Origin of the sequence: Gordonia sp. LUNF6, assembly GCF_047041125.1 — a bacterium.
GTDB lineage: Bacteria > Actinomycetota > Actinomycetes > Mycobacteriales > Mycobacteriaceae > Gordonia > Gordonia sihwensis.
This window is the reverse complement of record NZ_CP178181.1, coordinates 1,596,043-1,708,409: the sequence shown is the minus strand read 5'-3', so window position 1 is coordinate 1,708,409 and position 112,367 is coordinate 1,596,043. Positions and strand designations below refer to the sequence as shown.

General features: G+C 69.5%; 113 protein-coding genes (1 of these 113 running past the window's edge). 27 read left to right on the top strand and 86 right to left on the bottom strand.

The features are described 5' to 3' along the window. Positions 1-1,512: the 5' portion of a tRNA (N6-isopentenyl adenosine(37)-C2)-methylthiotransferase MiaB gene (miaB, locus tag ACK8HH_RS08005; RefSeq protein WP_045540079.1), read on the bottom strand. The gene continues 54 nt to the left of window position 1, outside the view; 1,512 of the gene's 1,566 nt are visible here — the first part of the coding sequence; the start codon lies at positions 1,510-1,512; its stop codon lies off the left edge, out of view. A gap of 163 nt (positions 1,513-1,675) precedes the next feature. Between miaB and ACK8HH_RS08000 the strand changes: the two genes are divergently transcribed. The 4 genes from ACK8HH_RS08000 to ACK8HH_RS07985 are packed head-to-tail and all read left to right on the top strand — an operon-like array spanning position 1,676 to position 5,005. Then, complete coding sequence (locus tag ACK8HH_RS08000; protein ID WP_045540090.1) at positions 1,676-2,404, top strand: amino acid ABC transporter ATP-binding protein; 729 nt, start codon at positions 1,676-1,678, stop codon at positions 2,402-2,404. Position 2,405: 1 nt separating this feature from the next. After that, the gene (locus ACK8HH_RS07995) at positions 2,406-3,425 is read left to right on the top strand and encodes a glutamate ABC transporter substrate-binding protein (RefSeq protein WP_045540082.1); all 1,020 of its coding nucleotides are present in this window, start codon (positions 2,406-2,408) and stop codon (positions 3,423-3,425) included. Continuing rightward, positions 3,426-4,109: an amino acid ABC transporter permease gene (locus ACK8HH_RS07990; RefSeq protein ID WP_006896264.1), complete on the top strand. Its 684-nt coding sequence runs from the start codon at positions 3,426-3,428 to the stop codon at positions 4,107-4,109. Continuing rightward, entirely contained in the window at positions 4,106-5,005 is a 900-nt protein-coding gene (locus tag ACK8HH_RS07985; protein ID WP_412475670.1) for an amino acid ABC transporter permease, read from the top strand. Before ACK8HH_RS07990 ends, ACK8HH_RS07985 begins: the two co-directional genes overlap by 4 nt. Positions 5,006-5,014: 9 nt before the next feature. Here the strand turns inward: ACK8HH_RS07985 and ACK8HH_RS07980 are convergent, their stop codons facing one another. From ACK8HH_RS07980 to pgsA, 7 genes are all read right to left on the bottom strand, one after another. Continuing rightward, complete coding sequence (locus tag ACK8HH_RS07980; protein ID WP_006896262.1) at positions 5,015-5,524, bottom strand: regulatory protein RecX; 510 nt, start codon at positions 5,522-5,524, stop codon at positions 5,015-5,017. Positions 5,525-5,531: 7 nt separating this feature from the next. Continuing rightward, positions 5,532-6,575: a recombinase RecA gene (gene recA, locus ACK8HH_RS07975; protein WP_006896261.1), complete on the bottom strand. Its 1,044-nt coding sequence runs from the start codon at positions 6,573-6,575 to the stop codon at positions 5,532-5,534. 213 nt (positions 6,576-6,788) lie between these two features. Further along, positions 6,789-6,983, bottom strand: coding sequence for a DUF3046 domain-containing protein (locus ACK8HH_RS07970; RefSeq protein ID WP_006896260.1), 195 nt, complete (start codon positions 6,981-6,983; stop codon positions 6,789-6,791). 58 nt (positions 6,984-7,041) lie between these two features. Then, on the bottom strand, positions 7,042-8,220 hold the full coding sequence (locus ACK8HH_RS07965; RefSeq protein ID WP_412475669.1) for a glycosyltransferase: 1,179 nt from the start codon (positions 8,218-8,220) through the stop codon (positions 7,042-7,044). Between the two features lie 50 nt (positions 8,221-8,270). Next, complete coding sequence (locus tag ACK8HH_RS07960) at positions 8,271-9,095, bottom strand: PspA/IM30 family protein (RefSeq protein ID WP_346075339.1); 825 nt, start codon at positions 9,093-9,095, stop codon at positions 8,271-8,273. Positions 9,096-9,143: 48 nt separating this feature from the next. After that, positions 9,144-9,479 carry a helix-turn-helix domain-containing protein gene (locus ACK8HH_RS07955; protein WP_412475668.1) on the bottom strand — a complete coding sequence of 112 codons (336 nt, stop codon included), beginning with the start codon at positions 9,477-9,479 and terminating at the stop codon, positions 9,144-9,146. Positions 9,480-9,654: 175 nt separating this feature from the next. Continuing rightward, positions 9,655-10,248 (bottom strand): CDP-diacylglycerol--glycerol-3-phosphate 3-phosphatidyltransferase, encoded by a 594-nt coding sequence (gene pgsA / locus ACK8HH_RS07950; RefSeq protein ID WP_006896256.1) that lies wholly within the window; start codon positions 10,246-10,248, stop codon positions 9,655-9,657. Positions 10,249-10,322: 74 nt separating this feature from the next. On the opposite strand from pgsA, the gene ACK8HH_RS07945 reads away from it, so the two are divergent. Next, complete coding sequence (locus ACK8HH_RS07945; protein WP_045540257.1) at positions 10,323-10,856, top strand: amino-acid N-acetyltransferase; 534 nt, start codon at positions 10,323-10,325, stop codon at positions 10,854-10,856. 22 nt (positions 10,857-10,878) lie between these two features. After that, on the top strand, positions 10,879-11,160 hold the full coding sequence (locus ACK8HH_RS07940) for a YciI family protein (RefSeq protein ID WP_045540259.1): 282 nt from the start codon (positions 10,879-10,881) through the stop codon (positions 11,158-11,160). On the opposite strand, the gene ACK8HH_RS07935 is transcribed toward ACK8HH_RS07940, so the two are convergent. The 6 genes from ACK8HH_RS07935 to thyX form a co-directional block, all read right to left on the bottom strand. Further along, entirely contained in the window at positions 11,154-12,161 is a 1,008-nt protein-coding gene (locus ACK8HH_RS07935) for a TerC family protein (protein ID WP_045540265.1), read from the bottom strand. The genes ACK8HH_RS07940 and ACK8HH_RS07935 overlap by 7 nt on opposite strands. A gap of 171 nt (positions 12,162-12,332) precedes the next feature. Next, the gene (locus ACK8HH_RS07930) at positions 12,333-15,032 is read right to left on the bottom strand and encodes a DNA translocase FtsK 4TM domain-containing protein (RefSeq protein ID WP_412475725.1); all 2,700 of its coding nucleotides are present in this window, start codon (positions 15,030-15,032) and stop codon (positions 12,333-12,335) included. 342 nt (positions 15,033-15,374) lie between these two features. Continuing rightward, on the bottom strand, positions 15,375-16,007 hold the full coding sequence (locus tag ACK8HH_RS07925; protein ID WP_412475667.1) for a TIGR03085 family metal-binding protein: 633 nt from the start codon (positions 16,005-16,007) through the stop codon (positions 15,375-15,377). Next, on the bottom strand, positions 16,004-17,905 hold the full coding sequence (locus tag ACK8HH_RS07920) for a ribonuclease J (RefSeq protein WP_006896249.1): 1,902 nt from the start codon (positions 17,903-17,905) through the stop codon (positions 16,004-16,006). Before ACK8HH_RS07920 ends, ACK8HH_RS07925 begins: the two co-directional genes overlap by 4 nt. Beyond that, positions 17,905-18,810 carry a 4-hydroxy-tetrahydrodipicolinate synthase gene (gene dapA, locus ACK8HH_RS07915; protein WP_006896248.1) on the bottom strand — a complete coding sequence of 302 codons (906 nt, stop codon included), beginning with the start codon at positions 18,808-18,810 and terminating at the stop codon, positions 17,905-17,907. The genes ACK8HH_RS07920 and dapA overlap by 1 nt, the downstream gene beginning before the upstream one ends. A 38-nt stretch (positions 18,811-18,848) precedes the next feature. Further along, on the bottom strand, positions 18,849-19,598 hold the full coding sequence (gene thyX, locus ACK8HH_RS07910) for an FAD-dependent thymidylate synthase (RefSeq protein ID WP_006896247.1): 750 nt from the start codon (positions 19,596-19,598) through the stop codon (positions 18,849-18,851). A 133-nt stretch (positions 19,599-19,731) separates the two neighbouring features. On the opposite strand from thyX, the gene ACK8HH_RS07905 reads away from it, so the two are divergent. Further along, complete coding sequence (locus tag ACK8HH_RS07905; protein WP_006896246.1) at positions 19,732-20,577, top strand: tyrosine-protein phosphatase; 846 nt, start codon at positions 19,732-19,734, stop codon at positions 20,575-20,577. A 24-nt stretch (positions 20,578-20,601) separates the two neighbouring features. Here ACK8HH_RS07905 and ACK8HH_RS07900 read toward each other — a convergent pair whose 3' ends face one another. From ACK8HH_RS07900 to ACK8HH_RS07855, 10 genes are all read right to left on the bottom strand, one after another. Continuing rightward, on the bottom strand, positions 20,602-21,366 hold the full coding sequence (locus ACK8HH_RS07900; protein WP_006896245.1) for an HAD-IIB family hydrolase: 765 nt from the start codon (positions 21,364-21,366) through the stop codon (positions 20,602-20,604). A 67-nt stretch (positions 21,367-21,433) separates the two neighbouring features. After that, a complete protein-coding gene (locus ACK8HH_RS07895; RefSeq protein WP_006896244.1) occupies positions 21,434-22,381 on the bottom strand; it encodes a hydroxymethylglutaryl-CoA lyase in 948 nt (315 codons plus the stop codon). Beyond that, positions 22,378-23,604, bottom strand: a complete 1,227-nt coding sequence (locus tag ACK8HH_RS07890; RefSeq protein WP_006896243.1) for a CaiB/BaiF CoA transferase family protein — start codon at positions 23,602-23,604, stop codon at positions 22,378-22,380. The genes ACK8HH_RS07895 and ACK8HH_RS07890 overlap by 4 nt, the downstream gene beginning before the upstream one ends. 13 nt (positions 23,605-23,617) lie before the next feature. Beyond that, positions 23,618-24,847, bottom strand: a complete 1,230-nt coding sequence (locus tag ACK8HH_RS07885; RefSeq protein WP_412475666.1) for a winged helix-turn-helix domain-containing protein — start codon at positions 24,845-24,847, stop codon at positions 23,618-23,620. 8 nt (positions 24,848-24,855) lie between these two features. Continuing rightward, positions 24,856-25,203, bottom strand: a complete 348-nt coding sequence (locus tag ACK8HH_RS07880) for a nitroreductase/quinone reductase family protein (RefSeq protein ID WP_006896241.1) — start codon at positions 25,201-25,203, stop codon at positions 24,856-24,858. A gap of 32 nt (positions 25,204-25,235) precedes the next feature. Further along, positions 25,236-25,643 (bottom strand): VOC family protein, encoded by a 408-nt coding sequence (locus ACK8HH_RS07875; RefSeq protein ID WP_006896240.1) that lies wholly within the window; start codon positions 25,641-25,643, stop codon positions 25,236-25,238. A gap of 78 nt (positions 25,644-25,721) precedes the next feature. After that, on the bottom strand, positions 25,722-26,135 hold the full coding sequence (locus ACK8HH_RS07870; protein WP_006896239.1) for a helix-turn-helix domain-containing protein: 414 nt from the start codon (positions 26,133-26,135) through the stop codon (positions 25,722-25,724). Between the two features lies 1 nt (position 26,136). After that, positions 26,137-26,868, bottom strand: coding sequence for a class I SAM-dependent methyltransferase (locus ACK8HH_RS07865; protein WP_006896238.1), 732 nt, complete (start codon positions 26,866-26,868; stop codon positions 26,137-26,139). Then, positions 26,865-27,353: a dihydrofolate reductase gene (locus ACK8HH_RS07860; RefSeq protein WP_006896237.1), complete on the bottom strand. Its 489-nt coding sequence runs from the start codon at positions 27,351-27,353 to the stop codon at positions 26,865-26,867. Before ACK8HH_RS07860 ends, ACK8HH_RS07865 begins: the two co-directional genes overlap by 4 nt. 33 nt (positions 27,354-27,386) lie before the next feature. After that, on the bottom strand, positions 27,387-28,193 hold the full coding sequence (locus ACK8HH_RS07855) for a thymidylate synthase (RefSeq protein ID WP_006896236.1): 807 nt from the start codon (positions 28,191-28,193) through the stop codon (positions 27,387-27,389). A 236-nt stretch (positions 28,194-28,429) separates the two neighbouring features. Between ACK8HH_RS07855 and ACK8HH_RS07850 the strand changes: the two genes are divergently transcribed. Then, positions 28,430-28,957 (top strand): hypothetical protein, encoded by a 528-nt coding sequence (locus tag ACK8HH_RS07850; protein ID WP_062366827.1) that lies wholly within the window; start codon positions 28,430-28,432, stop codon positions 28,955-28,957. Between the two features lie 179 nt (positions 28,958-29,136). On the opposite strand, the gene ACK8HH_RS07845 is transcribed toward ACK8HH_RS07850, so the two are convergent. Genes ACK8HH_RS07845 through dapB form a run of 3 tightly spaced genes read right to left on the bottom strand, consistent with a single transcriptional unit; the run spans position 29,137 to position 30,864 of the window. Further along, positions 29,137-29,589, bottom strand: coding sequence for a flavodoxin family protein (locus ACK8HH_RS07845; protein ID WP_006896234.1), 453 nt, complete (start codon positions 29,587-29,589; stop codon positions 29,137-29,139). Positions 29,590-29,616: 27 nt separating this feature from the next. After that, positions 29,617-30,105, bottom strand: coding sequence for a hypothetical protein (locus tag ACK8HH_RS07840; RefSeq protein ID WP_006896233.1), 489 nt, complete (start codon positions 30,103-30,105; stop codon positions 29,617-29,619). A 6-nt stretch (positions 30,106-30,111) separates the two neighbouring features. Beyond that, complete coding sequence (gene dapB / locus ACK8HH_RS07835) at positions 30,112-30,864, bottom strand: 4-hydroxy-tetrahydrodipicolinate reductase (RefSeq protein ID WP_006896232.1); 753 nt, start codon at positions 30,862-30,864, stop codon at positions 30,112-30,114. 175 nt (positions 30,865-31,039) lie between these two features. Between dapB and ACK8HH_RS07830 the strand changes: the two genes are divergently transcribed. Beyond that, entirely contained in the window at positions 31,040-33,082 is a 2,043-nt protein-coding gene (locus tag ACK8HH_RS07830) for a neutral/alkaline non-lysosomal ceramidase N-terminal domain-containing protein (RefSeq protein WP_006896231.1), read from the top strand. 34 nt (positions 33,083-33,116) lie between these two features. Here ACK8HH_RS07830 and ACK8HH_RS07825 read toward each other — a convergent pair whose 3' ends face one another. From ACK8HH_RS07825 to ACK8HH_RS07805, 5 genes are all read right to left on the bottom strand, one after another. Then, positions 33,117-33,755 (bottom strand): response regulator, encoded by a 639-nt coding sequence (locus tag ACK8HH_RS07825; RefSeq protein WP_039867346.1) that lies wholly within the window; start codon positions 33,753-33,755, stop codon positions 33,117-33,119. A 43-nt stretch (positions 33,756-33,798) separates the two neighbouring features. After that, on the bottom strand, positions 33,799-35,040 hold the full coding sequence (locus ACK8HH_RS07820; protein ID WP_006896229.1) for a sensor histidine kinase: 1,242 nt from the start codon (positions 35,038-35,040) through the stop codon (positions 33,799-33,801). 179 nt (positions 35,041-35,219) lie between these two features. After that, the gene (locus ACK8HH_RS07815; protein WP_062366823.1) at positions 35,220-37,487 is read right to left on the bottom strand and encodes a polyribonucleotide nucleotidyltransferase; all 2,268 of its coding nucleotides are present in this window, start codon (positions 37,485-37,487) and stop codon (positions 35,220-35,222) included. Between the two features lie 424 nt (positions 37,488-37,911). After that, a complete protein-coding gene (gene rpsO / locus ACK8HH_RS07810) occupies positions 37,912-38,181 on the bottom strand; it encodes a 30S ribosomal protein S15 (RefSeq protein WP_006896227.1) in 270 nt (89 codons plus the stop codon). 154 nt (positions 38,182-38,335) lie between these two features. Beyond that, on the bottom strand, positions 38,336-39,298 hold the full coding sequence (locus ACK8HH_RS07805) for a bifunctional riboflavin kinase/FAD synthetase (protein WP_081598100.1): 963 nt from the start codon (positions 39,296-39,298) through the stop codon (positions 38,336-38,338). Positions 39,299-39,356: 58 nt separating this feature from the next. Between ACK8HH_RS07805 and ACK8HH_RS07800 the strand changes: the two genes are divergently transcribed. Beyond that, positions 39,357-40,037 (top strand): metal-dependent transcriptional regulator, encoded by a 681-nt coding sequence (locus ACK8HH_RS07800; protein ID WP_197462915.1) that lies wholly within the window; start codon positions 39,357-39,359, stop codon positions 40,035-40,037. Between the two features lie 499 nt (positions 40,038-40,536). Here the strand turns inward: ACK8HH_RS07800 and truB are convergent, their stop codons facing one another. From truB to ACK8HH_RS07785, 3 genes are read right to left on the bottom strand one after another with little or no spacing between them, the layout of a single operon-like run. Continuing rightward, the gene (gene truB, locus ACK8HH_RS07795; protein WP_045538520.1) at positions 40,537-41,436 is read right to left on the bottom strand and encodes a tRNA pseudouridine(55) synthase TruB; all 900 of its coding nucleotides are present in this window, start codon (positions 41,434-41,436) and stop codon (positions 40,537-40,539) included. 1 nt (position 41,437) lies between these two features. Next, on the bottom strand, positions 41,438-42,112 hold the full coding sequence (locus ACK8HH_RS07790; protein WP_045538518.1) for a 4'-phosphopantetheinyl transferase family protein: 675 nt from the start codon (positions 42,110-42,112) through the stop codon (positions 41,438-41,440). Further along, on the bottom strand, positions 42,109-43,104 hold the full coding sequence (locus ACK8HH_RS07785; protein WP_039867345.1) for a metallophosphoesterase family protein: 996 nt from the start codon (positions 43,102-43,104) through the stop codon (positions 42,109-42,111). Before ACK8HH_RS07785 ends, ACK8HH_RS07790 begins: the two co-directional genes overlap by 4 nt. Positions 43,105-43,193: 89 nt before the next feature. Between ACK8HH_RS07785 and ACK8HH_RS07780 the strand changes: the two genes are divergently transcribed. Continuing rightward, positions 43,194-43,649: a GNAT family N-acetyltransferase gene (locus tag ACK8HH_RS07780; RefSeq protein WP_331436954.1), complete on the top strand. Its 456-nt coding sequence runs from the start codon at positions 43,194-43,196 to the stop codon at positions 43,647-43,649. Positions 43,650-43,702: 53 nt separating this feature from the next. Here ACK8HH_RS07780 and ACK8HH_RS07775 read toward each other — a convergent pair whose 3' ends face one another. The 8 genes from ACK8HH_RS07775 to rimP all read right to left on the bottom strand — a co-directional run bounded on the left by ACK8HH_RS07775 (position 43,703) and on the right by rimP (position 52,288). After that, positions 43,703-44,584: a type IV toxin-antitoxin system AbiEi family antitoxin domain-containing protein gene (locus ACK8HH_RS07775; RefSeq protein ID WP_006896219.1), complete on the bottom strand. Its 882-nt coding sequence runs from the start codon at positions 44,582-44,584 to the stop codon at positions 43,703-43,705. 45 nt (positions 44,585-44,629) lie between these two features. Beyond that, positions 44,630-45,904, bottom strand: a complete 1,275-nt coding sequence (locus ACK8HH_RS07770; RefSeq protein WP_006896218.1) for an MATE family efflux transporter — start codon at positions 45,902-45,904, stop codon at positions 44,630-44,632. A 15-nt stretch (positions 45,905-45,919) separates the two neighbouring features. Beyond that, positions 45,920-46,882 carry a DHH family phosphoesterase gene (locus tag ACK8HH_RS07765; protein WP_006896217.1) on the bottom strand — a complete coding sequence of 321 codons (963 nt, stop codon included), beginning with the start codon at positions 46,880-46,882 and terminating at the stop codon, positions 45,920-45,922. Beyond that, positions 46,879-47,349, bottom strand: coding sequence for a 30S ribosome-binding factor RbfA (gene rbfA / locus ACK8HH_RS07760; RefSeq protein ID WP_006896216.1), 471 nt, complete (start codon positions 47,347-47,349; stop codon positions 46,879-46,881). Before rbfA ends, ACK8HH_RS07765 begins: the two co-directional genes overlap by 4 nt. A 3-nt stretch (positions 47,350-47,352) precedes the next feature. Beyond that, positions 47,353-50,205, bottom strand: coding sequence for a translation initiation factor IF-2 (gene infB / locus ACK8HH_RS07755; protein WP_062366819.1), 2,853 nt, complete (start codon positions 50,203-50,205; stop codon positions 47,353-47,355). A 102-nt stretch (positions 50,206-50,307) separates the two neighbouring features. Next, on the bottom strand, positions 50,308-50,538 hold the full coding sequence (locus ACK8HH_RS07750; RefSeq protein WP_231650342.1) for a YlxR family protein: 231 nt from the start codon (positions 50,536-50,538) through the stop codon (positions 50,308-50,310). A 93-nt stretch (positions 50,539-50,631) separates the two neighbouring features. After that, positions 50,632-51,675 carry a transcription termination factor NusA gene (nusA, locus tag ACK8HH_RS07745; protein ID WP_412475665.1) on the bottom strand — a complete coding sequence of 348 codons (1,044 nt, stop codon included), beginning with the start codon at positions 51,673-51,675 and terminating at the stop codon, positions 50,632-50,634. 67 nt (positions 51,676-51,742) lie between these two features. Then, positions 51,743-52,288 (bottom strand): ribosome maturation factor RimP, encoded by a 546-nt coding sequence (gene rimP, locus ACK8HH_RS07740; protein ID WP_412475664.1) that lies wholly within the window; start codon positions 52,286-52,288, stop codon positions 51,743-51,745. A gap of 111 nt (positions 52,289-52,399) precedes the next feature. On the opposite strand from rimP, the gene ACK8HH_RS07735 reads away from it, so the two are divergent. Genes ACK8HH_RS07735 through ACK8HH_RS07725 form a run of 3 tightly spaced genes read left to right on the top strand, consistent with a single transcriptional unit; the run spans position 52,400 to position 53,771 of the window. Next, complete coding sequence (locus ACK8HH_RS07735) at positions 52,400-52,930, top strand: hypothetical protein (RefSeq protein ID WP_062366817.1); 531 nt, start codon at positions 52,400-52,402, stop codon at positions 52,928-52,930. Then, positions 52,927-53,352 carry a ferritin-like domain-containing protein gene (locus ACK8HH_RS07730; RefSeq protein WP_006897860.1) on the top strand — a complete coding sequence of 142 codons (426 nt, stop codon included), beginning with the start codon at positions 52,927-52,929 and terminating at the stop codon, positions 53,350-53,352. The genes ACK8HH_RS07735 and ACK8HH_RS07730 overlap by 4 nt, the downstream gene beginning before the upstream one ends. Before the next feature lie 47 nt (positions 53,353-53,399). Then, positions 53,400-53,771, top strand: a complete 372-nt coding sequence (locus ACK8HH_RS07725) for a VOC family protein (protein WP_006897861.1) — start codon at positions 53,400-53,402, stop codon at positions 53,769-53,771. Between the two features lie 7 nt (positions 53,772-53,778). Here ACK8HH_RS07725 and ACK8HH_RS07720 read toward each other — a convergent pair whose 3' ends face one another. Further along, complete coding sequence (locus tag ACK8HH_RS07720) at positions 53,779-55,509, bottom strand: proline--tRNA ligase (RefSeq protein ID WP_412475724.1); 1,731 nt, start codon at positions 55,507-55,509, stop codon at positions 53,779-53,781. A 60-nt stretch (positions 55,510-55,569) separates the two neighbouring features. Here ACK8HH_RS07720 and yaaA point away from each other — a divergent pair, with 60 nt between their 5' ends. Then, the gene (yaaA, locus tag ACK8HH_RS07715; protein WP_006897863.1) at positions 55,570-56,310 is read left to right on the top strand and encodes a peroxide stress protein YaaA; all 741 of its coding nucleotides are present in this window, start codon (positions 55,570-55,572) and stop codon (positions 56,308-56,310) included. 52 nt (positions 56,311-56,362) lie between these two features. Here the strand turns inward: yaaA and ACK8HH_RS07710 are convergent, their stop codons facing one another. Genes ACK8HH_RS07710 through ACK8HH_RS07700 form a run of 3 tightly spaced genes read right to left on the bottom strand, consistent with a single transcriptional unit; the run spans position 56,363 to position 59,053 of the window. Then, positions 56,363-56,809 carry a hypothetical protein gene (locus tag ACK8HH_RS07710; RefSeq protein ID WP_006897864.1) on the bottom strand — a complete coding sequence of 149 codons (447 nt, stop codon included), beginning with the start codon at positions 56,807-56,809 and terminating at the stop codon, positions 56,363-56,365. 13 nt (positions 56,810-56,822) lie between these two features. Continuing rightward, positions 56,823-58,040, bottom strand: coding sequence for a uroporphyrinogen-III C-methyltransferase (gene cobA, locus ACK8HH_RS07705; RefSeq protein ID WP_006897865.1), 1,218 nt, complete (start codon positions 58,038-58,040; stop codon positions 56,823-56,825). A gap of 32 nt (positions 58,041-58,072) precedes the next feature. Then, on the bottom strand, positions 58,073-59,053 hold the full coding sequence (locus ACK8HH_RS07700) for an acyl-ACP desaturase (protein WP_039868014.1): 981 nt from the start codon (positions 59,051-59,053) through the stop codon (positions 58,073-58,075). Between the two features lie 98 nt (positions 59,054-59,151). On the opposite strand from ACK8HH_RS07700, the gene ACK8HH_RS07695 reads away from it, so the two are divergent. Beyond that, positions 59,152-59,805 (top strand): response regulator, encoded by a 654-nt coding sequence (locus ACK8HH_RS07695; protein WP_006897867.1) that lies wholly within the window; start codon positions 59,152-59,154, stop codon positions 59,803-59,805. 9 nt (positions 59,806-59,814) lie between these two features. Here the strand turns inward: ACK8HH_RS07695 and ACK8HH_RS07690 are convergent, their stop codons facing one another. Genes ACK8HH_RS07690 through mqo form a run of 5 tightly spaced genes read right to left on the bottom strand, consistent with a single transcriptional unit; the run spans position 59,815 to position 66,855 of the window. Beyond that, entirely contained in the window at positions 59,815-61,440 is a 1,626-nt protein-coding gene (locus tag ACK8HH_RS07690) for a GAF domain-containing protein (protein ID WP_412475663.1), read from the bottom strand. After that, positions 61,437-62,858 (bottom strand): cobyrinate a,c-diamide synthase, encoded by a 1,422-nt coding sequence (locus ACK8HH_RS07685; protein ID WP_062366815.1) that lies wholly within the window; start codon positions 62,856-62,858, stop codon positions 61,437-61,439. Before ACK8HH_RS07685 ends, ACK8HH_RS07690 begins: the two co-directional genes overlap by 4 nt. After that, positions 62,852-63,469, bottom strand: a complete 618-nt coding sequence (gene cobO / locus ACK8HH_RS07680) for a cob(I)yrinic acid a,c-diamide adenosyltransferase (protein ID WP_045541006.1) — start codon at positions 63,467-63,469, stop codon at positions 62,852-62,854. The genes ACK8HH_RS07685 and cobO overlap by 7 nt, the downstream gene beginning before the upstream one ends. A 28-nt stretch (positions 63,470-63,497) precedes the next feature. Next, the gene (locus ACK8HH_RS07675) at positions 63,498-65,414 is read right to left on the bottom strand and encodes an AAA family ATPase (RefSeq protein ID WP_412475662.1); all 1,917 of its coding nucleotides are present in this window, start codon (positions 65,412-65,414) and stop codon (positions 63,498-63,500) included. A 4-nt stretch (positions 65,415-65,418) separates the two neighbouring features. Further along, positions 65,419-66,855, bottom strand: a complete 1,437-nt coding sequence (gene mqo / locus ACK8HH_RS07670; RefSeq protein ID WP_372452493.1) for a malate dehydrogenase (quinone) — start codon at positions 66,853-66,855, stop codon at positions 65,419-65,421. 209 nt (positions 66,856-67,064) lie between these two features. Between mqo and ACK8HH_RS07665 the strand changes: the two genes are divergently transcribed. Both ACK8HH_RS07665 and ACK8HH_RS07660 read left to right on the top strand, forming a co-directional pair. Next, positions 67,065-68,096 carry an alpha/beta hydrolase gene (locus ACK8HH_RS07665; protein ID WP_039868030.1) on the top strand — a complete coding sequence of 344 codons (1,032 nt, stop codon included), beginning with the start codon at positions 67,065-67,067 and terminating at the stop codon, positions 68,094-68,096. Beyond that, complete coding sequence (locus tag ACK8HH_RS07660) at positions 68,093-69,493, top strand: mycothione reductase (RefSeq protein ID WP_006897874.1); 1,401 nt, start codon at positions 68,093-68,095, stop codon at positions 69,491-69,493. Before ACK8HH_RS07665 ends, ACK8HH_RS07660 begins: the two co-directional genes overlap by 4 nt. Before the next feature lie 25 nt (positions 69,494-69,518). Here ACK8HH_RS07660 and ACK8HH_RS07655 read toward each other — a convergent pair whose 3' ends face one another. Genes ACK8HH_RS07655 through map form a run of 3 tightly spaced genes read right to left on the bottom strand, consistent with a single transcriptional unit; the run spans position 69,519 to position 72,761 of the window. Further along, positions 69,519-70,346 (bottom strand): alpha/beta fold hydrolase, encoded by an 828-nt coding sequence (locus tag ACK8HH_RS07655; RefSeq protein WP_006897875.1) that lies wholly within the window; start codon positions 70,344-70,346, stop codon positions 69,519-69,521. Beyond that, positions 70,315-71,886, bottom strand: coding sequence for a cobyric acid synthase (locus ACK8HH_RS07650; protein WP_412475661.1), 1,572 nt, complete (start codon positions 71,884-71,886; stop codon positions 70,315-70,317). Before ACK8HH_RS07650 ends, ACK8HH_RS07655 begins: the two co-directional genes overlap by 32 nt. A gap of 8 nt (positions 71,887-71,894) precedes the next feature. After that, positions 71,895-72,761 carry a type I methionyl aminopeptidase gene (gene map, locus ACK8HH_RS07645; RefSeq protein ID WP_062366811.1) on the bottom strand — a complete coding sequence of 289 codons (867 nt, stop codon included), beginning with the start codon at positions 72,759-72,761 and terminating at the stop codon, positions 71,895-71,897. 151 nt (positions 72,762-72,912) lie between these two features. On the opposite strand from map, the gene ACK8HH_RS07640 reads away from it, so the two are divergent. From ACK8HH_RS07640 to ACK8HH_RS07630, 3 genes are read left to right on the top strand one after another with little or no spacing between them, the layout of a single operon-like run. After that, positions 72,913-73,890: a heme/hemin ABC transporter substrate-binding protein gene (locus ACK8HH_RS07640; protein ID WP_062366809.1), complete on the top strand. Its 978-nt coding sequence runs from the start codon at positions 72,913-72,915 to the stop codon at positions 73,888-73,890. After that, complete coding sequence (locus tag ACK8HH_RS07635) at positions 73,883-75,040, top strand: FecCD family ABC transporter permease (RefSeq protein WP_412475660.1); 1,158 nt, start codon at positions 73,883-73,885, stop codon at positions 75,038-75,040. Before ACK8HH_RS07640 ends, ACK8HH_RS07635 begins: the two co-directional genes overlap by 8 nt. Next, entirely contained in the window at positions 75,034-75,825 is a 792-nt protein-coding gene (locus ACK8HH_RS07630; RefSeq protein WP_045538423.1) for a heme ABC transporter ATP-binding protein, read from the top strand. The genes ACK8HH_RS07635 and ACK8HH_RS07630 overlap by 7 nt, the downstream gene beginning before the upstream one ends. A gap of 8 nt (positions 75,826-75,833) precedes the next feature. Here ACK8HH_RS07630 and ACK8HH_RS07625 read toward each other — a convergent pair whose 3' ends face one another. The 3 genes from ACK8HH_RS07625 to ispG are packed head-to-tail and all read right to left on the bottom strand — an operon-like array spanning position 75,834 to position 79,760. Next, the gene (locus ACK8HH_RS07625; protein WP_082781266.1) at positions 75,834-77,678 is read right to left on the bottom strand and encodes a penicillin-binding transpeptidase domain-containing protein; all 1,845 of its coding nucleotides are present in this window, start codon (positions 77,676-77,678) and stop codon (positions 75,834-75,836) included. 35 nt (positions 77,679-77,713) lie between these two features. Further along, on the bottom strand, positions 77,714-78,550 hold the full coding sequence (locus tag ACK8HH_RS07620) for a GNAT family N-acetyltransferase (protein WP_006897882.1): 837 nt from the start codon (positions 78,548-78,550) through the stop codon (positions 77,714-77,716). A gap of 55 nt (positions 78,551-78,605) precedes the next feature. Next, positions 78,606-79,760, bottom strand: a complete 1,155-nt coding sequence (ispG, locus tag ACK8HH_RS07615) for a flavodoxin-dependent (E)-4-hydroxy-3-methylbut-2-enyl-diphosphate synthase (RefSeq protein WP_006897883.1) — start codon at positions 79,758-79,760, stop codon at positions 78,606-78,608. A 234-nt stretch (positions 79,761-79,994) separates the two neighbouring features. Between ispG and ACK8HH_RS07610 the strand changes: the two genes are divergently transcribed. Continuing rightward, on the top strand, positions 79,995-81,173 hold the full coding sequence (locus ACK8HH_RS07610) for a lactonase family protein (protein WP_062366807.1): 1,179 nt from the start codon (positions 79,995-79,997) through the stop codon (positions 81,171-81,173). A gap of 50 nt (positions 81,174-81,223) precedes the next feature. Here ACK8HH_RS07610 and ACK8HH_RS07605 read toward each other — a convergent pair whose 3' ends face one another. Continuing rightward, positions 81,224-82,432 carry a M50 family metallopeptidase gene (locus tag ACK8HH_RS07605; RefSeq protein ID WP_045538417.1) on the bottom strand — a complete coding sequence of 403 codons (1,209 nt, stop codon included), beginning with the start codon at positions 82,430-82,432 and terminating at the stop codon, positions 81,224-81,226. Between the two features lie 89 nt (positions 82,433-82,521). Then, positions 82,522-83,691 (bottom strand): 1-deoxy-D-xylulose-5-phosphate reductoisomerase, encoded by a 1,170-nt coding sequence (gene dxr, locus ACK8HH_RS07600; protein ID WP_062366805.1) that lies wholly within the window; start codon positions 83,689-83,691, stop codon positions 82,522-82,524. Positions 83,692-83,756: 65 nt separating this feature from the next. Between dxr and ACK8HH_RS07595 the strand changes: the two genes are divergently transcribed. Continuing rightward, on the top strand, positions 83,757-84,020 hold the full coding sequence (locus tag ACK8HH_RS07595; protein WP_006897887.1) for a DUF2631 domain-containing protein: 264 nt from the start codon (positions 83,757-83,759) through the stop codon (positions 84,018-84,020). A 92-nt stretch (positions 84,021-84,112) separates the two neighbouring features. On the opposite strand, the gene rlmN is transcribed toward ACK8HH_RS07595, so the two are convergent. Continuing rightward, on the bottom strand, positions 84,113-85,219 hold the full coding sequence (gene rlmN, locus ACK8HH_RS07590) for a 23S rRNA (adenine(2503)-C(2))-methyltransferase RlmN (RefSeq protein WP_039868035.1): 1,107 nt from the start codon (positions 85,217-85,219) through the stop codon (positions 84,113-84,115). Between the two features lie 31 nt (positions 85,220-85,250). Between rlmN and ACK8HH_RS07585 the strand changes: the two genes are divergently transcribed. After that, positions 85,251-85,661: a lipopolysaccharide assembly LapA domain-containing protein gene (locus ACK8HH_RS07585; protein WP_006897889.1), complete on the top strand. Its 411-nt coding sequence runs from the start codon at positions 85,251-85,253 to the stop codon at positions 85,659-85,661. An 18-nt stretch (positions 85,662-85,679) separates the two neighbouring features. Here ACK8HH_RS07585 and ACK8HH_RS07580 read toward each other — a convergent pair whose 3' ends face one another. The 5 genes from ACK8HH_RS07580 to rpsB all read right to left on the bottom strand — a co-directional run bounded on the left by ACK8HH_RS07580 (position 85,680) and on the right by rpsB (position 89,817). Then, positions 85,680-86,543, bottom strand: a complete 864-nt coding sequence (locus tag ACK8HH_RS07580) for a phosphatidate cytidylyltransferase (protein ID WP_006897890.1) — start codon at positions 86,541-86,543, stop codon at positions 85,680-85,682. Further along, the gene (frr, locus tag ACK8HH_RS07575; protein WP_006897891.1) at positions 86,540-87,097 is read right to left on the bottom strand and encodes a ribosome recycling factor; all 558 of its coding nucleotides are present in this window, start codon (positions 87,095-87,097) and stop codon (positions 86,540-86,542) included. The genes ACK8HH_RS07580 and frr overlap by 4 nt, the downstream gene beginning before the upstream one ends. Before the next feature lie 53 nt (positions 87,098-87,150). After that, positions 87,151-87,903 (bottom strand): UMP kinase, encoded by a 753-nt coding sequence (gene pyrH, locus ACK8HH_RS07570; RefSeq protein WP_006897892.1) that lies wholly within the window; start codon positions 87,901-87,903, stop codon positions 87,151-87,153. A gap of 133 nt (positions 87,904-88,036) precedes the next feature. Then, positions 88,037-88,861, bottom strand: a complete 825-nt coding sequence (gene tsf, locus ACK8HH_RS07565) for a translation elongation factor Ts (protein ID WP_006897893.1) — start codon at positions 88,859-88,861, stop codon at positions 88,037-88,039. 125 nt (positions 88,862-88,986) lie between these two features. Continuing rightward, a complete protein-coding gene (rpsB, locus tag ACK8HH_RS07560; protein ID WP_346075271.1) occupies positions 88,987-89,817 on the bottom strand; it encodes a 30S ribosomal protein S2 in 831 nt (276 codons plus the stop codon). Positions 89,818-90,094: 277 nt separating this feature from the next. Here rpsB and ACK8HH_RS07555 point away from each other — a divergent pair, with 277 nt between their 5' ends. Continuing rightward, positions 90,095-90,610 (top strand): M23 family metallopeptidase, encoded by a 516-nt coding sequence (locus ACK8HH_RS07555; protein WP_346075269.1) that lies wholly within the window; start codon positions 90,095-90,097, stop codon positions 90,608-90,610. A 32-nt stretch (positions 90,611-90,642) separates the two neighbouring features. Here the strand turns inward: ACK8HH_RS07555 and ACK8HH_RS07550 are convergent, their stop codons facing one another. Both ACK8HH_RS07550 and ACK8HH_RS07545 read right to left on the bottom strand, forming a co-directional pair. Beyond that, entirely contained in the window at positions 90,643-91,557 is a 915-nt protein-coding gene (locus ACK8HH_RS07550; protein ID WP_006897896.1) for a tyrosine recombinase XerC, read from the bottom strand. Between the two features lie 61 nt (positions 91,558-91,618). Next, positions 91,619-92,821 carry an MFS transporter gene (locus ACK8HH_RS07545; RefSeq protein ID WP_375002094.1) on the bottom strand — a complete coding sequence of 401 codons (1,203 nt, stop codon included), beginning with the start codon at positions 92,819-92,821 and terminating at the stop codon, positions 91,619-91,621. Between the two features lie 233 nt (positions 92,822-93,054). Between ACK8HH_RS07545 and ACK8HH_RS07540 the strand changes: the two genes are divergently transcribed. Beyond that, entirely contained in the window at positions 93,055-94,512 is a 1,458-nt protein-coding gene (locus ACK8HH_RS07540) for an MFS transporter (RefSeq protein WP_346075266.1), read from the top strand. A gap of 12 nt (positions 94,513-94,524) precedes the next feature. On the opposite strand, the gene ACK8HH_RS07535 is transcribed toward ACK8HH_RS07540, so the two are convergent. From ACK8HH_RS07535 to rpsP, 13 genes are all read right to left on the bottom strand, one after another. Continuing rightward, entirely contained in the window at positions 94,525-95,382 is an 858-nt protein-coding gene (locus ACK8HH_RS07535; RefSeq protein WP_346075264.1) for a siderophore-interacting protein, read from the bottom strand. A 97-nt stretch (positions 95,383-95,479) separates the two neighbouring features. Continuing rightward, positions 95,480-96,610: a DNA-processing protein DprA gene (gene dprA / locus ACK8HH_RS07530; RefSeq protein WP_346075262.1), complete on the bottom strand. Its 1,131-nt coding sequence runs from the start codon at positions 96,608-96,610 to the stop codon at positions 95,480-95,482. Further along, positions 96,607-98,124 carry a YifB family Mg chelatase-like AAA ATPase gene (locus tag ACK8HH_RS07525; RefSeq protein WP_062366794.1) on the bottom strand — a complete coding sequence of 506 codons (1,518 nt, stop codon included), beginning with the start codon at positions 98,122-98,124 and terminating at the stop codon, positions 96,607-96,609. The genes dprA and ACK8HH_RS07525 overlap by 4 nt, the downstream gene beginning before the upstream one ends. A 6-nt stretch (positions 98,125-98,130) precedes the next feature. Then, complete coding sequence (locus ACK8HH_RS07520; RefSeq protein WP_082781265.1) at positions 98,131-98,547, bottom strand: YraN family protein; 417 nt, start codon at positions 98,545-98,547, stop codon at positions 98,131-98,133. Between the two features lie 111 nt (positions 98,548-98,658). Beyond that, the gene (locus ACK8HH_RS07515; RefSeq protein ID WP_006897903.1) at positions 98,659-98,970 is read right to left on the bottom strand and encodes a DUF2469 domain-containing protein; all 312 of its coding nucleotides are present in this window, start codon (positions 98,968-98,970) and stop codon (positions 98,659-98,661) included. After that, complete coding sequence (locus ACK8HH_RS07510; RefSeq protein WP_062366791.1) at positions 98,970-99,629, bottom strand: ribonuclease HII; 660 nt, start codon at positions 99,627-99,629, stop codon at positions 98,970-98,972. Before ACK8HH_RS07510 ends, ACK8HH_RS07515 begins: the two co-directional genes overlap by 1 nt. After that, positions 99,629-100,495 carry a signal peptidase I gene (lepB, locus tag ACK8HH_RS07505; RefSeq protein ID WP_006897905.1) on the bottom strand — a complete coding sequence of 289 codons (867 nt, stop codon included), beginning with the start codon at positions 100,493-100,495 and terminating at the stop codon, positions 99,629-99,631. Before lepB ends, ACK8HH_RS07510 begins: the two co-directional genes overlap by 1 nt. A gap of 134 nt (positions 100,496-100,629) precedes the next feature. After that, a complete protein-coding gene (gene rplS, locus ACK8HH_RS07500; RefSeq protein WP_006897906.1) occupies positions 100,630-100,971 on the bottom strand; it encodes a 50S ribosomal protein L19 in 342 nt (113 codons plus the stop codon). A gap of 178 nt (positions 100,972-101,149) precedes the next feature. After that, a complete protein-coding gene (locus tag ACK8HH_RS07495; protein WP_375002099.1) occupies positions 101,150-102,379 on the bottom strand; it encodes a hypothetical protein in 1,230 nt (409 codons plus the stop codon). A 70-nt stretch (positions 102,380-102,449) separates the two neighbouring features. Continuing rightward, positions 102,450-103,130 carry a tRNA (guanosine(37)-N1)-methyltransferase TrmD gene (gene trmD, locus ACK8HH_RS07490; protein WP_006897908.1) on the bottom strand — a complete coding sequence of 227 codons (681 nt, stop codon included), beginning with the start codon at positions 103,128-103,130 and terminating at the stop codon, positions 102,450-102,452. A gap of 1 nt (position 103,131) precedes the next feature. After that, positions 103,132-103,659: a ribosome maturation factor RimM gene (gene rimM, locus ACK8HH_RS07485; protein WP_006897909.1), complete on the bottom strand. Its 528-nt coding sequence runs from the start codon at positions 103,657-103,659 to the stop codon at positions 103,132-103,134. Between the two features lie 22 nt (positions 103,660-103,681). Further along, the gene (locus tag ACK8HH_RS07480) at positions 103,682-103,924 is read right to left on the bottom strand and encodes an RNA-binding protein (protein WP_006897911.1); all 243 of its coding nucleotides are present in this window, start codon (positions 103,922-103,924) and stop codon (positions 103,682-103,684) included. Then, entirely contained in the window at positions 103,921-104,385 is a 465-nt protein-coding gene (gene rpsP, locus ACK8HH_RS07475) for a 30S ribosomal protein S16 (protein ID WP_006897912.1), read from the bottom strand. The genes ACK8HH_RS07480 and rpsP overlap by 4 nt, the downstream gene beginning before the upstream one ends. A gap of 281 nt (positions 104,386-104,666) precedes the next feature. On the opposite strand from rpsP, the gene ACK8HH_RS07470 reads away from it, so the two are divergent. Then, positions 104,667-105,323 carry a hypothetical protein gene (locus ACK8HH_RS07470; RefSeq protein ID WP_375002103.1) on the top strand — a complete coding sequence of 219 codons (657 nt, stop codon included), beginning with the start codon at positions 104,667-104,669 and terminating at the stop codon, positions 105,321-105,323. A gap of 22 nt (positions 105,324-105,345) precedes the next feature. Here ACK8HH_RS07470 and ACK8HH_RS07465 read toward each other — a convergent pair whose 3' ends face one another. The 5 genes from ACK8HH_RS07465 to ACK8HH_RS07445 form a co-directional block, all read right to left on the bottom strand. Then, positions 105,346-106,419, bottom strand: coding sequence for an amidohydrolase family protein (locus tag ACK8HH_RS07465; RefSeq protein WP_375002105.1), 1,074 nt, complete (start codon positions 106,417-106,419; stop codon positions 105,346-105,348). A 70-nt stretch (positions 106,420-106,489) separates the two neighbouring features. Further along, complete coding sequence (ffh, locus tag ACK8HH_RS07460; protein WP_006897915.1) at positions 106,490-108,067, bottom strand: signal recognition particle protein; 1,578 nt, start codon at positions 108,065-108,067, stop codon at positions 106,490-106,492. Between the two features lie 66 nt (positions 108,068-108,133). Beyond that, positions 108,134-110,551 (bottom strand): [protein-PII] uridylyltransferase, encoded by a 2,418-nt coding sequence (locus ACK8HH_RS07455; protein WP_062366784.1) that lies wholly within the window; start codon positions 110,549-110,551, stop codon positions 108,134-108,136. Further along, positions 110,526-110,864: a P-II family nitrogen regulator gene (locus ACK8HH_RS07450; protein ID WP_006896676.1), complete on the bottom strand. Its 339-nt coding sequence runs from the start codon at positions 110,862-110,864 to the stop codon at positions 110,526-110,528. The genes ACK8HH_RS07455 and ACK8HH_RS07450 overlap by 26 nt, the downstream gene beginning before the upstream one ends. Before the next feature lie 43 nt (positions 110,865-110,907). Then, positions 110,908-112,242: an ammonium transporter gene (locus ACK8HH_RS07445; RefSeq protein WP_278127100.1), complete on the bottom strand. Its 1,335-nt coding sequence runs from the start codon at positions 112,240-112,242 to the stop codon at positions 110,908-110,910. Between the last annotated feature and the right edge of the window lie 125 nt (positions 112,243-112,367).

Here is a 112,367-nt window from a genome sequence, read left to right as displayed (position 1 = left end):
TCCGATCGACGGCATCCCGAGCCCGACGCCGACGGGTGGTGTGGTGGGCAGGGTGCCCGCCTCGTGCGCATCGCCGGCGCGGGTACGACGGTGCGAGAGCACCCCGGCGTCGGCGATCAGATGATGGGGGGCGGCGTCGGTGATCACGGTGGTCACGACATCACCCGGACGGATGCCGCCGGTCCGACCGTCCGCATCGCCGGTCGATAGGAAGTGCACCAGACGTCCGTCGCGGGCGCGTCCGGTCATCCGCCCGGTCGAGGAGCTCTTGCGTCCCTCGTCGGCGACGACGAGCAGTTCCGCCTCGGTCCCGACCAGCGCCGTGTTGCCCTCCAGACAGATCCGCTCCTGGAGCGCGATCAGCCGCTGGTACCGCTCGGTCACCACCTCCGGCGGAACCTGATCGGGCATGGTGGCGGCCGGGGTGCCCGGTCGCGGCGAGTACTGGAAGGTGAACGCGCTCGAGAAGCGCGCCCGCTCCACCACGTCGAGCGTCTCCGCGAAGTCAGCTTCGGTCTCGCCGGGGAAACCGACGATGATGTCGGTGGTGATGGCGGCGTGCGGCATCGCGTCGCGGACGCGGTCCAGGATGCCGAGGAACTTGGTTCTGCGGTAGCTGCGTCGCATGGCCTTGAGGACTCGGTCCGAGCCGGACTGCAGCGGCATGTGCAGCTGCGGGCAGATGTTGGGGGTCTCGGCCATCGCCGCGATGACGTCGTCGGTGAACTCCGCCGGATGCGGCGAGGTGAAGCGCACCCGCTCCAGTCCCTCGATGCCGCCGCACGCGCGCAACAGATCGGCGAACGCCCCGCGGTTGCGCGGGATGTCCGGATCCGCGAACGACATCCCGTAGGCGTTGACGTTCTGGCCCAGCAGGGTCACTTCGAGCACGCCCTGGTCCACCAGTGCCTGCACCTCGGCGAGAACGTCGCCCGGACGCCGGTCCACCTCCTTGCCGCGCAGCGACGGCACGATGCAGAAGGTGCACGTGTTGTTGCAGCCGACCGAGACCGACACCCAACCCGAATACGCCGAATCACGGCGCGCGGGCAGGGTGGACGGGAATCGTTCGAGCGAATCCAGGATCTCGACCTGCGCCTCGTCGTTGTGGCGGGCCCGTTCGAGCAGCACCGGCAGCGAGCCGATGTTGTGGGTTCCGAAAACGACGTCCACCCAGGGTGCGCGGCTGCGGACGGTGTCCTTGTCCTTCTGCGCCAGACACCCGCCGACGGCGATCTGCATCCCGGGTCGCCGCGCCTTCACCGGCGCCAAATGCGACAGATTGCCGTAGAGCTTGTTGTCCGCGTTCTCACGCACCGCACAGGTGTTGAAGACCACCAGATCGGCGTCGTCGCCGTCGTCGGCGGCCACATAGCCCGCGTCTTCGAGGAGGCCCGCGATCCGTTCGGAGTCGTGCACGTTCATCTGACATCCGTAGGTACGGACCGAATAGGAGCGCGGCGCCGTCGCCGCATCCTCGGTCGTCGTCTCTCCCAGGGCCTCAACACTCACATCTCAAGGTTACGTGGCGGGGCAAATCCGTCCGCGTCACACGTACCGCATCGCCGGCATGTCCGGTTCCGCGCGGCGACACGCGGGAACATGCGAAAGAACCCGTGCGGCGACGCGCGTCACAACTAGTTTGTTAGTCATGCCCGACACGAACGTCACACCGATGATCTCGATGAAGAACGTGCAGAAGCACTTCGGCGACCTCCATGTGCTCCGCGACATCGACCTGGAAGTGCCCCGCGGTCAGGTGGTGGTCGTCCTCGGCCCCTCCGGCTCGGGCAAGTCCACCCTCTGCCGGACCATCAATCGACTCGAGCCGATCGACAGCGGCGAGATCCGGGTGGAGGGCGAACTGCTGCCCGCGGAGGGCCGCGACCTGGCCCGGCTCCGCGCCGACGTGGGCATGGTCTTTCAGTCGTTCAACCTCTTCTCGCACAAGACGATCCTCGACAACGTGACGCTCGGACCGATCAAGGTGCGCAAGGCCTCGAAGGCGGATGCCCGCAAACGTGCGGAGGAACTGCTCGACCGCGTCGGCATCGCCGCTCAGAAGGACAAGTACCCGGCTCAGCTCTCGGGCGGTCAACAGCAGCGCGTCGCCATCGCCCGCTCGTTGGCGATGGATCCGAAGGTGATCCTGTTCGACGAGCCGACCTCGGCCCTGGACCCGGAGATGGTCAGCGAGGTCCTCGACGTGATGGTCGCCCTCGCCAAGGAGGGCATGACGATGGTGGTCGTGACGCACGAGATGGGCTTTGCCCGCAAGGCCGCCGACCGCGTGATCTTCATGGCCGACGGTCAGATCGTCGAGGACACCGATCCCGAGACGTTCTTCACCGCGCCGAAGTCCGACCGTGCGAAGGACTTCCTGTCGAAGATCCTGGGAGGCTGACATGGCGACCACTTCCCTCAGACGCCCGTCACGCCGACGCCGCGCACTGCCGGCGCTGATCCTCGCGATCGCCCTGGCACTGCCCGCCGTGGCCGCGTGCGGCAGCACCGAACCGCGCGACCTCGTCGAGTCGATCAAGTCCGGCAAGGTCGTCCTGGGCACCAAGTACGACCAGCCCGGGCTCGGTGTGCAGCAGCCGGACGGTTCGGTGGTCGGTTTCGATCCGTCGGTCTCCGAGTACGTCGTCGACCACATCGCCGACCGGCTCGGCGTACCGCATCCGGAGATCACCTGGCGCGAGACACCCTCCGCTCAGCGCGAGACCCTCATCGGCAACGGTGAGGTCGACATGATCGCCGCGACGTACTCGATCAACGAGGCGCGCGCGAAGAAGGTGGCCTTCGCGGGCCCCTACCTCGTGACCTACCAGGGGCTCCTGGTCCGCAAGAATGACTCGTCCCTGAACTCGCTGATGGACCTCAACAACGGCAAGAAACTGTGCTCGGTGAGCGGTTCGACACCGGCGCAGAACGTGAAGGCTCAGCTGCCGGGCGTCCAGCTCCAGGAGTACGACTCCTACTCCTCGTGCGTGGAGGCGCTGCGCCGTGACAAGGTCGACGCGCTCACCACCGACGAGACGATTCTGGCCGGGTACGCCAACCGCTACCCCGGCGAGTTCAAGCTCGTGTCGATGACCTATCCCAAGGACGCCTGCGTCGGCGGGAAGCTGAAGAAGAAGGGCCAGCCGTTCTCGACCGAGCGCTACGGCATCGGCATGGCGAAGAACTATCCCGACTCGGTCGCGAAGGTCAACGAGGCGCTCGAAGCGATGCTCGCCCCGCTGCCCGGCTCCGACCAGTCCGTCTGGAGCCGGGATCTCCGCGACGCGCTCGGCAACGAGACGATCGATTCGTGGATCGCCCGCGCCGACGCGCCGGGATCGCAGTACAAGCTCTTCCCGGACGTCGGGAATCTCGACTTCCTCACCTCCCCGTCGACGCCCTGCGAAGGAGATGCGTAGATGTCCGACCTATGGCAGAGCATGGGTCCGCAGATCTGGCCCGCGTTCTGGATCACCATCAAACTCACTGTCTATTCGGCGATCGGCGCACTGATCTGGGGTGTCCTGCTGGCCGCCATGAAGGTCTCGCCGGTTCCGGTGATGCGCGGCTTCGCGACCGTGTACGTGAACGTCGTGCGCAACACCCCGCTCACCCTGATCGTGCTCTTCTGCTCCATCGGCCTGTACCAGAACCTCGGTCTCACGCTGGCGACGGAGAGCTCGAACTTCATCGCCACCAACAACTTCCGGCTCGCGGTGCTCGCGTTCGTCCTGTACACGGCGACGTTCGTCTGTGAGACCCTCCGCGCCGGGTTCAACACCATTCCGATCGGACAGGCCGAAGCCGCTCGATCGCTCGGGCTCACCTTCACCCAGGTTCTCGGACTGATCATCCTGCCGCAGGCGCTGCGCACCGTCATCGCGCCGCTCGGATCGGTGCTGATCGCGCTCACCAAGAACACCACGATCGCCTCGGTGATCGGCGTCGCGGAGGCCTCACTGCTCATGAAGTCCGAACTCGAGACCCACGGCGACCAGATCCTGCTGATCTTCGCCATCATCGCCATCGGATTCATGATCATCACCCTCGCGGAGGGTGCGGTCTTCGGATGGGCCGCCAAGCGATGGGCGGTCAAGCGATGAGCGATCAGTCGACCGTCCTCTACGACGCGCCCGGGCCGCACGCCCGGCGCCGCAACCTGATCACCGCGGTCGTCTTCGTCGTGATCCTGATCGCGATCGCCGCGTACATCATCAAAGTGCTGGCCGACAACGGCCAGTTCGAATCGGACATGTGGCGACCGTTCAACGTCGCCGGGACCTGGACCACCTGGCTGCTGCCGGGTCTGTGGGGAACGATCAAGGCGGCGTTCGCCTCGATCATCCTGGCGCTGGTGGTCGGTACGCTGCTCGGCATCGGACGATTGTCGGACCACCGGGCGGTGCGTGCCGTCTGCGGTCTGATCGTCGAGGTCTTCCGTGCGATCCCGGTCCTGATCCTGATGTTCTTCGCGTACTACCTGTTCGCCAAGTACGCGGTCGTGCCGTCGTCACAGCTCTCGTTCGCCGCCGTGGTCTTCGGTCTCACCCTGTACAACGGCTCGGTGATCGCGGAGATCCTGCGGGCGGGAATCCAGTCGGTTCCCAAAGGACAGTCCGAAGCCGCCCTGTCGATCGGCATGCGCAAGTCGCAGATGATGCGGATGATCCTGCTGCCGCAGGCGGTGACCGCGATGCTGCCCGCGTTGATCTCGCAGATGGTGATCGCGCTGAAGGACAGCGCTCTGGGCTACGCCTTCGGATACATCGAGGTGGTGCGGTCGGGCATCGTCTCGGCGTCGTACTGGGGCAACTACCTGCCGTCACTGCTCGTGGTGGCGGTGATCATGATCGCGATCAACTTCTGTCTGACGGGCCTGGCGAACTACCTCGAACGCCGTCTGCGCAGCGGCCGGCGCCGGACCGCGGCTCCCGATCCGGATGTCGCCGATCTGGAAGCGATGGAGAACATCCCCGGCTTCACCGGTATCGGCCGGTGAAGCCGGGAGTCAGGCGGAGTGTCGAGCGCGGTCGAGGACTTCCTTGACCACCGATCCGACCATCTCCGGCGGATAGCCGCGGCGACCCAGGGCCCCTGCGAGCCGCCGATACGCCTTGGCCCGGATCTCGCGGTCACCGAGTTGTTCGCCGGAGACGTTCAGCTTCTTCTCCGCGAGCCGGACGGCGATCTCCCGCTCGTCCTCGGGATCGATCTGGTCCAGTGCCTGCGCCGCGGTCTCATCGTCGATCCCCTTGGTCCGCAGTTCGCGTTTGAGAGCCAGCCGCCCGCGACCGGAGTGCGCATGCCGCGATCGAACCCATTCGGCGGCGAAGTCGGCGTCGTCGAGCAGCTTCCACTCGTCGAGCCGGCGCAAAGTCTGCTCCACCTCGTCCGGGGTGAAGCCGCGTGCGTTCAGACGGTCACGCATCTCCGCCCGGCTCCGGGCCCGGGTCCCCAGGAGCCGCAGCGCAGCATCCCAGGGCGACGGGCCGGACCGGGCCGCCGTATCGTCGGACATAGGTGGATCAGAAGTCGACGGGCTCGGGGGCGATCTCGTCGGCGTCCGCGGCGGGACGACCGATGCCGAGCTTGTCCTTGATCTTGCTCTCGATCTCGTTCGCGACATCGGGATTGGCGATGAGGAACTTACGGGCGTTCTCCTTGCCCTGCCCCAGCTGATCGCCCTCGTAGGTGAACCACGAACCCGACTTGCGGATGAAGCCCTCGGCCACGCCGAGATCGATCAGCGAACCCTCGCGGCTGATGCCGTGCCCGTACAGGATGTCGAACTCCGCCTGCTTGAACGGCGGCGCCACCTTGTTCTTGACGACCTTGACGCGCGTCCGGTTGCCGACCGCGTCCGTGCCGTCCTTGAGCGTCTCGATCCGCCGGACGTCCAGTCGCACAGACGAGTAGAACTTGAGGGCCTTGCCGCCGGTCGTGGTCTCCGGCGAACCGAACATCACACCGATCTTCTCGCGCAACTGGTTGATGAAGATCGCGGTGGTGTTGGAGTTGTTGAGACCGGAGGTCATCTTGCGCAGGGCCTGGCTCATGAGCCGTGCCTGCAGTCCGACGTGGCTGTCGCCCATCTCGCCCTCGATCTCCGCCTTGGGCACGAGCGCCGCCACCGAGTCGATCACCAGGATGTCGAGCGCACCCGAGCGGATGAGCATATCCGCGATCTCCAGTGCCTGTTCTCCGGTGTCCGGCTGCGAGACCAGCAGCGCGTCGATGTCGACACCCAGCTTCGCCGCATACTCGGGATCGAGTGCATGTTCGGCGTCGATGAACGCGGCGATGCCGCCTGCGGCCTGAGCGTTCGCGACGGCGTGCAGGGCGACGGTGGTCTTACCCGAGGACTCCGGGCCGTAGACCTCCACGATCCGGCCGCGCGGGAGGCCGCCGATGCCGAGTGCGATGTCGAGGGCCACCGAGCCGGTCGGGATGACCTCCATCGGCGGGCGGGCGTCCTCACCCAGACGCATCACCGAGCCCTTGCCGAAATTCTTGTCGATCTGAGCCAGCGCCAGATCCAGTGCCTTCTGCCGATCAGTCACGGGTGCCATCGGTCTCTCCTCCGGGTGCTCTGCTGTATTGGAACGTTGCTGTGGATACGAACGTCTTCCGCTTTCGTGACCACACGGTAGGAGACGGGTGTGACATTTCCGCCCGGGCCCGTTCGTACGGTCATTAAATTGGACGCACCAGAGCGCGCTCCGGTTCCATTACAGGATAGCGAACAGATGTTCGACGGCAATCCGACACGCCGGATCCGGCGATCACCAGCGTTCCGGCGGTACGTCGAATTCGCGGCAGAGTGCCCGCCACACCAGCTTCGGATCCACTCCCTGCTCGATGGCCTCCCGGCCCGTGCGGCCGCCCAGTTCCATCAGCACCAGATCGGTCAGCAGACCGTCGGCCCGCTTTCTGCCGAACTCTGCCTCGGTGAGTTCGGCGAACTCCGTCAGACGCATGGTTCCATTCTCCACGATCGCCGGACCGCCGCCACCGACGGTCCGGACGTGCAGGTGTTCACCTCGGCCCGGTCCATCGCCGATACGCGGCGTGCGCGACCCGCACCGGATCGACGACGCCCGAGACGGTGGCGGCGACCCGCCGGGCGGCGTCGGCGTGACGCCGATCGTCCAGCACTCCGGCGATCGCCTCCGCCAGTGCGGCGGTGGTGGCCGGGCGCACCAGCCGTCCGCAGCCGATCCGCGCGACCCGGTTGGCGAGCTCCCACTGATCACCGCCGCCGGGCACGGTCACCACGGGCACTCCCGCGAGCAGCGACTTCGCGAGCATGCCGTGACCGCCCCCACAGATCACCAGGTCGGCGTCCGGGAGGAGTTCGTCCTGACGGCCCGTCGCCGCGACCAGCCGGTCGGGCAGCACCTCGGCATGCGGTGGCTGCAGGGCGGAGTACACCACCCGCAGCGGTCGCGTGGACTGCAGACCGGCGAGCGCGGCCAGTGCCGCGGCGCCGAGATCGCCCGCCCCCGTGGCCGCCGTGGACGGCGCGACCACCACGAGCGGGCCGTCGCCCTCGGGCCGAACGAAACAGTCGTCGGTCGGTTCGAACAGCAACGGTCCGATCAGGTGGGTGCGCTCAGGCCAGTCCGGGCGCGGAACCTCCAGTCCCGGCAGGGTCGCGACGAATCGCGCGAGGGGCGTCGACTCATCCGGGAGGCCGATGCTCCGGCGGGCGCCGCGACGCTGCCGACGGCCCTTGGCCACAGCGGGTGCGGCGCTCGCACGCAGGAGCGCGTCGCGCAGCCGCCCGCCGATTCCCTCGCCGGCGGCCAGTCCCGCGCCGATCGGCGGCAGGCCGGCCGACTGCTCGTAGAGCGGATGCGGCGAGAGCTCGATCCAGGGCAGACCGACCAGCTCAGCCGCCCAGGCCCCGGCCACCGTGATGACGTCGCTGACGACGAGGTCGAATCCGCCGGTCGCCAGTTCCGGAGCCAGGGCCGTCGCCATCCGCGCGGCCCGTACGCTCAGTTTGGCTCCGGCATCGTCATCGTCCTCATCGGGCAGAGCCGCCAGTCCCGGCAGCGGACGCACCTCGAGGCCCCGGCGCGCTGCCGCCGCGGTCCACCGCTCACCGGTGTAGACGACCACGCGGTCGCCTGCCGTACGCAGCGATGTGGCCAGGCCCAGCGCCGGAAATGCGTGTCCGGCGTCGGACCCGGCCACGATCGCGATGCGCAACGGGCCCGTCTCGGACCCGTCGTCACGGCTGCCGGAACTGTCGAGGGTGCTCAGTTCTGTTCCGGGGTCTGCGGGGCGGGCGCAGCGCCGCCCTGCTCCACCTGGCCCGCCGGGGCGCCCTGTGCGCCGGCGGTCTGCCCCGGCGCGAGCGATCCACCGTTCATGCTGGCCCGGATCTGCTCGAGCCGGGCGTGGCCGGCGAGCTGGACGCCCGCGGCCTCCACCTCCTGCATGCGTCCGGCGACGGTGCCCTTGGCGAGCTCGGCCGACCCCAGGGCATTGGCGTAGCGACGCTCGATCTTGTCGCGCACCTGCTCGAGGTTCGGCGTGTTGCCGGGAGCCGAGAGCTCGCTCATCTGGTTCAGCGAAGCACTGACCTGCTCCTGCATCTTCGCCTGTTCGAGCTGGCTCAGGAGCTTGGAGCGTTCGGCGAGCTTCTGCTGCAGAGCCATGGCGTTGCGCTCGACGGCCTGCTTGGCCTGCGCTGCGGCCTGCAGAGACTGATCGTGCAGCACCTTGAGGTCTTCGACGTTCTGCTCGGCCGTCACCAGCTGCGCCGCGAAGGCCTCGGCGGCGTTGGTGTACTCGCCCGCCTTCGCACTGTCACCGGCGGCCGCGGCCTGGTCGGCGAGCGTGAGCGCCTGGCGCGCATTGCCCTGCAGCTTCTCGATCTCCTCGAGCTGGCGGTTGAGCCGCATCTCGAGCTGCCGCTGGTTGCCGATGACCGCCGCCGCCTGCTGGGAGAGCGCCTGGTGCTGCCGCTGCGCGTCCTCGATCGCCTGCTGGATCTGCACCTTCGGATCGGCGTGCTCGTCGATCTTCGAATTGCCCAGCGCCATCATGTAGTTCCAGAACTTCACAAACGGATTGGCCATCGGTCTTCCAAACTCCTCGTTGCGCGGGTCGCGTCGTCGTTCGATCGATCACGCGGCGGCAAGTGCCGCGGGCACACCCGCGTCGTCCACCGAATCTTCCTGGGGGGCAATGACTTCGACAAGGCTATCGGACGCTCCGACGGGCCGGCCCGCCGGCTGCATCAGGCCCGCGACCTGGAAGAGCACCTCGCCGATCGGCACGTCGAGCGCTTCGCAGATCGACGCCAGCAGCTCGCTGGAGACCTCCTTCTGCCCGCGTTCGACCTCGGAGAGGTAACCGAGCGACACCCTCGCGTCGGTCGAGACTTCACGCAATGTGCGTCCCTGACCGTTCCGAACACGGCGCAGCTCATCGCCGATCGCCTCACGCAAGAGCAGAGTCACGCGCGGACCTCCTCACGATTCTCCAGGAGCCCGGGGGTCGGGCCGTCGATTCCATCAATAGCCTGTGCCGTCGACCCTAGCCGAATTCCCGACCGACCGCCGCCGACATACCGCACGCCGCGGCGCTCCCGCGCACGCCCGGCACACTCGGATCTCAACGCCGTGGTCCCCTGACCTATTCCGCGCCGCGCCGCAGCACGACGGCCCGCCAGACGTAGTCGAGTCCGGTGACCACCGTCGCGACCAGCGCGGCTGCCATGATCGCCCACGCGGCGGTGTGCCACGCTCCCGAGAGCGGCAGCACGAACAGTCCGATCGCCACCGACTGAAGCAGGGTCTTGAGCTTGCCGCCCCGGCTGGCCGGGATCACTCCGTGGCGCAGCACCCAGAAGCGCAGCAGCGTCACTCCGATCTCCCGCGCCAGAATCACCCCGGTGACCCACCAGGGCAGCTCCGCCAGGATCGACAGGCCGATCAGCGCCGCGCCGATGAGCGCCTTGTCCGCGATCGGATCGGCCATCTTCCCGAAGTCGGTGACCAGGTTCATGCCGCGCGCCAGGCGGCCGTCGAGCTGGTCGGTGAACGCCGCGACCGCGAAGACCACGAAGGCCGCGATCCGCCAGCTCACCGATTCCCCGTCGTCGACGAAGAGCAGGACCACGAACACCGGGACCAGGACGATGCGGAACACCGTGAGTGCGTTGGCGATGTTCACCACGGGCACCGGGGCCGCATCCTCGCCGAACACACGGCGTACAGGCTCAGTCACGTGATCAAGCCTAACGTCACGCTTTTCTCAGACTCCCGAAGGGCGCGCTCGGACCTGCGGCTACTCTCGATGGCATGCTGAGCGAACAACCCGATTCCCGCACCGGCGAGCCCTCATCGGTCCTCGTCCGCCGTGCACGGACATCGGATGTTCCCCGCATCAAGGAACTGATCGACATCTACGCCGGCAAGATCCTGCTCGACAAGAACCTGGTCACCCTCTACGAGTCGGTCCAGGAGTTCTGGGTCGCCGAAGACGGCGGAGAGGTGGTCGGTTGCGGCGCCCTGCACGTGATGTGGTCGGACCTCGGCGAGGTCCGCACGGTCGCCGTCGACACCGCGCACGCCGGTCGCGGCATCGGGCACAAGATCGTCGACCGGTTGATGGATGTGGCCCGCGAACTCGAATTGGAGCGGGTCTTCGTCCTCACCTTCGAGACGCAGTTCTTCTCCCGGCACGGCTTCGTGGAGATCGACGGTACCCCGGTCTCCCGCGAGGTCTTCGAGGAGATGTGCCGGTCGTACGACACAGGTGTCGCCGAGTTCCTCGATCTCAGCTTCGTCAAACCGAACACCCTCGGAAACACCCGGATGCTCGCGCATCTGTGACCGCCACGGAAGGACATCGGACATGGCCGGCTTCTTCGCCGTCGAATACACCTACGCCCCGGAGGCCGCGGCGGTGCGGGACCGGTTCCGCCCCGAACACCGGACCTGGCTGGGTGCACAGCACGAGGCCGGCCGTCTCCAGTTCGTGGGTCCGTACTCCGACGGCAGCGGCGCGCTCCTGATGATCACGGCCGACGACGCCGACGCCGCGCGCGACCTGCTTGCGCAGGACCCGTTCGCGCGCGAGTCGGCCGTCGCCGCCGTCTCCGTCAAAGAGCTGACGCAGGTCTTCGGCCCCTACTGACGCGAGGGTCGGACGTCGGCCGCGTCGCGACTGCGCTTGCGGCTGACCACCAGGCTGGCCACCGTGGTCGCCAGCAGGGTGCCGCCGATGATGCCCAGCGACAGAGGAGTGCCGATCTCCGGCACCGGAACGGACTCGCCGCCGTTGATGAACGGCAGCGTGTTCTCGTGGAGCGCGTGCAGGACCAGCTTCACGCCGATGAAGGCCAGGATCAGCGACAGACCGTACGAGAGGTAGATCAGCCTGTCGAGCATGCCGCCGAGCAGGAAGTAGAGCTGCCGCAGACCCATCAGCGCGAAGGCGTTGGCGGTGAACACCAGGTACGGCTCCTGGGTGAGTCCGTAGATCGCCGGAATGGAGTCGAGGGCGAACAGCACGTCGGTGAAACCGATGATGATCAGCACCACCAGCAGCGGGGTGATGTAGCGCTTGCCGTCGATCTTGGTGGTGAGACGGTCACCGTCGTAGACGTCGGTGGCGCGGAACCACTTCTTGACGAACCGTTCGAGGCGGCTCTCGCGCTCGCGTTCGTGCACGGCGGGCTCGTCGCTCTCCTTGAGCAGCTTCACCGCCGTCACGAGCAGGATGAGCCCGAACAGATAGAACACCCAGCTGTAGGCGTTGATGGCGGCGGCGCCGACCGCGATGAAGGCGCCGCGCATGACGAGCGCCATCACGATGCCGAGGAGCAGCACCTTCTGCTGGTAGACGCGCGGTACGGCGAACGACGTCATGATGACCACGAACACGAACAGGTTGTCGACCGAGAGCGCCTTCTCGGTGACGTAACCGGCGAAGTACTCGCCGCCGTAGGTTCCGCCCCATTTCCACCAGACGAATCCGCCGAACAGGACGGCGATGCCGATGTAGACCGCCGACCAGAATCCGGACTCGCGGAGCGTGGGCTCATGCGGGGTACGGACGTGGGCGAAGAAGTCGAAGACGAACAGGCCCAGGATCACCGCCCCGGTGACCAACCAGGTCACGACAGTGACATTCATGTATTCCTCCAACACGTAGCACGAAGCGACGATGCTGGAGGTCTCTCCCACCGGCGGCGCCGGCGGCGGCCCCGGGAGCGGTGCACGGCATCCGATCCGCGGATGCCGCACCACCGTTCCGTACTGACGGGAACGCCTGCGAGGCGGGGATACTCCCCTCCAAGATCTCCGTCAGTTTAACGGATCGGCGTCCTCGCCGCCTCCCCCGGTGATCGAGGCGATGACACCGGCGAGGTCCTCGGGCTTGACCAGGACCTCGCGGGCCTTCGATCCCTCGCTGGGGCCGACGATGCCGCGCGTCTCCATCAGGTCCATCAACCGGCCTGCCTTGGCGAATCCGACGCGCAGCTTCCGCTGGAGCATCGACGTCGAACCGAACTGGCTCGACACCACGAGCTCGATGGCCTGCAGCAGATCGTCGAGATCGTTGCCGATGTCGGCGTCGATGTCCTTCTTCTCGCCGGCCTTGGCCGTCGTGACGCCTTCGGTGTAGTCCGGTTCGGACTGCTCGCGGGTGAACTCGACGACGGCCGAGATCTCCTCGTCGGTGATGAACGCGCCCTGCATGCGGATCGGCTTGTTCGCACCCATCGGGAGGAACAGACCGTCGCCCATGCCGATCAGCTTCTCCGCCCCCGGCTGGTCGAGGATCACCCGGGAATCGGTCAGCGAACTGGTGGCGAAGGCCAGTCGGCTCGGGACGTTCGTCTTGATCAGGCCGGTGACCACGTCCACCGACGGTCGCTGCGTGGCGAGGACCAAGTGGATGCCCGCGGCACGCGCCTTCTGCGTGATGCGGACGATCGCCTCCTCCACGTCACGCGGCGCCGTCATCATCAGATCGGCGAGCTCGTCGACGATCGCGACGATGTACGGGTACGGCTTGTACACCCGCTCCGATCCGAGCGGAGTGGTGATCTCACCCGATCGGACCTTGGCGTTGAAGTCATTGATGTGCCGCACCCGGGACGCCTTCATGTCCTGGTAGCGCTGCTCCATCTCCTCCACCAGCCAGGCGAGCGCGGCCGCCGCCTTCTTCGGCTCGGTGATGATCGGTGTGATCAGATGCGGAATGCCCTCGTACGGCGTGAGTTCCACCATCTTCGGATCGATGAGGATCATCCGCACCTCTTCGGGTGTGGCGCGGGTCAGCAGCGACACGAGCATCGAGTTCACGAAGCTCGACTTGCCCGAACCGGTGGAACCCGCCACCAGCAGATGCGGCATCTTCGCGAGGTTGGCGCTCACGAAGTCGCCCTCGATGTCTTTGCCGAGACCGATGACGAGCGGATGATTCTCCTTGCGCGTCGTCGGCGCCGCGAGGACGTCCGAGAGGCGCACCATCTCACGGTCGGAGTTCGGCACCTCGATGCCGACCGCCGACTTGCCCGGGATCGGCGCCAGCAGACGCACGTTGTCGGTGGCGACGGCGTAGGCGATATTGCGCTGCAACTGGGTGATCTTCTCGACCTTGACGGCCGGGCCCAGCTCCACCTCGTACCGCGTCACCGTCGGACCCCGGGTGTATCCGGTGACCGCGGCATCGACCTTGAACTGCTCGAGCACACTGTTGATGCGGTCGATCATCTCGTCGTTGGCAGAGGTCCCCAGCTTGGCGGGCTCGCCCTGCACCAGCAGGTCGGCCGGCGGCAGGAGATATCCCGATTCGGGGTCCTGATCGAGGAACGAACCGCCCGACGGCGCTGCGGGAGGAGCGGTCGTGACCGGCTTGCGAGCGGTCGCCGGTGCGGGAGCCGGCCGGCGGCGCGGGCGCGCCGCGGGAGTCGGCTCGTACGACTCGTGGTCGTCGGCGTCGAAGGCATCGCTGTCGAGAGCACCGGAGTCGAGAGCGCCGCCGTCCAGACCGTCGTCGCCGAGGACATCGCTGAGGTCGCCCAGCGGCGCGGTCGGATTGTCGTCGACGGGAACGTCGAAGGAAGGCTCCCCCGCCCCGGACCGGCGTGCGGACGCCGGCAGCGGCGCGTCGATCAACGGCTCGGTCAGCAGATCGGCCATGTGCGAGTCGCGGTCCTGCCCGGCGGTCCTGCGCCTGCGCGGCGACGCACCGCCGGAGCGGGGACGGCGCCGCGTATCGGGCGGGTAGTTCCGGTACGGGTCGCCGTAGTCGATCGCCGCGTCCGGATCGGCACGGCGCTCGTCCGCCGCATCCGGCTTCGGCTCGTCGCCGTAGTCGTCCGGTCCGTACTCGTCGTACTCGTCGTCGGGCCCGTAGTCGTCCTGCTCGTAGTCGTCGGGCTCGTAGTCGTCCTGCTCGTAGTCGTCGTACTCGTAGTCGTACTCCGCCCCCAGGCCCAGGTAGTCCGACGTGGCGGCGACCACCTCGCCCAGTGTCCGTCCGCTGAGGGCGAGCACGCCGAAGGCGGCCAGAAGCAGGAACAGGGGGACGGTGACCCAGACCGTGACCGCGTTCGTCAGCGGCGAACCCAGTACGTAGCCGACGAAGCCCGCCGATCGGGCGCGGGCGTCGTAGCCGGTCGGTGCGCCGTGCATCAGGTGCGTGAGGGCGAGCACCGGAACTGCGATCAGCAACGTCCCCGCGACATTGCGCAGACGACGCTCCGGGTTGGCCGGAAACCGCATCACCAGCACCGCGACGGCGACCAGGAACACGGGGACGCCGTAGGCGAGCGCGCCGAAACCCGCCCGGACGAGCGTGTCGACGAATGCCCCGACCGGCCCCAGTGCGGTGAACCAGACGCCGAGCGCGACCAGCGCTGCGGCGAGTGTGAGAGCCAGACCCGCGCTGTCGCGTCCCTGCGACGGCGCCTCGTCCCGGTGAGCACCGATGCGTGCGACGCCGCCCAGACCGCGTGCGGCGAGGTTCCAGGTCGCCGCTGCGGCCCGGCCCATCCCCCGCGCCACCGACGACCGTTCCGCCGGCCGGCGCTTGAGATCCTGCGAGTGCGCCGGGCGGCGCGCGGTTCCGGCCCGGTCTGCGGGCGGCTTGCGCGCACCGCCGCGGCCGCCCTGTCCGGACTTGGGCCGTGCCGTCGCCGTGGCCCGAGTCCCCCCACGTGAGGCGCCGCTGCGCGACCGGCCGCCGGCCGACGACTTCGGCTTCCCCGAAGTCTCGGATGAGCGGCTGCGCGTTGATGCATTGGAAGCCATGGCCTCCAGCCTAATGCCCGCCAATCACATCAGTCACACTGGCAACACCGCAGAGATCACGGTCGTGTCGATTTCGTGACCGGTTCACAACGTCCGGTGGGCACTGCGCAGGCTCGCTATCGCTGCCGGAGAACCGGAGAACTCCACGTCGACCGGTGCACGGCCGAACGCGAAGAGCAGCAGTTCCCCGACCGAGCCGGACACTCCCACCGGCTGGCCGCGGCCCACGCTCATCACCTCCCGACCGTCCCCGGTGCGCAGGGTGGCCCGCACGGGAGAGCCCGCCATGATCCGGCGTCCCACCGTCCGCAGCGGAAGCTCTAGAGCCCGCTCGAGATCCGGCGACACCTGCCGCGGCAGGAACGGACCGGCCGGATCGGCGCCCCCGCGCAGCACGTCCTCGTGATGAACGAACATCTCGGCGAGGTTGAGGAAGCGGTCGGCCACCCGGAACGGCGAGTACCAGGGCGGCCCGTCGGACAACATGGCCAGCAGCTCGTCCCAGGGCTTGTCGGCGTAGCTGTCGGCGACGGCAGCGGTGTGTCCGGCCAGCGGGCCGATGAAGATGCCCGCTGTCGCATCGAGCCTGCGTTCCCGCAGGATCAGGTGGATCGCGAGATCACGGTTGTCCCAGCCCGCACACAGCGTGGGGGCGTCGGGCCCCGTCCGGCGCATCGTCTCGACGAGCGCCGCCCGCTCGAATCGGGCGAGATTCACCGCCGCTCCCCCACCGCGATGACGGTCGGGACGATCATCGGCCGGCGCCGGTACTTCTCAGCCACCCATCGACCCACCGCGCGCCGCACGCCCTGAGCGATCCGGTGGGTGTCGGTGACCCCTTCGTTGGCCAGTTCGACGAGCGCCTTGTTCACCAGTTCGGCGGCGTCGTTCAGGGCGCCGGGATCGTCGGAGAAGCCGCGGCCGGACACCGTCGGCTTGCTCACCGCGGCACCCGTCGACGCGTCCACCGCCACCGAGATGGAGATGAAGCCGCCTTCGCCGAGCACGAGGCGGTCCGAGAGCGTCGATTCCCCGACGTCGCCGACCGAGAGTCCGTCGACGTAGACGTATCCGACCGGCACGCGGCCGGTGATCCTGGCGCGTCCGTCCACCAGGTCGACGACCACTCCGTCCTCGGCGAGGACGATCCGGTCGGCGGGAACCCCTGTGGCCTCGGCGAGCGCGGCATTGGCGCGCAGGTGGCGCCATTCACCGTGCACGGGCATGGCATTCGACGGGCGCACCGCGTTGTAGAGGTACAGCAACTCGCCCGCGGAGGCATGGCCGGAGACGTGGACCTTGGCGCTGGCCTGGGTCACCACGGTGGCGCCGCGCTTGGCGAGACCGTTCACCACGGCGAACACGGAGTTCTCGTTGCCCGGGATCAGCGACGACGCGAGGACCACGAGGTCGTCGGCGCGGATGTTGATCTGGCGGTGCTCACCGCGGGCCATGCGCGAGAGGGCCGAGAGCGGCTCTCCCTGCGAGCCGGTGGAGATGAGCACCAGCCGGTGGTCGGGCAGGGTGGCCGCGGTGTCCATGTCCACCACCACGCCGTCCGGCACCGTGAGGTAACCGAGGTCTTGCGCGATCTGCATGTTCCGGACCATCGACCGGCCGACGAAGGTCACGCGCCGACCGTGCCGGTGTGCCACGTCGACGATCTGCTGGATCCGGTGGACGTGGCTCGCGAAGGAGGCGACGATCACGCGCTGGCGGGCCTTGCCGATGACGGTGTCGAGGACGCCGCCGATCTCACGCTCGGGGGTGACGAAACCGGGGACCTCGGCGTTGGTCGAGTCCACCAGGAACAGGTCGACGCCCTCGTCGCCGAGTCTGCTGAAGCCGGCCAGGTCGGTGAGACGGTTGTCCAGCGGCAGCTGATCGAGCTTGATGTCGCCCGTGTGCAGGACCAGACCGGCCGGTGTACGGATCGCGACGGCGAGCGCGTCGGGGATCGAGTGGTTCACCGCGAAGTACTCGCAGTCGAATCCGCCGTGCGAGAGGCGATCGCCCTCGGCCACCTGGACCAGCTTCGGCCGCAGGCGGTGTTCGCGGCACTTGGCCGCGACCAGTGCGAGCGTGAACCGGGAACCGACGATCGGGATGTCGCCGCGGAGCTTGAGCAGGAAGGGCACTGCGCCGATGTGGTCTTCGTGGCCGTGCGTCAGGACCACTGCTTCGATGTCCTCGACGCGGTCTTCGATGTAGCCGAAGTCGGGCAGGATCAGGTCGACGCCGGGCTGCTGGTCCTCGGGGAAGAGCACGCCGCAGTCCACGACGAGCAGCTTGCCGTCGTACTCGAAGACGGTCATGTTGCGGCCGATCTCACCGATGCCGCCGAGCGCGACGACGCGGAGTCCGCCCTTGGGCAGCTTCGGCGGGGCGGGCAGCCGGTCGATGACGTCGCCCGTGACGCTCGATCCGGTGGCCGCGGCCACCTGCGGAGGCAGTTTCGCGGCGCCTGAATCGGCCGCCCGCGCCTTGTTCGGGTGGTCGGCGGGCGGGCCCGCCTTGCGTGAGGCCCGCCGACGACCGCCGCCCTTGCGGCCGCCCCCGTCGGCGTTGCCGTTACCGCTGTTGTCGCCGGCGGTGTTGTTGCTGTTGTCGGCCATCAGGAGATCACCTCGGCTGCGCGCAGATCCGTGATGAGTGCTTCGATCTGGGCGGGTTCGGCCGCGACCTGCGGCAACCGCGGATCCCCCACTTCCAGACCGGTGATGCGCAGGGCCGTCTTGACCATGCACACTCCGCCGAGCCGACCCATCGCGTCGACCAGCGGTGCCATCGAGTCGGCGAGCCGGCGCGCCTGCGCGAGGTCGCCGGCGAGCACGGCGGCCCGCAGATCGCGGAGCCGGCCCGGCACGAGATGGCCGATGACGCTGACGAAACCGGTGGCGCCGATCGACAGCCACGGCAGGTTCAGTGCGTCCTCCCCGGACAGGTACTCCAGGTCGGTGGCCGCCAGGATCTTCGACGCCGCATGCAGATCGCCCTTGGCGTCTTTGACGGCTTTGATGTTGGGGTGCTCGGCGAGGCGCAGGATGGTCTCGGTCTCGATCGGGATCACCGACCGCGGCGGGATGTCGTACAGCATCACCGGCAGACTCGACGCGTCGGCGATGGTGCGGAAGTGTGCTAGGACACCCGACTGGGGCGGCTTGCTGTAATACGGGGTGACGATCAGCACGCCGTCCGCGCCGATCTCCTCCGCTTCGCGGACGCGCCGCGCCGACTCGGCGGTGTCGTAGCTGCCGGCCCCGTGGACGACCTTCGCGCGGTCGCCGACCGCGTCGAGCGCGACCCGCAGAAGGTCGTTCTTCTCCTGCACCGTGGTGGTCGGCGACTCACCGGTGGTGCCGTTCACGACGATGGCGTCACAGCCCCCGTCGACCAGGTGAGCGGCCAGCTCCGCGGCTTTGTCGAGATCGACCTTCCCCTCCCGAGTGAAGGGGGTCACCATTGCCACCGAAACCGTCCCGAACGGGTGTTCCGCAATTCCTGCGTCAGCCGAGTTCATGCCGCTCAGGCTACCGTCTGACGGGCCGATCGCCGCGCTCAGCCCTCGAATACGAAGGGCGAGGTCGCGACTTCGGTTCCGTCGGCGAGTTCGCCGATTTCGAAGTCCCCGAACGCCGTCGGTGCCACCTCGCGGAGCCGGCGCAGGCATTCCACGGCCAGCTGGCGGATCTCGACGTCCGCGTGCTCGGTCGCCCGCATTCCGATGAAGTGGCGCCAGGCCCGGTAGTTGCCGGTCACGACGATCCGCGTCTCCGTCGCATTCGGCAGCACCGAGCGGGCCGCCTGTCGGGCCTGCTTGTGCCGCAGGATCGCATTCGGGACGTCGGCGAACTTGGCCTCGAGCTCGGCCAGGAGGTCGGCATAGGCGCGCCGCGCCGCGTCGGTCGCTTCGACGAACAACTCCTCGAGGCGCTCGTCACCGCGGATCGCCGGCGGCGCGACCACGTTGGAATCGTGTTCGGGGACGAAGCGCTGCGAGAGCTGCGAGTAGGAGAAGTGGCGATGACGGATCAGCTCGTGCGTGCACGACCGGGAGATCCCGGTGATGTAGAAGGTGCACGTGGCGTGTTCGAACAACGACGTGTGGCCCACCTCCAGGACGTGACGCAGATAGCCGGCGTTGGTGGCGGTGCGCGGATTCGGCTTGTGCCAGCTCTCGTAGCAGGCGCGACCGGCGAACTCGATGAGGGCCTCACCACCGTCGGCGTCGGTATCCCAGTCCACCTCCGGCGGCATGAACTGCGTTGCCGCGACCAGCTGGACCTTCAGCGGCACTAATTCGGACACGTCGCAACTCCTCGGCACTGCAGCGGCTCATGACGGGCTCTGCGGGTCATGGCACCCGGACAGCCTCGAGCCTCGATTGTCTCGCATCCGGTTCGTCCTGCGGCATCCGGGCCGGTGGTGCATCATCGGTCCAGTGAGCTCTTCGATCCGCCGCCGTCGCCTCGCGGCCCTCGCCCTGTCCGCCGCCCTGTCCGTCACCGCCCTGTCCGTCACCGTGGTCGTTCCGACGGCCTCCTCTCCGGCCCTGGCCGCACCTGCCGCCGCATCACCGGTGGCCACGGCCGCCGTCACGAACTCGGCGATCACGCCCGGACGGGAGATCGGGCTGGAGGGGACGATCAACACCAGGACGCTCGAGGGCTATCGCGCCGCCGACGGTCGGCATGTCAACGGACTCGTGCTGCGGAGCGACAATCTCTCGCGGCTCACCGCATCCGACATCTCAGCGCTGCGCGCCCGCGGTCTGGCGACGGTGATCGATCTGCGGACCGGTATCGAGCGGGCAGTCCAACCCGACCGTCGCGTGCCCGGCACGCGCCAGGTGAGTGCGGACGTCCTCGGACAGGTGTCGCCGCTGAGTCTGATCGACGTCGCGTCGGCGTATCCGGAATTCGTCACCGACGCCAACGCGCGCGCTCAGCTCCGCACGGCCGTCCTCGAGATCGCGAAGACGGCGAAGACCGGCCGGACCACGCTTTTCCACTGTTCGGCGGGCAAGGACCGCACCGGCTGGGTGGCGGCCGTCCTGCTGACCGTCCTCGGTGTCGACCGCGCGACGATCGAGGCGGACTATCTCGCCTCCAACCACTATCGGCGTGCATCGGCCACCGACCCGATCAACGGCGTGGACATCTCGATGCTGAACTCGGCCTTCGCGGCCGCTGATCGCGTCTACGGCTCGATGGACGGCTACCTCCGCAAGGGGCTGCGCCTGACGGATGAGGACGTCGACTCGCTCCGGAGCAGCCTGCTGAGCTGAGGCCCCGGTGGCCGGCGCGGCGCGTCAGCCGCGGACGATGGCGCCCAGCTTCGCGTAGGTGTCCTGCCAGCCGTGGACGGCGACCGCGTCGATGCCGAGTTCAGCCACCGGACGGTCGTTGCCGCCCTCGTCGAGACGGTCGCCGAAGAACAGGATGTCGTCGGTGCCCAGGCCGAGGATCTCCATCAGACGGCGCGCCCCGTAGGCCTTGTCGATCCCCTTCGCCGTGATGTCGACCGACGTCGATCCGCCGCTGCGGACCTCGAGGTCGGGCAGCCGCTCGGCGGCGTACGCACGCAGCGACTCCTTCTTGCGCCCGTCCGGATCCCACGCCGCCTTCGCGTCGACCGGCGCGGACTGGCCGAGCGCGGAGAAGGTGACCTGACTGCCGCGGTCCTCCAGGATCGGGCCCCAGGTCTTCTCCTCCCAGAGCCCGAGCTCACGTGCGCCGGCCTCCACCACCCGCATGGCCTCGGCCTTCTGGTGGTCGGAGAGGTCCTCGGCGTACACCGTCTCCCAATCCCGGCCGGACCACCGGACGTAGCGGGTGCCGTTGGTGGGCATCAGGTGCAGGTTGCCGCGGTCCACGCCGTCGCCGAGCCGGTCGAGGACCTGCGACTGGAATTGCCCGTACTGACCGCCGGAGATGATGCAGCCCATGCTTCCGGCGAGCAGTTCCCGGAACAGCCCGACCATCTCGTCGCTCATCGCGGTCTTCGACGGCGCCAGGGTGTCGTCGAGATCGAACATGACGAGTCGGTAGGTCTTGCCGTTGTGCGTGACGGACACGTGTCCACCCTTCCGTTAAGTGTGCGCGCAGAAGTGTAGCCGGGCGCCGGTCCCGGGCCGGTGCGGGTCAGTCCCCGGCGATGACCCAGTCGAAGGCCTGCGCCTTGGACCGCGCTCCCTGCGCGGCCTTCGACCGCGACCGTTCACCGAGTTCGGCGAGCAGCCGTTCACCCGCACGGACGAGGTCCGCGAGCACGGCCGGCGTCAGGTATCCGGGGCGAGTGGCGAAGAGGAGGTCCTCACTCGCGGTGTTGCCGCTGGCGCCGGGAGCGAACGGGCAGCCGCCGAGTCCGCCGAGCGCACCGTCCACCAGTCGGGCGCCGCCGTCGGCGGCGGCCAGCGAGTTCGCGACGCCCATCCCCCAGGTGTCGTGTCCGTGGAAGACGAGCCTGCGTTCGCCCGCGCCGACGGTCGCGAACAGGTCGCGCACCTGATCGGGGTGGGCCTGGCCGAGCGTGTCGGCGAGCACCACGTCGTCGGCGTCCGCCGTGCGCGGGTCGGCGACGATGCCGCGGACACGATCCGGGTCCACCGGACCGTCGAACGGGCAGGTGAACGCGGTGGCCAGACAGAGTTGGATGCGGCCGCCCGCCTCCTTGGCCGCCGCGACGGCTCGCGGCATGGCGGCGATGCTGTCCTCGGCGGACCGGCCGATGTTCGCCTTGTTGTGCGCGTCCGACACCGACAGGCAGTACTGAAAGTTCCGGACGCCCGCCGCGGCGGCCTTCTCGACGTGTCTCGGGGTGGCGACCCACACCCAGCAGCGGTCGAGTTCGTCCGGCGTCAGTTGCGCGACGATGTCGAGGGTGCCCGCCATCGGCGGAACCAGATCGGGTCGCGCCATCGAACCGATCTCGAGTTCGGGCACACCCGCCGCCAACAGGGTGCGTGCCAGTGCCACGCGGACTTCGACGTCGAGCACCTTGCCGGTGAGCTGCAGTCCGTCACGCAGGGTCACGTCCCGGAGGGCGACCTGCGAATAGTCCGTGGCTCCGGAGGCCGACTGCGCGCTCATCGCCGTCCTCCCAGAAAACGCGCGCGGATCTCGTCGGTGTGCTCACCCAGGTCGGGGCCGACCGAGCGGATCGGCAGCGAGGTCTCGCCGAGTACCGGGACGATGCCCGGGAACGCGACCCGGCGCGGCTCGGGGCCGCCGGCGTCGACGTCGAACTCCTGAATCATGTTCCGTGCGCGGTACTGCTCGTCCGCGACGATGTCGGCGGCGGTGTAGATCGGGCCCGCGGGGACGGCCGCGTCGTCGAGCACGGCGAGCACCTCGTCGCGCGACCTCGCGCCGGTCCACTCCCCGATCGCCGCGTCGATCTCGTCGCGCCGCCGCCACCGGCCGTCGTTGGTGGCCAGATCGGGGTCGTCGGCGAGATCGTCGCGGCCGATCGCTCTCATGTAGCGGGGGAAGATCGCATCCGCGTTGCCCGAGATGACGACGGAACTGCCGTCCCGGCAGAGATAGCCGTTCGACGGTGCGATGCCCTCCATGCGTCCGCCGGTCCGTTCTCGCTTCACCCCGTACGCCCCGAGGTCGGGCACCAGCGACTCCATCATCGAGAAGATCGCCTCGTTCAGGGCGACGTCGACGATCCGATCGGCCAACGGCAGTCCGGGCTCACCGTCGCCGCCGCGGTTCTCGTCGCGCCTGCGCAGACGCTCGTAGAGCGCCATCACGGCGCCGAAGGCTCCGTAGAGTCCAGCGATCGAATCCCCGATCGAGACCCCGACGCGCACCGGCGGCCGATCGGGGTCGCCGACCAGTTCGCGGAACCCGCCGTAGGCTTCGGCGACCGCCGCGAAGCCCGGCCTTTCCGAATAGGGGCCGGTCTGACCGAACGCGGAGATGCGGACGAAGATCAGGTCCGGGTTCGCCTCGCTGAGCGCCTCGGGGCCCAGCCCCCATCGCTCCAGAGTCCCGGGACGGAAGTTCTCGAGAACCACATCGCAGTGCGCGGCAAGGCTTTTGACGTCCTCGCGCCCCTGTTCGGTCTTGAGGTCGAGCACCACGGACTTCTTGTTCCGGTTGATCGTCCGGAACAGCATCGACGTCTCGCCGTCGTACAGGCGCCAGTTGCGGAGTTCGTCGCCGGTCTCACGTTCGATCTTGATGACCTCGGCGCCGAAGTCGGCCAGCATGCGCCCGGCGGTCGGCGCCGCGATGTAGTTGCCGAGCTCGAGCACCCGGACCCCGTCGAGCGGCAGCCTCCGCTGGTGTTGTGGAGAGTTCACGCCTGCCAGCCTATTAGCCGGGGGCGGCTTCGGATCGCAAGGCGGGACCGAGGTCGCCGCGTCCGGTGACCTCCACCCGGTCGAGGCCGCGCCAGTCGGCCAGCGCCGCCAGGTCGACGGCCAGCGACCGCGCGACCCGCGCGGTGTCGGCGCCCGGCTCCGCGTGTGCCGAGAGCACCCGGAGGACTCCCGCGGCGCGGTCGGCTTTGAGGTCGACGCGAGCCGTCAGTTCCTCGTCCATCAGATACGGCAGCACGTAGTATCCGTGCACCCGTTTGTGTTCGGGTACGTAGATCTCGATCCGGTAGCGGAAGCCGAAGAGCCGCTCGGTGCGCGGGCGGTAGAACACCAGCGGATCGAAGGGCGACAGCAGCGTCGAATGCGGTACTCGGCGCGGCAGCCGCGCGTCGCGGTGCAGATAGGCCGGCTCGCTCCAGCCGTCGACCCGCACCTGCGCCACCACTCCGGCGTCGACGAGGTCGCCCAGCACATCGCGGACCTCGGCGGTCCGCAAGCGGTAGTAGTCGGCCAGGTCGGCCGCCGTCGCGACCCCGTGCGCGGCCGCGGCGCGGGATACCAGCTCGCCGTGCGCATCTCGCCGGCCGACCGTGACACCGACGCGCTCGGCGCCGACGATGCGCTCGGCGAGGTCGTAGTGCCGGTGGAAGTGCGGGCTCCGCACGGCCGACAGCGAGCCGGCGGCGAACATCGCCTCGCACAGATGCTTCACCTCACCGCGCATCCACCAGGAGCCGCGCTCGGCCGGAGCCCGCGTGATGCCGAGCGCGTCCTCGATCTCGCGCGGGGTCATCGCACCTTGATCGGTGATCACGGCGAGCACGTCGGCCGCACGGGACCTGTTGCGCTGCAGCACCTCTCGCGTATGGCGGTAGCGGCCGTCGCGGTACTCGTCCATCCGCCAGCCGAACAGCGGCCAGTCGTCGACCGGAACCAGGGCCGCTTCGTGTGCCCAGTACTCGGCGAGCAGCCGCGGGCTCCGCGCCCTCGGGCGCCAGGCCGCGCCGTCGAGAAGCCCGTCACGATACGCTCCGAGCCGGCTGAACGCGGGGAGGTAGTGCGCTCGCGCGAGGACGTTCACCGAGTCGAGCTGAAGCAGCCGTGTGCGGCTCAGCACTCGTCGCAGATGTCTACGGGTCGGCTCGCCCGCCGGCGGCGGATCCGCGAATCCCTGCGCCGCAAGGGCGATGCGGCGGGCCTGCGCCACCGAGAGTTCGGCGCGCATCGCCGTCATCAGTGTACGGCGTCGAGGGTGATGTACACCGCGGTGCCCTCGTCCGTGGACTTCGCGACAGCCGTGCCGGTGCGGTCGACGCCCTCGAGCCGGATCCCGATCGGCGCCGGTCCGGGATCGAAGTTGCGCCACCAGTTCTTCTTGTCCGGCATCGCGACGCCGACGATCACCTCGTCGGCGCCGCGGCGGCGGTATGCGACCGGCAGCGAGAACTGCTTCCCACTCCGCCGGCCGGTGTAGGTGATCTCGGTCATCGATCTCGACAGCATCCCACCGACCACGGGCGCCCTCAGAATCGGGGCCACCAGCCTGTTGACACCGTGCGCGACTCGCTGAAACGTGTTCATCTCGACGAGCCTATCCGCGCCGCGCCCGCGCGTCAGCCGGCGGCGTTGATGCGGACCATGTTCCCGGCGGGGTCGCGGAACGCACAGTCCCGCGGCCCCCACGGCTGATCGATCGGCTCCTGGAGCACTTCGGCTCCGGACGCGGAGACCTTCTCGAAGATCGCATCGAGATCGTCGGAGCGGAACACGATCGGCGGCATCATGCCCTTGGCGACGAGACGGTGGATCGCCTCGGCGTCCTCGGGCGAGCGGCCGCCTCCGGGCTGCGACAGCACCACCTCGACCGACGGCTGATCGGGCAGGCGCAGGGTGACCCAGTGGTGGTCGCCGTTGGCGACGTCGCGCGTCACCTCCAGACCGAGGGCGTCGCGGTAGAAGCCGAGTGCGGCGTCGATGTCGTCGACGGTGATGGGACAGTAGGTCAGTTCGATGTTCGTCATGCGGACAACGCTAGAGGTCCCGCCGTCGCCGTGCTTCTCGAAAACTGCTCGGTTCCCACGGCCGTGCTCCTCGGGGCGTCAGCCGAACGGCATCGGACGCGCGAGGATCTTGGTCATACACGACGGCAGCCCCTCGAGAGGCTCGTGCGAGCGCGCCCGGTAGGCGCTGGGCGTCTCCCCCGTCAGGCGCCGGAACGTGGAACTGAACGAGCCGAGCGAGGTGAACCCGACCTCGACGCACGCATCGGTGACGCTCATACCGGACCGGAGCAGCGCCATCGCCCGTTCCACCCGCCTCGTGACCAGGTAGCCGTACGGGGTCTCGCCGTACGCGATCTTGAACTCCCGGCTGAAATGCGCCGTGGACATCAGCGCCCGGCGCGCCATCGTCGGCACGTCGAGGGGTTCGGCGTATTCGCGATCCATCAGGTCCCGAGCGCGACGGAGGTGGGCGAGCGTCTCCGGAGACTGCGGGGTGGACGGACCGGGCATGTCAGCGCACCCTCCCGGCGATGACCGTCACCGGCCATCGCACGACGCGGCGGTCGTCGCCCCAGCGCGGCGCGAGGTCGGCGGCGAGTGCGTCGACGAGCCCGCCGGCATCGGCCTCGCCGGCGCGGCGGACCGCGGACCAGGTGCCGAGGTAGCCGACGAACTCCTCGAGCGTCCACGATCGTTCGATGGTGACCGCCGGTGTGTCGAGACGCTCGAACGGGAACTCCAGCTCGGCGTAGCCGTTGTCGACGTGCCGGCGCTCGGACGGCCAGTAGGGTCCGATCTCCTCGCGGTAGAACGTCCCGAACCGGTCCGCCAGATCGTCGTCGAGCACGAGGACCCCGTATGTGATCAAGGCCAGCACTGCGTCGTCGACCGCGATCCGGCGCACCTCGCCGTAGAACGCGCTCAGATCGAACCAGTGCGCGGCCTGCGCGGCCGTGACCAGGTCCGCGGTGTGGTCTTCGACTGCGAGGTGCTCGGCCGCACAGACGCGGTAGTCGATGTTGCCCGCGGTCACCGCGTGAGCTATCTGCTCGCCCGCCGGATCGAGTCCGACGACGCCGGTGAAGCGCTCGGCCAGCAGCGCGGTGAGCTGGCCGGTTCCGCAGCCGACGTCGACCGCGCGGCGAGTGTCCGGCGCCGCCGAGGCGAGGGCGTCGACCAGTGCGACCGGGTACGTCGGCCGATAGCGGGCGTAGTCGTCACCGCCCGCGCTGAACCACCTCACCGTCGCCGGTAGTCGATGAACCGGTACAGCGTGCCGGTCGACGAGTACAGCCACTCGCCGACGGTCACCGACTCCCATCGGTCGGGATCCACGACGGGTGCGAAGGCGTCGGCGCCGTCCACCAGCACGTCGATCTCGGTGACCCGCAGGTGTGTGGCCCGGTCGATGGCCGCGGCGTAGATCTCCCCGCCGCCGATCACCGCGGCCGCCTCGCCCGCCGCGTCCAGCGCCGCCTCGAGGCCGGCGACGATCTCGGCACCGTCGGCGCGGTAGTCGCGCGCCCGCGTGATCACGATGTTGCGCCGCCCGGGCAGCGGACGCACCGCGGTCGGCAACGACTCCCAGGTCTTGCGACCCATGATCACGGTCGAGCCGCCGGTGATCTCCTTGAAGCGCCGCATGTCCTCCGGGACGCGCCACGGGATCACGCCGGCGCGGCCGATGGCTCCCGCGCGGTCCTGCGCCCACACCAGGGTGATTGTCATGTCCGCTCCGTTCCCGAGGAGGGTGTCACCGGCTCAGACCGCGACCGGCGCTTTGATCGCCGGATGCGACCGGTATCCCACGACCTCGAAGTCGTCGTACTGGTAGTCGAAGATCGAGTCGGCCCTGCGCAACTTGAGCGTCGGATACGGCAGCGGTTCGCGCGAGAGCTGCTCGCGCACCTGGTCGACGTGGTTGTCGTAGATGTGGCAGTCGCCGCCGGTCCACACGAACTCGCCGACCTCCAGCTCGGCCTGCTGCGCCATCATGTGCGTGAGCAGGGCGTAGGACGCGATGTTGAACGGAACGCCGAGGAACAGGTCGGCGCTGCGCTGGTACAGCTGGCAGCTCAGCCGCCCGTCGGCGACGTAGAACTGGAAGAACGCGTGGCACGGCGGCAGCGCCATCTGCGGAATCTCTCCGACGTTCCACGCGGATACGATGTTGCGCCGCGAGTCGGGGTCGGTGGTCAGCGTCTCCAGCGCCAGGGCGATCTGGTCGACGTGCTCACCCGACGGCGTGGGCCAGTTGCGCCACTGCACGCCGTAGACCGGGCCGAGCTCCCCGTCCGGCGACGCCCACTCGTCCCAGATGCTCACCCCGTGCTCCTGCAGCCACCGGACGTTCGAGTCGCCGCGCAGGAACCACAGGAGTTCGTAGATGATCGACTTGAGATGCACCTTCTTGGTGGTGATCAGAGGAAAGCCCTGCGCGAGGTCGAAGCGCATCTGGTGGCCGAACACGCTGCGTGTTCCGGTCCCGGTGCGGTCGGCCTTCGGGGTTCCGGTCTCCAGCACCAGTCTCAGCAGGTCCTCGTACGGGGTCGGGATCGGCGCGCTCACGCCGTCGAGTCTAGCGAGCGTTCGCCGGTCCCGGTCGCAGCGGCGAGATCGGCGGTTCCGGCTCACCCATCCACGGAGCCGTCTTCCGACTCTCCGACTGCGTATTCTTGATCCGAGAACTGGATGGCGCACAGAAGTGCAGCACGAGCAAGAGCCCGTCGGTCGTCCGTCGTCGATCGGCGAGCGACCGCCGACCAGAACTCGGCCTGCCGACTGAACGGACTTGATTCGACAACGTGTTCACGGACTACACCAGCAGCAAGGACACCGATCGTCGCCCCGTCGACCTGACTGCCCTCGGAGTGCAAGACCTGCTCCGGCTCGACGCCGCCATCATCGCTGAGCTACGTCGACGCGGCCTCGTACGCACCAGCAACAAGCCGCTCGGCGACGTCGCCGAGGCGGTGGTCCATGCCGCACGCGGCGGTGTGCTGGAGCCGAACAGTACCAAGTCCCACGACATCACAGCGCCGGGTGGGCAGCGCATCCAGGTCAAGGCGATGGGTGTGCGATCCGCAGGCACCGCAGCGAAGTTCAGCGCGTTCCGTTCGACTGACTTCACCACCGCCGTGTTCCTGGTGTTCGACCTCGACTTCCATCTGATCGAAGCGCGTGAGGTCGACGCCGCCGACATCGAGCAGACCAAAGTGGTCGCCCACGTCAATGGGCGGCAGCCGACCCTGCGCTGGGTCCGTTCGGTCGGCACCGACGTGACCGCCGAGATGCAGGCAGCGTGGACTCGCATCAACGAGACGTCCACCTGACCGGACCGCCTCTGCACCCGCCGGGTCGACTACGCATCGAGCCCTGTCGGAGTCCGTTCTGGCAGGTCCTCGGCGTCTCTGCGCAGCCCCAGGTGAGCCTGCCGTTCACCGGCGTCAGCGGTGGGTCCGACAACCTCCATCACGCTTGTGTATGACTGTGCCTCACGCAAACCTTGGTGCTATCCCATGAGTCCGGCGGCGACCGTCGCCCCCAGATCCCAGCACGCCTCAAGCACCGCCTTGTCCGGCTTGTTCGCGGCGATGACGTACTCGGCGGACTTCTCCCAGCCGAGTCCGGCGGTGATGCGGTCGATCATGTTCTCCGCGCCTTCGGTCCCCTCGTTGCCGTGTAGGTACAGCCCGAACGGGCGACCCCGCGTCGAGTCGAGGATCTGGTAGTACGAACAATCGAAGGCGTGTTTGAGGGCACCTGAAATGGAGCCGAGATTCGCCGGGCTGCCGAGCACGTACCCGTCGGCGTCGAGGAAGTCGCTCGTGGATACCGACAGCGCCGCGCGGCGCACCACCTCGACCCCCTCGATCTCGGGATCGGTGGCGCCGGCGATCACCGCCTCGAACATCGCCTGGCAGTGCGGCGAGGGCGTGTGGTGAACGATCAGCAATCGAGCCATGACGCCATCATGCCCCCGATCGCGCGATCACGACCGCTGCTCGGCCTTCGCCGCCCGATACTGCTCCGCGGCGCGCCGCATCATCTCGCGCGCCCGCGAGCGGTCGCCCGCGTAGTCGTAGGCGCGAGCGATGCGATAGGTGCTCACCCAGTCGGACGGGTCGGCCTCCCATTCCACCTTGACCTGCTCGAAAAGTTCCAGGGCGGCGTTTTTCTCGATCCGCCCCGAGGGCCGCCGGGGCAGGTCGTCCACGTCGAGGTCGCGCCCCAGATCCTGCGCGGCCGCCACCATCCGCTGATGCTCGATCCCCGACCGCAGCGTCGACACCACCATCCAGACGCCGAGCAGCGGCAGCACGATCACACCGACGCCGAGCCCGATGCCGACGACACCGCCGTCGGAGATCAGGCCGATCGCGGTCCGGCTCAGCAGGACGAAGTACACGCAGAGCGCGACCACCAGGAAGGCGATGAGCGCGACGATCGGCCGGGCGTCGGCCTTCTTCTTCGCAGCCACCGACGACTACAGATCCATGAAGGTCTCGAGCCCCACCGTGAGCCCGGGACGGTCGACGATCTCGCGGACACCCAGCAGCACCCCGGGAACGAAGGAGTTCCGGTCGATGGAGTCGTGACGGATGGTGAGGGTCTCACCCTGGGTGCCGAAGAGCACCTCCTGGTGCGCGACCAGACCGGCCAGACGCACCGAATGCACGCGGACCCCGTCGACGTCGGCGCCGCGGGCACCCTCGAGTCCGGTCGACGTCGCGTCCGGACTCGCGCCGAGCCCGGCTTCCGCGCGCGCCGTCGCGATGAGCTGCGCGGTGCGCCCGGCGGTGCCGGACGGCGCGTCGGCCTTGTGCGGGTGGTGCAGTTCGATCACCTCCGCCGACTCGAAGAACCGCGCGGCCTGCTGCGCGAAGTGCATCGAGAGCACCGCACCGATCGCGAAGTTCGGAGCGATGAGCACGCCGACGCCGGGGTTCTGCTCCACCCAGCCGCGGACGGTGTCGAGCCGCTCGGCGGTGAAGCCGGTGGTGCCGACGACGGCGTGGATGCCGTTCTCGATGAGGAACTCGAGGTTGTCCATCACGACGTCCGGGTGCGTGAAATCGACGACGACGCGGGTCTGCGAGTCGACGAAAGCCGAGAGCGGATCGCCCTTGTCGACGCCCACGGTGAACACGGTCTCCGCCGACGCCTCGACGCCTTCGACGATCGCCTTGCCGACCTTGCCGTTACTGCCCAGCACACCCACGCGGATGCCGTTGCCCATGAGGGACCCTTTCGTCTCGTGAATCCACCCCAGTCTAGAAGGCGCCCGAACGCACCGCTCCGGCCGCTCGAGCCGTAACGTGCGCCAATCCCGAGCCATCTGTTGATCGTTCGATCAACAGCGGGCTAGGGTCACACCCGATCTGCGCTGAAGCACCAGTCACACGAGGAGTCCCATGAGTTCCGTCTCACGCCGAACCTTCCTGCAAGCCGCGGCCGTAGGGGCCACCGCGGCGACGGCGCTCGGCGCCGCATCGTTCGGCGAGACGGGACCGGCCTCCGCCGCGTCGGGTTATCTCGTCGGCGCGGGCAAGGGTGACATGACGGGAGCGATCGCCGGTCAGGGCATGATGGGCTACTCCGACATGGAACAGGTGGCGAAGGGACTGCTGCAGCGCACCTGGGCGCGGGCGTACATCATCGCCGACGCGGCCACCGGCAAGCGCGTCCTGTTCATCACCGCCGACATCGCGTGCGTCTTCGTCTCACACCATCAGACTTTGCTCGCCGAACTCGCGAAGCGGTACGGCACCACGTACACCGCGCAGAACGTCAACATCAACGCGACGCACAACCACAACTCCTGCGGCGGCACCGCATGGGATTACGCCTACGTCCTCGCCGCCAGGGGCCATCGGCACAATTCTTTCCGTGCCGAGATCGACGGGCTGCTCGACGCCGTCGCGGCCGCGCACGCCTCGCTGGGGCCGGGGACCGTCGAACTCGGGCACGCCGAACTCCACGACGCGAGCGCGAACCGGTCGATGCCGGCGTTCGAGCTCAATCCCGCCGCCGACCGCAAGCACTTCCCCGACGCCATCGACCCGCAGGTGACGGCCATCCGCCTGCGCCGCGGCGGAGCCGTCATCGGCGAGATCACCTGGTTCGCCACGCACGGCACTTCGCTCACCGACGCGAACTTCCTGATCAGTGCCGACAACAAGGGCTATGCCGCATACCTGGCCGAACAGCGCGACCCGAACGTCGTGAGCGCCCACGCGCAGACCAACGCGGGCGACATGAGCCCCAACCTGTGGCTGCGCAAGATGCATCCGGGCGGTCCGACCGCCGATCACCGGGCCAATCGCATCATCATCGGGCGCCGCCAGGATCAGGCCGCGCAGGCGGCCTTCCGTGCGGCGCGCCCGATGACCGCCGGCGGTGTCGACTCCGCCACCCGGTACGTCGACATGGCGAACGTCTCGATCGACGGCCGCTACACACCGCACGGCAAGGCGGCTCGCACCTCACCCGCCATGATGGGCGCCGCTGCGGCGGCCACCAGCCAGGAGGACAACACCCGCAGCCAACTGGGATTCCTCAACGAGGGCGTGCGGAACGAGTTCGCGATGGCGCTCGGCGCCGGTACGGCCCCGACGCCCGATCCGTGGATCGTCGACAACCAGGCGCCGAAGGCGATTCTGTTCCCGCTCGGCATCCTCCCGCCGCGGCCGTGGATCGAACAGACTCTTCCGGTGCAATTGATCCGGATCGGCGACCTCGTGCTCGCCGCATTGCCGAGCGAGTCGACGATCGTCGCCGGCCTCCGAATCCGCCGGATCGTCGCCGACGCCCTCAAGGTCCCGCTGGAGAACGTCCTGCTGCAGGGCTACTCGAACGGCTACAGCCAGTACACCGTGACGCCGGAGGAGTACGTGGCCCAGCAGTACGAGGGCGGCGAGACGATGTTCGGCCGATGGACGCTGTGCGCCTACATGCAGGAGTTCGACGCCATGGCGCGGGCGATGGCCCGCGGAACCCGGCTGGCCGCCGGGCGCCGTCCGGCCGACACCTCGGGCCTGCAGCCGGATCTGCTGGGCTCACAGCCCGCCGACACCCCGATACCCGGCCGCCGGTTCGGCCAGGTGATCTCGAAGGTGCCCGCCGCGGCGAAGCCCGGCACCACGCTCCGGGTGGCCTTCTGCGGCGCCTACCCGAGCAACCGGATCCGTCGTGGCGGATCGACCACCGGGTACTTCGCCGTCGAGAAGCTCACCGCCCGCGGCTGGACCGTCGCCTACGACGACGATCACGAGACCACCGAGATGACGTGGGAACGTCCCGGCGGCAGCCCGTCGGCGTCGAAGGTGACCGTCACGTGGCGTGTGCCGCGGGGCGCGGAGGGCGACTACCGGGTGCGGTACTACGGCGATGTGAAGAGCGCCTCGGGAGCGCTCCGCCCGATCAGCGGCGCGACCGGCCGCATCAAAGTCGGCTGAGACAGCACGCGGATCCGTCGGCTCGCGGGCGAAGTCAGCTCTGAGCGAGATACAGCAGGATCGCGCGCACCCGGCGGTTGTCGGTCTCCGGGGGCAGGTCGAGTTTGAGGAAGATGTTGGCGACGTGTTTGGCGACCGCGGCGTCCGAGACCACCAGGGCGGCCGCGATCTCCGAGTTGCTCGCACCCCGCGCCATCAGTGCCAGCACCTGGGACTCCCGCGGGGAGAGCCGGTCGAGCGCGGCGGTGGCGAACAGCGCCGAGACGACCTCCGGGTCGACCACCACGCCGCCCGCGCACACCGTCTCGACCGCCCGGAGGAAGTCGGCGATCCGCCCCACACGCTCCTTGAGCAGGTAGCCGACCCGACCCCCGCCTTCGGTTCCGAGCAGTCGCCGCGCATAGGCCGCCGCCACGTACTGGGACAGGACCAGCACCGGCAGGTCGGGCCGGCGGCGACGCAGATCGAGCGCCGCCCGCAGGCCGTCGTCCCCGTCACCGGGCGGCATCCGTACGTCCGTGATCAGCAGGTCGATCGAATCCACGTCGATCTCGCGCAGCGCCGGGGCATCGGCGACGGTGCCGACCACCTGGTGCCCGGCGCCCTCGAGAATCCGCACGAGACCTTCGGTCAGCAGCACCGAGTCCTCCGCCACCACGATTCGCACGCTCACGCCTGTCAGTGTGGCCGACGGCCCGCCGGGCACGCCGACGGGGTCACCCGCGGACCGACCCGGACCAGCGAAGGACGGTCGGCCCGCCGACCGGGCTGACGACGGTGAGACTCGCCCCGATCGTCGCCGCCCGTTCCACCAGGCCCGCCAGCCCGCGTCCGGCTGCGGGCACCGCTCCCCCGCAGCCGTCGTCGGTCACGGTCATGCTGACGACGCCCGCCGCCTCGGCGAACTCGATCGTCACCGTCGACGCGCCGCCGTGCTTGGCCGCGTTCGTCACCGCTTCGCTGGCGGTGTAGAACAGTGCGCGCTCGGTCTCTCCCGGGAGCCGCCGGCCGGGTATCCATCCCGGACCCCGGATCACCCGGACCAGGACCGGTCCGCCGAGTTCGGCGCAGGCCGCCTCCACTCCGTGGTCGTCGAGCACCCGTGGATTGACGCCGCGCACCGTGTCGCGCAGTTCGGCCAGCGCCCGCTCCACACGCGCCTGAGCGGTCTCGATATGGGCCCGCGTGGCCGGATCGTCACTGTCCTGCGCGATCTCGCCGAGGTGCATCACCGCACCGACGAGGTGCTGCTGCGGACCGTCGTGCAGATCGCGCTCGATCCGTCGGCGCTCGGCCTCGAACGATCCGACGAGCGTTCCTCGCGACGACCGCAGGTCGGCCACCTGCGCCGCCAGTTCCTCTTCTCGCGGACCGAGCAACCCGGCCGCGATGGACGCCACGATCGCGGCCGCCGCGCCGAACAGATACAGGGTGAGGATGAACAACGGCAGCGCGACCGGAACCACGCGCCAGGCCTCCTGCGGCGTCTCCAGCTGCCACGGCCCGATCGACATCTGACCGCCGGCCGCGACGACCAGCGGCGCCGCAGCGAATCCGCCGGTCAGCACGCAGGCGATCAGCAGACCGAGCGTCGCCAACGGAGCGAAGGCCGCCAGCGCCAGCGAGTACACCACCTCACGCCAGGTGACCGGCTCGGCGAGTCGGGCTCGCGCGCGGGCGCCGAACGATCCGGTCACCGCCGGATGCGGGTCGGCGATGGCCGCCATCCGGAGCATCCGGACCCGCTGCCGCTCGATGCGGCCCAAGAGGATCGACCAGGCGGGAGCGAACGGGAGCAGCACGATCACCACGTACGCCATGAACACCGTCCAGCCCAGTGCCAGCGAGATGATCGTGTACGCCACCGCGCGCCACGGGTAGGAGGAGAAGAGGAAGCGCAGCGGCGATCCCGAGAGCATTCGCCAGGGTGAGAGCCGATAGGCGTCGTCTGATGTCATGGCAAGAACGCTATCGATCGCCGTCGGTCCAGGGCACGGGAGCGGCCGCGAGTCTTCGGGGTAGTGCCCGCACTACCCCCACTCCGGCGCGGACCGGATGCCTACCGCGACGAGCTCGGCCCGGGACGCATGACACGTCCCGGGCCGAGCTCGTCTAGATCGAACAGGTGCGGTCGCCGTCAGGCGTCGACCGCGACCTCGTCCTTCGCGGCTTCGGCCGCATCGGCGCCGTCGCGCACCGGAACGAGGCTGATCTTGCCGCGCTCGTCGATGTCGGCGATCTCGACCTGCAGCTTGTCGCCGACCTTGACCACGTCCTCGACCTTGCCGATCCGCTTGCCGTTGCCCAGCTTGCTGATGTGGACCAGTCCGTCGCGGCCGGGGAGCAGGGAGACGAAGGCGCCGAAGGCGGCCGTCTTGACGACGGTGCCCAGGAAGCGCTCGCCGACCTTCGGCAGCTGCGGGTTGGCGATGGCGTTGACCTTGTCGATCGCCGCCTGCGCGGACGGGCCGTCTGCGGCGCCGATGAACACGGTGCCGTCGTCCTCGATCGAGATGTTGGCGCCGGTCTCCTCGGTGATGCCGTTGATCGTCTTGCCCTTCGGGCCGATCAGCTCACCGATCTTGTCCATCGGGATCTTGATGGTGGTGATGCGCGGCGCGTACGGGCTCATCTCGTCCGGCTCGTCGATGGCCTCGGCCAGCACGTCGAGAATGGTGAGACGGGCCTGCTTGGCCTGGCTCAGCGCACCGGCCAGGACCTTGGAGGGGATGCCGTCGAGCTTCGTGTCGAGCTGCAGAGCCGTCACGAAGTCCTTGGTGCCCGCGACCTTGAAGTCCATGTCGCCGAACGCGTCCTCGGCTCCGAGGATGTCGGTCAGGGCGACGTAGCGGGTCTCGGTCTTGCCGTCGATGGTGACCTCGTCGGAGACGAGGCCCATCGCGATGCCTGCGACCGGCGCCTTCAGCGGAACGCCCGCGTTCAGCAGCGAGATGGTCGACGCACACACCGAGCCCATCGAGGTGGAGCCGTTGGAGCCGAGGGCCTCGGAGACCTGACGGATCGCGTACGGGAACTCCTCCACGCTCGGGAGCACCGGCACCAGGGCCCGCTCGGCGAGCGCACCGTGACCGATCTCGCGGCGCTTGGGCGAACCCACGCGGCCGGTCTCACCGGTCGAGTACGGCGGGAAGTTGTAGTGGTGCATGTACCGCTTGCTGGTCTCGGGGCCGAGCGAATCGATCTGCTGGGCCATCTTGACCATGTCCAGGGTGGTGATGCCCATGATCTGGGTCTCGCCACGCTCGAACAGCGCGCTGCCGTGTGCGCGCGGAACGACGCCGATCTCGGCGGACAACGCACGGATGTCGGTGATGCCGCGACCGTCGATGCGGAAGTGATCGGTGAGGATGCGCTGACGCACGAGTTTCTTGGTCAGCGACCGGTAGGCTGCGCCGAGCTCGCTCTCGCGGCCCTCGAAGCGCTCGCCGAGCGCCTCGAGCACGTCGCCCTTGAGTGCGTCGGTCGCGTTGTCGCGCTCCTGCTTGTCGGCGATCGCCATCGCCTCGCCGAGGCGGGTGGTGGCGAACTCGGCGACCGCCTCGTAGGCGTCGTCCTGGTAGGCCGGGAACAGCGGGAACTCGCGGGTCTCCTTCGCGGCGGCCGCGGCGAGCTGCTTCTGCGCCTCGCACAGGGTGGCGATGAACGGCTTGGCGGCCTCGAGGCCCTCGGCGACGACGGCCTCACTCGGCGCCTGGGCGCCGTCGGCGATCAGCGCGAGGACGTTGTCGGTGGCCTCGGCCTCGACCATCATGATCGCGACGTCGCCGCCGTCGATCAGGCGTCCCGCGACGACCATGTCGAAGACCGCGCCCTCGAGCTGCTCGACGGTGGGGAATGCGACCCACTGGCCGGCCTTGTTCTGCTCGGTCGGGATCAGCGCGACGCGCACGGCGCCCACCGGACCGGAGAACGGCAGACCCGAGATCTGCGTGGATGCGGACGCCGCGTTGATCGCGACCACGTCGTAGAGGTCCTTGGGGTCGAGCGACAGGACGGTCTCGACGATCTGGATCTCGTTGCGCAGGCCGTCGACGAACGACGGACGCAGCGGACGGTCGATGAGGCGGCAGGTGAGGATCGCGTCGGTCGACGGGCGGCCCTCGCGGCGGAAGAACGAGCCGGGGATGCGACCCGCGGCGTACATGCGCTCCTCGACGTCGACCGTGAGCGGGAAGAAGTCGAAGTGCTCCTTCGGCGACTTGGACGCGGTGGTCGTCGAGAGGATCATCGTGCCCTCGTCGAGGTACGCGGTCACCGAACCCGCGGCCTGCAGAGCCAGGCGGCCGGTCTCGAAGCGGATCGTGCGCTTGCCGAACGTTCCGTTGTCGATGACGGCGGAGACTTCGGTGATCGAATCATCGAAGTCGGCGTTGACGTCAGTCAAGAGTGTTTACCTTTCGTGGCGGCCGCGACGACACCACGACGGCGCCTGCGGCCTGTATTCAGCGGTCGGTTCGCGCAAGGCGCGGCGAACCGACAGACGATGGGCGCGAGTCTCGCGCCGGAAGTGGACGGCGCACCTGCGCCGTGAGCAGACGGCCTTCGATCGAAGCGGCCGGAATCGCTTGGGGATTCCGGCGGCCACTACCGAGGACCGATCCGACGATCACTACCGAACTGCCGCCAAGCGGCCTTCGTCCGCTACCAGCCTAACATTCTCCCTGCTGGGACGGCGGCTGTCGTCTGCGGCGACCGTCGGGCGTGTCCGCGGCGTCCTCGCCGACGAATCCCGATGCCGCCGTGCCCGACAGACAGCTGTGGCCGCCGTTCCGCGTGGGAACGACGGCCACAGAAGCAATCAGGGGGCGTCAGCGACGCAGACCCAGGCGCTCGATCAGCGAGCGGTAGCGGTTGATGTCGACGCTCGCGACGTACTTGAGCAGGCGGCGACGGCGACCGACGAGCAGCAGCAGACCACGACGGCTGTGGTGGTCGTGCTTGTGGAACTTGAGGTGCTCGGTCAGATCCGTGATGCGCTTGGTCAGCAGTGCGACCTGCGCCTCCGGCGAACCGGTGTCGGTCTCGTGCAGACCGTACTCGCTGAGGATGGCCTTCTTCTCTTCGGCGGTCAGAGCCATGAGAGATCTCCTTGATTTTTCAGTTCCGTGCTCCAGGCCCTGCAACCAGCAGGGGGTGCGCCGCCACGGACCGCAGCTGACACCGGCGGCCAAGACTACCAGCGCTCGACCCCCGACCGGAAATCAGCGCCGGCGCATGGAGCGCTCGGGCGGGTCACTCCGCCCGCAGCAGGGTGCGCGTGCGCTCGACGTCGTTGTTCATCTCCGCGATCAGTGCGTCGACGCTGTCGAAGGGCTCCATGCCGCGCAGCCGTGCGACGAAGTCGACCGCCACATGCTGACCGTAGAGGTCGGCCTCCACATCCAGCACGTAGGCCTCCACCGTGCGGACTCTGCCGGAGAAGGTCGGGTTGGTGCCCACCGAGACCGCGGCCGGGTACCGCCGGCCGATGGTGACCCCGTCGGGCTGCGTGGCGCTGTCGAGCACGGTGAACCATGCCGCGTACACGCCGTCGCCGGGGATCGCGGTGTGCTCGGGCGGCGCGACGTTGGCGGTCGGGAAACCCAGGTCGCGGCCCCGGCGTTCGCCGTGCACCACGACGCCTTCCACACGATGCGGCCGGCCGAGCGCCTCGGCGGCCAGTTCCACGTCGCCCGCCGCGATGCACGACCGGATGTAGGTGGACGAGAAGGTCACGGCATGCTCACCGAACAGGGAGATCGCGGTGACCTCGAAGCCGAACCGCTCCCCCAGTTCACGCAGTTTGGGCACGTCGCCGAGCGCCTTGTGGCCGAAGGTGAAGTTGTCGCCGACCACCACCTCGGCCGCGTGCAGTTCCTCGACGAGGACCGAGTGCACGAAATCCTCCGGCGACTGGGCCGCGAGGGTCGCGGAGAACGGGATCACGCAGAACACGTCGATCCCCATCTCCTCGGCGAGATCGGCACGCCGCCGCAGCGTCGACAACTGCGGCGGGTAAGCACCCGACCGCACCACCGACGACGGGTGCGGGTCGAAGGTCATCAGCACCGAGGGCACACCGCGCTCGGCCGCCGCCTTCGTGGCGGCGGCGACCAACTGCGCGTGCCCGCGATGGATTCCGTCGAACACGCCGATCGTGACCACGCATCGGCCCCAGCCCGCAGGGATGTCGTCCAAACCTCGCCAACGCAACACACGCTAAGCCTACGACTCGCCAGCAGCCGCTGCGCGTTCGGTGGGTAAGGTCGTACGCATGCCCGACTCTCGCCCGGTGAACGAACTCACCTCGGTAACCCAGGACTATCTGAAAGTGATTTGGACCTCGCAGGAGTGGTCGGACACGAAGGTCACCACGAAGTTGCTGGCCGAGAAGCTCGGCGTCTCACCGTCCACCGCGTCGGAGGGCATTCGGAAACTGGCCGATCAAGGTCTCGTGGACCATGCGCCCTACGGCGCGGTGACCCTGACCGAGACGGGGCGGGTGGCCGCCGTCGGCATGGTCCGGCGGCACCGCCTGCTCGAGACCTTCCTCGTCCGAGAGCTCGGCTATCGCTGGGACGAGGTGCACGCCGAGGCCGAGATCCTCGAACACGCGGTCTCGGAGCAGTTGCTGGCGCACATCGACGCCAAGCTGGGCCACCCGAAGCGCGACCCGCACGGCGACCCGATCCCGGCGTCCGACGGCACCGTGCCCGAGGCCGGCGCCGTGCAGCTGGCCGACCTCGACGTGGACCAGACCGGGGTCATCACCCGCATCTCCGACTCGGATCCGGAGATGCTGCGGTACTTCGAGGAGATCGGCGTCAATCTCGACTGCCGGGTGCGGGTCACCGAGAAGCGCTCGTTCGCCGGCACCATCACCGTCTGCGTCGACGATTCGGACCCGATCCATCTCGGTGACATCGCCGCCCGCGCGATTTTCGTCGACGGCTGAGTGCCGGCGCGCAGCGCCGCGGCCTATCGAGACCTGCACCACGATCACACTCGAATCTCGGTACGCTCGCTCACTACGTTCGCGGGCTACTCGATGAGCCTGCCTGAAACCACCCTCCCGACAGGCTCGTCGAGTAGCCCCGGCGCGCAGCGCCGCGGCCTATCGAGACCTGCACCACGTTCAGACTCGAGTCTCGATGCGCTCGCTACTCTATGAGCCTGCCAGAAACCCCCTCCCGACAGGCTCCTCGAGCAGCCCCGGCGCGCAGCGCCGCGGCCTATCGAGACCTGCACCACGTTCACACTCGAGTCTCGATGCGCTCGCTACTCGATGAGCCTGCCTGAAACCACCCTCCCGACAGGCTCCTCGAGTAGCCCCGGCGCGCAGCGCCGCGGCCTATCGAGACCCGCACCACGTTCAGACTCGAGTCTCGATGCGCTCGCTACTCGATGAGCCTGCCTGCCCCCTCTGGCGGACCTGACCAGACCTTCGGCCGCCCTCAGCGCAGCGTCGCCGGTCGCACGACCATCACCGAACTCGCCCGCTTGCCCTTCTCCTGCACGAGAGCGATGGCCTGCCCGCGCGGATCGACCACCGTGTAGATACCCTTCATGCCCACCGGCTCCAGCCAGCGGCCCTGGCTGATCGACTCGGCCTCGTCGTCGGAGATCGCGCGATGCGGGAAGCACAACTTGGCCGCGTCGTCGATGCCGAGACTCAAACCGGGATTCTCGTCGACATCGGCCATCGTTCGCGAGTGCTCCAGGGTGAACGGCCCGACGGCGGTGCGTCGCAGCGCCGTCAGGTGCCCGCCGACGCCGAGCGCGGCACCGAGATCCCTTGCCAGAGAACGGATATAAGTGCCCGACGAGCAGTCGACCTCGACGTCGAGGTCGATGAACTCGCCGTCCCGGCGAGTATCGAGCACGTCGAAACGGTCGACGGTGACCGGCCGCGCCTGCAGTTCGAACTCGGCCCCGGTGCGGACGAGCGCGTGGGCGCGACGACCGTCGACCTTGATCGCGCTGACCTTGGCGGGCACCTGCTCGATGTCGCCGGTGAGCGACGCGACGACCGCCGCGATCTCCTCGTCGCGGACCCCCGAGGCGTCCCGCGATTCGATGACCTCGCCCTCGGCGTCGTCGGTCGACGTCGACTGCCCCAGCCGGATGGTCGCAGCGTACGACTTCGTGGTGAGCGAGAGCAGCCCGAGCAGCTTGGTCGCGCGTTCGATGCCGATGACGAGAACCCCGGTCGCCATCGGGTCGAGGGTGCCCGCGTGTCCGACGCGACGGGTGTTGAACGCCTTGCGGCACTTGGCCACCACGTCGTGGCTGGTGATGCCGGCGGCCTTATCTACGACGAGGAGTCCGGCGTTCTCGATGGAGGCGTCTGCCATGTCAGGTGAGTGCAATCGTGGTGAGGATCAAACCGCGGGAGATCTGCCAGCGGCCGGGCAGCGTCAGCAGCGGCGGTCCGCCGTCGATCACCGCTCCGTCGATCAGGATGGTCGAGGTGAAAGTACCCGCAGGCGCGCCCGCGGTGCCAATCGAGTCGTCTCGCTCGAACGTGATGTGCGCGTCCTCGAAACCCAGCCACCGCTCGGTGAGCGGAAACCAGGCCTTGTAGGTGGCTTCCTTGGCGCAGAACAGGAGCCGGTCCCAGTGCAGGTCGTGGTCCCGGTCGGCGAGGACCTCGCGTTCGGCCTCGATGCTGGTGTGGTCGAGGACGCCGTCGGGCAGGGCCTGATGCGGTTCGGCATCGATACCCAGCGAGCGAACCTGCATCGAATATGCCGCGACGGCCGCACGGTAGCCGTCGCAGTGCGTCAGGCTGCCGACCACCTGACGGGGCCACAGCGGCATCCCGCGTTCACCGCGCAGGATCGGCACCGGCGCGACTCCCAACTGCCCCAGCGCCTGCCGTGCGCAGTGCCGGGCGGTGGTGAACTCCCGGCGGCGCTTCTCCACGGCCTTGGCGATCAACGCCTCCTCGGCGGGAAGCACGGTGAGCCCGTCGGGGTCGCCGAACGACTCGGCGGTCCCGACTCCCGCGGGCATGAGGTCGTCGATCATCGACCGTCCTTCCTGTTCTTCTCGGCCCTGTCCTTCTCTGCTTCAGCACGGCGCGCGCGGGTGCGCTCCACTCGCGCCCGGAACTCGGCGGCACGCTCCCGGTAGTCCGGCGGCAGGTCGAACCGGGCGCCGAACTCGTTGAGATCGGCCGGATGCAGTCCCTCGTCCGGTGCGATCTTCCGCAGCAGCGGCGACGGCAACCCGCGTCTGCTCCACTCACGCGGATATCCCACCGACACCTCCTCGAAGCGCACGTCGTCGTACCACGTGGTCCTCGGGATGTGCAGATGCCCGTATACGCAGCAGGCCGCGTTGAATCGGGTGTGCCAGTCCGCGGTGAGCTCCGAGCCGCACCAGAGCGCGAACTCGGGATACATCAGCGCATCGCACGGTTCCCGCCGCAGCGGCCAATGGTTGATCAGCACGGTCTTCTCGGCGGGGTCGAGCGCCTCCAGTCGCGACCGCGTGGCCTCGATCCGGGCGCGCCCCCAGGCGTCGCGCGTGCCGAACGGTTCGGGCGAGAGGAGGAATTCGTCTGTGGCGACGACGTTCGCCTCGCGTGCGACGGCGAGCGCCTGCAGCGCCGTCGAGGTGCCCTCCGGCCGGAACGTGTAGTCGTAGAGCAGGAACATCGGCACCACCCGGACCGGCGGTGTCCCGTCCCCGGGATCGAACAGCGGATACCGGTCCTCGGGAGTCACTACGCCGAGATCACGGCAGGCCTGCACGAGGTAGTCGTACCGTGCGACGCCGAACACCTGGAGCGGGTCCTTGGCCGTGGTGTACAGCTCATGGTTCCCGGGCACCCACACCACCGTGCGGAATCTGTTCTTGAGCCGGCGGAGGGTGTCGATGATGTCGTCGGTGCGCTCGGCGACGTCGCCCGCGACGATCAGCCAGTCCCCCGGTTCGGCCGGCTTGATCCGATCGAGGATCGCCTCGTTGCCGCGGTGTGAGACGTGCAGGTCGCTGACCGCCCAGAGCGTTGGCATGGGGACCATGGTGCCACGAGCCCGCTCGGCGACGAACCCGGCTTCGGCTCCACACCGGCGACGACGTCCTCGGCGAGAAGGTGGGCGCGGTGATCGCCGAATTCACGGTGCCGCAGTTCGTCTCCGTGATCACCGCTGAGCGGTCACCGGGAGTGGCACGCTTGGGGCGTGGCGGCGTCGACCTGCACCGATCCGGTAGTAGCGTCGACGACATGACCGCATCAGTCCCCGTTCCGCCGCCGACGGTCGAGCTCACTCCGGCGCCGACACTGCGCAACTTTCCCGATCGGGACCGCTACGAGCTCTGGTCGGGTGATGAACTCGTCGGAGTGGAGGGCTACGAACGCCGCGACGAGCACACCCTCGTCCTGCTCCACACCGTCGTCACCGAGAAGTACGGCCGGGCGGGCTTCGCTCGGTTGCTCGTCGCCTCGGTGCTCGACGAACTCTCCGCGCAGGGCACGAAGATCGTCCCGGTGTGCACGTACGTGCAGTCGTTCCTCGAGCGTTTCCCGCAGTATCAGCCGGTCGTCGCCGAGCAGTGATCCGGCTGCGATGAATCTGCGCCCGGTGCGGGCACAGATTCATCGCGGTGAGGTCATACCCGCGCGTTGAGCATCTCGAGCACTTCGTCCACGACCTCTCCCGGCCGATCCGTCAGGTCGTGCCAGGTGTACACCTTCTTGCGCCACCCGGCGGCGTCGAGCGCGTTGTATTTCGCCCGGTCCGCCTGGAACCGGTCATGCTGGTAGTGGAAGGCCAGTCCGTCGATCTCGATCGCGACGCGGAGATCGGGCCAGCCGAAGTCGATACGCCACCGTCCGAATCGGAGCTGCTGCACCCACCCGGTGACGCCCGCCTCTCGAAGCAGACGTACGAAGAGCCGTTCGGCCTCTGACTCCGAGTCCTGCGAGGCGATGCGCACGAGCCGGCGTGCCTCACCTATCCCGCGACTGCCCGCGTAGCGCTCGACGACGGCCTCGAGTTCGGTGACTGTGACGACACCGCGCTGCAGCGCCCGGTCGAGGAATCGACCACCGTCCGGCATCGCTGCCGCGCCGAACACCACCGTCGCCGGCGGCGTGGTCACGCGGAGCCCGCGGACCGTGGTCAGGTCCGCATCGTCGTAGTGCCGACGAGTGAGGCCCAGCGGGCCGAGCGACCACCGGTCGGCGGTGGTCGTGTTGGCTGTCGCGACGGTCAACGGATACGCCAGGGCATCGAGCATTCCGTGCCACCAAGCCGCCGTGGTGCGGTCAGCCACGCCATGGTGCGCGGCCACCGCTGCGCGGACCAACAGGCTCTCAGTCAGCGGATGCGAACTCGATCGATAGATTCCGCGGACGAGCGCGCACCACTCCCGCCGGTCCAGTCGGCCGCGGATCTCCTTGCGGGAGAGACCGGCCCGGAGTGCCTGCGCCGAGGTGATGAGTCCATCCTGTTCAGCGATCAACGCGGCCAGCGCGCCCGAGTCCCCCATGTCCTATTGGACGCAGCGGCACGCTCCTCGGTTCCACCGACACGACTACTTCACCCACGCGCCGCTGCGCACCCGCCACACCACCGCGGCGAGTCGAGTGCACATGAACGCGAGCAGTCCGCTCCAGATTCCCGCCAGCCCCCAGTCGAAGGCCCACGACAGCCAGATCAGCGGCAGGAACGCGCCGAGCGCGCCCGCGAGAGTCGCCGTCCGGAGGAATGCGGCGTCGCCGCTGCCCAGCAGCACACCGTCGAGCGCGAACACCGCGCCAGCGATCGGCAGCATCGCGACGAAGAACCACCACGGCGTGCGCATCGCGTCAAGGATCGCCGCATCGTCGGTGAAGATCCGCGGAATCACCGCGACCCCGGCCGCCAGCACGGCGGCGAGAAGAACCGAGATCCCCACCGACACGGCGGTGGCCCGCGTCGCCGCACGCCGGGCCACCCGGAACGCACCCGCGCCCAGCGCCGCGCCCACGAGTTGCTGAGCCGCGATCGCCAGCGAGTCGAGCAGCAGCGAGCTGAACTCCCACAGCTGCAGTACCACCTGATGCGCGGCCACCTGCGCGACGCCGAAGCGCGCGGCCACAGCCGCCGCGGAGATGAAGCACACCTGAAACGACAGGCTCCGCAGCACCAGATCGCGGGCCATCGTCAGCTGGGCGCGGATCACCGGCCAGTCGGGGCGCAGCCGGCCACGACTCTCGCCGATCAGCCGGACCGCGAAGGCGATCCCCGTCAGCGACTGCCCCACGAGATTCGCCCAGGCGCTGCCCTGCAGGCCGAGTCGCGGGAGTCCGCCGACCCCGTGCACCAGACCGACGCAGAGCACGGCGGCCACGGCCAGTCCCGCGACCACGAAATACACCGGCCGCCGGGTGTCCTGCACTCCGCGCATCCAACCGTTGCCGGCCATCGCCAGAAGGATCAGCGGCACGCCGAACACGGCGATGCGCAACCAGGACGCCGCTTCGGCCGCGACCTGGTGGTCGGGCACCAGCGCGCCGGTGACCGCGGGCGCCAGGAGCCACGCGACGACGACGATCGCCGCCCCCACGCCCACCGCGATCCAGCTCGCCTGCACTCCCTCGTCGACGGCCCGGCGTCGATCACCCGCACCGAAGGCGCGCGCCGACCGCGCGGTGGTTCCATAGGAGAGGAAGGTCAGCTGAGTGCTGATGACCGACAGGACCAGCGTCGCCACGGTCAGGGCCGCGAGTTCGGTCGCGCCGAGGCGGCCGACCACGGCCAGATCGAGCATCAGGTACAGCGGCGGCGCGATGAGCACCACCAGTGCCGACCCGGCGAGTCTCAGCACTCTCGACGCCGCCGATCACCTGCGCAGGGCGGCGAGCAGATGCCCGACGACCTCTGCCGCGTCTCCGGTGTCGCTGTACCCGGCCGCACGCACGTGGCCGCCACCGCCGAGCGACCTCGCGATCGGCACCACGTCGACGTCGGTCTTGCTCCGCAGCGACACGGTCCATTCGCCCGCCCGCACCTCTTTGAAGACGGCTGCCACCTCGGCCTCCCGCGCAGTGCGCACGACGTCGATGACGCTCTCCGACTCGTCCCAGTTCATATCCGACATCTGATCGGCGTTCACGACCGCGTACACCAGTCCGCGCCCGTCCAGTGCGCCTTCATCGAGCACGGAATCGGCGAGCACCTCCGAGAGCATCTGCAGCCACGAGTACGGGTGGGCGTCGAGGAGGAGACGGCTCCACCGCGGACCGTCGACACCGGCCTCGAGGAGTCGTGCCGCCACACCGAACGACGCGGGCCGCGCCCATTTGAACGAGCCCGTATCAGTCACCAGGCCCGCGTACAGGCAGGTCGCGATGTCCGCGGTGAGGCTCGCGCCGAGCCGATCGATCACCCGGAGCACGATCGACGCCGTGCAATCGGACTGCGGGTCCACCAGATCCAGATCCGCGAATCCCGGATTGGAGACGTGGTGGTCGATGCAGACGGTGGTGCTTCCGGAGGTGAAGACCTGCTCCAGCCCGCCGAGACGTTCGACGGTGGCCGCGTCGACCGCCACCGTCACATCGGCGACGGGCAGCCCCGCCTCGTCCACGAGCAGGTCTACTCCCGGCAGTTCGCGCAGCGGACCGGGCAGCGCCTCGGGACCGGAGAACGCGCAGTGCACGCGTTTCCCCAGCCCCGTGAGCGCCAGCCCGAGTCCCAGTGCACTGCCGATGGTGTCGGCGTCCGGACGGACGTGGCTGATGATCGACACCGAATCGGCGCCGAGCAGCGTGGCAGCCACGGAGTCGCTCGAAGCGGGATTCACCCGAGCGCGCCCCCGGATTCGTCCGACGCGGACTCTTCCTCGTCGTGCCGATACGGGTCGACGTCGCCCGCCGGCCGCGCATTGCGCGCGGCGCGGGCCACCGACTCGTCCCGGGCGCGGGCGCGGGCGAGGAGCTCGTCCATCGCACGCGTCGCGTCCGGCACCGTGTCGAGTTCGAACCGCAGAGTGGGGGTGAACCGGACTCCGGTGCCGGCGCCGACCTTCGACCGGAGCACGCCGGTCGCGGCGGCCAGACCGGCCGCCGCTTCCGCCACGTTCGGCTCGGCATCCACCGAGTCGCCCAGCACCGTGTAGAACACGGTGGCGTCGTGCAGATCGCCGGTGACCCGGCAATCGGTGATCGTCACATGAGCCAGGCGCGGGTCCTTGATCTCCCCACCGATCGCCGAGGCGACGATGGTGGTGATCCGTTTGGCGAGCCGAGCGGCCCGTGCAGGATCTGCCATGACCTAGTCCCGTGCCTTTTCGACCATCTCGAAGGCCTCGATCACGTCGCCGACCTTGATGTCGCCGTAGGTCAGCGTCAGACCGCACTCGTAGCCTTCGCGGACCTCGGTCGCGTCGTCCTTCTCACGCTTGAGCGAGCTGATCGTGAGGTTGTCGGCGACCACCGCGTTGTCGCGCAGCAGGCGTGCCTTGGCATTGCGCCGCATGATGCCCGACTGCACGAGGCAACCGGCGATGTTGCCGACCTTGGACGACTTGAAGATCGCACGGATCTCCGCCCGGCCCAGCTCGGACTCCTCGTAGATCGGCTTGAGCATGCCCTTGAGCGCGGCCTCGATCTCCTCGATCGCCTTGTAGATGACCGAGTAGTACCGGATCTCCACGCCCTCGCGGTTGGCCAGCTCGGTGGCCTTGCCCTCCGCGCGGACATTGAATCCGATGATGATCGCATCCGACGCCGCGGCCAGGTTGACGTTGGTCTCGGTGATGCCACCGACACCGCGGTCGATGACCCGCAGCGAGACCTCGTCGTCGATCTCGATCTGAAGGAGCGCCTCTTCGAGCGCCTCGACGGTACCCGAGTTGTCGCCCTTCAGGATCAGGTTGAGCTGGCTGGTCTCCTTGAGCGCCGAATCCAGATCCTCGAGGCTGATCCGCTTGCGGCTGCGTGCCGCCAGCGCATTGCGCTTGCGCGCATTGCGGCGGTCGGCGATCTGCCGGGCGATGCGGTCTTCTTCCACCACCAGGAGGTTGTCGCCCGCACCCGGAACCGAAGTGAAGCCGATCACCTGCACCGGACGCGACGGCAGCGCCTCTTCGACGTCGTCGCCGTGCTCGTCGACCATCCGACGGACGCGGCCGTATGCGTCGCCGGCGACGATCGAGTCGCCGACGCGCAGGGTGCCGCGCTGGATGAGGACGGTCGCGACCGGGCCGCGGCCGCGGTCGAGGTGCGCCTCGATGGCGACACCCTGAGCGTCCATGTCCGGGTTCGCCCGCAGATCGAGCGAGGCGTCGGCGGTCAGCAGGACCGCCTCCAGCAGCTGGTCGATGTTCAGCCCCTGCTTGGCCGAGATGTCGACGAACATGGTGTCGCCGCCGTACTCCTCGGGAACCAGGCCGTACTCGGTCAGCTGTCCGCGGATCTTGGCCGGGTCCGCGCCCTCCTTGTCGATCTTGTTGACCGCCACGACGATCGGCACGTCGGCCGCCTGCGCGTGGTTGACGGCTTCCACCGTCTGCGGCATGACACCGTCGTCGGCCGCCACCACGAGGATCGCGATGTCGGTGGCCTTCGCACCGCGGGCACGCATGGCGGTGAACGCCTCGTGACCCGGGGTGTCGATGAAGGTGATCAACCGGTCCTCGTCGTTCAGGTGAGTGTTCACCTGGTACGCGCCGATGTGCTGCGTGATGCCGCCGGCCTCGCCCGCGCCGACGTTCTCCTTGCGGATGGTGTCGAGCAGTCGGGTCTTGCCGTGGTCGACGTGACCCATGACGGTTACCACCGGCGGACGCTGCGCGAGGTCCTCTTCGCCGCCCTCGTCTTCGCCGTAGGTCAGGTCGAAGCTCTCCAGGAGCTCACGATCCTCGTCCTCCGGGCTCACGACCTGGACGACGTAGTTCATCTCGCCGCCGAGCAACTCCAGCGTCTCGTCGTTGACCGACTCGGTCGCGGTGACCATCTCGCCGAGGTTGAACAGCGCCTGGACCAGCGAAGCCGGGTTGGCGTTGATCTTGTCCGCGAAGTCCGAGAGCGAGGCGCCGCGAGCGAGGCGGATGACCTCGCCGTTGCCGTGAGGCAACCGGACGCCGCCGACCTCGGGTGCGCGCATCGAGTCGTACTCTTGCCGCTTCTGACGCTTCGACTTGCGTCCCTTGCGGGGTGCGCCGCCGGGGCGACCGAACGCTCCCGCGGTTCCGCCGCGGCCACGACCGCCGCCACCGCCGCCGGGACGACCGCGGAAGCCGCCGCCCGGAGCCGCACCGCCACCGCCGCCGTTACGGAAGCCACCGCCGCCGCCGGGACCACCGCTGCGGCCGCCTGGGCCACCGCGGCCACCGGGCCGAGCGTCGGGACGCGCCGCACGCTGCGGCATCGCTCCCGGGCTGGGACGCGAAGGCATGTTGCCCGGCGTGGGGCGTGCGCCGCCCTGACCGCCGGGACGAGGGCCGCCGGCACCCGGGCGTGCGCCCTGACCGCCACCCGGACGGGGACCGCCCTGACCGGCGCCGGGACGCGGACCGCCCTGACCGGGTCGACCGCCCGGACGCGGACCCGCCGCACCCGGACGCGGACCCATCGGACGCGGCGCGGGCGCCGGGGCCGAGGAATACGGATTGTTGCCCACTCGGGGCTGCCGGGGACCGGGGCGCGGACCCGGACGGGGACCCGGCGTCGCCGGTGCCTGACCCGACTGCGCCGCCGGTGCCGAGGGCTTGCCGGCCGGCTCGGTAGACTCGGCCGCCGGTGCGGCCGGAGCCTGCGGTGCCGGAGCCGCCTTCGGTGCGGGCTTGGGGCCCGGCTTGGGGCCGCCCGCCGCCGGCTGAGCCGGGGCGGATGCTCGTGCCGCCGGGGCCGCCTCGGCGGCCGGAGCGGAGTTCGCCGCTGCCGGCTTGGGTGCCGGACCGGGCTTGGGACCCGGCTTGGCGCCGGATGCCTTGGCCGCCGGCTTCGCCGAAGCGGAACCGGAGCCGGATTCGAAAGACTCACGCAGTCGACGGGCCACCGGGGCCTCGACAGTCGACGATGCGGATTTGACGAACTCGCCCTGCTCCTTGAGCCGCTCCAGCACTGCTTTGCTGGGTACGCCCAATTCCTTGGCCAGTTCGTGAACGCGGGCCTTGCCTGCCACTGCTCTCCTCACTTGGAGGTCGAGCGGGCTGCCCGCAACGACCTCGGTTTATTCAGTAAACGTGCTCATCGTGGAGACTTCACGGTGTGCTCATGTCTTCTGCTACCTGTCCTGACTCCCTGCGGAGCCCTCACTGTTGATGATCCCGCCGATGTGCTCGGCCAGATCCTCTGGTCTCACGGCGACGCCGCGATCCCGTAGCGCCGTGCCGAAGGCGTTGCGCCGCACCGCAAGCGAGAGACATCTCTCATCGCGGTGCAGCCAGGCGCCTCGTCCCGGCAGTCTCCCCCGTTCGTCGATCGCCACCTGCGATGCGCTGTCCGCGCCTCGCACAGCCACCAGCCTGACCAGGTGTGAAGCTTGATCACGCCGGCGACAGCCGATACAGGTACGCACCGGAGATGTCGACGTTCGAAGGGCCACAGGTCAGTCTAGCGTATCGGAGGACTCGACGGCGCCACCGTCGGCGTCGCGGGGACCGCCGTCGCCCGCATCCGACCGGATGTCGATCCGCCACCCGGTGAGCCGGGCCGCCAGCCGGGCGTTCTGCCCCTCCTTGCCGATCGCCAGCGACAACTGGTAGTCGGGCACGATGACGCGCGCGGCCTTGGTCTCCTTGTCGATCACGGTGACCGAGACCACCTTGGCCGGCGACAGCGCGTTGCCGACGAAGACCGCCGGATCCGCGGCGTAATCGATGATGTCGATCTTCTCGCCGGACAGTTCGCTCATCACGTTGCGCACCCGCTGTCCCATCGGACCGATGCACGCGCCCTTGGCGTTCAGTCCGGCCACGCCGGTGTGGACCGCGATCTTGGAACGGTGACCGGCCTCGCGGGCCACGGCGACGATCTCGACCGACCCGTCCGCGATCTCGGGTACCTCGAGCGAGAAGAGCTTACGGACCAGGTTGGGATGCGTGCGCGAGAGCGTGATCTGAGGTCCGCGGACCCCGCGCGCCACCCCGACGACGTAGCACTTGATCCGCTCGCCGTGCTTGTAGCTCTCACCGGGCACCTGCTCCGCGGGCGGGATCACGCCCTCGGTGGCGTTGGAGTCGGTGCCGATCTGCACGATCACCATGCCTCGCGCATTCGCCTTGGCGTCGGCCTGCACGATGCCGCCGACCACTTCGCCCTCGTGGGCGACCAGTTCGCCGTACGTCTTCTCGTTCTCGGCGTCGCGCAGACGCTGCAGGATCACCTGGCGCGCGGTGGTCGCGGCGATGCGGCCGAATCCCTCCGGCGTGTCGTCCCACTCGTGGACCACGGTGCGGTTCTCGTCGAGTTCCTGAGCCATCACGCGGACCTGACCCGATTTGCGGTCGATGTCGATGCGGGCGTTCGGTGCGAACCCGTCGGTGTGCCGGTAGGCGGTGAGCAGAGCTGTCTCGATCGCCGAGAGCACGGTCTCGGTCGGCACGCCCTTGTCGGCCTCGATCAAACGCAGCGCGCTGATGTCTATGTGCATGGTGGCGACTCCTATTCGCTTTTCGGATTGAGTTGTCGGCGGGTGAAGTGAATGTCGTTGGCGGGCGTCACGATTCGCGACGACGCGCGATCTCGTCGTCGTCCAGGCCGCAGGCACGCAGGGCCGCTTCGCCGGGCCTGCCGAAGTCGACCTCGACCACCGCGCGCGCGATATCGGCCAGCTCGACCTCGAAGAAGCGGATCCGGCTCTTGTCGACTGTCACCAGGGTGACGCGGCCCTCGTCGCTGGGGCCAACCCGGGCTTCGACGGTGCGGTCCACACCCTCGTCGGTGTACTCGACGCGGACCTTGCGTCCCTGATTGCGGCGCCAGTGGCGCGGCAGCGTCAGCGGCCGGCCGATCCCCGGCGTCGTGACTTCGAGGTCGTACGGGGACTCGCCGAGCAGGTCGGACTCGTCGAACACCGCCTCCAGGCTCCGGCTGAGCTCGGCGACCGCGTCGAGCGACACTCCGCCGTCACGATCGACGACGATCCGGATCTCGCGGCGTCCCGGCGGGGTCAGCACCGCGACCTCCTCCAGATCGAATCCGAGCCGATCGAGGGTCGAAGCCACCAGGTCGCTGATGCCGCCGGTCAGAGCCTCCGCAGTCATCGTGCGCGTCCTCCTGGGTTTCGGTATCGGGAACCGCTGCCGCGGTTCCCGTCGGCCGCCGGGCCGGGCTTCGAGTGTAGTCGACTCGTCCGACTGGCAGAATCGTCCACCGTGACACGAGTGCCGATACAGGATCCCCCCGCCCCCGAGCCTCCGCAAGCCGGTCGCCCCGCCACGGGGGTGCCGCGCCGCAGTGTGCTCCGCGGCGGCGTCCTCGCCGGTGCCGCCGCAGTCGCGGGATGGTCGCTGACCGCATGCGATACCGGGCCGACGCAGCGACAGCTCGACGCCGAGACGCTGCTCCCGCACGCCCAGGCGGCGCTGCGGCAGCAGCGGGCGGCCACCGCGCTCGCGCCGCGGAACACCGCGTACACCGAGGCCCTGCGGACCGTCGCCGATCAGCGCGGCGCGCACCTGAAGGCGCTGCGCGACGAGATCAACCGGCTGCACTCCTCGACTGCCGACCGGATCGACTCGCCACCGGCCGCGCCCACGGCGTCGGTGGCGGCCCTCGGCGTCTCGATCGAACGGTCGGCCACCAGCGCGGCGGATGCGTGCGCGGGTCTGTCCGGCTTCAGCGCCGGGCTCCTCGGCTCGATCAGCGCCTCCTGCCAGACCCTCGCGAAAGTGCAACTCGCATGAGCCAGAACGCCGCTCTCGACACCGCCGCGGACGCGGAGAACACCGCCGTCTTCACCTACGGCGTGCTCACCGCCTTCACCACCGGAGAGGTGCGCGACACCGTCGCGGAGTACATCGCCGCGCACCGGGTGCGACGCGACCAGCTGAACGAGGCACTGCTCGCCGCCGGCCAGCCCGAGCGCACCCCGGCGGCCGGATACCTGCTGCCCGTCGACGTGACGGACCAGGCCACCGCCGCGAAGGCCGCGCTGGCCGCCGAGAACGACTGTGCGAAGGCCTACCGGGCACTGTTGGAGCAGGCCGATTCGCAGGCGGTGCGCCGGACCGCCGTCGACGGGCTCACCGACTGCGCCCTGCGATCCTCGTACTGGCGCTCGATCGCGGGCGAGAAACCGCTGACGGTGGCCTTCCCCGGTCAGTAGGACCGGAGAGGGCGCCTGGCCCGCGTCACCCGCCTAGGGTCGTCACCATGGCGACAGCGCGCATCGGTTCGATCACCCTCGACTGCGACGATCCCGTCGAGCTCGCCCGCTTCTGGTCGGCGATGCTCGACGGGACCGTGACGCACACGTCCACGAGATATGCCTGTGTGCGGGCCGGCTCCATCGTGATCACCGCGCTTCGGGTGCCCGACCACCGGCCTCCGGAATGGCCCGGCGGTGCGGTGCCGAAGCAGATCCATCTCGACCTGGTGGTCGCCGATCTCGACGAGGGTGCGGCCGAGGCGGTCCGCCTCGGCGCACGGCTGTCGCCACAGCAGGCCGCGCCGGACCTGTGCCGAGTTCTCTTCGACCCCGCCGGGCATCCGTTCTGCGTCTGCCTCGACCGCGCGCCGTTCTAGCCGGCGGTCAGCCGCGCGCGGCCGTGACCACCGCGTCGACGGCTCCGTCGACCGGCGCCGCGGAGGTCTCTCCGGTGAGCCGGTCGCGGATCTCGACGGTGCCGTCGGCCCAGCCGCGGCCGACGACCACCACGACCGGCATACCGAGCAGCTCGGCGTCCTTGAACTTGACGCCGGGCGAAGCCTTGCGGTCGTCGAAGAGCACGGACAGTCCGGCGGCGTCGAGATCGGCGGCCAACTGTTGCGCACCGGCCACCGCGGCCTCGTCCTTGTTCGCGATCACCAGGTGGACGTCGAACGGCGCCACCTCGCGCGGCCAGCGCAGGCCCTTCTCGTCGTGCCACTGCTCGGCGAGCACCGCGACCATCCGCGAGACGCCGAGACCGTACGAGCCCATCGTGGGGCGCACCGGCTTGCCGTTCTCGCCGAGCACGTCGAACTCGAAGGCGTCGGTGTACTTGCGGCCGAGCTGGAAGATGTGACCGATCTCGATGCCCTTGGCGGCCTCGAGCACACCTCTGCCGTCCGGGGACGGATCACCGGCGCGCACCTCGGCGGCCTCGATGACGCCGTCGGGAGTGAAGTCGCGGCCGCACACCAGATCGACGTAGTGCTTACCGGGCGCGTCGGCCCCGGTGATCCACGCGGTGCCGCTGACCACACGCGGGTCGACCAGGTACGCCAAGCCCGCCGCCTGGACGGCCTTCGGTCCGATGTACCCCTTGACGAGCTGCGGATTGGCCGCGAAGTCCGCGTCGGTGAGCAGTTCCACCTCCGCCGGCTCCACCGAGGCCTCCAGCCTCTCGAAGTCGACCTCCCGATCACCCGGCACCGCCACCGCGGTGATCTCCCACTCACCTCCCGGCCTGCGGATCTTGACCATCACGTTCTTGAGGGTGTCGGCGGCGGTGTACTCACCGTCGAGCTCGCGGTTGGCCCAGTCGACCAGGGTCTCGATGGTCGGGGTGTCGCCGGTGTCGTGGACCACCGCCTCGGGGAGCCCGTCGAGCGGGATCGCCTCGGGAACCGGGGTCACCACGGCCTCGACGTTGGCCGCGTAGCCCGACTCGGTGCTGCGGACGAAGGTGTCCTCGCCGACCTCGCATTCGGCCAGGAACTCCTCCGAGGCGCTGCCGCCCATGGCGCCGGAGGTCGCCGCGACGATGACGTACTTGATGCCGAGACGGTCGAAGATCCGCTGGTACGCGGCACGATGAGCGTCGTACGAGGCCTGCAGACCCCGCTCGTCGAGGTCGAACGAGTACGAGTCCTTCATCACGAACTCGCGCCCACGCAACAGCCCGGCCCGCGGGCGCTCCTCATCGCGGTACTTGGTCTGGATCTGGTACAGGGTGACCGGCAGATCCTTGTACGAGCTGTACTCGCCCTTGACCAGCTGCGTGAAGATCTCCTCGTGCGTGGGCCCGAGCATCATGTCCGCGCCCTTGCGGTCCTTGACGCGGAACAACGCCGGCCCGTACTCGGTCCAGCGCCCGGTGGTCTCGTACGGGTCGCGCGGCAGCAGCGCGGGCAACAGGATCTCCTGCGCGCCCATCGCGTCCATCTCCTCGCGAACGAGGTTCTCGACCGCGCGGAACACCTTGAGCCCCAAGGGCAGCCACTCGTAGACGCCGGGGGCGGCACGCCGGATGTAGCCCGCGCGCACGAGCAGCTTGTGGCTCGGCACCTCGGCATCGGCCGGGTCGTCGCGGAGCGTGCGGAGGAACAGGTTCGACATCCGTGTGATCACGATGTACCAGCTTAATGGGATCACCGGCGGGTTCGTTAGGGTGGTCGCGTGCTCGTCATCCTGCCTCCCTCGGAGACCAAGTCGGACGGCGGCGAGGCCGCTCCGCTCGATCTCGACTCGCTGGTTCTGCCGGAGCTCAATCCGGTCCGGCGCAAGCTCGCCGAGGCGATCGTCGACCTCTCCGCCGATCTCGACGCATCCCGCACGGCGCTGGGTCTGGGCGCGACGGCCGTCGCCGAGATCGAGCGCAACGCCGATCTCTGGGAGTCGCCGACGCGCACCGCGATCACCCGGTACACCGGCGTCCTGTACGACGCCCTCGACTATCCGGGCATGACCCGCGCGGCCAAGACCAAGGCCGGCGACCGACTGATGATCGGCTCGGCGCTGTTCGGCGTGGTCCGGGCCGACGACCGCATCCCGGCCTACCGGCTCTCCGGCGGGTCCCGGCTGCCCGGTTTCGGCACCCTCGGCGCACTGTGGAAGCCGGTGCTGTCCCCCGCTCTCGACCGCATCGACGACTTCGTCGTCGATCTGCGCTCGGGCGTCTACCAGAAACTCGGTCCCGTCGACGGTGCGGTGACCGCGACCGTTGTGACCGAGGCCGCGGACGGCTCGCGGAAGGTCGTGAGCCATTTCAACAAGCACTTCAAGGGACTGGTGGCGCGCGAACTGGTCCGGACCCGGCGGAACGTCCGGGATGTGAACGCGCTCGCCGCCGTCCTGTCCGACGCCGGCCAGCGCGTCGAGATCACCTCTGAGTCGCAGATCACGGTCGTCACCGGCTGATCCGACCCCCGATCGGCGGTCCGCACCGCGACTCGCACGGCGCGAGAGCCGGTCACTTGGCCTGAGGGAAGAACCACTGGTCGTCGTCGGTCTCCGGAGTGTCGTCGGCCGGATTCACTTCGACCACCTCGTCGAGCTGTGCCTTCTGTGCCCGGAGGCGGCCGTATCCGTACGCGGCGGCCATGCCGATGACGCCGGTGACCAGGCCGATCGTCTGCAGCTCGCCGGAATCGCCTGCCTCCGCCGAGATCCGGTAGATCCAGCCGTTGAGCGCGACGACCGCCAGCGCTCCGAACGTGAGCGGGATGACGAAGGTGGTCATGGTGCTCGGCGGTGTGGGCGCGATGCCCGCGCGGCGGCGATGGATCTGCCAGGCCGACATGACGACGACGGCCAGCGCGACGAGAATCGCCGTGACCGACGGGGGCACGAACCAGGAGGCGACGGCCGCGACGAGCAGGATCAGACCGGAGAGTCCTGCGGCTGTGCGTGCGTTCATCTCGACCACCCGCTCAGAACCGCAGAGCCCGGTCGGCGTCGGTGAAACCGGCGACCGGACCGATCACCGCGATCGCCGGGGCGATCAGCTTCTCGTCGACAGCGGTCTGCGCGGCGTGCGCGAGGTCGGTGCGCAGGAGACGCTGATCCGGCCGCGAGGCGTTCTCGATGAACGCCACCGGGGTGTCGGCCGGTCGCCCGCCCTCGAGCAGGGCCGTCGCGAACTCGTCGATGCGCTTGACCGCCATCATCAGCACGATGGTGCCCCGCAGCCGCGCGAGCGCCGCCCAATCGGTGAGCGAGTCGGGGTGCCCCGGAGCCACGTGGCCCGACACGATGACCACCTCGTGCGTCACGCCGCGGTGAGTCACCGGGATTCCGGCCAGGCCGGGAGCCGCGATCGGGCTGCTGATGCCGGGGACCACGGTGACCGGCACACCCGCCGCCACGCAGGCCTGGAGTTCTTCGAATCCGCGGCCGTAGACGTATGGGTCGCCGCCTTTGAGGCGGACCACGAACTTGCCCGCCCGCGCGCGGTCGACGAGGAGATCGTTGATCTGTTCCTGACGCATCGCGCGGCCGTAGGGCACCTTGGCCGCGTCGATGATCTCCACCTGCGGACCGAGCTCGTCGAGGAGTGCGATGGGCGCGAGCCGGTCGGCCACCACCACGTCCGCCTCGGCGAGCAGCTTGCGGCCGCGCACCGTGATGAGATCGGCGTCGCCGGGACCTCCGCCCACCAGGGCCACGCCCGCGGCGTGCCTGCGGTCGTCGTCGATGCGCAGCGAGGTGCCGTCCGCGAGAGCCTCGGTGATCGCGGCGCGCACGGCCGCGGAGCGACGATGGTCGCCGGCCGCCAGCACCCCGAACTGCAGATCGCGGTGGACTCCGGACGCCGGGGTGACGGCGGTTCCGCGGCGGGCGTCGTCGGCGCGCACGCAGAACACTCGCCTGCGTTCGGCCTCCGCCACCACCGCCGCGTTGACGTCGGGATCGTCGGTGCAGGCCATCGCATACCAGGCTCCCTCGAGGTCGCCGTCGGCGTACGCACGCCGATGCACGGTGATCGCGACCTCCGACTCGACGGCCGGCGTGGGGTCGAGCGCGACGACGTGGACGTCGGCGCCGGCGGCGATCAGGTTCGGCAGGCGCCGTTGCGCGACGCTCCCGCCGCCGATGACGACGACCTTGCGTCCGTGCAGATCCAGCCCCGCGAGGTAATGCGCTTGCATGAGCGATCAGCCTACCGGGACCGCACCGGCGGCTAGACGTGCAGTCCGCGCCTGCGCTCCCGCTCGATCGCGCGCTCGCGGGCGTCCTCGAACTTGGCGACCTTGATGTCCATCTCGGCGAGGAAGGCGGCGAGCTTGTCGCGGTACATCTGGCCGACCGGGCCGAAGTCGTCGCGATCGAAGATCCGCCACTTGCGCAGCACGGGCATCACGACATCGGCCATGTGCTGCGGCAGGTCGTAGATGCCGCCCTTGGCGATCAGGACCGCGTTCCTGCGGAAGTTCGGCATCGTCGCACCGGGCATCTGGAAGTTCGAGACGATCGTGTAGATCGCCACCATCGCCTCGTCGGGCACCAGATCGAGCGCCCCGGCGACGACGTTCCGGTAGAAGAGCATGTGCAGGTTCTCGTCGGCAGCGACTCGCTGGAGCATCCGGTCGGCGATCGGGTCGCCGCAGGCCTTGCCGGTGTTGCGGTGGCTGACGCGCGTCGCGAGCTCCTGGAACGAGACGTAGGCCACCGCGAAGAGCATGTCGTAGCTGTGGTCGCGCTGTCCGTCGTCGTCCGGCAGCGGGTTGAACCCACCGATCATGTGCGTCATCCGGGTCTGCTCGAGTTCCACCGGATCGACGCCCCGCGTCACGACGAGGTAGTCGCGCATCACGATCGAGTGCCGCATCTCCTCGGCCGTCCAGCGCCCCACCCAGAAGCCCCAGGCGTCGTCGAGGCTGAAGTTCTCGGCGATCACCCGGTGGTACGACGGCAGATTGTCCTCGGTCAGCAGGTTCGTGATCATCGCCGCCTTGGCGGTCTCCGACAGCTGCGACTGCTCCGGATCCCAGTCGACGCCGCCGAGCGCCGCGAAGTTCCGGCCGTCGTCCCACGGCACGTAGTCGTGCGGGTTCCAGTCCCTCGTCATCTTCATGTGGCGCTCCACCTCCGTCTCGCAGACGGGCAGGAGTTCGCGAAGCAGGTCCGAGCCGCTCATGGGCTTGCCGATCAAACTGGTCATATTCCTACGATCTCGCTCACGACCAGCGATTTCAGGGGGCGAAGGTCCCGTGGCGATTAGGCCCCGAGTCGCCCGCCGCCCTGTTGTAGCGTTGAGGCATGGTCGAGTCGCCTCGTAAGTACCGCGTGTTCCTCGTCGACGACCACGAGCTCGTCCGCCGTGGCCTTCGCGATCTGCTCAGCACCGCCGACGATCTCGAGGTCGTCGGCGAGGCGGCCACCGTCGCCGAAGCCGGAGTCGGCATCGCTGCGACGAAACCCGACGTCGCGGTGCTCGACGTGCGGCTGCCCGACGGCAACGGCGTGGAACTGTGCCGAAGCGTGCGGAGTGCGCAGCCGTCGGTGCACTGCCTGATGCTGACGAGCTACGCCGACGACGACGCCCTCCTCGCCGCAGTCCTCGCCGGGGCCTCCGGCTTCGTACTCAAGCAGATCCTCGGCCACAATCTGATCGCCGCTGTGCGGACGGTCGGCGCCGGCGGATCGCTGCTCGACGACCGCAGCACCGCCGCGCTGCTGGCTCGCCTGCGCGACGGTGAACCGTCCGATCCCCTGGCCCGGCTCACCGGCCAGGAGCGCGAGGTCTTCACCCTGATCGGCCAGGGCATGACCAACCGGCAGATCGCCGACCGGATGTTCTTGGCGGAGAAGACGATCAAGAACTACGTCTCGCGCATCCTCTCGAAGCTCGACATGCAGCGCCGCACTCAGGTGGCGGTGCTGGCCACCGAACTGCGCGAACGCGAACGGTAGTCGACGGCGTCAGCGCAACGGCGCGGTCCACGTCAACGTGGTGCCCGACGCCGCGCTCGAGGTGATCGTGAAGCTGCCGTCGCAGTCGTCGGCGCGGCGGGTCAGGTTCGCCAGTCCCGACTGCCGGGCGGTCGGCGGAATACCGCATCCGTCGTCGGAGATCTCGACGGTCACGACGTCGTCGGCCGCGATGCGCACCCGGATGTGCTCGGCGCCCGAATGCCGGAGCGCGTTGGAGATGCCCTCCCGCAGCACTGCCTCGATGTGCGGCGCCAGGGCGTCGGGGACGAGCGTGTCGACCGGCCCCATGAACGCGACGCTCGGCACGATCGGCGCATGGGTCGCCAACTCGGCGACCACGTCGAGCGCGCGCCTGCGCAGCGTCGCCGCCTCGCCATGACCGGGAAGGCCCTGCAGATCGAAGATCGAGGTGCGGATCTGCGCGATGGTGGCGTCGAGGTCGGTGATGACCTGCTCCATCCGGGCGTCGTCGGCCGAGGCGGACCCGGCCTGCATGGTCTGCAGCGACATCCCGATCGCGAAGAGCCGCTGAATCACCAGATCGTGCAGGTCGCGGGCGATCCGGTGGCGGTCTTCGAGCAACTGCAGATCGCGCGCCAGTTCCTGCTGGTCGGCGTAGGCCAGGGCCAGCGAGGCCACGCGCGCGACACCCTGCAGGCCCGCGACCTCCTCCCCGGTCCAGACCCGTCGCTCGGGGTGGGTGAGGACGATCGCGCTCCGGCCGTTGGTCGGCTGCAGGGGCTGCATCGAGACCCACCGCGCTCCGTGCCGCAGCCACGGCACCGTGTGTGTTCGCACCTCGCGGACCAGGAGCTTGCCGTCGGCGCGCTCGTTGTCCGGGTCGACGACCTCGAACAGGTCCTCGGTGCAGGGCGCGGTACCGGTGTGTCCGGTGAGGACGCTGCCGGTCACCATGAACACGTCCACCGCCCCGGTGAGCGCGGAGACGTCGCGGCACAGTCCGTCGAGGGTGTCTTCGAGCGCCGTGCCCGCCAGCGGTTCGGATCCGCGGTCGGCGATCACCTGCATCCAGCGCAGCCGGGCCTGGGCCCGCTCGAAGGCGCGCGCGTTGTCGACTGCGATGCCCGCGGCCACCGCGAGGACCGCGACGATCTTCTCATCGAGCGGCGTGAACTCGGGGGCACCCTGCTTCTCAGTCAGGTAGATGCTGCCGAACAACTCGTCGCGGACGATGATCGGCGCGCCCAGGAAGGTGTCCATCGGCGGATGGTTGGGCGGGAACCCCACCGAGGCCGGATGATCGGACAGCTTCGGTATGCGCAGCACCTCGGGACGGTGCAGCAGTTCGCCGAGGACGCCGCGGCCCACCGGCAGCGGCCCCATCCGAGCGCGGACCTCCGGTTCGATGCCCGTGTACACGAACGCCTGGAGACCGAGCTCGGGCCCGCGGACCCCGAGCGCACAGTATCGGGCGTCGAGGACGTCGGCCGCCACCTCGACGATCCGCTGCAGCGCCTGGTCGAGTTCGAGACCGCGACCCACCAGCAGGACCGCTTCGAGCAGGTCGCGGAGCGCGGTCGGGTCCTCGACGCTGGCGTGGGCGAGCGCGTCCAGTGCCGCGTGGACCTCCGCCAGATCGCGCCTGCGAGTCATCGGACCGCCTCCTCCGGCGAAGGGCTCGGGATGTCGGCGGCCGCGGCCGCCGACACGAATCGTGCCACGGCGGCCGGCTGTCCCACCGGGTGAACGTGCAGATACGACGCGTGCACCCCGCGGTGGATCACGCCGTCGGTCGCCGGTCCGTCGCCACCGTGCCACCCCCAGGCGGGCACCACGTCAGTGGCGAGATCGACGCTGCTGCGGTGGAATTCGTGGCCGGTCACCCGTTCACCGGTGCGATAGAGAACCGAATCGGCCACGGCGACGGCGTCGCGGTAGCCGAGCGTGAGCCGCGGCCCGAAGGCCCCGGTGCCCGGCAGTGCGCCGACCATCGGGACGCCGTCGAGCGCGGACAGCAGGTACAGCAGGCCCGCGCACTCGGCCTGCACCGGCCGGCCCGCGGCCACGTGATCGCGCAGTCCGGCACGGAGGGAGTGGTTGGCGGCGAGCTCGTCCGCGTGGGCCTCGGGGAAGCCGCCGCCGATCACCACCGCCGCGGCGTGCTCCGGAAGCGGATCGTGCAGCGGGTCGAAGCCGGCCACCTCGGCTCCCGCCGCGCGCAGGAGTTCGGCGTGCTCGGCGTACCCGAAGGTGAAGGCGGCGCCCTCCGCGACGGCCACCACCGGCCGCCGGTGTGGGCCCGTCACCGCGCTCGGGTCCGCGGCGGCGATCGCGTCGGCCGCCGACCAGGCGATCGCCGCGGGCGGTCGGGCCCGGCGTGCGATCTGGACGATCGCCGGAAGGTCGAGCGCCGCCCCCACCTTGGCGACGATCGCGGCCACCGAGTCCAGCGCGTCCCGCCGGCGCTCGGCGGCCGGGATGAGTCCTAGGTGCCGCGACGGCACGGTCAGATCGGCGTCGCGCCGCACCGCGCCGAGCACCGGCAGTCCGACGCGGTCGCAGGCCTGTCGGAGGACCTGTTCGTGCCGCTGTGAGCCGACGCGGTTGAGGATCACGCCCGCCACGCGGACCCGGGCGTCGTACCCGAGGAAGCCGTGGAGCAGTGCGGCGAGCGACTGGCTGTGCCCGCCGGCGTCGACCACCAGGATCACCGGTGCGCCGATGAGGGTGGCGACGTGCGCGGTGGAGCCGACGCCGAGCGGGTCGGGATCGTCGGTGATGCGGCCGTCGAACAGGCCCATCACGCCCTCCACCACGGCGATGTCGGCGTCGGCGGAGCCCGCGGCCAGCAGTGGTGCGATGACGTCGGCGCCGACCAGGTTGGGGTCGAGGTTCCGGCCGACCCGGCCCGCCGCGACGGCGTGGTATCCGGGATCGATGTAGTCCGGGCCCACCTTGAAGGGCGCGACCCGGTGCCTGGCGGCGACGAGCGCGCCGATCAGGCCGGTGGTGATCGTCGTCTTTCCGCTGCCGGACGCCGGCGCGGCGATCACGACCGCCGGGACTACCACTCGATGCCCTTCTGGCCTTTGCGGCCCGCATCCATCGGATGCTTGATCTTCGTCATCTCGGTGACCAGATCGGCGGCCTCGATCAGCGCCTGGGGCGCATACCGTCCGGTGATGACGACGTGCTGCGTCCCGGGGCGGTTGCGGAGGGTCTCGACCACTTCGTCGGTGTCGATCCAGCCCCAGTGCAGCGGGTAGGTGAACTCGTCGAGGACGTAGAAGTCGTGCTCCTGCGCGGCGAGGCGCCGCGTGATCTCCGCCCATCCGGCCCGCGCCGATTCGGCGTGGTCCTCGACGGCGTCGTCACCGCGCTGAATCCACGACCATCCCTGCCCCATCTTGTGCCACTGCACAGGGCCGCCGGCGCCGGTGTCCCGATTCAGGCCGCCGAGGGCGAGCATGGAGTTCTCCTCACCGACCTTCCACTTCGCGCTCTTGACGAACTGGAAGACGGCGACGTCCAGACCGGCGTTCCAGGCGCGCATCGCCATGCCGAACGCGGCTGTCGACTTCCCCTTGCCTGCCCCGGTGTGTACGGCGAGCACCGGCAGCCGGCGTCGCTGCCGGGTGGTCAGTCCGTCGTCGGGAACGGTCTCGGGTACGCCCTTGGGCACAGTGCATCCTCCAGTTCAGCCACCGGCGTCACGCGACGCCGCGGACGTGCTCGGCCAGTCCGGACGAGGTCAGCGAATCCATCGTCGCGTACTGCGCGCCCAGCCGGCGCGCCAGGTCGGCGGCCAGACCGAGACGGACCAGGCCCTGCTCACAGTCCACCACAACGGCGCAGACTCCCCTGCGCGCGACCTCGTCCGCGGCGGCGTCGGCGCGGCGCGGCGCGTCGGCCCCGGCCGTGGCTCGGCCGTCGGTGAGCGCCACCAGCAGGGGCCTGCGCTCCGGGTCGGTGCGGCGGGCCCGCTCGATCACCTCGAGCGCCCGGTGCAGTCCCTCGGCCAGCGGCGTGCGTCCGCCGGTGCGCACCTGTGCCAGGCGCGCCACCGCCAGGTCCACCGACCGGGTCGGCGGAACCGCGACGTAGGCATCCCTTCCGCAGGCCACGACCACCGCCACCCGGTCACGCCGGGTGTACGAGTCGCGCAGGAGGTCGACGCAGGCGTTGCGCACCGCGGTGAGCCGGGCGCGGGCGGTCATCGATCCGGAGAGGTCGACGACGAAGACCACGAGATTGGCTTCGGTGCCGATGCGCTCGGCTCCGCGGAGATCGTCGGCGATGAGCGCGGGGAGCCCGTCGCCGCTGCTGCGGTGGGCGGCGGCGAGCACGGTGCCGAACAGGTGCACCCCGGTCCGCGGACCGAAGTCGACGGCCCGGGTGGTGATGCCGCGGCTGGTCCGGGCCCGCGAACGGCGGCCCACATCACCGTCACCGACGCCCTCGGCGCGGAAGGTGCGGATGCGGGCACCACCGGGTGCCGAACCGAAGTCCGGGCCGGTCGGCGCTCCTGAACCGCCGGGCGGATCGGTGTCGGGAGGATCCGTGTCGGGTCCGTCCGGATCGTCGTCCGGTTCCGGGCCACCCGAGTCTGGGCCGCCTGAGTCTGGGCCGTCTGAGTTCGGGCCGCTGTCGTCGGGTCCGTCCGGCTGCTGCGGCCCGGACTCGGACTCGTCCCGCGGGCCCGCGGCCTGCTCACCGGCGTCCAGGGCGTCGTCGAGCTGCTGGTCGGTCATGCTCGACTCGTCGAAGGGATTGCGGCGCCGTCGATGCGGCAGTGCCAGTTCCACGGCCACCCGCACGTCGTCGGCGTCGATCTCGTCGGCGCCGCGCCATGCGGCGTGTGCGGCGGCGGTCCGGGCCACGACGATGTCGCCGCGCAGACCGTCGACGTCGAGGTGAGAGCAGACGCCGGCGATCCGGCGGAGCTCCCGCTGCGGGATCCGGACGGTCGCGACGCGGTCGCGGGCCGCGGCGATCCGTTGCGCGAGATCGGCCTCGGCGTCGGCGAACCGCTCCGCATAGCCCTGCGGATCGGCGTCGAAGGCCAGCCGTGAGGTGACGATCTCGACGCGCTCGTCGACGTCACGGGCACCGGCGACGTCGACCACCAGCCCGAACCGGTCGAGCAACTGCGGACGCAGTTCGCCCTCTTCCGGGTTCATCGTCCCGACCAGCACGAATGCCGCCGCCTGGGTGTGCGAGACGCCGTCACGCTCAACGGTGACTCGGCCGCTCGCGGCCGCATCGAGCAGGACGTCGACGAGATGGTCCGACAGGAGGTTGACCTCGTCGATGTACAGGACGCCGCCGTCGGCCTGCGCCAGCAGACCCGGCGTGAACCGGGCTTCACCGTCGCGCAGCACCCGAGTCAGGTCGAGCGACCCGATCACCCGGTCCTCGGTGGCGCCGATCGGCAGGTCGACCACGCGCGAATCCTCGCCGAGCAGCGGGGCGAGCCCGCGGACGATGGTCGACTTCGCGGTCCCTTTCTCACCGCGGATCAGGACACCGCCGATCCCCGGCGAGACGGCGGACAGGATCAGTGCGAGCTTGAGGCGATCCTGTCCGACCACCGCGCTGAACGGGAAGCGAACGCCGGCGTCACTCATCGAATCAGGCGTCGGGCCGCGCGGTGAGCCGGAGGCTGCGGTTGGTCCAGTCCCACAACTCGCGGTACAGGGCGGGGTTCTCGTCGAGCTTCTGGCCGAACGACGGGATCATCTCGGTCAGGGTGCTCTTCCAGCCCTCGAAACGACCGCTGAAGCACTGCTGAAGCACCGAGATCATCGCGGGAACCGCGGTCGAGGCGCCCGGCGACGCTCCGAGGAGACCGGCGAGCGTGCCGTCGCCCTCCGCGACCACCGCGGTGCCGAACTCGAGGCTGCCGCCGACACCGGTCTTGCGGATCACCTGGACGCGCTGACCGGCGGTGATCAGCTCCCAGTCCTCGCCGACGGCGCGCGGCGCGAAGTCCTGCAGCGTCTTGACGCGGTCGGCGGGGCTCGCGGCGAGCTCGGAGATCAGGTACTTGAGCAGACCGAACTCCTGCGGGGCGATCGACATCATCGGCAGCAGGTTGCCCGGCTTCACCGACTTCGGCAGGTCCATGACGCCGCCGGTCTTGAGGAACTTCGGCGACCAGCCCGCGTACGGGCCGAAGAGCAGGCCCTTGTCGTGATTGATGACGCGCGTGTCCAGGTGCGGCACCGACATCGGCGGGGCGCCCACCGCGGCCTGGCCGTACACCTTCGCCGAATGCTGTGCGATCACGTCGGGGTTGGTGCAGCGGAAGAACTCGCCGCTGACCGGGAAGCCGCCGAAGCCCTTGGCCTCGGAGATGCCCGACTTCTGCAGCAGGTGCAGTGCGCCGCCGCCTGCGCCGACGAAGACGAACTTCGCTTCGACGCGAACCTTCTCGCCGGTGCGGTTGTTGCGGATCTTCATCACCCAGCTGCCGTCCGACTGCTTGGTGAGGTTGCGGACCTCGTGCCCGAAGTAGAGGTCGGCGTCACGGCCGACGAAGTTCAGCAGCTGCTGGGTGAGCGCGCCGAAATCGACGTCGGTTCCCTGGGTGTACCAGTTCAGGGCCACCGGATCGGAGTAGTCCCGGCCGGCGCCCATCAGCGGCAGCCGCGCCGCGAACTCGGCGTCGTCGTCGATGAACTCCATGCCCTCGAAGAGGGTGTGGCTCGAGAGCGCCGCATGGCGCTTGCGCAGGTACTCGACGCCGTCGGCGCCGTGGCAGAAGCTCACGTGCGGGATCGGGTTGATGAACTCGTCGGGCGCACCGAGCAGGCCGTTGTCGACACCGTAGGCCCAGAACTGCCGCGAGACCTGGAACTGCTCGTTGATGTTCAGCGCCTTGGTGATGTCGATGTCGCCGTTGGCGTCGGCCGGCGTGTAGTTGAGCTCGCAGAGCGCCGAGTGGCCGGTGCCGGCGTTGTTCCACGGGTCGCTGCTCTCGGCGGCGGCCGCCTCCAGGCGCTCGAACAGGCTGATCGACCAGCTGGGCTCCAGTCGGCGCAGCAGCGCGCCGAGCGTGGCGCTCATGATTCCGGCACCGACGAGCGCCACGTCTGTCTTAATCACCTTGGCCACGCTGCTGAACTCCTCCACCCATAGGGCATTCACGACCTGTATCGCGGATCATTGTTCACCATCGCGTTGTCTGAGGCAGCATCGGTGCGCGCAAGTGTGGGGTGTGCGACACCGGGTGCCACGCCGACGCCCGATCCGCGCACCGACGGGTGCGGCCTAAGCTGGTCGGCGTGAGCAGCGTGAAAAGCCGGCAATGGCGTCCCGACGAACTCCTCGACCGATACGAAGTGCTGACCATCCCCCTCGGCGACGACCCGGACGGCGAGGGCGCCGTGGAGGCCACCCTGATCCGCCAGGCCGGAGCGGAACCGGCCACCGCCGGGACGGTCCTGTACGTCCACGGCTTCACCGACTACTTCTTCCAGGAGGAGCTGGCCGAGTTCTTCCACGATCGGGGCTACGGTTTCTACGCGCTCGATCTGCGCAAGTGCGGGCGGTCGCTCCTGGACGGGCAGCAACCGCACTTCACCACCGACCTCGAGTTCTACGACCAGGAGCTGAACGCGGCACTCGATGTCGTGACCGAGGAATCCGGGTCCGGCGACGAGCCGGCTCGGGTGATCGTGGTCGCCCACTCCACCGGAGGACTGATCACGCCGCTCTGGCTCGACCGACTCCGGCGCACCGATCCGGACCGGCACCGCCGCATCAAGGGGCTGGTCCTCAACAGCCCCTGGCTGGACTTGCAGGGCGATCCCCTGCTGCGCACCGACGCCGTCAATCTGCTGATCCGCGGAGTCGGCCGAGTTCGGGCCAAAGCCGTGCTGCCGCAGAAACTCTCGGCAGCGTACGGCGAGAGCCTGTCCGCCGACGCCCACGGCGAGTGGACCTACGATCTGCGGCGCAAGCCGCTCGGCGGTTTCCCGGTGACCTTCGGCTGGCTGGCCGCCGTCCGCGCGGGACAGCATCGCCTGCACCGGGGGCTCGACATCGGCGTGCCCGCCCTGGTCCTGCGATCGGACAAGACCCGCTTCACCGGGGCCTACGAGCCTGCGGTCGACACCGCTGACTGCGTGCTCGACGTGAAGCAGATCGCGCAGTGGTCCGGCGTGATCGGCCGTCGCGTGTGGGCGGTGGCCGTCCCCGACGCCCGCCACGACGTCTTCCTTTCTCTGGAGACGCCCCGGCGCATCGCCTACGACGAAGTGCAGAACTGGCTGCACACGATCTTCGGCGAGGGGGCGCGGCGATGAGCGCTCAGCAGGTCGATCTGGCGATCATCGGTTCGGGAAGCGGCAACTCCATCCCGGACGAACGCTTCGACGCGATGAGCATCGCGATCTTCGAGGAGGGCGTCTACGGCGGCACCTGCCTCAACGTCGGGTGCATTCCGACGAAGATGTTCGTCTACGCCGCGGACGTGGCCGACACCGTCCGGTCGGCGGCCCGGTACGGCGTCGAGGCGAGCGTCGAATCGGTCGACTGGCCCGCCATCGTCGACCGGGTCTTCGGCCGCATCGACCCGATCTCGGCCGGCGGCAAGGAGTACCGGGTGGAGCGTTGCGACAACGTCACCGTCTACTCCAGCCACGTCCGCTTCGACGGCCGCGACGACGAGTCGGCCCGATACCGCCTGGTGACCGACGACGGCGACCTGGTGCTGGCCCGCAAGGTCGTCGTCGCCGCGGGCTCGCGGTCGGAGATTCCTGAGGTGATCGCCGATTCGGGCGTTCATCACTACACCAACAGCGACGTGATGCGCCTGCCCGCCCTGCCGAAGCGGATGGCGATCCTCGGCAGCGGATACATCGCCGCCGAGTTCGCCCACGTCTTCTCCGCTCTCGGCGTGGACGTCACCGTCGTCGCCCGCAGCGGACGGCTGCTGCGCCGGCTCGACGACGACGTCAGCGAGCGATTCACCGCGGTGGCCCGCCGGCAGTGGGACGTCCGGCTCGACAGCACGCTCGCGGGTGCGATCGACCTCGGCGACGACGGCGTCCGGCTCTCGTTCACCGACGGCCGGCACGTCGATGCCGACGCCCTGCTCGTCGCGACCGGCCGGACACCCAACGGCGACCGCCTCGGCCTCGACACGATCGGTGTGGAGCTGCTCGCCGACGGCCGCGTGCCGGTGGACGCACACGGCCGCACACCGGCTCCCGAGGTGTGGGCGCTCGGCGATGTCAGTTCACCGTTCCAGCTCAAGCACGTCGCCAACCACGAACAGCGTGTGGTCCAGGAGAATCTGCTGCTCGGCTGGCACGCCGACGAGCTGGCCTCGTTCGACCACCGGTACGTGCCGGCCGCGGTCTTCACCCATCCGCAGATCGCCACCGTCGGACTCACCGAGGCGCAGGCCCGCGAGACCGGGCGCGACATCGCCGTCAAGGTGCAGGAGTACGGCGACGTCGCCTACGGCTGGGCGATGGAGGACACGACCGGATTCTGCAAGCTCATCGCCGATCGTCGCAGCGGTGAACTGCTCGGCGCGCATCTGATGGGTCCGCAGGCGTCCACCGTGATCCAGCCCGTCATCCAGGCGATGAGCTTCGGTCTCCGGGTGCCGGACATGGCCCGCGGCCAGTACTGGATCCATCCCGCCATGCCGGAGGTGCTCGAGAACGCACTCCTCGGCCTGGACCTGGAGTGAGGGCGGCGGCGGCCCGAGCGGGTTCTCAGAAGCGCGAGGACCGCAGGGAGATCTCGCTCGCCAGAGCGGCCGCCGCATTCTCGGGAATCCAGTGGTCGACGCCGTGGAGTTCGGAGAAGCGGAAGTCGGAGTAGACGTATCGGCCGCTGAACTCGGCCTGTTCGCGTCCCAGAGCCGCGTCGCCGTCGCTCCACACCATGGTGGTCGGGATCTCGACCGGCGGGCAGGCCAGGGTGGCCGCGACGTCGCCGGTGAAATTGGCGCGATACCAGTTCAGCGGACCGGTCAGCGCACCCGGCTCGAGGATCGGCGCGAGTTCCTCGCCGGTCACGCCGGCACGCCGGAGCAGGACGCCGTCTCGGGCGCTCAGCCTCTCCTCCGCGCCGTCGGCGATGAAATCCTTGATGTAGGCCGACCGCTCACGCTGATCGCCGCCCGCCGCGAGTGCATCGCGCATCGCGGACGGGTGTCCGGTGCTGACGGCCACCAGGCCGGTGAAGCGGTCGGGATGCTTGGCCGCCAGATGCCAGGCGACGATCCCGCCCCAATCGTGGCCGACGACCATCGAGTACGAGATGTTGAGGTGGTTGAGGATCCCGATGACGTCGCCGACGAGCGTGTCGAGACGGTAGGCGTCGACCTCCTCGGGCCGGGCGCCGGGACTGTAGCCCCGCTGATCGATGCGCAGGGTGCGGAGCCCGGCCTCGTGCACGCGCGGAACCACGTCGTCGTAGCACCGCGAGTTCACCGGGAACCCGTGCAGGAGCACCACCCACGGTCCTCGAGCGGGCCCGCTCTCCTCGACGTCGAAGGTCAGTCCGTCATGCTCTACGGTCAGGTGCGCGGTGTTCACCAAGCCAGGATAGGACGGTGGGCACCGCGGGCGGGCCGCCCTCGATCAACCCGTGGATACTCGGCATGTCGAGGTGCTCGCACACCAGATCGGCCATCAGATCCAGTTGCGACCGGCGCACCTGCGCGACGCACAGCCGCGGATCGGCGGTGAAGCCCGTCCGGCCCGCCCGCCGCGCGATCTCGGCCAGGAAGACGCGGCGGAAGCCGTCGCTCTCCAGCGCGCCGTGGCAGTGGGTGCCGTAGACCGCTCCCCTGCGGGCGCCCTCGGGGCCGGTCGCCGCGGAGTCGAGCCAGGGCTGCTCCTCGCTGCGCACCACGACCCCGTGATGGATCTCGTATCCGCGCACCGGCTCACCGGCCGCGTGACCGTCGAAGGTCCGCAGGGTCTTGTCTTCGGCGAACTCGATGTCGACGTCGAGCAGCCCCAGCCCCTCGACGGGCCGGGCGACACCCGACGTCGCTGTGCCGACGGACTCCACCGTGTCGACGATGCTCCGGCACAGCATCTGGAAGCCGCCGCAGACCCCGAGCACCGGCCGGCCGCGCTGCGCACGTTCGATCAGCGCATCGGCCAGACCGGTGGTCCGCAGCCACGCGAGGTCGCTGAGGGTCGCGCGGGTTCCGGGCAGCACCGCCAGATCCGCGGCCCGGACCGCCGACGGGTCGTCGACCCACGTCACGTCGACGTCGGGTTCGCACGCCAGAGCCAGGACATCGGTGCTGTTGGAGATGCGGGGCAACCGGATCGCGGCCACCGACAGCCGCTCCCGTCCGGCGCCGCCCACGCCGCGAGGTCCGCCCACGCGGGCGCCGACCGATGCGGCCAGCGAATCCTCGGCATCGAGCCGGAGACCGTCGGCGAACGGGATCACGCCGAAGGTCGGTCGCCCGGTGCGCTCGCGCACCATCTCCAGTCCGGGAGCGAGGATCGCCGGATCGCCGCGGAACTTGTTCACGATGTATCCGGCGACGAGCGCCTGGTCGTCCGCGTCGAGGACCGCCGTGGTGCCGAACAGATGGGCCAGCGATCCGCCGCGGTCGATGTCGGTGACCAGCACCACCGGCATGTTCGCCGCCCGGGCCAATCCCATGTTCGCGATGTCGGTGGCGCGGAGGTTGATCTCCGCGACCGAGCCCGCGCCCTCGCAGATCACCACGTCGAAGTCCCGTCGCAACGACGCGAGTTCGTCGGCGACCACACCCGCCAGCCGGGTACGCCAGAGCTGATAGTCGGCGGCCCCGACCTCGCCGACCGTGCGTCCGCGCACCACCACGTGCGAGCGCCGGTCACCGCCGGGCTTCAGCAGCACCGGGTTGAATCGCGTGTCCGGTTCCAGCCCGCAGGCCTGCGCCTGAAGCGCCTGCGCCCGGCCGATCTCACCGCCGTCGAGGGTGACGGCGGAATTGTTCGACATGTTCTGCGCTTTGAACGGCGCCACCGTGATCCCGTCACGCGCCAGCGCCCGGCACAGTCCGGCGACGATCAGGCTCTTGCCCGCGTCGCTGCTCGTGCCACCGACCAGAAGTGCGCCGCTCACCCCCGAAGTCAGCTCTCGTCGGGCAGCGTCAGGATCTCGGCACCGGTGTCGGTGACGACGAGGGTGTGCTCGAACTGCGCGGTCCACCTGCGGTCGGCGGTCACCACGGTCCAGCCGTCGTCCCACATCTCCCAGTCGAGGCCGCCCAGATTGATCATCGGCTCGATGGTGAAGACCATCCCCGGTTCCAGGACGGTGTCGACGCTCGGCTGGTCGTAGTGCAGCACCACCAGACCGTTGTGAAAGGTCTCACCGATCCCGTGGCCGGTGAAGTCGCGCACCACCGAGTACCCGAAGCGGTTCGCGTACGCCTCGATCACCCGGCCCACCACGTTGAGCGCGCGACCGGGTTTGACGGCCTTGATCGCGCGCTCGGTCGCGATCCTGGTCCGCTCCACCAGATCCCGCGCCTCCGGTGAGACGTCGCCGGCGAGGAACGTCGCATTCGTGTCGCCGTGCACACCGTCGATGTAGGCCGTCACATCGATGTTGACGATGTCGCCGTCCTCGATCACCGTCGAATCGGGGATGCCGTGACAGATCACCTCGTTCAGCGAGGTGCAGCAGGACTTCGGGAATCCCTTGTAGCCCAGCGTCGACGGGTAGGCGCCGTGATCGATCATGTACTCGTGGGCGATCCGGTCGAGTTCGGCTGTCGTGACTCCCGGAGCGACGGCCCGACCCGCCTCGGCCAGGGCGTTGGCCGCGATCCTGCCCGCCACGCGCATCTTCTCGATCGTCTCCGGGGTCTGCACCCACGGTTCGTGGCCCTCGTTCACCGAGTCCTTCCACGCGTACTCGGGACGTTCGATCGAGTCGGGGACGGGCAGCGTCGGAGCCACGACGCCGGGAACCAGTGGTGCGCGAACTGTCATGACGGAAATTCTACGGACGCCTCCGCCGCGGACACCGCTCGGCCGGAATCGCACCGATGTGCGTCGAGGAGGTACCAACCAGTAAGGTGTGCCTAACAGAACTGTGAGCATGACAAGGCGGATTCAGGTGACGGCTCCTACCCGGTCCGCGATGTCGATCGCCCCTGTCTGGGCCCTGCTGCTGGTCGTCGGACTGTTCGTATCCGGATGCACCACCGAGCCCATCGACACCGGCGCGACCGCCACCGCGACCAGCGCGACACTGCGCTCCGGCCCCGCCACCGCGGCGCTCCCGGACGCCGACGTCGTCCCGGTCGACTCCGCCGTGGTGCCGGGCCCCCGCGCCGACCGGATCATCGCGCTCGATCGGAACGGCACGCTGGGCGACATCGTCTTCTCGCTCGGCCTGGGCACGCACGTCGTGGGCCGCGACCGTTCCACCACCTTTCCGTCGGCCTCGCGGCTGCCGTACGTGACCGAGACCGGCCACGCGATCAACCCCGAACGCGTCCTCGCGCAGAATCCGTCCATCGTCCTGGTCACCGACGACGCCACCCCCGCGGGTGCGGTCGACCAGATCCGTGCCGCGGGCATCCCGGTGTCGGTCTTCACCGGCCAGCGGTCGGTGGCCGGCAGCCCCGCGCTCATCCGCGATGTGGCCGCCGCGCTCGGCGTACCCGCGCAGGGCGAGAAACTGGTGGCGCGCACCGAGAAGCAGATCGCCGACGCCCGCGCCCTCCTCCCTCGCCCGACCGGCGATCCGACCATCGGCTTTCTGTACATCCGCGGCGAACATCTGATCCTGCTCGCGGGTCCGGGTTCCGGTGCGGACGATCTCATCGAAGCGCTCGGCGGTCGCGACGCCGGCACCAAGGCAGGCCTGACCGCGCCGTTCACGCAAGTCAGCGCCGAATCGATGATCCGGGCCGATCCCGACGTACTGCTCGTGATGACCCAGGGCGCCGACTCGGTCGGCGGCCTCGACAAGGTCCTTCAGCTGCCGGCCGTGGCCGACACCTCCGCCGGGCGCAACCGGCGCATCGTCGAGATGGACGAGACGCAGATCCTCATGTTCGGTCCCGACACCGGTCTGGTCCTCAGCGCGCTGGCGAAGGCGATCTATGTCTGATCTCGCCGACCGCGCCGAGCCGCGGCACAGTGACACCGGACACGGGAACACTGCACCACGGGACCCGCGGTCCGGCAGCGCTCCCGGGTTGCGGTATCGGCTGACGGCCGCGCTGTCGGTCTTCCGCGGCCGCGCACTGTGGGTGATGGCGGCGACGCTCGTCCTGCTCGGCGTGGTGGTCGTCGTCTCCGCGGGCACCGGACAGGTACACATTCCGCCTCTGGAGGTGCTCGGCTCCATCGCGCACCACTGGCACCTCGACATCGGTCCCCTGCCCACGCATCCGCAGGGCGAGAACGCGCTGTGGGTCTCGAGGTTCCCGCGGATCCTGCTCGGGCTGCTGGTCGGGCTCGCTCTCGGCACGGCGGGCTGCCTGCTGCAGGGAGTGCTCGCCAATCCCCTCGCCGAGCCGGGCATCATCGGCGTCTCGTCCGGAGCCGCGGTCGGCGCCTGCCTGATGATCGTGATCGGCGGCACCGGAACCAACGGCTGGGCCGTCGCCGGCGCCGCCGCGCTCTTCGGGCTCCTCACCACGGCCGGCGTCTACGTCTTGAGCATCCGTGACGGTGCGTCGTCGACGATCATGCTGGTCCTGACGGGTATCGCCGTCAATGCCTTCGCGCTCGGGATCATCGCCTATCTGACCTACGTCGCCTCCACCGCAGCCCGCGAGCAGATCGTCTTCTGGCAACTCGGTTCGCTGGCGGGCAACGTCTCGTGGACGCAGGTGAAGATCGTCGCACCGCTCGCCCTCGCCGGCCTCGCGGGCGGAATGGTGCTGGTCAAGAAGCTCGACCTGCTCGCCCTCGGCGACGTGCAGGCCGCCGCCCTCGGCGTCAACGTGGAGGCCGTGCGACGCCAGGTGATCGTCCTGGTCGCGATGCTCACCGCGGCGGGCGTCGCGTTCACCGGAATCATCATGTTCGTCGGCCTGATCGTCCCGCACGTGATGCGCCTGCTGGTGGGCCCGCGGCACGCGCTGCTGCTTCCGGCGAGCGCACTGGGCGGCGCACTGGTGATCGCCGCCGCCGACCTCGCCGCGCGCACACTCACCGGCGGCGAACTGCCGCTCGGCATGCTCACCTCGCTGATCGGCGGCCCGGTGTTCTTCCTCCTGCTGCGCCGGCGGAATGCGGCGGCACGATGGTGACCGGGCAGACCGCCGTGCACGGCGGAGTCGTCGCCGAGGACGTCACCGTCCGGATCGGCCGCCGGGAGATCGTCCACGGCGTCGACCTGGCCGCGCACCCCGGCGAGATCCTGGCCCTCGTGGGCCCGAACGGATGCGGGAAGTCCACCCTGCTGTCCGCGGTCTCCGGAGTCCGCGCACCGGAGTCCGGGACCGTGCGCATCGGCGACATCGACGTCCACCGGGCCGACTCGCTCACTCTCGCCCGCGCCCGCGCGCTCGTGACGCAGCAGAACCGAGCCGACACACCGTTCACGGTGCGCGAAGTGGTCGAGATGGGCCGATTCCCGTGGACCCGCACCCCGCAGGCGGTGCAGTCGGAGGAACTGATCGACGCCGCGATCGCCGAATGCGGGCTGGAAGATCTACTGAATCGGCCGTTCCCGCAGCTCTCCGGCGGGCAGCAGGCACGGGTCTCGCTGGCCCGTGCGCTGGCGCAGGACACACCGGTCCTGCTGCTCGACGAGCCGACCGCCGCACTCGACATCGGGCACACCGAACAGGTCCTGACGATCCTGTCGCGCCGTGCGGCGGCGGGCGCCACGGTGATCCTCGTGGTGCACGATCTGACGCTCGCGGCCGCCTACGCCGACCGCGTCGCCGTGATGAAGGCCGGACGGCTGCTCGCGACCGGCGCCGTCGACGAGGTGATGACCGCCGACCTGCTGTCGGAGACCTACGATCATCCGGTCCTGATCTGGGACCACCCCGACACCGGCGAACGGATCATCACACCCGCGCGGTGAACCGCAGGCTACGGCCGGTAGCCCGCGGGGATCGCGTCGAGGAAGTCGCGCGTCACATTCACCGAATTGGTGGAGTCGCCGCCGAGCACGATGAGAGTCGCGAACGCGATGTCGCCGCGATAGCCCGCGAACCACGCGTGCGATCCGCCCGCGACCTCCGCCTCGCCCGTCTTGCCGTACACCTCGCCCGATCCGGCGATCGAGGTCGCCGTTCCCTCGGTGACCACCGCGCGCATCATCGGCCGCAGCCGCTGGTACACCTCGTCCGACAGCGCGGCCTGCGGGCCGGTCACCGTCGTCTCGCGTCCGTCGATGAGCTGCGGGACCTGAGCCCTGCCGGTGGCCGCGGCCGCGGCCACGAGCGCCATGCCGAGCGGGCTCGCCAGCACCCGGCCCTGTCCGAAACCGTCTTCGCTGCGGGCCACCAGCCCGGGTTCGACGGGCACCGAGCCGGACTTCACGTCCAGACCGGGCACCCGGTACACCTCTCCCAGCCCCATCGCGGCGGCCGCGTGGGTGAGATCGGTGGGCCCCATCCGGCTGGCCAGGTCGGCGAAGGTGGTGTTGCAGGAGTGGGCGAAGGCGGAGCGCAGCGGCACCGCCCCGAGCGAGAAGCCGTCGTAGTTCGGGATGGAACGCTCACCGATGTGGATCTCGCCGGGACACGGCACGATCGCGTCGGGATCGGTCATCTTGTCGTGGAAGGCCGCCGCGGAGGTGACCATCTTGAAGGTCGAACCCGGCGGGTACAGACCGGAGGTGGCGATGAGGCCGTCACGATCGGCATCGCGGTTCTGGGCGATCGCGAGGATCTTGCCGGTCGACGCCTGCAACGCCACGAGCATCGCCTGCTTCCCCTGGACGGCGTTCACCGCGCGCTGCGCCGCGTCCTGCACCGACCGCGACAGGGTAAGCAGGACCGCGGGCGCGGGCGTGCCCGACTCGTCGGCGACCACGTCGGCGACCAGTCCGTTGGGGTTGAGCACCGAGACCCGCCACCCGCTGGCCCCGGTGAGGCCGCCGGAGACCTCGTCCTTGACCTTCGCGAGCACCGACGGTGCGAATCCGGGGTCCCGCGGAACCAGAACGGCCTGGTCCTCGGTCACGATTCCGGGCACGGCCAGCCGGTCGCGCAGCCGGTCGAAGTCCGCGGTCTGGATCCGGCCGATCGGCAGCGGATCGCTCCGCGCCGTCGACTTCTCGGCGATCGCCTGCGGGTCGAGTCCGGGGATCAGGGGACCCAGGACGTCCACCAGACGGTGCGCCGAATCGCTGACGCTTCCCCCGGCCGCGGCCTTCGCGGCGTCGAACGACACCCCGACCACGGTGCCGTCGACCATCACCTCCGAACCGTCGGACTCGTTGACGGCCGCCCGCGGCGGACTGGTCTGCGACATCGCCAGCCGCTGGTCGGCGCCGAGCTTGGGATGGATCGCCGACGACTTCCACCGCACCGACCAGCCGGTGTCGCCGCGGCCGAGCGCGATGGTCGCCGAGTACTCCCACGATCTGTCGCCGGCCAGGGTCCAGGTGTAGGTGACGGGCACGTCCGCGACGTCCTGATCGATCCGTACCCGCCCGGCGGTCGCCGACATCGAGTCCGCCGCCAGTCCGGTCCACGTCTGCGCGAGTTGATCGCGAGCCCGGTCCGGATCGGTGGTGACCGCCCCCGCGCCGGAGAAGTCGCGGTCGGCGAACCGGTCGAGGAAGGTCTGAACAGCCGACCGGGGACCGTCGTCCTGCGTCGCACACGCCGTCAGAGTCGCCAGCAGCGCCAGCACCACGACGAGGCACGGCACCGTCGACCGGCTGCGATGAGAGCGACGCACGCGCGCTCGGAGTGTACTGGGCATCGGCCCGATCATAGAGGACGAGCGGGCGGCGGCCGTCAGTCGACCAGGACGGTCGCGAAGGTGCCGACCTGCTGGAATCCGACCCGTTCGTAGGTGTGCCGGGCGGCGGCGTTGAAGCTGTTCACATACAGGCTCGCGATCCGGCCCTGGCGGGCGATCGCCGCGGCCACCGCCGCGGTGCCCACCACGCCGTATCCCCTGCCGCGCCAGTCAGGATCCACCCAGACGCCCTGGATCTGGCCCACCTTGCGGGACATGGAACCGATCTCGGCCTTGAACACCACGCGGTCTCCGTCGAATCGGGCGAATACGCGCCGCGCCGAGATCAGCGCCGCGAGCCGCCTCCGGTACGACCTGCCCTCGTCCCCGGCCCGCGGATCGACGCCGACCTCGCCGATGAACATCTCGACGGCCGCCGGGAAGTAAGCGTCCAGATCGGCCATCGTCACCAGGCGGACCTGCGGATCGGGCGCGATCTCGGGGTAGCCCGTGAGCGCGAGCAGCGGCTGGTCGTCGCGGATCTCCCGCGGGGGACCCCATGCCGCCGCGACGCGGTCCCACAGTCCGAGCACCAGGTCGGCCGATCCCACCACCGACGAGCACAGACGCGGCGACGCCAGTGCGCGGTCGGCGAAGACGTCGAGATCGGTCGCGCCGCCGATCAGCGGCATCAGATTCGCACCCGAGAAGGCGAGTGACTCGCTCGGCTGCGAGGCGGTCCACATCTCGCCTCCGAGGAAGCGGGGCGAGAGCCCGTACGCCTCCACCCGTGCCGCGACCATGCACGACGCCACCGGGTCGAGGTCGAGTGCGCGGGCCACCGCGTCGGCGTCTTTGGCGCCGAGCGGCCGGTCACCGAGGATCCCCAGCACGGCCCACCTCCCTGCTCACTTCAGTTCAGCAGCATCCCGACGTGACAGCGGATCGCTACGTCACGGTCACGACCGGGGCGCCGCTTCCAGTCTCCCCCGACTCCTCGGCGATACGCAGCGCTTCGGTGATCAGAGTCTCGACGATCTGTGCCTCGGGAACGGTCTTGATGACCTCGCCCTTGACGAAGATCTGGCCCTTGCCGTTACCCGACGCGACGCCGAGGTCGGCTTCGCGGGCCTCGCCCGGCCCGTTCACCACGCAGCCCATCACGGCCACGCGGAGCGGGATCTCCATGCCCTCCAGTCCGGCGCTGACCTCGTCGGCCAGTTTGTAGACGTCGACCTGCGCGCGGCCACACGACGGGCACGAGACGATCTCCAGCTTCCGCGGGCGCAGGTTCAGTGACTGCAGGATCGCGTCGCCGACCTTGATCTCCTCGGCCGGAGGCGCCGACAGTGAGACGCGGATCGTGTCGCCGATGCCCTCGCTCAGCAGCGCACCGAAGGCCACGGCCGACTTGATGGTGCCCTGGAACGCCGGTCCGGCCTCGGTGACGCCGAGGTGCAGCGGGTAGTCGCACTGCGCGGCCAGCTGACGGTAGGCCTCGACCATCACCACCGGGTCGTTGTGCTTCACAGAGATCTTGATGTCGCCGAAACCGTGCTCCTCGAACAGGCTCGCCTCCCACAGGGCCGACTCCACCAGAGCCTCCGGCGTCGCCTTCCCGTACTTCTCCAGCAGTCGCTTGTCGAGGGATCCGGCGTTGACGCCGATCCGGATCGGGATGCCCGCGTCGCCTGCCGCCTTGGCGACCTCCTTGACGCGGCCGTCGAACTCCTTGATGTTCCCCGGATTGACGCGCACGGCGGCGCAGCCGGCGTCGATCGCGGCGAAGATGTACTTCGGCTGGAAATGGATGTCGGCGATCACCGGGATCTGCGACTTGCGCGCGATCACCGGCAACGCGTCCGCGTCCTCCTGGCGGGGGCACGCCACCCGGACCATGTCGCATCCGGAGGCGGTGAGCTGCGCGATCTGCTGCAGCGTGGCGTTCACATCGTGTGTCTTGGTGGTGCACATGGACTGCACGGAGATCGGGAAGTCGCTGCCGACGCCGACGTCGCCGACGTGGATCTGCCGCGTCTTGCGTCTGGGAGCGAGCACCGGCGGCGGTCCGGCGGGAATCCCGAGACCGATCGATTGAGTCATGTTTCCTCTCCTTGGCACCGTGATCGGCGGGCGCGCCGGCGCGGTCACCCCTCGAGTCTACCGACCCCGGCGCCACCGTGCGCACCGCGTCGACCGGGCCGATGTCCAGGGATTTGGACAGTTCAGCGGCCTGCGGACACGGCAGCATCAGTGCTGCAGATCACTGTCTGCGCCCCTGTCCGCACGTCCGAATCACCCGTCCCTGTCCGCCACCTCTGCCGAACGGAACCGCCCATGACGACCACCACCCCGAGAATCACCATCCCGACGCCCCCGCACCGCACCTCCGCGAAGAACGCCGGCCGACAGGCGGCGCTCGTCGCCGGCGCCCTCGCACTGGCGATGACCGCCCAGTCGGCGACGACGCCGGCAGCGGGTGCCGATCCCGCGTCGTCGGGCAGTCCGGAGTATCTGGTCGTCGGCGCGAGCGGCACGCCCGGCGTCACCGTCCTGAAGGCCCAGGGGCCGCGGCTGACGAAGGTGAGCACCGCTCCGACGAAGACCTCGTTCTCCCTCTCCCTCCGGCCGCATCCCAACGGGAAGTGGGTCTACAGCGCCGGGGTGGCCTCGTCGAACATCCAGGCGTGGCACCTCACCTCCGCAGGCCGGCTGGTCCCGTTGGCGGGCGGCGGCATCACCGACGCCGGCGGTCCCGTCACCGGCCTCGGCTTCAGTCCCGACGGCCGCTACCTGGTCGCGACCGTTGGCTCGGTGCGCACCACCCTGGTGACCTACCGGGTCTCGAGCACCGGCGGGTTGACGCCCGTCAGCCGGACCGATCAGCCGAACCCCGTCAGCGCCCTGGGCCATCCGCTCTTCACACCGGACGGCAAGCACGTCTACGTGCCGAGCTTCGTGGCCTGCACCATGGACGCGTACTCGTTCAGCGACTCGGGCAAGCTCACCCACATCGGGACCACTCAGGCCGCGGGGCTGATGCCCGCACTCGGCCAGGTCACGCCCGACGGCAAATACCTGTACATCGGCAACGAGCAGTCGCACAACATCAACGGCTGGCGCATCAACCGGAACGGCACGCTGACGCCCATCGGCGCCCCGTTCGTCGGGCTCGTGCCGCACGGCATGGCGGTGACCTCCGACAGCAGGTACGCCTACGCGCCGATGACGATGGGCATGAATGTGGCCTCGTTCCGGATCGGCCGGAACGGGACGCTCAACACGGTCGCGTCGACGCCGACCGGGCTCACCAGCCCGCCGGCCCGAGTGGTCCTCAGCCAGGACCAGAAGTGGCTCTACGTCATCGACGTCGCCTCGCTGACCGGGCTCACCTCGCACGTGAGCGCCTACCGCCGCCTGTCCGGCGGCCGTCTGGCGAAGTCCGGCACCTCCGCCGACACCGGCCTGGTGTTCACCGACGGCGACACCGCCTTCACCATCCGTCCCTCGGCGTGACGGCGGGCGCCCCGGCCCGGACGCGCTCGGGGCGCCTGGCGGTGACGGCGTCAGAACACCTTGATCGGGTTGACGATGTCGGCTGTCACGGTGAGGATCATGAACCCGCCCATCACGGCCACCACCGCGTAGGTGATCGGCAGCAGCCGGTAGTAGTCGACCGGACCCGCCGCGATCTTGCCGAAGCGGCGGCGCACGGTGTTGCGGATCTTCTCGTAGAGGGCGATCGCCATGTGTCCGCCGTCCAGCGGGAGCAACGGGATCAGGTTGAAGGCGCCCAGGAAGAAGTTCACGCTGAGCAGCAGCCCGAAGAACATGTCCCAGTAACCGTGTTCCACGGCCTGTCCGCCGAGGACCGACGCGCCGACCACGCTGACCGGACTGTCGACGGCGCGCTCGCCGCCGGTGACCGCGTGCCACAGGCCGGTGACCTTGGACGGCAGCGAGATCAGCGCCTTGAAGGTCTCGCTGAAGATGTCGCCGGTGAAACGCAGCGCGCCGCCCCAGATGCTGCCCGCGCCGTAGTGCTCGACGTAGGCGGTGTCCAGGCCCACGCCGATGGCTCCGACCTGTGCGGGGCGCAGCGCGCCGCCGTCGCCTTCCACCATCCGCTGGACCGGGGTCACCGGCACCGTCAGATCCATCCGGTGGCCGTCGCGCTCCACCGTGAGGGCGACGGTGCCGGCGGACTGCTGGACGCGTTGGATCATGTCGGACCGGTCGGTGACGGTGTGGCCGTCCACCGCGAGCACCTGATCGCCGACCTGCAGTCCGGCTGCCGCAGCCGGGGCCGTTCCCGTGCACGCCACGGGCACTCCCTGCGCATCGGTGGTGGTGGCCACGCACTCCAGCGACTTCACGTACACCGGTTGATCGCCGATGATCGGCAGGCCCCACCCCAGACCCAGCACCACGACGAGCGCGAAGCCGAGGATGAAGTTCTGGACGGGTCCGGCGGCGAGAACCACGAGCCGTTTCCAGGTCGGCTGCGCGTACATCGCGCGTTCGCGTTCCTCGTCGGTCAGATCCTCGTGGGGCGTCATGCCCGCGATGTCGCAGAAGCCGCCGAGTGGCACCGCTTTCACGCCGTACTCGGTCTCCCCGCGCCGGGTGGACCACACCGTGGGACCGAAGCCGACGAAATAGCGGCGCACCTTCATTCCCGTCGCCTGCGCGGCCCACATGTGACCGAGCTCGTGCCAGGCGATCGAGATCAGCAGTGCCAGCGCGAAGAGCGCGACGCCGAGCACCAGACTCACTGATCGTCTCCCTCAGACCCGTGGGAGCACCGGGCCCCGCTTGACTGTGTTCGTGCCGGCCGCGTCCGTGCCGAGTGTGTTCTTCCCGACTACGAGCGCGCCGTGACGTGCTCCGCGGCACGCCGCCGCGCCCACTGGTCGGCGGCCAGCACCTCGTCCAGGGTACCCGGCCGCGATGACCACTGATCGGCGTCGGCCAGCACGTCCGCGATGACGCCGACGATCCGCGGGAAGTCGATGGCGCCGGCGAAGAATCCCTCCGCCGCCACCTCGTTGGCGGCGTTGTACACCGCCGTGAGGCTGCCGCCTGCCTTTCCGGCGCTGCGTGCGAGACGGATCGCCGGGAACACCTCGTCGTCCACCGGCTCGAAGGTCCACGTGGACGCGGTGGTCCAGTCGCACGCCGACGACGAGCCGGGGACGCGGTGGGGCCAGCCGAGGGCCAGTGCGATCGGCAGCTTCATCGACGGCGGCGACGCCTTCGCGATGGTGGCTCCGTCGACGAAGGTCACCATCGAGTGCACGATCGACTGCGGGTGAACGGTGACGTCGATGCGGTCGTAGTCGACGCCGAACAGCAGGTGCGCCTCGATGACTTCGAGCGCCTTGTTGACCAGCGTCGCCGAGTTGAGGGTGATCATCGGACCCATCGACCAGGTGGGATGCCTGCCCGCCTGCTCGGGCGTCACACCGCGCACCTGCTCGGCGGTCCACCCGCGGAACGGCCCCCCGGACGCCGTCAGGACGAGTCGCTCCACCTCGTCCGCGGTGCCGCCGCGCAGGCACTGCGCGATCGCCGAGTGCTCGGAGTCGACCGGCACGATCTGACCCGGCGCCGCGGCGTCGAGCACCAGGGCGCCGCCGGCCACCAGCGACTCCTTGTTCGCCAGTGCGAGCCGCGCCCCCGACTCCAGGGCGGCCAGGCTCGGGCGCAGACCGATCGCCCCGACCACTCCGTTGAGGATCACGTCGGCCTCCACCGACTCGATCAGCCGGACCATGGCGTCGGGTCCGCCGAGCACCGGGCCGCCCAGCCGGTCGCCGAGCACGACGGCGGCGTCGGCGTCGGCGACGGCCACCCGCTGCGGCGCCAGCCCCGTTTCGGCGACCTGCCGCTGGAGCAGTTCCAGGCTTCCCCCGCCCGCCCCGAGGCCGACCACCTGGAACCGGTCCGGATGCTCGGCGACCACTTCGAGGGCCTGGGTGCCAATGGATCCCGTGGATCCGAGAATCAAAACACGCGTCGTCACACCCGACATTGTCGCGCACGCGGGTCGGGTTATGCTGTAGGCCGGACTACTACCGGTCGTCATAAGGAGTGAACGTGGCAAGCACTGAGGTCGAAACCATCGATACCGGATGGGTTCACGAGCCCGCCGACGCCCCGTCGGCTCGTTTCGGCTGGCACGGTGTGGCCCGCCGCTCGATCGCGATCGCTTCCTTCGTCACCGCGATCATCCTGCTCGGCATGCTCAAGGGTAATCACGTCGGCCACATCGAGGACATCTTCCTCATCGTCATCGCCGTGGCACTGATCGGTTACACCGTCTACGAGATGATTCCGCGCAAGGGCGTCTGGAAGCGCTGACCCGGCTGCGCAGGCACAGTCACCGGAATACCTGAAAGACCCGGACGCCACGTCGTCCGGGTCTTTCTCGTCTCTGTCCGTGTATGACGCGCCTACTTCTCTTCGGCGGCGAGCTGACCGCACGCCGCGGCGATCTCCTGCCCGCGGGTGTCGCGGACCGTGCACGACACCCCGTGTTCGCGCACCCGGCGGACGAACTCGGCCTCCACCGGTTTGGGGCTGGCGTCCCACTCGGATCCGGGCGTCGGATTCAGCGGAATGAGATTCACATGGACGAGCGAACCGAGCGCGGACCGGAGCTTGCGTCCCAGCAGGTCGGCGCGCCACGGCTGATCGTTCACATCCCGGATGAGCGCGTACTCGATCGACACGCGCCGGCCGGTCGTGTCCGCGTAGTAGCGCGCGGCCTCGAGCACCTCGGCGACCGACCACCGGTTGTTGACCGGCACCAGGGTGTCGCGCAGTTCGTCGTCGGGGGTGTGCAGCGACACCGCGAGGGTCACCGACAGCCCCTCGTCGGCCAGGCGGCGGATCGCCGGCGCGAGACCCACCGTCGACACGGTCACCGACCGCGCCGAGATGCCGAAGCCGTCGGGCGCCGGGGACGTGATCTTGCGGACCGCGTCCACCACGCGCCGGTAGTTCGCGAGCGGCTCCCCCATGCCCATGAAGACGATGTTCGACAGCCGGCCCGGCTCTCCGACCTCACCGTCGCGCAGTGCTCGGGCGGCGGCCCGGACCTGGTCGACGATCTCGGCGGTCGACAGGTTCCGGTCGAGTCCGCCCTGACCGGTCGCGCAGAACGGGCACGCCATACCGCACCCGGCCTGTGAGGAGATGCACAGAGTATTCCGCTCGGGATAGCGCATCAGGACCGATTCCAGCAGCGTGCCGTCGTGCAGGCGCCACAGCGTCTTGCGTGTGCTGTCGTCGTCGCAGGAGATGTGCCGGACGGGTGTCATGAGCGTCGGGAAGAGCGTGCGCGCGACATCCTCGCGTGCGCCCGCGGGCAGGTCGGTCATCTCCTGAACGTCGGCGGTGAGCCGGCCGTAATAGTGTTTGGCCAGCTGATTCGCCCGGAACTTGGGCAGCCCGAGCTCGGCGGCCGCCTCGATGCGGCCCTGCTCGTCGAGGTCGGCGAAATGCTTCGGCGGCAGGCCGCGCTTGGGTGCGTCGAAAACGAGGGGCAGAGAGCTCACACCGACCATTGTCTCATGCGACGATAGAGGCATGACCACACCTGATCCGAAGCACGGGGACCGATTCGACGAGACGTCCGGCGGCGCGGAGCCACACGAGGTCGCTCCGGTCGAGGGGTCGCAGCAGTACGGCACCGTCGATCCGGTGAAAGCCGAACGCCGACGGGTGGCCGCTGCGGCCTCCGCCGCATCCGGCACACGTACTCAGGCGACGTACGTCGGATGGGTGCTCGGGGTGCTGGTCACGATCCTGTTGATCGTGTTCATCGTCATGAACCCCGACTCGGTGGAGATCGACCTGATCTTCTTCAAGGCCGACCTGCCACTCGGCGTGAGCCTGCTGATCGCCGCCATCGCGGGCGCCCTGATCACCGCACTGCTCGGCGGCGCGAGGATCTTCCAGCTCAACCGGGCGCTGAAGAAGGCGCGCAAGCACGGGTAGCGCTCGCCGCCCCGCTCCTCACAGCAGCCAGGCCAGCACTGCCCAGGTGATGAACGCCGAGGGCAGCAGCGAGTCCAGACGGTCCATGATGCCGCCGTGACCGGGCAGCAGCGTGCCCATGTCTTTGATGCCGAGGTCGCGCTTGATCTGGGACTCGACGAGGTCGCCGGTGGTGGCGACCACCACCAGCAGCGGACCGAGCACGAAACCGATCCACCAGTGCGAGGTGTCGAGGATCCACACGACGCAGGCGAGTGCGCCGAGGGTGCCGACGACAACCGATCCGGCCAGTCCCTCCCACGACTTCTTGGGACTGATCGCGGGCGCCATCGGATGCTTGCCGAACAGCACGCCCGCCACATAACCGCCGACGTCGGAGCAGACCACCACGATCATCAGGGTGAAGACGCGGAGCGCACCGTCCTCCTGGCGTACCAGGTAGGTGCCGAAGGTCGCGAGCATCGGCAGCCACGCCAGCACCAGGATCGCGACCGACAGATCGCGCATGTAGTTCACCGGAGCGTTCGACAGACCCTGTGCGAACAGCTTCCAGACCATCATCACCAGGATCGTCGCCGCCATCGCGACGAAGGTCCCGGCCAGTCCGAACGGCCACGACAGCCAGATCATCGCCTGTCCACCGGCCAGCAGCGGGATCACCGGGACCGCGAAACCGCCGTCCCGCAGCCGCTTGACGACCTCCCAGGTCGCGATCGCCAGTGCGACAGCGACGACGCCGTACCAGCCGTCCGGGGCCAGCAGCAGCACGGCGATGAGCAGACCGCCCAGGATGCAGCCGACGCCGATGGCTGCCGGGAGGTTCCGGCCGGCCCGGGAACTCCCCCCGGAGGGTTTCTCAGCCTGCTCCGGTGTACTCGTCATACCTCGAGCAGCTCAGCTTCTTTGTTCTTCACGAGCTCGTCGACCGCATCGGTGTAGGTGTGCGTGGTCTTGTCGAGTTCCTTCTCGGCGCGCGTCACCTCGTCCTCGCCCGCGTCGCCGTCCTTCTGGATCCGCTTGAGCTCGTCGACGGCCTTGCGTCGCACGTTGCGGATCGCGACCTTGGCGTCCTCGCCCTTGCCGCGCGCCTGCTTGCCGAGCTGCTTGCGGCGCTCCTCGGTGAGCTGCGGGATCGCGACGCGGATCACCGTGCCGTCGTTGGTCGGGTTGACGCCCAGGTCGGAGTTCCGGATGGCGGTCTCGATGTCGTTCATCGTCGACTGCTCGTACGGCTTGATGACGACGAGCCGCGGCTCCGGGGTGTTGATGCCCGCCACCTGGGTGATCGGAGTGGGAGCGCCGTAATAGTCGATGACGACTTTGTTGAACATCGCCGGGTTGGCACGCCCGGTGCGGATGGAGGCCATGTCGTCGCGCAGGTGGGCGACGGCCTTCTCCATCTTCTCCTCGGCGTCGAGCAGCGCTTCGTCGATCATGATGAGTCTCGTTCCTTCTTTTCGTCGCGGTGGAAGTCTGGGATCGGCAGTGGTCAGGAGGCCTGCGGGGTGCGCACCAGCGTGCCGATCGGTTCACCCGCGACCGCGCGGGCAATGTTGCCGCGCTCGAGGAGATTGAACACCAGGATCGGCATGTTGTTGTCCATGCACAGGCTGAACGCGGTCGCGTCGGCGACCTTGAGCTGCTTCTCGATCGCCTCGCGGTGGCTGATCTCGCGATACAGTTCCGCGTCCGGGTTGCTGCGCGGGTCGTCGGAGTACACGCCGTCGACGGCCTTGGCCATCAGCACCGCCTCGGCCTTGATCTCGAGCGCGCGCTGCGCAGCGGTGGTGTCGGTGGAGAAGTAGGGCATGCCCATACCCGCACCGAAGATCACCACGCGGCCCTTCTCGAGGTGACGTACGGCGCGCAGCGGCAGGTACGGCTCGGCGACCTGACCCATGGTGATGGCGGTCTGCACGCGGGTGGTGATCCCCCGCTTCTCCAAGAAGTCCTGCAGCGCGAGGCAGTTCATGACGGTGCCGAGCATCCCCATGTAGTCCGAGCGCGAACGGTCCAGACCGCGCTGCTGCAGTTCGGCGCCGCGGAAAAAGTTACCGCCGCCGATCACGATGCCGATCTGGACGCCCGAGGAGACCACCTCGGCGATCTGGTCGGCCACGGTGCCCACGACGTCCGGGTCGAGCCCCACGGAACCGCCACCGAACATCTCACCGCCGAGCTTCAGAAGCACCCGGGAGAAACCTGCTCTGCCCTCTTCGGCGGTCGACTGCGATTCGCTCATCTCTTCCTTCGCTCGAGTGTCGGCACAAACTCTCTCCATCTTAGGGCGTCGATCGTCCCGCATACGCACTCCGGCCCCGGAGTCGCCCTCGCGGGTCGATTCCGGGGCCGGAGTGCGTATGCGGCCTAGCGGACTAGGACTGGCCGACCTCGAAGCGGGTGAACGCGACGACGGTGGCGCCGGCCTCGTCCAGGATCGCCTTCACGGTCTTCTTCGAGTCGGTGACCGACGGCTGGTCGACCAGGACGACGTCCTTGTAGAAGCCGTTGACGCGGCCCTCGACGATCTTCGGGAGCGCCTGCTCGGGCTTGCCCTCGGCCTTGGCGGTCTCCTCGGCGATACGACGCTCGTTCTCGACGACGTCCGCGGGGACCTCCTCGCGGCTGGCGTACTTGGCGCGCAGCGCGGCGACCTGCATGGCGGCGCCGCGAGCGGCCTCCGCGGCGGTGTCGCCCTCGCCAGTGTAGGAGACCAGGACGCCGACGGCGGGCGGCAGGTCCGAGGCACGCTTGTGCAGGTAGACGGCCACCGGGCCGTCGTACGACGCGACGCGGCGCAGGACCAGCTTCTCGCCGATCTTGGCCGAGAGCGCCTCGACGGCGTCGGCGACGGTGCCGTCGCCGAGCTTCGCGGCGAGCAGAGCGTCGACGTCGTTGCTGCGCAGCTCGATGGCCGCACCCAGGATGTCGTCGGCGAGCTTCTGGAACTCGTCGTTCTTGGCGACGAAGTCGGTCTCGCTGTTGAGCTCGATCATGACGCCGTCACGGGCGGCGACCAGACCCTCGGCGGTGGAGCGCTCGGCACGCTTGCCGACGTCCTTGGCACCCTTGATGCGCAGCTCTTCGACTGCCTTGTCGAAGTCGCCGTCGTTGTTCGCGAGGGCGTTCTTGCAGTCGAGCATGCCCGAACCGGTCATTTCGCGCAGACGCTTGACGTCCGCCGCGGTGTAGTTCGCCATAGGTGGCGACCCTCCTTTGTCGATTTGTGATCGAGAGACAAGATTCTCCGGCGGGGTGATCACCCCGCCGGAGAAGGGGCCCGGCTCATCGTGCTCGGGGCCCGTTTCCTGCTTCTCGGCAGTTCTTATTCTGCGGCCGGAGCCTCGGTGGCGCCATCGGTGGCCGGTGCGGCCGCCGGAGCGGTCGCCTCAGCCAGGAGTTCCTGCTCCCACTCCGCCAGCGGCTCGCCCTCGCCGGCCTCCGGCTTGGCGTCGCCCGCGGTCTGGCCGGCACGCGCCTGAACGCCCTCGGCGACGGCCGAGGCGATCACGCGGGTCAGCAGAGCGGCGCTGCGGATCGCATCGTCGTTCGCCGGGATCGGGTAGTCGACGACGTCCGGATCGCAGTTGGTGTCCAGGATCGCGATGACCGGGATGTTCAGCTTGCGAGCCTCACCGACGGCGATGTGCTCCTTGTTGGTGTCGACGATCCACACGGCCGAGGGAACCTTGGCCATGTCGCGGATACCGCCGAGCGTGCGCTCCAGCTTGTTCTTCTCACGCGTGAGCATGAGGATTTCCTTCTTGGTGCGACCCTCGAAGCCACCGGTCTGCTCCATGGTCTCCAGCTCCTTCATCCGCTGGAGACGCTTGTGCACGGTGTTGAAGTTGGTGAGCATGCCACCGAGCCAACGCTGGTTCACGTACGGCATGCCGACGCGGGTGGCCTCGGCGGCGACCGACTCCTGAGCCTGCTTCTTGGTGCCGACGAACAGGATGGTGCCGCCGTGGGCGACGGTCTCCTTGACGAACTCGTAGGCGCGGTCGATGTACGACAGCGTCTGCTGCAGGTCGATGATGTAGATGCCGTTGCGGTCGGTGAAGATGAAACGCTTCATCTTCGGGTTCCAACGGCGGGTCTGATGCCCGAAGTGTGCGCCGCTGTCAAGCAGCTGCTTCATGGTCACGACAGCCATGAATATGTCCTCTCTCGCAGTTGTCACCGGCGCTCGGGTCGAGCTCCGGTCCTGGCGCCCGCCATCGGCGAACACACCCGGAGGTATCCGGGACCGCGTGTTCCGATGTAGCTTCTCGCGGGCGCGCGAAGTCACCCAAGACATGCCTGGGTGCGTCGCCAGACTACTCCGATGCGCGATCACCAGCCAAATCAGCGTCTCGGGCGACGACGGCCGCGCGACACGCCGATGGAGCCGAACCGCCGCGCCGTGCGTCTAAGTCCTATGAGGAGGTCCTATGGGGAGTCTCAATACCCGGCGTCGCGCCACCGCCATCGCGCTGGTGTGCGCGAGCGCGCTGCCTGCCGGCCCCGGCGCGGCGTCCGCGCAGCGTGCGTATCACTGGCCGCTGGCCCCGCGCCCGCCCGTGGTCCGCGGATTCGATCCGCCGGCTGAGCGCTGGCTCGCCGGGCACCGCGGCGTCGACCTGGGAGCACCCGCCGAGTCCGCGGTGGTCGCGGCCCGCGCCGGAACGGTCACCTTCGCCGGACCCGTCGCCGGCCGTTCCACCGTCACGGTGCTGCACCCCGACGGGATCAGCACCATGTATGAGCCGGTGGTGCCCCGCGTGCGTCGCGGCGAGCACATCCGAACCGGTCAGCTGGTCGGTGTGCTGCAAACCGGTCACGAGGGGTGCTCCGCGACGGCCTGCCTTCATTGGGGCGCTCGTCGCGGCAGCGGGCGGAGCGTCCGCTACCTCAACCCGCTGAGCCTGCTCGGGTTGTCGACCGTGCGGCTCAAACCACCCCGCTGACGCTGCCGGGTCGGTGATGCGGCCGGTCTCATTCACGACCGCGGGTGCGCCTGTTTGTGGACCGCGCGCAGTCGTTCCACGCTGACGTGCGTGTACAGCTGCGTGGTCGACAACGACGAGTGCCCCAGCAGTTCCTGCACCACCCGCAGATCGGCGCCTCCCTCCAGCAGGTGGGTGGCCGCACTGTGACGCAGTGCGTGCGGGCCCACCGACCGTCCCGCAGCCTCGGTGGCCCGATGCACCACCGTGCGCGCCATCCGCTGATCGAGCCGTCCTCCCCTGACGCCGACGAACAGGGCCTCCCCCGAGGCGGCGGTCGCGAGCGCCGGGCGCCCACGGCGGCGCCAGGCGTCCAGCGCCGATGCGGCAGGCGCACCGTACGGCACCACCCGCTGCTTGTCGCCCTTGCCGATCACCCGGATCGCGCGGCGATCGTCGTCGACATCGCCGACGTCGAGCCCGCACAGTTCTCCGACACGGATGCCGCAGCCGTAGAGCAGTTCGAGAACCGCACGGTCGCGCAGCGATACCGGGTCGTCGGACGAGGGTCCGTCCGGCGCGGCGGAGTCGACCCGTCGCACCGTCGCCTCGATCGCGTCCGCGGCTTCCTCGGGAGCAAGCACCGCCGGCAGCACCCGGCGCGCCTTGGGCGCCTGGAGGCGCACCGCGGGGTCGACGGACATCTCGCCTTCGCGCGTGGCCCATTCGCAGAACGTCTTGACCGACGACACCCGGCGCGCGACGGTGGTCCGCGCGGCGCCGCGGCGCGAGATCTCCGCCAGCCAGGCGCGGAGCAGGTCGAGATCGACGTCGGTGAGCCGAACTCCGCGCGCACCGGCGAACGCCGTGAGGCCGCGGATGTCGGCGAGATAGGCACGAACGGTGTGCTCACTGCGCCCGGACTCGTATCGCAGGTGCGCTGCGAAGCGATCGAGGAGGTCGGCCATGACTCGATCCTAAAGTCTCACCACATGCACCACATAGACCTCAGCAGCATCAGCGGGCGGATCACGGCAGCGGGGTCGCCCGTGCGGCGGAGCCCCGCGCGGCGATGTCCGCGACTCCCACCGCCGCGGCCAGGAGCGCGACGAGTCCCGCGAACACCAGGCCCGATTCCCGCAGTCCGATGGCGAGCGACAGTGCGCCGACACCGATGGCCGGCACGGCGAGCATGAGGTACAGGCCCGCGAAGAAGGCCGAGGACACCGCACCGCGCTGGGCGGGATCGACGCGCTCCACGGTCGCCGCGAGCCCGGCGTTGACGCACAGACCGGCGGATACGCCGAGGACGATCGGCGCGATCAGCAGCGCGGCGAGCGATTCGGCGGAGAGCGCCACCGCGAGAACGGCGGCCGCGACCACCAGTCCGCCGCATCCGGCCTGCATGGCTGCGCGCGACGAGATCCGGCGCGCGACGAACTGACCGACGACCATGAACGCGAATGCGAGGAAGACCACCAGACCCGCCACAGTGTGCGAACCGATGCCGAGGTAGCGCACCAGGAACAGGGCCGACACCGCGGTGAGGACACCGCACACGGCGAACCCCGCGCCCGCGGCGAGGACGCCCCGGACGAACGCTCCGCGGATCGGTGCGGGAACGGTCAGTCGCGGCGCCTGCAGTCGCAGCGGCGCGGGGTCGGCCGGGGCCGGCGTGAACGCACGGAGTGTGACGAACGCCAGTACCGACAGCCCCAGGTGCACCGCGTACGGCAGCGTCAGCGGAGCCGACGAGAGATCGGCGACGACCCCGGCGAAGAGGGTGCCGACACCGAGGCCGCCGGTGTTGACGGCGATCGCGAGCATTCCTGCGCGCGCTTTGTCTGCGGGACCGACCAGATCGATCACCGCGGCCGTGCCGGTGCCGCTCATCAGTCCGGCACTCAGTCCCGACACGATCCGGGCCGCGATCAGCAGCGGAAGCGACAGCGGCAGCAAGAACATGACCGCACTGATCACGGCGAGGACCAGGGCGGTCAGCAGGATCGGGCGGCGGCCGATCTGATCGGACAGCCGTCCGAAGACGATGAGCGCGAACATCACGCCGAAGGCGTAGACGGCGAACAGGATCGTCACCGTGAACTCGGTGAAGTCGAGCCGCTGCGAATAGAGCGAGTACAGCGGGGTGGGAAGGGTGGTCCCCATCATCGTGACCAGGAAGGCGAAGGCCGTCGCCAGGACGGCTCCCCGCCGCGCGGGCGCGGAAATCATGAACACTCCACCATTCGCTGAGAACATGCGTTGACTATTCAGAACATGCGTTGACTGGGCGACCGTCGACGAGACAAAGCGGTTCGTAAAGGAAGCTAGCAGCGGATGCCGGTGTGGTATCCCCCACTCGTGCGAAAAGTACTTAACCTCGGTTACCTATTTCGCGCTAAGTTTCCTGATGCCTCGCGTTCCCCGGCCTGGCGTCATCCTTCTTTCGAAAGCTCCACCGCCCCGTGACATCCCCCAGTACCTCCGCCGACCACCACGACACGGCCGAACACCCGCGCCTGGCCGTCGCAATCCTCTGCGCCGCCGGAATCGTGGTGGCGCTGATGCAGACGATCATCGTGCCGCTGATCCCCGACCTGCCGGCCATCCTCGGCACCTCACCGACCAATGCGTCCTGGGCGCTGACGATCACGCTGCTCGTCGGTGCGGTGGTGACGCCCATCTCGGGCCGCCTCGGCGACATGATCGGCAAGCGGCTGGTCCTCATCGCCAGTCTCGGCGCGGTAGCGGCGGGATCGGTCGTCTGCGCGCTCTCGTCGGGGCTGGCACTGTTCCTCATCGGACGCGGAGTTCAGGGTCTGGGCATCGGCACCATCGCGGTCGGCATCAGCCTGATGCGCGACATCGTGCCCCCGGCGCGCCTCGGCTCGTCCATCGGCGCGATGTCGGCCTCGCTCGGCGTCGGCGGATCACTCGGCCTCCCGTTCGCCGCGGTGATCGCCCAGCAGGTGAGCTGGCACGCACTGTTCTGGGTGAGCGCGGCGGTCGGCGTGATCGCCGCGTCGGCCGTCGCGGCGGCCGTCCCGCGCAGTTCGATCGCCACGGGCGGGCGCTTCGACCTGGTGGGCGCGATCGGGCTCACCGTCCTGCTGAGCTGCATTCTGCTCGCTCTCTCCAAGGGCGACGCCTGGGGCTGGTCGAGCCCGGCCGTGCTCGGCCTGTTCGCCGCGTTCGTCGTCTCCTCGGTGCTGTGGTGGCGATGGGAGAAGCGCGTGGACAATCCGCTGATCGACCTCGCCACCAGCATTCGACGTCCCATCCTGCTGACCAACATCGCCTCCGTCGCCACCGGTTTCGCGTTCTACGCCATGCAGATCATGCCGATCCAGGTGCTCGAGGCCCCGACCTCCACCCAGACCGGCGTCGGACTGACCATCGTGGAGGCCAGCCTCGTGCTGATGCCCTCCGGGCTGGTGATGTTCGCGTTCTCCTACGTCAGCGCGTGGATGACGCGGCGCTTCGGCGCACGGGTCTCACTGGCCTCCGGCGGCGTGGTGATCGGGGTCGGTTACCTGGGCTTCCTGCTGATGATCGCGGGGCCCTGGCATCCGACGTGGGGATTCATGGTCATCGTGAACTGCTTCGTCGGTGCCGGCCTGGGCGTCGCGTATTCGGCGATGCCCGCCCTCATCATGGACTGGGTCCCGGTGACGCAGACCGGGGAGGCCAACGGCGTCAACGCACTGATGCGATCGGTCGGCACGTCCACTGCCACGGCCGTGATCGGCATGATCCTGGCCGCGTCCGTCGAGACCGTCTCGACGACCGGCGGGGCCGTCGCCGTACCCTCCACGGACGCCTATGTGTGGGCGTCGATCGTCGCGCTCGTCACGTGTGCCCTGGCGACTGTCGCCGCGCTGGGCGTGCCCGCGAGCCGGCTCCGCGACGAACGCGTCGTCTGAGCCGCCCGCCCGTCACACGTGCGATTCGGCCTTGCGCAGTTCGGCCTTCCACTGGCGGAAGCCCTCTTCGGTGCGGCCTCGGCGCCAGTAGCCGGAGATCGACGCCGCGCGCTTGGCGCTCACGCCACGTTCCTTCCGCACGTAGCCGCGCAGATTCTTCATCACCGCCTGTGCCTCGCCGTGGATGAACACCTGCGGTTCACCGTCGAGCCACTGCGCGGTGCGCACCGCGGCGATGACCGGCGCGTTGTCGCCCGACCGGTCGTCGGGGGCCTCGTTGGACGGCGCCCCGCGATGCACCCAGGTGATCTCGGCACCGGCGGGAGCGGTCAGCTCCACCTCGTCCTCGGGGCCGGCGACCTCGATGAACACCTTGGCCACCGCGTCCTGCGGCATCGCTTCGAGCGCCGCGGCCAGCGCGGGCAGGCCGGCTTCGTCCGACACCAGCAGGTGCCAGGGCGCGTCGGCCATGGGCCGGTAGCCGCTGCCCGGTCCCAGGAGGGTCACCGATTCGCCCGGCCGCACGCCTGCGGCCCACGGTCCGGCGACGCCCTCGTCACCGTGGACCACGAAGTCGATCGCCAATTCCGCGGCGTCCGGCCGGTAGTGACGGACCGTGTACGTGCGCAGGATCGGCTGCTGTTCGGCGGGATACGTGTCCCGGATCGCGTCCATGTCGACCGGCCGCGGGTAATCGACGCCCTCGGGTGCGAAGACGATCTTCACGTACATGTCGGTGTCGTAGTGACCGTCCTGTCCGCCCGCGGGGCGGAAGGCGGCGAACTCGTCACCGCCCAGCCACACGCGCACCATGTGCGGGGTCAGCCGCTCTGTCCGCAGGACCGTCAACGTGGTCACCGGCTTCGCCATCTGGTCTCCTCTTTCGGCACAACAAGATTAGGGCATCCTAAGATGCTCGCTCCATCGTAGGCGTCCCCCGACGTTCCCACCACCGGCGGTGTCCCACTCATCGAGCTCCCAACCGCCACGTGCCGTCGGAGCCGGCGACATGACCGGACAGGTCGAGCGCCGCGAGGGCCCGAAGGACGTCGTCGATCGGCAGCCCCGCGGCGAACGCGATCTCGTCGACGGTGAGACCGCCGCGCGCGGGCAGCGCCTCCACCACGCGCAGCTGATCCGGACGCAGATCGTCGGTGCGGCGGCGCGGTGCCGCCTCCCGCGTGTCGCATCCGTCCGGGCTCGCGAGCGAGATCGCGGCGCCCGAATCGGCGACCAGCACGGCGTCGCCGTCGGCGATCATGGCGTTGGCACCCACCGAGGTGGCGCTGGTGACCGACCCGGGCACCGCCCCGAGCGGCCGGCCCAGCCGTTTGGCCCACGCCGCGGTGTTGGCCGCGCCCGACCGCCGTCCGGCCTCCACCACGATCACCGCGGACGAGAACGCCGCGACCAGACGATTCCGGGTGAGGAATCGATGTTTGGCCGCGGATGTGCCCGGCGGATACTCGCTGACGACGAGCCCGGTCTCGGCGATCCGGTGCAGCAACTGCGCGTGCCCGGACGGATACGTGCGGTCGATGCCGCACGCGAGGACAGCCACGGTGGTGCCTCCCGCACCGAGCGCTCCTCGATGCGCTGCCCCGTCGATCCCGTACGCCCCACCCGACACCACCGACCAGCCCTCGTCCGCCAGCGCGGCCGCCATCGCTCCGGCGACGTGATCGCCGTACGACGATGAGGCGCGCGAGCCGACCAGCGCCATCGACCTGCCCACCGCGTCACCGCACGAGGCCGGCCCGCGCACCCAGAGTGCGAGCGGAGCTCCGCCCCGCGCGGCACTGTCCGCCTGATCGAGCGCCAGCAGCTGCCATCCGGGCCAGTCCGGATCGTCTCTGGTGAGCAGGCGCGCACCGATGCGCTCACACCTGGCCAGGTCCTCCGCCGCGGTGTCGGTCGCGGCGCGCGCCTGCGTGGGTGCCAGAACGCCGCGGTGCGCGGCGGGAACCTTCCGCGAACGAACCGCCGCGGCGGCGTCCAGCGGGCCGAGTTCGGCCACCAACGCGATCAGTGCCGCACACGGCGGCTCGGCCACCGCCGCGAGGTATGCCCACGCGCGGGCCGCCTTGTCGTCGGTCACGGTCGCCCTCCCCGGTCGCGGTACAGCAGCGCCGACACGATGTCGTCCTCCCCCGGCGCGTCGCCGCCCCGCAGATCGGTCAACGTCCAGGCCAGACGCAGCGCCCGATCGGCGCCGCGCGCCGTGATCCGTCCGGTGCGCAACGCCGCCTCCAGCGGCCGGCGCACCTGCGGCCCCGGCCGGAATCGGTGCCGCAGCGCGCTGCCCGGCACCTCGGCGTTGGTGCGCCAGCCGAATTCGGACCACCTCTCCCGCGCCGCCTCGCGCGCCCGCAGCACCCGCTCGGCGATCGCCGCGCTCGGCTCACCGCGTTCGGTCAGCAGTGTGACGTCGCCGGGCGGGTCCATGGCCACGCGGATGTCGATCCGGTCCATCAGCGGGCCCGACAGCCGGCCCAGATAGCGGCGGCGCTGGATGGACGTGCAGATGCAGTCGACGTCCTTCGCGGGCGCGCACGGACACGGGTTGGCCGCGAGGATCAACTGGAAGCGCGCCGGATAGCGGGCGGTCCCGTCGCGACGCGAGATCCGGACCTCCCCCTCCTCCAGCGGCTGCCTCAGCGAATCGAGGACTTTCGGTCCCATCTCCGCGCATTCGTCGAGGAAGAGGATTCCGCGGTGCGCCCGCGACACCGATCCCGGCCGCGCGATCCCGGTCCCGCCGCCCAGCAGCGCGGTGATGCTCGTGCTGTGGTGCGGTGCCACGAACGGCGGCAGGGTGATCAACGGCCGATGCTCGGGCAGCGTTCCCGCGATCGAATGGATCGCGGTCACCTCCAGCGACTCCTCCTCGGTGAGGCTCGGCAGAATACCCGGCAACCGGCACGCCAGCATCGTCTTGCCGATGCCGGGCGGACCGGTCATCAGCAGGTGATGCGATCCGGCCGCGGCGATCTCGAGCGCGCGCCGTGCCGTCGCCTGGCCGGCCACGTCGGCCATGTCGGGGATCTCCGGCGGCGCCGGCTCCGCGGTCTCGCCGTCGACGGTGTCGAGCGCGCGATCTCCGCTCAACCACGACAGCACGTCCGACAGCGACCGCGCCCCGCCGATGTCGAGCCCCGACACCAGAGCCGCCTCGGCGACGTTCTCGGCCGGCACCACCGCCCGCTCGAACCCGGCCTCCCGCGCTGCCAGCAGCAGTGGCAGCACCCCGCGCACCGGACGCACCCGGCCGTCGAGCGCCAGTTCGCCGAGCATCACCGTCCCCGGCAGCCTCGTGGTGGGCACCTTCTGCGCCGCTATCAGCACACTGACCGCCATCGGCAGATCGAAGCCCGGCCCGCTCTTGGGCAGTCGGGCCGGTGCCAGCGCGATCGTGACCTTGGTGGTCGGGAACTGTATCGCGCTGTTCGCGATCGCGGCCCGCACGCGCTCCTTCGCCTCACGCAGCGAGGTGTCCACACTCCCGCTGATGGTCAGCCCGGGCAGCCCCGCGCTGATGTTGGCCTGAATCTCGATCACATCGGCGGCGAAGGCGTTGAGCCCCACCGAGTGCACTCTCCCCAGTCCGGACATCGGGCGCTACTCGCACACACCGACGTGGTGCCACCACATCGCGCGCTCGAGGTCCTCCGGATCGGTCATGTCCAACTGCACCGAGACCACGTCGAAACGGACGACCTCCCAGAACGCGTCCTGCTGAGCCAGCCACTGCTGTGCCAGCCGCCGCATCCGGCGCAGCTTGTCGGGGGTCACCGCACCGAGCGGATCGGTGAACGTCCGGCTGGCCCGCGTCTTCACTTCCACGATCACCAGAGTCCGACCGTCGGCGGCGACGATGTCGAGCTCGCCGTACCTCGTCCGCCAGTTCCGGTCGAGGATCCGCCAGCCGAGATCCGCCAGGCGCGCCGCGGCCAGATCCTCGCCGACCCGCCCGATCAGACCGCGGCGGTCCACGCCCCGCTTCTCCCGCTTTCGCTGCTCCCGTTGTTCCCCCATGCGGGACAGGATGCGCCGCTGCGGCGACCCGTGACAGGTCCCGATCACCCGTTCCTCGGCGAGTGTGCATACCGCGGGTGTTCTGCACAGTCCGCGACCACCCGCCCGGGCTCAGGGCTCGTCGGGCAGCCGCAGTTCCGGCTTCTCCAGTTCCTCGATGTTGACGTCCTTGAACGTCACCACGCGAACCTGCTTGACGAAGCGAGCGGGCCGGTACATGTCCCACACCCACGCATCGGTCATGTGAATCTCGAAATAGACTTCGCCGTCCGCATTGCGCGGAACCAGATTCACACCGTTCGCGAGGTAGAAGCGGCGCTCGGTCTCCACGACGTAGGTGAACTGACCGACGATGTCCTTGTACTCCTTGTACAGGGACAGCTCCATCTCGGCTTCGTACTTCTCGAGATCCTCAGCGCTCATCAGGCCAGCCTATCGCGGACGTTCCGGTACGACATACGGTGCTCCGCCGAGGGACCGCGCGCGTCCAGACACTCCATGTGCAGGGCCGTGCTGTAGCCCTTGTGCACCGCGAACTGATAGCCCGGCACCTCGTCGTCGAGTGCCACCATCATCCGGTCGCGGGTCACCTTCGCGAGGATCGAGGCGGCGGCGATGCACGCCGCGTTCGCGTCGCCCCCGATCACCGGTAGCGACGGCGCAGGCAGCCCCGGCACGTGGAATCCGTCGGACAGGACGTACCCGGGCCGCACCGACAGTCCGGCCACCGCGCGCCGCATGCCTTCGATGTTGGCGACGTGGACCCCGAGCCGGTCCACCTCGGCCGCCGGGATCGCCACCACCTTCCAACTGACCGCATGCCGCACGACCGCCGAGTAGAGCTTCTCGCGCACCGGCTCCGAGAGCTTTTTGGAGTCGTCCAGCGCAGCGAGAGACTTCAGTTGCGAAGTGCTCAGCACGCACGCCGCCACCACCAGCGGGCCGGCGCACGCACCCCGGCCTGCCTCGTCGACGCCGGCCACCGGGCCGAGCCCCTGGCGGGCCAGGGTGAACTCCAGTGTCCGCAATCCCGCTGCCTTCCGAACCGGCGACCGCGGGGGCCATCGAGTCGATCCGGGCATCAGCTCTGCGGGTCGACCGAGCCCACGCCCCCGATCCGGGAGAACGGGTAGATGATGAACCGGACCTTGCCGCGGACGTCGGAGACCGGCACCGTGCCGTGGAACTCGTCGTCGATGTGGGCCCGTGAGTCGGCGGAGTTGCTGCGGTTGTCGCCCATCACCCAGAGATTGCCCTCGGGCACCTTGATCGGGCCGAAGTCGCTGCCGTAGCACGAGCCCTGACCGAGCACCCCGCCCGACTGCTGGTAGGTCTGCGCCTGCAACTGCTTGTCGATGTACGGCTCGTGGAGGGGCTTGCCGTCCACCGTGACACCCTTGCCGTCGGCCTCGCGGCACTGGACGGTCTGCCCGCCGACCGCGATCACCCGCTTGACGAGGTTGTTCTCGTCCGGCGGCGCGAGAGCGAACAGCGACAGCACGTCCTGGATCTTGTGCACCACCGGGTTCGACGAGCGAGGCGACGACCACCCTTCGTCCCACGAACTGGTCGGGGCCTTGAAGACCACCACGTCACCTGGCTTCGGGTCACTGAACCGGTACACCATCTTGTCGACCACGATGTGGTCGTTGGTGCACCCGTAGCAGCCGTGCAGGGTCGGTTCCATGGACTCCGACGGCACCACGTACTGCCGGAAGAAGAACTGGGTGAACACGAACATGAGCACCAGCACGATGCCGACGATGATCAGCAGTTCGCGGAGCCAGCGGCTCTTGCCCTTCTGCTCGTCCTCGGGGGCGTCGTCCCGGAAGGTGAATCCGGAATCGGACTCGGCGCCCCCACTGCTGCCGCGCTCGTCGTTAGCCTGCGACGGGTCGTCCCCGCGGGTGTTGTCGTCCACGTAGAACAGGGTACTGATGTCCGTCACCGCTCCCGACCACCCGGTTCACTTTCGACGCGCCGCCGGGCCGACACGAACAGACCCCGCCCCGCGGGCCGAAGTGGTCGGCGCCGTGCGGGACGGGGTCTGGATGTTCGTTTCTCGCCGGGGCGAGCAGAAGCTCAGCGCTTCTCCTTGATCTTCGCAGCCTTGCCGCGCAGATCGCGCAGGTAGTACAGCTTCGCGCGACGGACGTCACCGCGGGTCAGGACGTCGATCTTGGCGATGTTCGGGCTGTGCACGGGGAAGGTGCGCTCCACACCGACACCGAACGAGACCTTGCGGACCGTGAAAGTCTCGCGGATGCCGCCGCCCTGGCGGCGGATCACGACGCCCTTGAAGACCTGCACGCGCTCCTTCGATCCCTCGATGACCTTGACGTGCACGTCGAGGGTGTCGCCGGGGCCGAACTCGGGGATGTCGTCGCGAAGGGACTGCTTGTCGATGAGGTCCAGGGTGTTCATTTCTCGTCCAATCTGGGCGGGGACAGAGGAACCTGGCGGCCCCGACGCGAATTCGGCGGGGTTCGACCGGTTCATGCCCGTGGCATGGGGTCCGTGCGCTGCAGCGGTCGACGCGAGGTCTCCGGCAGGCAACCTGAAACATTGTGCCACCTCCACCCGGCATGAGGGAAATCCGCGATCACAGCGTCAGGTCGAGTTCCTGGTCGTCATCGTCGCCGGGCGGTTGCACGTCGGTGCCGGGCCCGGCCTCGGGAACGCCTTCCTCGAGATCGCCGATGACCGCCGGCGCGACGAGCGGCTGCGGGCCCAGCACGAGGATCCCCTCCGTCGCCGAGCGCAGATAGTCGGCGGGCCTGTGGCCGTCCTCGTCCTCGGAGCGTCGCGCCGACGGTGCGGCTCCGTACGGCCCGCCGCCCGGCCGGGAGGCGGAGGCATTGCCTGCCGTCGCCGGGCGCCCTGCCGGCACCGACGCCGCTCGCGACGCGGGCGAGGTCGTCTCAGACACGACCGACCTCGGCGCGGCCGGCACCGACGGGGCGGCCCGCACCGGCGGCGGGACGGTGGCGAGGACGCCAGGCGCGGCTGAGAGCTCCGCCGACCGAGCCGAAGACGTGTGACGAGACGGGCCAGGGCGGGCGGTGCTGCCCGGCGGGCCGGTACCGCCGTCGCCCGCGGACGGGCCGGTCGGGCCTCTCGCAGCGGCCGGAGCCGCTCCCGGTGAGGGTCCGGGACCCGCCGACGACTGCTTCGGGCCCGCATCCGCGGCGACACCGGGTCGCGGAGGGCCGGCCGCGGGCGCGGCGCCGGCGCCCTGATCGGGTGCGGCGGCGACCGGACCGTCCCCGACCGGCGGTCCGTCGCCGGACGGGACGTCCACGGCCATCGGTCCGGCCACTGCCGGAACTGCCGCTCGGTCGGCCGTGTCGGCGGCCGCGGGCGCTCCGTGCGAGGCAGGCGACGCGTCCGGACCGCCGGAGAGGAGGCCGCGGGCCGAGGAGTCCATCGGAGCGTTGTACACCCCGGCCAGTTCGGTACCGACGCCGAGCAGCGCCGACAGCACTGCGGGCTGGGTGGTGCCGACGACGCTCAGTGCGACGACCCTGGGCCGATACGCCACCGCTCCGGCCAGCACGCCCGAGGCGGAGGCCAGCGAGCTACGGCCGCTCGCGAGACGATCCGAGGTGGAAGTGATCCGCTCCGCGAGATCGACACCGGCCCTCGCCCCGCCGTCCGCGGCCGCACCGACGAGCGAACCGGTGCCGAACACGGCGGCCATCCGCTCCCCGATCGCCCGCGCGGCGTCGACGATGCGGGCGATCTCCGCGGCGTCGGCCGCGGCCGCGCCGGGATCCATCGAATCGAGCCGGGCGAGGAGTTCCTCGGCGGCCACCGTCCACGTGGTGCTCATACTCGTTGGACGCAGCGGCGGCCGCACCGGTTCCGCGACACGCCGCAGCACACGGCGTCCGCCGCCCGGATCAGTCCTGCAGCAGGTCCGGGCGCCGCTCACGCGTGCGTTCGCGCGACTGCTCGTGCCGCCACTGCGCGACTCGGCCGTGGTCTCCGGACAGGAGCACCGCGGGCACCTCCAGTCCGCGCCACACTCTGGGACGGGTGTAACTAGGACCTTCGAGCAACCCGTCGGAGAACGAATCCTCCTGGTGCGACTGCGGATTGCCGAGCACACCCGGCATCAGACGGGTGGTGGCCTCGACCATGGCGAGGACGGCCACCTCGCCGCCGATCAGCACGAAGTCGCCGAGCGAGACCTCCTCCACACGCACCCGGCGGGCGGCGTCGTCGAAGACCCGCTGATCGATCCCCTCGTAACGGCCGCACGCGAAGACCAGATGCCGCTCGGAACTCCAGCGCTGGGCCGTGGCCTGTGTGAAGGGCACGCCCGCCGGCGTCGGCACCACCAGCAGCGCGTCGTCCGGGCAGACGGCGTCGAGCGCCTCGCCCCACACCTGTGGCTTCATCACCATCCCTGGACCGCCGCCGTAGGGCGCGTCGTCGACGCTGTGGTGGACGTCGTACGTCCACTGCCGCAGATCGTGGACGCCGACCTCGATCAGTCCGGCGTCGATCGCCTTTCCGAGGAGTGCCGCCCGCATCGGTTCGAGGTACTCCGGGAAGATCGTCACGACATCAATGCGCATGTCAGTCCTCGACGGGGTCGATCAGGCCGTCGGGCGGATCGATCTCGATGCCCTCGCGGGTCACGGTGGGGACGATCTCGCGCACGAACGGCACTAGCACCTCGCGACCGTCACCGGTGGTCACCGACAGCAGTTCGCCACCGGGCAGGTGCAGCACCTCTCTGACCGTGCCGACGCTCTCACCGCCGACCGTCGCGACGGGCAGTCCCTCGAGCTCGTGGTCGTAGAACTCGTCCGGGTCGTCGCCGGAGTCGACGTCGGCGGCGTCGATGACGAACAGGGTGCCGCGCAGCCGGTCCGCCTCGTCGCGACCGCCTACGCCGGCAAGCGACAGCAACAGCCGCCCGGCATGCATCCGGGCGGCTGTCACTTCGTACTCGGTCTCCCCGCCGCCGGCAGTCCGCGGGGCACGGCCGCGCAGGCGCGTGCCGACCGCGAAACGTCCGGCGGGATCGTCCGTGCGGATGTCGACGACGACTTCACCGCGGACTCCGTGCGTCTTGACGACACGACCGATCACCAGATCCATCAGATCCGAGTCCTGCTTTCGATCAGCGATCGGTGTCGACGATGTCCACGCGCACACCGCGGCCGCCGATGCCGGAGACCAGGGTGCGCAGCGCGGTGGCGGTGCGGCCGTTGCGGCCGATCACCTTGCCGAGATCGTCGGGGTTGACATGAACCTCGACCATCCGGCCGCGACGGCCGGTGATGAGGTCGACCCGGACGTCGTCCGGGTTGGCGACGATGCCGCGAACGAGGTGTTCGACGGCGTCCGCGACGACGGCGCTCACGCGTCCGCCTTGGCGTCACCGGCCTCCTCGGCGGGAGCCTCGGCAGCGGCGTCGTCGGCCTTCTCGTCAGCCTTCTTCGCCTTCTTCTTGGCGGTGGTCGCGGCGGCGGCCGGCTCGTTCTCGGCAGCGGCGAGGGCGGCGTTGAACAGATCCTGCTTGGAGGTCTTCGGCTCGGCGACCTTCAGGGTGCCCTCGGCGCCCGGCAGGCCCTTGAACTTCTGCCAGTCACCGGTGATCTTCAGGATGGCGGCGACCGGCTCGGTCGGCTGCGCGCCGACGCCCAGCCAGTACTGAGCGCGCTCCGAGTCGACCTCGATCAGCGACGGCTCTTCCTTCGGGTGGTACTTGCCGATGGTCTCGATGACGCGGCCGTCGCGGCGAGTGCGGGCGTCGGCGACGACGATGCGGTACTGCGGGTTGCGGATCTTGCCGAGCCGGGTGAGCTTGATCTTGACAGCCATGTGGGCGTCTCCTTGTGTCACAGCGCAATTCAGCGGCCCGCCGATCGGCGACGAGCCCGGTTTTGCGTTCTCTATCGGGGTGACCGCCGGTCGGCCGTGGCCGGCTCCGGCGAACCAGCGACTCATTCTGCCAGAGGTACGAGCCGCCACCCAAACCGGAGCGCCGGCTCACTGGGTCCCGACCACCGGAAATCGGTCCCGGCGCGTGCAGCCGGTAGCGTGACATCGGACATCGGCGGCCGCACCGGCCGCCGCACGACGCCCCGGAGACCTGAGAATCCATGCTGCACGCCCTGTCGCTCGCATTCGTCGACTCGGTGAACGTGCTCCTGATCGGGGTTCTCGTCACGCTGGCGCTCATACTGGGCCCCGGCCAGTACCGGCGGATCGCGCCGCTGGTGCTGATCGGCGACTGGCTCGGGGTTCTCGTTCTGGCGCTCGCCGTGATGCTGGTGTTCGACGGCCTCCAATCGGTGGTCGACGCCGTGATCTCCTCGCCGCTGTTCGGGATCCTGCTGATCCTGACCGGTCTGCTCACCGCATTCCTCACCTGGCGCGGCGGTGACTCGTCGGACCTCGTCGACAAGATCCTCACGCCGCTGCGGGCGCCGTCCCCTCTGACCCTGCTGGTCGGATTCGTGCTCGGCGTGGTCCAGTCGGCCACGTCCGTGCCGTTCTACGCGGGCCTGGCGGTCCTGTCGGCGACCGACATCCCGCTCACCGAGCGGTATCTCGGTGTGGTCCTGTACGCCACGGTGGCCCTGAGCCTGCCCCTGCTCGCCGGCCTGGCGCTGGTGGTGGTGCGTGCCCGCCCACACTGGTGGATCGGTCGGGTGTTCGCCTACGGCCGGCGCAACCGCGAAGTGGTGATCCGCTATGCGGGCTGGTTCGTCACGGTGCTGCTGATCGTGATCGGCGTGCTGCAGATCCTCGGCTGACCGGCGCGGCTCACGCCGTGGGCTATGCGATCTTCTCGCCGCCGCAGACCACGTGGAGCGGTCGCCGCAACGTCGTCAGGTCGGCAGCCGGATCGGCGTCGAGGACCATGAAGTCGGCGCGTGCACCGTGCTCGAGCCCGGACGCTCCCAGCCACTCGCGCGGGGCGGTCGAGGCCGCGGCCAGCGCGTCGAGCGGGCTGAAACCGACACCGACGAGGGCCTCGATCTCGTCGACGATCCGGCCGTGCCCGATGAACCCGCCCGCATCGGTGCCCGCGTAGATCCGCACCCCCGCCTCGCGGGCCCGGGCGAAGACCTCGCCTCGACCGGCGTACAGCGCCCGCATGTTGGCCTGGTACCTCGGGAATCGGTCCGCACCGTCGGCGATCTCCGGGAAGTTCTCCAGCTGAATCAGGGTCGGCACCAACGCGATGTCCTTGCGCACCATCTCGTCGATCAGGTCCTCGCTCAGACCGGTGCCGTGCTCGATCGAGTCGAACCCCGCCCCGATGATGTCGTCGAGCCCGTCCGCTCCGAAGACGTGGGCGGTGATCCGGGCACCGTTCTCGTGCGCGGCGGCGACGGCCGCGTCGAGCTGATCGCGGGTCCACAGCGGAGCCAGATCGCCCACCTCGCGGTCGATCCAGTCGCCGACCAGCTTGACCCATCCGTCTCCGTCGCGGGCCTGACGTGCCACCTCGTCCGCCAGATCGTCCGGGTTCTCGAGTTCCACACCGTAGTCGCGCAGGTAGCGCTTGGGCCGGGCGATGTGCTTGCCCGACCGGATGAAACGGGGCCCGGTCGGGTCGGCGTCGAGCGGATGGGTGTCGAGCGGCGATCCCACCTCGCGGATCAGCAGCGCACCGGCCCGGGCGTCGGCCCTCGCGTACTCGCGCGCCCGGTCGATGGTGACCCCGAGCCCGGGTGCGATGCCGACGTGGTTGTGCGCGTCCACCAGACCCGGGACGATCCATCCGCCCCCGGCCTTCTCAGCGCCGGCGACCGGCTCGGTCGAGACGGCTCCGTCGACGACCCAGAAGGTCAGGGCCTCGCCGGTGAACGGATCGGTACCGGTGAATTCGAGCGCTTGAGTCATCACAGGGCCTTTCGCGGCCGAGCCGTTCGCGATTCGGCGACGGCCGGCGACCGCTGACTTCTCGGGAAACCTACTTCTTGGGGAACTTCAGGTCGTTGAGGTCGATGCCCTCCAGACCGGGCGGCAGTTCGTCGAGGCCGGGAGGCATGTTGCTCAGATCCAGACCGGGCGGCAGTCCCATGCCCGGCGGCATGCCGGGCATGCCCGGGAATCCGCCGCGCATCGCCTTGGGCGGCGTGGGTCCGCGACCCTTGCCCTTCCCCTTCTTGCCCTTCTTGCCCTTGCGCGCGTTCTTGCGGCCGCCGCCCATGCCCATCCGGCCCGACATCTGCGACATCATCTTGCGTGCGGCGAAGAACCGGTCGACGAGCTGGTTCACGTCGGTCACCGTGACGCCGGAGCCGTTCGCTATGCGGATCCGTCGGGAGGCGTTGATGATCTTCGGGTTGTCGCGCTCGGCGGGCGTCATGCCCCGGATGATCGCCTGGATCTTGTCGAGCTGCTTGTCGTCGACCTGCGAGAGCGCGTCCTTCATGTCGCCTGCGCCGGGAAGCATGCCCAACAGGTTCCCGATCGGTCCCATCTTGCGGATCATCAGCATCTGCTGCAGGAAGTCCTCCAGCGTCAGCTCGCCCTGGCTGATCTTGGCAGCGGTCTTCTCCGCCTCGGCCTGGTCGAAGTGCTGCTCGGCCTGCTCGATGAGCGAGAGGACGTCGCCCATCCCCAGGATGCGGCTGGCCATGCGGTCCGGATGGAAGACGTCGAAGTCGTCGAGTTTCTCACCGGTCGAGGCGAACATGATCGGCCGTCCGGTGATCTCGCGGACCGAGAGCGCGGCGCCGCCCCGGGCGTCGCCGTCGAGCTTGGTGAGGACCACGCCGGTGAAGTCGACGCCGTCGGCGAAGGCCTGGGCGGTGGTGACCGCGTCCTGGCCGATCATGGCGTCGAGGACGAACAGCACCTCGTCCGGGTCGGTCGCGTCCCGGATGTCGGAGGCCTGCCGCATCAGTTCCGCGTCGATGCCCAGACGGCCCGCGGTGTCGATGATGACCACATCGTGCTGCTTGTCGCGGGCCTCCTGCACGCCGGCCCGTGCGACGGCGACCGGATCGGCCGAGCCGTCGACGCCGAGTTCGCCCTCGCCGCCGACCGAGGTGCCCGGATGCGGCGCGAAGACCGGCACTCCGGCCCGCTCACCGACGATCTGGAGCTGCTGCACGGCGCCGGGGCGCTGTAGGTCACAGGCCACGAGCAGCGGCGTGTGACCCTGCTTGACCAGCCACGCCGACAGCTTGCCCGCGAGGGTCGTCTTACCGGCGCCCTGCAGACCGGCGAGCATGATGACCGTCGGCGGGTTCTTTGCGAGGCGGATGCGCCGCGTCTCGCCGCCCAGGATGCCGACCAGTTCCTCGTTGACGATCTTGACGATCTGTTGAGCCGGATTCAGGGCGCCGGAGACCTCGGCGCCCTTCGCGCGTTCCTTGATGCGGCTGATGAAGGCGCGGACCACGGGCAGCGAGACGTCGGCCTCGAGCAGTGCGAGGCGGATCTCGCGCGCGGTCGCGTCGATGTCCGCGTCGGTCAGCCGTCCCTTGCCGCGCAGGTCCTTCAGAGCACCGGTCAACCGGTCAGAGAGGGATTCGAACATTCCTCCATCCTTCCACGTCCGGGCACGGCGATGTCGCGCGGATCGTGATCGGCTCCGGGCCGGGCCTCACCGCGTGGGCGCGCAGACCGCCAGGACCGCCGCCGCCACCGCGTGGCGCGCCGCCGGTCCGTCGTCCGGGAGGCTGAGGCAGAAGGTGTCGACGGCCGTCGCACCCAGGGTGGAGACCTTCGCCCAGGCGACGTCGGCACGCGCCTTCTCCAGCTCGGCGGCGACGCGCGCGAGAAGGCCTTCGTCGTCGGCCGCGCGCAGTTCCAGCAGCGGACGCCCGTGCGGGCCCGCGAGCCAGCGTGCCCGCGGCGGCGCCGCGGTGCGGCTCACCGGGACCGCGGGTCGGCCGGAGACCCCCGCCTCGGGCAGGCGGGCTGCCGCCCGCGCCGCCAGCTCGGCCACCGGGTCCCGATCGCCGTCGAGCACCGCGGCCAGACGTTGCCGCAGCAGCGGCGCATCGGGCGGACCGCCGAAGGTCGGCATCACCACGAACGAGTCGACGGCGTGCCCGGCATGACCGGCGACCGTCGCCGAGTGCGCGTGCAGGCCCGACAGTGCGAGCACACCGGCCATCTTCGACAGCAGTCCCGGCCGGTCGGGCGCGATCATGGTGACGATCGTCATGTTCGGACCGTCCCCGGGACGCAGGCTCACGTGGAGACCGCCGCGGTCGGCCAGCTCACGCAGGTCCGGCGGGATCGGGTCGGGTGCGGGCACCGGCGCTCCGCCGATGTGCGCGACGACGCGTTCGACCAACCCGGAGATCAGGGTGGCCTTCCACTCCCCCCACACCCCCGGGCCGGTGGCGCGGGAGTCGGCGTCCGAGAGGGCTCCCAGGAGTTCGGCCAGGACCGCGCTCCCGCCGAGCACGTCGGCCACGTGCGCCACGACCTCCGGATCGGCCGGGTCGCGACGCGTCACCACCCGGTGGAGCAGCAGATGGTGGCGGACGAGTTCGGCGAGCAGGCGCCGATCCGGCTCCCACAGGCCCAGACGCCGCCCGATGTGTTCGGCGAGTTCGGCGCCGACGGCGCAGTGGTCGCCGCCGCGCCCCTTGCCGATGTCGTGCAGCAACGCGCCGAGCAGCAGCAGATCGGGACGCGAGACGCTGGTGGTCAGTTCCGCCGCCGCGGCGACCGTCTCGATGAGATGCCGGTCGACGGTCCAGGTGTGAATGCCGTCGCGGGGCGGCAGGTCGCGGACCCGATCCCATTCGGGGAACAGTGCGCCCCACAGTCCGGCCCGGTCGAGGGCCTCGATCGGGCCGGCCATGTCGTGCCCCGACGCCAGCAGCACCAGCAGATCGGCGAGGGCCTCCGACGACCACGGCTCCGGCATCGGCGCACCGTAGGTGGCCAGGCGCTCGAGCGCCGGGCCGTTGATCGGCAGCCGGTTCCGGGCGGCCGCGGCGGCCACCCGCAGCACCAGACCCGGATCCTGGCTGGGAATGGCCGAGCGTGCGAGTACCACCTCGCCGCCCTGTTCGACCACCCCTTCGTCGAGCGGGCGCCGCAATGCCGCGGCGCGGCGCAACCGAGAGAACCCGCGTCGGCTCACGGCGTTCTGGGCGGTGCGCAAACCGGCGTCGACAGCGTACGAGGTGGTCCGTCCGGCATCGCTGATCCGCCGGGAGAGCTCGAAGCGATCGGCGACACCGAGTGCCGCGGCGATGTCGTCGGCATCCTGGGCGCGGATCTGGTCACGTGCCCGGCCGGCGATCCGATGCGCCTCGCCGCGCGCGGCGAGCAGGAAGTCGTAGGCACGCGGCAGCGGCGAACCCTCGGTGCCGGGATCGAGACGGGCGAGCCCGTCGGTCAACTGCGCGAGCGCGAGCGCATTCAGCAACTGGATGTCGCGCAGTCCCCCGCGGCCGTTCTTCAGATCCGGCTCGGCGCGGTGGGCGATGTCGCCGGTGCGCCGCCAGCGGTCTTCCGCGGCTTCGATCACCTGCGGCAACCGCATCCGCGCCTCCGACCGCCAGAGGTTGCGCACCGAGACGGTCATCAACCGGGCGAGGTCCTCGTCGCCGGCGATGAACCGGGAGTCGAGGAGCCCGAGCGCGGCCGTGGCGTCCTCGCGCGTCACCCGCATGGCCTCCGGCACCGATCGCACACTGTGGTCGAGGGAGATTCCCGCGTCCCACAGCGGGTACCAGAGTCCGTCCGCCACCTCCGAGAGTCGTTCGGGGTACCGGTCGTCGTGCACCAGGATCAGGTCGAGGTCGGAGTAGCCGACCATCTCCCGGCGACCCAGGCTGCCGACCGCGACAACGGCGAATCCGCTGCGCTCGACGATCCCGAGCGACCGTGCCCGCTCCACGAGCCAGTCCTCGAACAGTGCGCCGATCGCCTCGCGCTGACGCGCTCCGACCAGGGAATCGTCCTGCAGCAGCACCGATCTCGCCGCACCGAGCGTGGCGCCGGAGGTGGACCCCGGCGCCCGCCCGGCCTCAGATGGCCTCTGGTCCGCGTTCACCGGTCCGCACCCGGATGATCGACTCCACCGGTGTCACCCAGACCTTCCCGTCACCGATCTTCCCGGTGCGGGCCGACTCGACGATCACCTCGGCCACCTGGTCCACTGCCTCATCGTCGACGACGACCTCCACCCGGACCTTCGGGACGAAGTCGACGGCGTACTCGGCGCCGCGGTACACCTCGGTGTGCCCCTTCTGCCGCCCGTAGCCCTGTACCTCGCTGACGGTCATCCCGACGATCCCGATGTGCTCCAGACCGGCTTTGACGTCCTCGAGGGTGAACGGCTTGACGATTGCGGTGATCAGTTTCATGGATAAACCCTTCTCTCCCGATCGAGACTAGTGTCTGCTGAACTCATGCCGGCTCGTACGCACTCTCGGCGTGCTCGGCGCTGTCGATGCCGGTGAACTCCGCCTCCCGGTCCACACGCCAGCCGAGCGGCTTGAGCACCATCGCGATCGCGAAGGTCAGGATTCCGGTGAACACGAGCGCGAACAGGGCGATCGCCGCCTGCACCACCAGCTGTTTGTAGTCATGGCCGTAGAACAGACCCGAGTCCTTGGAGAGGAGACCGATCGCGATCGTGCCCCACAGACCGGCGACGAGGTGCACGCCCACCACGTCCAGCGAGTCGTCGAAGCCGAGCCGGTACTTCAGCCCGATCGCGACGGCCGCGAGCGCACCGGCGACCACACCGAGGAACAACGAGCCGACCGGGGTGAGGGCGCCGCAGGCGGGCGTGACTGCCACCAGTCCGGCGACGACGCCGGAGGCCGCACCGACGCTCGTCGGGTGGCGGTCTCGGATCCATTCCACGGCCAGCCACCCGATCATCGCGGCGGCCGTCGCCGCGGCGGTGTTGATCCACACGAGGCCGGCGGTGGCGTCGGCGGCGAGCTCGGAGCCGGCGTTGAAGCCGAACCAGCCGAACCACAGCAGGGCCGCGCCGAGCATCACGAAGGGAATGTTGTGCGGACGGTACGAGGTGCGGCCGAACCCGCGGCGTTTGCCGACCACCAGCGCCAGCACCAGGCCGGCCATGCCGGCGTTGATGTGGACGACGGTGCCTCCGGCGAAGTCGATGGGCGCGACCTTCGCCACTCCGTCGGCGACGCCGAACAGCCAGGAGGCGATCGAGTCCTTCGCGTTCGACATCAGTCCGCCGCCCCACACCATGTGGGCGAGCGGGAAGTAGACGATGGTCGCGAACAGCACGGTGAACGCCACCCAGGTGGCGAACTTGACGCGTTCGGCGATCGCACCGCTGATGAGCGCGACTGTGATCACGGCGAAGGTCAGTTGGAACGCCATGAAGACGGTCGCCGGAATCTGGGTGCTCCCCCACACCACGAACTGCGTCGCATCGCCGACCGACCTGGTCTGCATCAGTTGGTCCGACCCGAACAGTGAGAACGGATTGGCGAACAGTCCCCCGATGTCGCCGGTGCCGGTCAAGGAGTTCCCGAAGGACATCGAGAATCCCCACAGCACGTAGATCACCGTGACCGTGCCGAGCGCCGCGAACGACATCATCATCATGTTCAGCACGGACTTGGCACGCGAGAGCCCTCCGTAGAAGAACGCCAGCGCGGGTGTCATCAACAGCACGAGCGATGCGCTCACGATCACCCAAGCGGTATTACCCGCATCAACGGTTCCGAACACGTTGTCCGGCAATGCAGTCTGCACTCCTCGCACCTCCTCGCGAGACGTCGCCGATCGACGTCTCGCGATAAGAGTGCAACGCTGGTGTTGCGTGCCGCGTCGCGCAGAAGTTTCGGGGCCGTCAAGGAATCCGCGGAAATGTTTCGCGG

Excerpts from the sequence above, each read along its gene's own strand:
- ACK8HH_RS08000 (WP_045540090.1), top strand. The coding sequence starts at position 1,676 with ATGATCTCGATGAAGAACGTGCAGAAGCACTTCGGCGACCTCCATGTG.
- ACK8HH_RS07995 (WP_045540082.1), top strand. The coding sequence starts at position 2,406 with ATGGCGACCACTTCCCTCAGACGCCCGTCACGCCGACGCCGCGCACTG.
- ACK8HH_RS07990 (WP_006896264.1), top strand. The coding sequence starts at position 3,426 with ATGTCCGACCTATGGCAGAGCATGGGTCCGCAGATCTGGCCCGCGTTC.
- ACK8HH_RS07985 (WP_412475670.1), top strand. The coding sequence starts at position 4,106 with ATGAGCGATCAGTCGACCGTCCTCTACGACGCGCCCGGGCCGCACGCC.
- ACK8HH_RS07980 (WP_006896262.1), bottom strand. The coding sequence starts at position 5,524 with ATGTCCGACGATACGGCGGCCCGGTCCGGCCCGTCGCCCTGGGATGCT.
- recA (WP_006896261.1), bottom strand. The coding sequence starts at position 6,575 with ATGGCACCCGTGACTGATCGGCAGAAGGCACTGGATCTGGCGCTGGCT.
- ACK8HH_RS07970 (WP_006896260.1), bottom strand. The coding sequence starts at position 6,983 with ATGCGTCTGACGGAGTTCGCCGAACTCACCGAGGCAGAGTTCGGCAGA.
- ACK8HH_RS07960 (WP_346075339.1), bottom strand. The coding sequence starts at position 9,095 with ATGGCCAATCCGTTTGTGAAGTTCTGGAACTACATGATGGCGCTGGGC.
- ACK8HH_RS07945 (WP_045540257.1), top strand. The coding sequence starts at position 10,323 with ATGCTGAGCGAACAACCCGATTCCCGCACCGGCGAGCCCTCATCGGTC.
- ACK8HH_RS07940 (WP_045540259.1), top strand. The coding sequence starts at position 10,879 with ATGGCCGGCTTCTTCGCCGTCGAATACACCTACGCCCCGGAGGCCGCG.
- ACK8HH_RS07935 (WP_045540265.1), bottom strand. The coding sequence starts at position 12,161 with ATGAATGTCACTGTCGTGACCTGGTTGGTCACCGGGGCGGTGATCCTG.
- ACK8HH_RS07930 (WP_412475725.1), bottom strand. The coding sequence starts at position 15,032 with ATGGGCCGGGCCGCAGCGGCGACCTGGAACCTCGCCGCACGCGGTCTG.
- ACK8HH_RS07920 (WP_006896249.1), bottom strand. The coding sequence starts at position 17,905 with ATGGCCGACAACAGCAACAACACCGCCGGCGACAACAGCGGTAACGGC.
- dapA (WP_006896248.1), bottom strand. The coding sequence starts at position 18,810 with ATGAACTCGGCTGACGCAGGAATTGCGGAACACCCGTTCGGGACGGTT.
- ACK8HH_RS07895 (WP_006896244.1), bottom strand. The coding sequence starts at position 22,381 with ATGAGCGCGCAGTCGGCCTCCGGAGCCACGGACTATTCGCAGGTCGCC.
- ACK8HH_RS07885 (WP_412475666.1), bottom strand. The coding sequence starts at position 24,847 with ATGCGCGCCGAACTCTCGGTGGCGCAGGCCCGCCGCATCGCCCTTGCG.
- ACK8HH_RS07880 (WP_006896241.1), bottom strand. The coding sequence starts at position 25,203 with ATGAACACGTTTCAGCGAGTCGCGCACGGTGTCAACAGGCTGGTGGCC.
- ACK8HH_RS07875 (WP_006896240.1), bottom strand. The coding sequence starts at position 25,643 with ATGACGAACATCGAACTGACCTACTGTCCCATCACCGTCGACGACATC.
- ACK8HH_RS07870 (WP_006896239.1), bottom strand. The coding sequence starts at position 26,135 with ATGCCCGGTCCGTCCACCCCGCAGTCTCCGGAGACGCTCGCCCACCTC.
- ACK8HH_RS07860 (WP_006896237.1), bottom strand. The coding sequence starts at position 27,353 with ATGACAATCACCCTGGTGTGGGCGCAGGACCGCGCGGGAGCCATCGGC.
- ACK8HH_RS07845 (WP_006896234.1), bottom strand. The coding sequence starts at position 29,589 with ATGGCTCGATTGCTGATCGTTCACCACACGCCCTCGCCGCACTGCCAG.
- dapB (WP_006896232.1), bottom strand. The coding sequence starts at position 30,864 with ATGGGCAACGGCATCCGCGTGGGTGTGCTGGGCAGTAACGGCAAGGTC.
- ACK8HH_RS07830 (WP_006896231.1), top strand. The coding sequence starts at position 31,040 with ATGAGTTCCGTCTCACGCCGAACCTTCCTGCAAGCCGCGGCCGTAGGG.
- ACK8HH_RS07820 (WP_006896229.1), bottom strand. The coding sequence starts at position 35,040 with ATGACATCAGACGACGCCTATCGGCTCTCACCCTGGCGAATGCTCTCG.
- rpsO (WP_006896227.1), bottom strand. The coding sequence starts at position 38,181 with ATGGCTCTGACCGCCGAAGAGAAGAAGGCCATCCTCAGCGAGTACGGT.
- ACK8HH_RS07800 (WP_197462915.1), top strand. The coding sequence starts at position 39,357 with ATGCCCGACTCTCGCCCGGTGAACGAACTCACCTCGGTAACCCAGGAC.
- truB (WP_045538520.1), bottom strand. The coding sequence starts at position 41,436 with ATGGCAGACGCCTCCATCGAGAACGCCGGACTCCTCGTCGTAGATAAG.
- ACK8HH_RS07790 (WP_045538518.1), bottom strand. The coding sequence starts at position 42,112 with ATGATCGACGACCTCATGCCCGCGGGAGTCGGGACCGCCGAGTCGTTC.
- ACK8HH_RS07785 (WP_039867345.1), bottom strand. The coding sequence starts at position 43,104 with ATGCCAACGCTCTGGGCGGTCAGCGACCTGCACGTCTCACACCGCGGC.
- ACK8HH_RS07775 (WP_006896219.1), bottom strand. The coding sequence starts at position 44,584 with ATGGGGGACTCGGGCGCGCTGGCCGCGTTGATCGCTGAACAGGATGGA.
- rbfA (WP_006896216.1), bottom strand. The coding sequence starts at position 47,349 with ATGGCAGATCCTGCACGGGCCGCTCGGCTCGCCAAACGGATCACCACC.
- nusA (WP_412475665.1), bottom strand. The coding sequence starts at position 51,675 with ATGCACATAGACATCAGCGCGCTGCGTTTGATCGAGGCCGACAAGGGC.
- rimP (WP_412475664.1), bottom strand. The coding sequence starts at position 52,288 with ATGACTGCGGAGGCTCTGACCGGCGGCATCAGCGACCTGGTGGCTTCG.
- ACK8HH_RS07730 (WP_006897860.1), top strand. The coding sequence starts at position 52,927 with ATGAGCCAGAACGCCGCTCTCGACACCGCCGCGGACGCGGAGAACACC.
- ACK8HH_RS07725 (WP_006897861.1), top strand. The coding sequence starts at position 53,400 with ATGGCGACAGCGCGCATCGGTTCGATCACCCTCGACTGCGACGATCCC.
- ACK8HH_RS07720 (WP_412475724.1), bottom strand. The coding sequence starts at position 55,509 with ATGTCGAACCTGTTCCTCCGCACGCTCCGCGACGACCCGGCCGATGCC.
- ACK8HH_RS07710 (WP_006897864.1), bottom strand. The coding sequence starts at position 56,809 with ATGAACGCACGCACAGCCGCAGGACTCTCCGGTCTGATCCTGCTCGTC.
- cobA (WP_006897865.1), bottom strand. The coding sequence starts at position 58,040 with ATGCAAGCGCATTACCTCGCGGGGCTGGATCTGCACGGACGCAAGGTC.
- ACK8HH_RS07700 (WP_039868014.1), bottom strand. The coding sequence starts at position 59,053 with ATGACCAGTTTGATCGGCAAGCCCATGAGCGGCTCGGACCTGCTTCGC.
- ACK8HH_RS07695 (WP_006897867.1), top strand. The coding sequence starts at position 59,152 with ATGGTCGAGTCGCCTCGTAAGTACCGCGTGTTCCTCGTCGACGACCAC.
- ACK8HH_RS07690 (WP_412475663.1), bottom strand. The coding sequence starts at position 61,440 with ATGACTCGCAGGCGCGATCTGGCGGAGGTCCACGCGGCACTGGACGCG.
- ACK8HH_RS07675 (WP_412475662.1), bottom strand. The coding sequence starts at position 65,414 with ATGAGTGACGCCGGCGTTCGCTTCCCGTTCAGCGCGGTGGTCGGACAG.
- mqo (WP_372452493.1), bottom strand. The coding sequence starts at position 66,855 with ATGAGCGCCACGCTCGGCGCGCTGCTGCGCCGACTGGAGCCCAGCTGG.
- ACK8HH_RS07660 (WP_006897874.1), top strand. The coding sequence starts at position 68,093 with ATGAGCGCTCAGCAGGTCGATCTGGCGATCATCGGTTCGGGAAGCGGC.
- map (WP_062366811.1), bottom strand. The coding sequence starts at position 72,761 with ATGACAGTTCGCGCACCACTGGTTCCCGGCGTCGTGGCTCCGACGCTG.
- ACK8HH_RS07640 (WP_062366809.1), top strand. The coding sequence starts at position 72,913 with ATGTCGATCGCCCCTGTCTGGGCCCTGCTGCTGGTCGTCGGACTGTTC.
- ACK8HH_RS07635 (WP_412475660.1), top strand. The coding sequence starts at position 73,883 with ATGTCTGATCTCGCCGACCGCGCCGAGCCGCGGCACAGTGACACCGGA.
- ACK8HH_RS07630 (WP_045538423.1), top strand. The coding sequence starts at position 75,034 with ATGGTGACCGGGCAGACCGCCGTGCACGGCGGAGTCGTCGCCGAGGAC.
- ACK8HH_RS07625 (WP_082781266.1), bottom strand. The coding sequence starts at position 77,678 with ATGCCCAGTACACTCCGAGCGCGCGTGCGTCGCTCTCATCGCAGCCGG.
- ispG (WP_006897883.1), bottom strand. The coding sequence starts at position 79,760 with ATGACTCAATCGATCGGTCTCGGGATTCCCGCCGGACCGCCGCCGGTG.
- ACK8HH_RS07610 (WP_062366807.1), top strand. The coding sequence starts at position 79,995 with ATGACGACCACCACCCCGAGAATCACCATCCCGACGCCCCCGCACCGC.
- dxr (WP_062366805.1), bottom strand. The coding sequence starts at position 83,691 with ATGTCGGGTGTGACGACGCGTGTTTTGATTCTCGGATCCACGGGATCC.
- ACK8HH_RS07585 (WP_006897889.1), top strand. The coding sequence starts at position 85,251 with ATGACCACACCTGATCCGAAGCACGGGGACCGATTCGACGAGACGTCC.
- ACK8HH_RS07580 (WP_006897890.1), bottom strand. The coding sequence starts at position 86,543 with ATGACGAGTACACCGGAGCAGGCTGAGAAACCCTCCGGGGGGAGTTCC.
- frr (WP_006897891.1), bottom strand. The coding sequence starts at position 87,097 with ATGATCGACGAAGCGCTGCTCGACGCCGAGGAGAAGATGGAGAAGGCC.
- pyrH (WP_006897892.1), bottom strand. The coding sequence starts at position 87,903 with ATGAGCGAATCGCAGTCGACCGCCGAAGAGGGCAGAGCAGGTTTCTCC.
- tsf (WP_006897893.1), bottom strand. The coding sequence starts at position 88,861 with ATGGCGAACTACACCGCGGCGGACGTCAAGCGTCTGCGCGAAATGACC.
- rpsB (WP_346075271.1), bottom strand. The coding sequence starts at position 89,817 with ATGGCTGTCGTGACCATGAAGCAGCTGCTTGACAGCGGCGCACACTTC.
- ACK8HH_RS07555 (WP_346075269.1), top strand. The coding sequence starts at position 90,095 with ATGGGGAGTCTCAATACCCGGCGTCGCGCCACCGCCATCGCGCTGGTG.
- ACK8HH_RS07550 (WP_006897896.1), bottom strand. The coding sequence starts at position 91,557 with ATGGCCGACCTCCTCGATCGCTTCGCAGCGCACCTGCGATACGAGTCC.
- ACK8HH_RS07545 (WP_375002094.1), bottom strand. The coding sequence starts at position 92,821 with ATGATTTCCGCGCCCGCGCGGCGGGGAGCCGTCCTGGCGACGGCCTTC.
- ACK8HH_RS07535 (WP_346075264.1), bottom strand. The coding sequence starts at position 95,382 with ATGGCGAAGCCGGTGACCACGTTGACGGTCCTGCGGACAGAGCGGCTG.
- ACK8HH_RS07525 (WP_062366794.1), bottom strand. The coding sequence starts at position 98,124 with ATGTCCGGACTGGGGAGAGTGCACTCGGTGGGGCTCAACGCCTTCGCC.
- ACK8HH_RS07520 (WP_082781265.1), bottom strand. The coding sequence starts at position 98,547 with ATGGGGGAACAACGGGAGCAGCGAAAGCGGGAGAAGCGGGGCGTGGAC.
- ACK8HH_RS07515 (WP_006897903.1), bottom strand. The coding sequence starts at position 98,970 with ATGAGCGCTGAGGATCTCGAGAAGTACGAAGCCGAGATGGAGCTGTCC.
- ACK8HH_RS07510 (WP_062366791.1), bottom strand. The coding sequence starts at position 99,629 with ATGCCCGGATCGACTCGATGGCCCCCGCGGTCGCCGGTTCGGAAGGCA.
- rplS (WP_006897906.1), bottom strand. The coding sequence starts at position 100,971 with ATGAACACCCTGGACCTCATCGACAAGCAGTCCCTTCGCGACGACATC.
- ACK8HH_RS07495 (WP_375002099.1), bottom strand. The coding sequence starts at position 102,379 with ATGAGCACCACGTGGACGGTGGCCGCCGAGGAACTCCTCGCCCGGCTC.
- trmD (WP_006897908.1), bottom strand. The coding sequence starts at position 103,130 with ATGCGCATTGATGTCGTGACGATCTTCCCGGAGTACCTCGAACCGATG.
- rimM (WP_006897909.1), bottom strand. The coding sequence starts at position 103,659 with ATGGATCTGGTGATCGGTCGTGTCGTCAAGACGCACGGAGTCCGCGGT.
- rpsP (WP_006897912.1), bottom strand. The coding sequence starts at position 104,385 with ATGGCTGTCAAGATCAAGCTCACCCGGCTCGGCAAGATCCGCAACCCG.
- ACK8HH_RS07470 (WP_375002103.1), top strand. The coding sequence starts at position 104,667 with ATGCTGCACGCCCTGTCGCTCGCATTCGTCGACTCGGTGAACGTGCTC.
- ACK8HH_RS07465 (WP_375002105.1), bottom strand. The coding sequence starts at position 106,419 with ATGACTCAAGCGCTCGAATTCACCGGTACCGATCCGTTCACCGGCGAG.
- ffh (WP_006897915.1), bottom strand. The coding sequence starts at position 108,067 with ATGTTCGAATCCCTCTCTGACCGGTTGACCGGTGCTCTGAAGGACCTG.
- ACK8HH_RS07450 (WP_006896676.1), bottom strand. The coding sequence starts at position 110,864 with ATGAAACTGATCACCGCAATCGTCAAGCCGTTCACCCTCGAGGACGTC.